The sequence below is a fragment of the Amycolatopsis sp. NPDC051045 genome (assembly GCF_040682955.1).
GTDB lineage: Bacteria > Actinomycetota > Actinomycetes > Mycobacteriales > Pseudonocardiaceae > Amycolatopsis.
Genome location: NZ_JBFBCC010000019.1, coordinates 1 through 115,343, shown reverse-complemented (window position 1 = coordinate 115,343; position 115,343 = coordinate 1). Strand labels below are relative to the sequence as shown.

92 protein-coding genes, 2 tRNA genes, 1 pseudogene and 1 riboswitch (1 of these 96 running past the window's edge) are annotated in these 115,343 nt (G+C 71.0%); of the genes and pseudogenes, 49 read left to right on the top strand and 46 right to left on the bottom strand.

The genetic code is table 11. From position 1 onward, the window contains the following. Both AB0M80_RS34500 and AB0M80_RS34495 read left to right on the top strand, forming a co-directional pair. Window positions 1-156, top strand: the 3' end of a protein-coding gene (locus tag AB0M80_RS34500) for an arabinosyltransferase domain-containing protein (RefSeq protein WP_364573330.1). The gene continues 2,940 nt to the left of window position 1, outside the view; the window shows 156 of its 3,096 coding nt (coding positions 2,941-3,096); its start codon lies off the left edge, out of view; its stop codon occupies window positions 154-156. A 285-nt stretch (window positions 157-441) separates the two neighbouring features. Then, window positions 442-2,136, top strand: coding sequence for a hypothetical protein (locus tag AB0M80_RS34495; RefSeq protein ID WP_364573328.1), 1,695 nt, complete (start codon window positions 442-444; stop codon window positions 2,134-2,136). Window positions 2,137-2,553: 417 nt separating this feature from the next. Here AB0M80_RS34495 and AB0M80_RS34490 read toward each other — a convergent pair whose 3' ends face one another. The 3 genes from AB0M80_RS34490 to AB0M80_RS34480 are packed head-to-tail and all read right to left on the bottom strand — an operon-like array spanning window position 2,554 to window position 5,734. After that, on the bottom strand, window positions 2,554-4,044 hold the full coding sequence (locus AB0M80_RS34490) for a precorrin-2 C(20)-methyltransferase (protein WP_364573326.1): 1,491 nt from the start codon (window positions 4,042-4,044) through the stop codon (window positions 2,554-2,556). Next, window positions 4,041-4,664 (bottom strand): precorrin-8X methylmutase, encoded by a 624-nt coding sequence (locus AB0M80_RS34485; RefSeq protein WP_364573324.1) that lies wholly within the window; start codon window positions 4,662-4,664, stop codon window positions 4,041-4,043. The genes AB0M80_RS34490 and AB0M80_RS34485 overlap by 4 nt, the downstream gene beginning before the upstream one ends. After that, entirely contained in the window at window positions 4,661-5,734 is a 1,074-nt protein-coding gene (locus tag AB0M80_RS34480; protein WP_364573322.1) for a precorrin-3B synthase, read from the bottom strand. Before AB0M80_RS34480 ends, AB0M80_RS34485 begins: the two co-directional genes overlap by 4 nt. A 131-nt stretch (window positions 5,735-5,865) precedes the next feature. Between AB0M80_RS34480 and AB0M80_RS34475 the strand changes: the two genes are divergently transcribed. From AB0M80_RS34475 to AB0M80_RS34465, 3 genes are read left to right on the top strand one after another with little or no spacing between them, the layout of a single operon-like run. Next, window positions 5,866-6,792: an ABC transporter ATP-binding protein gene (locus AB0M80_RS34475; protein WP_364573320.1), complete on the top strand. Its 927-nt coding sequence runs from the start codon at window positions 5,866-5,868 to the stop codon at window positions 6,790-6,792. Beyond that, window positions 6,789-7,640, top strand: a complete 852-nt coding sequence (locus AB0M80_RS34470; RefSeq protein WP_364573318.1) for an ABC transporter permease — start codon at window positions 6,789-6,791, stop codon at window positions 7,638-7,640. Before AB0M80_RS34475 ends, AB0M80_RS34470 begins: the two co-directional genes overlap by 4 nt. A 2-nt stretch (window positions 7,641-7,642) precedes the next feature. After that, window positions 7,643-7,876: a helix-turn-helix transcriptional regulator gene (locus tag AB0M80_RS34465; protein ID WP_364573316.1), complete on the top strand. Its 234-nt coding sequence runs from the start codon at window positions 7,643-7,645 to the stop codon at window positions 7,874-7,876. Here AB0M80_RS34465 and AB0M80_RS34460 read toward each other — a convergent pair. Then, entirely contained in the window at window positions 7,873-8,601 is a 729-nt protein-coding gene (locus AB0M80_RS34460) for a hypothetical protein (protein ID WP_364573314.1), read from the bottom strand. The genes AB0M80_RS34465 and AB0M80_RS34460 overlap by 4 nt on opposite strands. Before the next feature lie 91 nt (window positions 8,602-8,692). Continuing rightward, window positions 8,693-8,766, top strand: a riboswitch (cobalamin riboswitch). 49 nt (window positions 8,767-8,815) lie between these two features. Between AB0M80_RS34460 and cobN the strand changes: the two genes are divergently transcribed. The 6 genes from cobN (at window position 8,816) to AB0M80_RS34430 (ending at window position 17,874) form a co-directional block, all read left to right on the top strand. Beyond that, on the top strand, window positions 8,816-12,379 hold the full coding sequence (gene cobN, locus AB0M80_RS34455) for a cobaltochelatase subunit CobN (RefSeq protein WP_364573312.1): 3,564 nt from the start codon (window positions 8,816-8,818) through the stop codon (window positions 12,377-12,379). 63 nt (window positions 12,380-12,442) lie between these two features. After that, window positions 12,443-12,868: a hypothetical protein gene (locus tag AB0M80_RS34450; protein WP_364573310.1), complete on the top strand. Its 426-nt coding sequence runs from the start codon at window positions 12,443-12,445 to the stop codon at window positions 12,866-12,868. A gap of 43 nt (window positions 12,869-12,911) precedes the next feature. Then, window positions 12,912-14,774, top strand: coding sequence for a glycosyltransferase family 39 protein (locus AB0M80_RS34445; RefSeq protein WP_364573308.1), 1,863 nt, complete (start codon window positions 12,912-12,914; stop codon window positions 14,772-14,774). A gap of 35 nt (window positions 14,775-14,809) precedes the next feature. Continuing rightward, window positions 14,810-15,466 carry a response regulator transcription factor gene (locus AB0M80_RS34440; RefSeq protein ID WP_364573306.1) on the top strand — a complete coding sequence of 219 codons (657 nt, stop codon included), beginning with the start codon at window positions 14,810-14,812 and terminating at the stop codon, window positions 15,464-15,466. Continuing rightward, the gene (locus tag AB0M80_RS34435) at window positions 15,463-16,545 is read left to right on the top strand and encodes an ATP-binding protein (protein WP_364573304.1); all 1,083 of its coding nucleotides are present in this window, start codon (window positions 15,463-15,465) and stop codon (window positions 16,543-16,545) included. The genes AB0M80_RS34440 and AB0M80_RS34435 overlap by 4 nt, the downstream gene beginning before the upstream one ends. Window positions 16,546-16,674: 129 nt before the next feature. Continuing rightward, the gene (locus AB0M80_RS34430) at window positions 16,675-17,874 is read left to right on the top strand and encodes a chitinase (protein ID WP_364573302.1); all 1,200 of its coding nucleotides are present in this window, start codon (window positions 16,675-16,677) and stop codon (window positions 17,872-17,874) included. A 4-nt stretch (window positions 17,875-17,878) separates the two neighbouring features. Here the strand turns inward: AB0M80_RS34430 and AB0M80_RS34425 are convergent, their stop codons facing one another. Then, window positions 17,879-18,970: a dihydrofolate reductase family protein gene (locus AB0M80_RS34425; protein ID WP_364573300.1), complete on the bottom strand. Its 1,092-nt coding sequence runs from the start codon at window positions 18,968-18,970 to the stop codon at window positions 17,879-17,881. Between the two features lie 86 nt (window positions 18,971-19,056). On the opposite strand from AB0M80_RS34425, the gene AB0M80_RS34420 reads away from it, so the two are divergent. Further along, window positions 19,057-19,308 carry a hypothetical protein gene (locus tag AB0M80_RS34420; RefSeq protein WP_364573298.1) on the top strand — a complete coding sequence of 84 codons (252 nt, stop codon included), beginning with the start codon at window positions 19,057-19,059 and terminating at the stop codon, window positions 19,306-19,308. A gap of 41 nt (window positions 19,309-19,349) precedes the next feature. Here the strand turns inward: AB0M80_RS34420 and AB0M80_RS34415 are convergent, their stop codons facing one another. From AB0M80_RS34415 to AB0M80_RS34405, 3 genes are all read right to left on the bottom strand, one after another. Next, window positions 19,350-20,582, bottom strand: coding sequence for an aldehyde dehydrogenase family protein (locus AB0M80_RS34415; protein ID WP_364573296.1), 1,233 nt, complete (start codon window positions 20,580-20,582; stop codon window positions 19,350-19,352). A 468-nt stretch (window positions 20,583-21,050) separates the two neighbouring features. After that, window positions 21,051-21,836 (bottom strand): M50 family metallopeptidase, encoded by a 786-nt coding sequence (locus tag AB0M80_RS34410; protein WP_364573294.1) that lies wholly within the window; start codon window positions 21,834-21,836, stop codon window positions 21,051-21,053. A 539-nt stretch (window positions 21,837-22,375) separates the two neighbouring features. Beyond that, window positions 22,376-23,281, bottom strand: a complete 906-nt coding sequence (locus tag AB0M80_RS34405) for a DNA-3-methyladenine glycosylase 2 family protein (RefSeq protein WP_364573292.1) — start codon at window positions 23,279-23,281, stop codon at window positions 22,376-22,378. A 147-nt stretch (window positions 23,282-23,428) separates the two neighbouring features. Here AB0M80_RS34405 and AB0M80_RS34400 point away from each other — a divergent pair, with 147 nt between their 5' ends. The 4 genes from AB0M80_RS34400 to AB0M80_RS34385 all read left to right on the top strand — a co-directional run bounded on the left by AB0M80_RS34400 (window position 23,429) and on the right by AB0M80_RS34385 (window position 26,657). Beyond that, the gene (locus AB0M80_RS34400; RefSeq protein WP_364573290.1) at window positions 23,429-24,058 is read left to right on the top strand and encodes a methyltransferase domain-containing protein; all 630 of its coding nucleotides are present in this window, start codon (window positions 23,429-23,431) and stop codon (window positions 24,056-24,058) included. After that, window positions 24,055-24,177 carry a hypothetical protein gene (locus AB0M80_RS34395; protein ID WP_364573288.1) on the top strand — a complete coding sequence of 41 codons (123 nt, stop codon included), beginning with the start codon at window positions 24,055-24,057 and terminating at the stop codon, window positions 24,175-24,177. Before AB0M80_RS34400 ends, AB0M80_RS34395 begins: the two co-directional genes overlap by 4 nt. A 39-nt stretch (window positions 24,178-24,216) precedes the next feature. Beyond that, on the top strand, window positions 24,217-25,536 hold the full coding sequence (locus AB0M80_RS34390) for a M20 family metallopeptidase (RefSeq protein WP_364573286.1): 1,320 nt from the start codon (window positions 24,217-24,219) through the stop codon (window positions 25,534-25,536). Between the two features lie 98 nt (window positions 25,537-25,634). After that, the gene (locus AB0M80_RS34385; protein ID WP_364573284.1) at window positions 25,635-26,657 is read left to right on the top strand and encodes a trypsin-like peptidase domain-containing protein; all 1,023 of its coding nucleotides are present in this window, start codon (window positions 25,635-25,637) and stop codon (window positions 26,655-26,657) included. 112 nt (window positions 26,658-26,769) lie between these two features. Here the strand turns inward: AB0M80_RS34385 and AB0M80_RS34380 are convergent, their stop codons facing one another. Next, window positions 26,770-27,147: a DUF3224 domain-containing protein gene (locus tag AB0M80_RS34380; RefSeq protein WP_364573282.1), complete on the bottom strand. Its 378-nt coding sequence runs from the start codon at window positions 27,145-27,147 to the stop codon at window positions 26,770-26,772. A 139-nt stretch (window positions 27,148-27,286) separates the two neighbouring features. Here AB0M80_RS34380 and orn point away from each other — a divergent pair, with 139 nt between their 5' ends. The 3 genes from orn (at window position 27,287) to proP (ending at window position 29,712) form a co-directional block, all read left to right on the top strand. Continuing rightward, window positions 27,287-27,895, top strand: a complete 609-nt coding sequence (gene orn, locus AB0M80_RS34375) for an oligoribonuclease (RefSeq protein ID WP_364573280.1) — start codon at window positions 27,287-27,289, stop codon at window positions 27,893-27,895. A 76-nt stretch (window positions 27,896-27,971) separates the two neighbouring features. Beyond that, a tRNA-His gene (locus AB0M80_RS34370) sits at window positions 27,972-28,047 on the top strand. Window positions 28,048-28,299: 252 nt separating this feature from the next. Continuing rightward, window positions 28,300-29,712, top strand: coding sequence for a glycine betaine/L-proline transporter ProP (gene proP / locus AB0M80_RS34365; RefSeq protein WP_364573278.1), 1,413 nt, complete (start codon window positions 28,300-28,302; stop codon window positions 29,710-29,712). Here the strand turns inward: proP and AB0M80_RS34360 are convergent. Beyond that, the gene (locus AB0M80_RS34360) at window positions 29,709-30,908 is read right to left on the bottom strand and encodes an Ig-like domain-containing protein (protein ID WP_364573276.1); all 1,200 of its coding nucleotides are present in this window, start codon (window positions 30,906-30,908) and stop codon (window positions 29,709-29,711) included. The genes proP and AB0M80_RS34360 overlap by 4 nt on opposite strands. Before the next feature lie 165 nt (window positions 30,909-31,073). Between AB0M80_RS34360 and AB0M80_RS34355 the strand changes: the two genes are divergently transcribed. Next, window positions 31,074-31,146, top strand: a tRNA-Lys gene (locus AB0M80_RS34355). Between the two features lie 593 nt (window positions 31,147-31,739). Here AB0M80_RS34355 and AB0M80_RS34350 read toward each other — a convergent pair. Continuing rightward, complete coding sequence (locus AB0M80_RS34350; protein WP_364573274.1) at window positions 31,740-32,276, bottom strand: GNAT family N-acetyltransferase; 537 nt, start codon at window positions 32,274-32,276, stop codon at window positions 31,740-31,742. 167 nt (window positions 32,277-32,443) lie between these two features. Here AB0M80_RS34350 and AB0M80_RS34345 point away from each other — a divergent pair, with 167 nt between their 5' ends. Further along, window positions 32,444-33,673: a YwqG family protein gene (locus AB0M80_RS34345; protein ID WP_364573273.1), complete on the top strand. Its 1,230-nt coding sequence runs from the start codon at window positions 32,444-32,446 to the stop codon at window positions 33,671-33,673. Window positions 33,674-34,134: 461 nt separating this feature from the next. Here AB0M80_RS34345 and AB0M80_RS34340 read toward each other — a convergent pair whose 3' ends face one another. The 4 genes and pseudogenes from AB0M80_RS34340 to AB0M80_RS34325 form a co-directional block, all read right to left on the bottom strand. Next, complete coding sequence (locus AB0M80_RS34340) at window positions 34,135-35,070, bottom strand: hypothetical protein (protein ID WP_364573271.1); 936 nt, start codon at window positions 35,068-35,070, stop codon at window positions 34,135-34,137. Continuing rightward, entirely contained in the window at window positions 35,057-35,554 is a 498-nt protein-coding gene (locus AB0M80_RS34335) for a SigE family RNA polymerase sigma factor (RefSeq protein ID WP_364573269.1), read from the bottom strand. Before AB0M80_RS34335 ends, AB0M80_RS34340 begins: the two co-directional genes overlap by 14 nt. Before the next feature lie 227 nt (window positions 35,555-35,781). Further along, window positions 35,782-36,039 (bottom strand): annotated as a pseudogene (locus AB0M80_RS34330) (transposase); the annotation flags it as partial. A 180-nt stretch (window positions 36,040-36,219) separates the two neighbouring features. Further along, window positions 36,220-36,642, bottom strand: coding sequence for a hypothetical protein (locus AB0M80_RS34325; protein WP_364573267.1), 423 nt, complete (start codon window positions 36,640-36,642; stop codon window positions 36,220-36,222). A gap of 341 nt (window positions 36,643-36,983) precedes the next feature. Between AB0M80_RS34325 and AB0M80_RS34320 the strand changes: the two genes are divergently transcribed. Beyond that, the gene (locus tag AB0M80_RS34320) at window positions 36,984-37,445 is read left to right on the top strand and encodes a TetR family transcriptional regulator C-terminal domain-containing protein (protein WP_364573265.1); all 462 of its coding nucleotides are present in this window, start codon (window positions 36,984-36,986) and stop codon (window positions 37,443-37,445) included. 590 nt (window positions 37,446-38,035) lie between these two features. Here AB0M80_RS34320 and AB0M80_RS34315 read toward each other — a convergent pair. Beyond that, complete coding sequence (locus AB0M80_RS34315; RefSeq protein ID WP_364573263.1) at window positions 38,036-38,626, bottom strand: TetR family transcriptional regulator; 591 nt, start codon at window positions 38,624-38,626, stop codon at window positions 38,036-38,038. A gap of 125 nt (window positions 38,627-38,751) precedes the next feature. Here AB0M80_RS34315 and AB0M80_RS34310 point away from each other — a divergent pair, with 125 nt between their 5' ends. Together AB0M80_RS34310 and AB0M80_RS34305 are read left to right on the top strand one after the other, a co-directional pair. Further along, window positions 38,752-39,720: an SDR family oxidoreductase gene (locus AB0M80_RS34310; RefSeq protein ID WP_364573261.1), complete on the top strand. Its 969-nt coding sequence runs from the start codon at window positions 38,752-38,754 to the stop codon at window positions 39,718-39,720. Between the two features lie 278 nt (window positions 39,721-39,998). Continuing rightward, window positions 39,999-40,637 carry a class I SAM-dependent methyltransferase gene (locus tag AB0M80_RS34305; RefSeq protein ID WP_364573259.1) on the top strand — a complete coding sequence of 213 codons (639 nt, stop codon included), beginning with the start codon at window positions 39,999-40,001 and terminating at the stop codon, window positions 40,635-40,637. A gap of 195 nt (window positions 40,638-40,832) precedes the next feature. Here AB0M80_RS34305 and AB0M80_RS34300 read toward each other — a convergent pair whose 3' ends face one another. Further along, on the bottom strand, window positions 40,833-41,483 hold the full coding sequence (locus tag AB0M80_RS34300) for a TetR/AcrR family transcriptional regulator (protein WP_364573367.1): 651 nt from the start codon (window positions 41,481-41,483) through the stop codon (window positions 40,833-40,835). A 110-nt stretch (window positions 41,484-41,593) separates the two neighbouring features. Between AB0M80_RS34300 and AB0M80_RS34295 the strand changes: the two genes are divergently transcribed. Further along, complete coding sequence (locus tag AB0M80_RS34295) at window positions 41,594-42,046, top strand: nuclear transport factor 2 family protein (protein WP_364573257.1); 453 nt, start codon at window positions 41,594-41,596, stop codon at window positions 42,044-42,046. 166 nt (window positions 42,047-42,212) lie between these two features. Here the strand turns inward: AB0M80_RS34295 and AB0M80_RS34290 are convergent, their stop codons facing one another. Continuing rightward, window positions 42,213-42,815 (bottom strand): TetR/AcrR family transcriptional regulator, encoded by a 603-nt coding sequence (locus AB0M80_RS34290; protein ID WP_364573255.1) that lies wholly within the window; start codon window positions 42,813-42,815, stop codon window positions 42,213-42,215. Window positions 42,816-43,118: 303 nt separating this feature from the next. Between AB0M80_RS34290 and AB0M80_RS34285 the strand changes: the two genes are divergently transcribed. Continuing rightward, window positions 43,119-44,066, top strand: a complete 948-nt coding sequence (locus tag AB0M80_RS34285; RefSeq protein ID WP_364573253.1) for an NAD-dependent epimerase/dehydratase family protein — start codon at window positions 43,119-43,121, stop codon at window positions 44,064-44,066. A 238-nt stretch (window positions 44,067-44,304) separates the two neighbouring features. Here AB0M80_RS34285 and AB0M80_RS34280 read toward each other — a convergent pair whose 3' ends face one another. From AB0M80_RS34280 to AB0M80_RS34220, 13 genes are all read right to left on the bottom strand, one after another. After that, entirely contained in the window at window positions 44,305-45,552 is a 1,248-nt protein-coding gene (locus tag AB0M80_RS34280; RefSeq protein ID WP_364573251.1) for an MFS transporter, read from the bottom strand. Window positions 45,553-45,648: 96 nt separating this feature from the next. Then, complete coding sequence (locus tag AB0M80_RS34275; protein ID WP_364573249.1) at window positions 45,649-48,567, bottom strand: alpha/beta fold hydrolase; 2,919 nt, start codon at window positions 48,565-48,567, stop codon at window positions 45,649-45,651. Then, complete coding sequence (locus tag AB0M80_RS34270; protein WP_364573247.1) at window positions 48,564-51,791, bottom strand: amino acid adenylation domain-containing protein; 3,228 nt, start codon at window positions 51,789-51,791, stop codon at window positions 48,564-48,566. Before AB0M80_RS34270 ends, AB0M80_RS34275 begins: the two co-directional genes overlap by 4 nt. A 46-nt stretch (window positions 51,792-51,837) precedes the next feature. After that, window positions 51,838-53,061, bottom strand: coding sequence for a hypothetical protein (locus AB0M80_RS34265; RefSeq protein ID WP_364573245.1), 1,224 nt, complete (start codon window positions 53,059-53,061; stop codon window positions 51,838-51,840). A 57-nt stretch (window positions 53,062-53,118) separates the two neighbouring features. Continuing rightward, window positions 53,119-54,270: an acyl-CoA dehydrogenase family protein gene (locus tag AB0M80_RS34260; protein WP_364573243.1), complete on the bottom strand. Its 1,152-nt coding sequence runs from the start codon at window positions 54,268-54,270 to the stop codon at window positions 53,119-53,121. Further along, a complete protein-coding gene (locus tag AB0M80_RS34255) occupies window positions 54,267-55,877 on the bottom strand; it encodes an amino acid adenylation domain-containing protein (RefSeq protein ID WP_364573241.1) in 1,611 nt (536 codons plus the stop codon). Before AB0M80_RS34255 ends, AB0M80_RS34260 begins: the two co-directional genes overlap by 4 nt. Then, window positions 55,864-56,616, bottom strand: coding sequence for an alpha/beta fold hydrolase (locus tag AB0M80_RS34250; protein ID WP_364573239.1), 753 nt, complete (start codon window positions 56,614-56,616; stop codon window positions 55,864-55,866). Before AB0M80_RS34250 ends, AB0M80_RS34255 begins: the two co-directional genes overlap by 14 nt. Window positions 56,617-56,620: 4 nt before the next feature. Next, window positions 56,621-56,920 (bottom strand): acyl carrier protein, encoded by a 300-nt coding sequence (locus AB0M80_RS34245; protein WP_364573237.1) that lies wholly within the window; start codon window positions 56,918-56,920, stop codon window positions 56,621-56,623. After that, the gene (locus AB0M80_RS34240) at window positions 56,917-57,882 is read right to left on the bottom strand and encodes a chlorinating enzyme (RefSeq protein WP_364573235.1); all 966 of its coding nucleotides are present in this window, start codon (window positions 57,880-57,882) and stop codon (window positions 56,917-56,919) included. Before AB0M80_RS34240 ends, AB0M80_RS34245 begins: the two co-directional genes overlap by 4 nt. A 65-nt stretch (window positions 57,883-57,947) precedes the next feature. Next, window positions 57,948-59,231: a cation:proton antiporter gene (locus AB0M80_RS34235; RefSeq protein WP_364573233.1), complete on the bottom strand. Its 1,284-nt coding sequence runs from the start codon at window positions 59,229-59,231 to the stop codon at window positions 57,948-57,950. Between the two features lie 61 nt (window positions 59,232-59,292). Beyond that, window positions 59,293-60,849: an NAD(P)/FAD-dependent oxidoreductase gene (locus AB0M80_RS34230; RefSeq protein WP_364573231.1), complete on the bottom strand. Its 1,557-nt coding sequence runs from the start codon at window positions 60,847-60,849 to the stop codon at window positions 59,293-59,295. Between the two features lie 522 nt (window positions 60,850-61,371). Then, the gene (locus AB0M80_RS34225) at window positions 61,372-62,361 is read right to left on the bottom strand and encodes a streptomycin biosynthesis protein (RefSeq protein WP_364573229.1); all 990 of its coding nucleotides are present in this window, start codon (window positions 62,359-62,361) and stop codon (window positions 61,372-61,374) included. Window positions 62,362-62,563: 202 nt separating this feature from the next. Beyond that, a complete protein-coding gene (locus AB0M80_RS34220) occupies window positions 62,564-63,301 on the bottom strand; it encodes a GNAT family N-acetyltransferase (protein ID WP_364573227.1) in 738 nt (245 codons plus the stop codon). Between the two features lie 47 nt (window positions 63,302-63,348). Here AB0M80_RS34220 and lxmK point away from each other — a divergent pair, with 47 nt between their 5' ends. The 4 genes from lxmK (at window position 63,349) to AB0M80_RS34200 (ending at window position 66,808) form a co-directional block, all read left to right on the top strand. Next, entirely contained in the window at window positions 63,349-64,398 is a 1,050-nt protein-coding gene (lxmK, locus tag AB0M80_RS34215) for a class V lanthionine synthetase subunit LxmK (RefSeq protein ID WP_364573225.1), read from the top strand. Further along, window positions 64,395-65,312: a T3SS effector HopA1 family protein gene (locus AB0M80_RS34210; RefSeq protein WP_364573223.1), complete on the top strand. Its 918-nt coding sequence runs from the start codon at window positions 64,395-64,397 to the stop codon at window positions 65,310-65,312. Before lxmK ends, AB0M80_RS34210 begins: the two co-directional genes overlap by 4 nt. Window positions 65,313-65,409: 97 nt before the next feature. Further along, complete coding sequence (locus AB0M80_RS34205; protein WP_364573221.1) at window positions 65,410-65,565, top strand: hypothetical protein; 156 nt, start codon at window positions 65,410-65,412, stop codon at window positions 65,563-65,565. Between the two features lie 19 nt (window positions 65,566-65,584). After that, window positions 65,585-66,808 (top strand): MFS transporter, encoded by a 1,224-nt coding sequence (locus AB0M80_RS34200; protein ID WP_364573219.1) that lies wholly within the window; start codon window positions 65,585-65,587, stop codon window positions 66,806-66,808. On the opposite strand, the gene AB0M80_RS34195 is transcribed toward AB0M80_RS34200, so the two are convergent. Next, the gene (locus AB0M80_RS34195; protein ID WP_364573217.1) at window positions 66,782-70,048 is read right to left on the bottom strand and encodes a BTAD domain-containing putative transcriptional regulator; all 3,267 of its coding nucleotides are present in this window, start codon (window positions 70,046-70,048) and stop codon (window positions 66,782-66,784) included. The two genes, AB0M80_RS34200 and AB0M80_RS34195, sit on opposite strands and share 27 nt — an antisense overlap. Window positions 70,049-70,550: 502 nt before the next feature. Between AB0M80_RS34195 and AB0M80_RS34190 the strand changes: the two genes are divergently transcribed. Then, window positions 70,551-73,586 (top strand): RICIN domain-containing protein, encoded by a 3,036-nt coding sequence (locus AB0M80_RS34190; RefSeq protein WP_364573215.1) that lies wholly within the window; start codon window positions 70,551-70,553, stop codon window positions 73,584-73,586. Then, on the top strand, window positions 73,583-74,530 hold the full coding sequence (locus AB0M80_RS34185; RefSeq protein WP_364573213.1) for an expansin EXLX1 family cellulose-binding protein: 948 nt from the start codon (window positions 73,583-73,585) through the stop codon (window positions 74,528-74,530). The genes AB0M80_RS34190 and AB0M80_RS34185 overlap by 4 nt, the downstream gene beginning before the upstream one ends. A 45-nt stretch (window positions 74,531-74,575) precedes the next feature. Here the strand turns inward: AB0M80_RS34185 and AB0M80_RS34180 are convergent, their stop codons facing one another. After that, window positions 74,576-76,186, bottom strand: a complete 1,611-nt coding sequence (locus AB0M80_RS34180) for a ricin-type beta-trefoil lectin domain protein (RefSeq protein WP_364573211.1) — start codon at window positions 76,184-76,186, stop codon at window positions 74,576-74,578. A gap of 236 nt (window positions 76,187-76,422) precedes the next feature. After that, complete coding sequence (locus AB0M80_RS34175; RefSeq protein WP_364573209.1) at window positions 76,423-78,285, bottom strand: glycoside hydrolase family 44 protein; 1,863 nt, start codon at window positions 78,283-78,285, stop codon at window positions 76,423-76,425. Between the two features lie 730 nt (window positions 78,286-79,015). Here AB0M80_RS34175 and AB0M80_RS34170 point away from each other — a divergent pair. Then, entirely contained in the window at window positions 79,016-80,218 is a 1,203-nt protein-coding gene (locus AB0M80_RS34170; RefSeq protein WP_364573207.1) for a glycoside hydrolase family 5 protein, read from the top strand. Window positions 80,219-80,344: 126 nt separating this feature from the next. Here the strand turns inward: AB0M80_RS34170 and AB0M80_RS34165 are convergent, their stop codons facing one another. Beyond that, window positions 80,345-83,221 carry a glycoside hydrolase family 9 protein gene (locus AB0M80_RS34165; RefSeq protein WP_364573205.1) on the bottom strand — a complete coding sequence of 959 codons (2,877 nt, stop codon included), beginning with the start codon at window positions 83,219-83,221 and terminating at the stop codon, window positions 80,345-80,347. A gap of 325 nt (window positions 83,222-83,546) precedes the next feature. Here AB0M80_RS34165 and AB0M80_RS34160 point away from each other — a divergent pair, with 325 nt between their 5' ends. Beyond that, complete coding sequence (locus AB0M80_RS34160; RefSeq protein WP_364573203.1) at window positions 83,547-83,780, top strand: hypothetical protein; 234 nt, start codon at window positions 83,547-83,549, stop codon at window positions 83,778-83,780. A 268-nt stretch (window positions 83,781-84,048) separates the two neighbouring features. Here the strand turns inward: AB0M80_RS34160 and AB0M80_RS34155 are convergent, their stop codons facing one another. The 3 genes from AB0M80_RS34155 to AB0M80_RS34145 all read right to left on the bottom strand — a co-directional run bounded on the left by AB0M80_RS34155 (window position 84,049) and on the right by AB0M80_RS34145 (window position 85,798). After that, the gene (locus AB0M80_RS34155; RefSeq protein ID WP_364573201.1) at window positions 84,049-84,402 is read right to left on the bottom strand and encodes a hypothetical protein; all 354 of its coding nucleotides are present in this window, start codon (window positions 84,400-84,402) and stop codon (window positions 84,049-84,051) included. Between the two features lie 573 nt (window positions 84,403-84,975). After that, complete coding sequence (locus AB0M80_RS34150; RefSeq protein WP_364573199.1) at window positions 84,976-85,317, bottom strand: hypothetical protein; 342 nt, start codon at window positions 85,315-85,317, stop codon at window positions 84,976-84,978. A 115-nt stretch (window positions 85,318-85,432) separates the two neighbouring features. Beyond that, window positions 85,433-85,798, bottom strand: coding sequence for a hypothetical protein (locus AB0M80_RS34145; RefSeq protein ID WP_364573198.1), 366 nt, complete (start codon window positions 85,796-85,798; stop codon window positions 85,433-85,435). 405 nt (window positions 85,799-86,203) lie between these two features. Between AB0M80_RS34145 and AB0M80_RS34140 the strand changes: the two genes are divergently transcribed. The 9 genes from AB0M80_RS34140 to AB0M80_RS34100 all read left to right on the top strand — a co-directional run bounded on the left by AB0M80_RS34140 (window position 86,204) and on the right by AB0M80_RS34100 (window position 96,315). Continuing rightward, window positions 86,204-87,040, top strand: a complete 837-nt coding sequence (locus tag AB0M80_RS34140) for a hypothetical protein (protein WP_364573196.1) — start codon at window positions 86,204-86,206, stop codon at window positions 87,038-87,040. Then, complete coding sequence (locus AB0M80_RS34135) at window positions 87,037-88,002, top strand: polysaccharide deacetylase family protein (protein ID WP_364573194.1); 966 nt, start codon at window positions 87,037-87,039, stop codon at window positions 88,000-88,002. Before AB0M80_RS34140 ends, AB0M80_RS34135 begins: the two co-directional genes overlap by 4 nt. Then, complete coding sequence (locus tag AB0M80_RS34130) at window positions 87,999-89,258, top strand: O-antigen ligase family protein (RefSeq protein WP_364573192.1); 1,260 nt, start codon at window positions 87,999-88,001, stop codon at window positions 89,256-89,258. Before AB0M80_RS34135 ends, AB0M80_RS34130 begins: the two co-directional genes overlap by 4 nt. A 55-nt stretch (window positions 89,259-89,313) precedes the next feature. After that, window positions 89,314-90,372 carry a glycosyltransferase gene (locus tag AB0M80_RS34125; protein ID WP_364573365.1) on the top strand — a complete coding sequence of 353 codons (1,059 nt, stop codon included), beginning with the start codon at window positions 89,314-89,316 and terminating at the stop codon, window positions 90,370-90,372. Then, on the top strand, window positions 90,369-91,223 hold the full coding sequence (locus AB0M80_RS34120; RefSeq protein ID WP_364573190.1) for a hypothetical protein: 855 nt from the start codon (window positions 90,369-90,371) through the stop codon (window positions 91,221-91,223). Before AB0M80_RS34125 ends, AB0M80_RS34120 begins: the two co-directional genes overlap by 4 nt. A 113-nt stretch (window positions 91,224-91,336) precedes the next feature. Then, a complete protein-coding gene (locus AB0M80_RS34115; RefSeq protein WP_364573188.1) occupies window positions 91,337-92,545 on the top strand; it encodes a glycosyltransferase 87 family protein in 1,209 nt (402 codons plus the stop codon). Beyond that, the gene (locus tag AB0M80_RS34110; protein WP_364573186.1) at window positions 92,542-93,966 is read left to right on the top strand and encodes an oligosaccharide flippase family protein; all 1,425 of its coding nucleotides are present in this window, start codon (window positions 92,542-92,544) and stop codon (window positions 93,964-93,966) included. The genes AB0M80_RS34115 and AB0M80_RS34110 overlap by 4 nt, the downstream gene beginning before the upstream one ends. A 76-nt stretch (window positions 93,967-94,042) precedes the next feature. After that, entirely contained in the window at window positions 94,043-95,152 is a 1,110-nt protein-coding gene (locus AB0M80_RS34105; RefSeq protein WP_364573184.1) for a glycosyltransferase, read from the top strand. Continuing rightward, complete coding sequence (locus AB0M80_RS34100; RefSeq protein ID WP_364573182.1) at window positions 95,149-96,315, top strand: glycosyltransferase family 4 protein; 1,167 nt, start codon at window positions 95,149-95,151, stop codon at window positions 96,313-96,315. The genes AB0M80_RS34105 and AB0M80_RS34100 overlap by 4 nt, the downstream gene beginning before the upstream one ends. Here AB0M80_RS34100 and AB0M80_RS34095 read toward each other — a convergent pair. Together AB0M80_RS34095 and AB0M80_RS34090 are read right to left on the bottom strand one after the other, a co-directional pair. Continuing rightward, the gene (locus AB0M80_RS34095) at window positions 96,272-97,678 is read right to left on the bottom strand and encodes a putative glycoside hydrolase family 15 protein (RefSeq protein ID WP_364573180.1); all 1,407 of its coding nucleotides are present in this window, start codon (window positions 97,676-97,678) and stop codon (window positions 96,272-96,274) included. The genes AB0M80_RS34100 and AB0M80_RS34095 overlap by 44 nt on opposite strands. Then, window positions 97,660-99,090 (bottom strand): sugar transferase, encoded by a 1,431-nt coding sequence (locus AB0M80_RS34090; RefSeq protein ID WP_364573178.1) that lies wholly within the window; start codon window positions 99,088-99,090, stop codon window positions 97,660-97,662. Before AB0M80_RS34090 ends, AB0M80_RS34095 begins: the two co-directional genes overlap by 19 nt. A 303-nt stretch (window positions 99,091-99,393) precedes the next feature. Between AB0M80_RS34090 and AB0M80_RS34085 the strand changes: the two genes are divergently transcribed. Both AB0M80_RS34085 and AB0M80_RS34080 read left to right on the top strand, forming a co-directional pair. Further along, complete coding sequence (locus AB0M80_RS34085; RefSeq protein ID WP_364573176.1) at window positions 99,394-100,209, top strand: glycosyltransferase; 816 nt, start codon at window positions 99,394-99,396, stop codon at window positions 100,207-100,209. A gap of 5 nt (window positions 100,210-100,214) precedes the next feature. Then, on the top strand, window positions 100,215-101,543 hold the full coding sequence (locus AB0M80_RS34080; RefSeq protein ID WP_364573174.1) for an NAD(P)/FAD-dependent oxidoreductase: 1,329 nt from the start codon (window positions 100,215-100,217) through the stop codon (window positions 101,541-101,543). Here the strand turns inward: AB0M80_RS34080 and wecB are convergent. Continuing rightward, complete coding sequence (wecB, locus tag AB0M80_RS34075; RefSeq protein ID WP_364573172.1) at window positions 101,513-102,688, bottom strand: UDP-N-acetylglucosamine 2-epimerase (non-hydrolyzing); 1,176 nt, start codon at window positions 102,686-102,688, stop codon at window positions 101,513-101,515. The genes AB0M80_RS34080 and wecB overlap by 31 nt on opposite strands. A gap of 160 nt (window positions 102,689-102,848) precedes the next feature. Here wecB and AB0M80_RS34070 point away from each other — a divergent pair, with 160 nt between their 5' ends. After that, the gene (locus AB0M80_RS34070; protein ID WP_364573170.1) at window positions 102,849-103,787 is read left to right on the top strand and encodes a lysyl oxidase family protein; all 939 of its coding nucleotides are present in this window, start codon (window positions 102,849-102,851) and stop codon (window positions 103,785-103,787) included. 110 nt (window positions 103,788-103,897) lie between these two features. Here AB0M80_RS34070 and AB0M80_RS34065 read toward each other — a convergent pair whose 3' ends face one another. The 5 genes from AB0M80_RS34065 to AB0M80_RS34045 form a co-directional block, all read right to left on the bottom strand. Then, window positions 103,898-104,269, bottom strand: coding sequence for a VOC family protein (locus AB0M80_RS34065; RefSeq protein WP_364573168.1), 372 nt, complete (start codon window positions 104,267-104,269; stop codon window positions 103,898-103,900). 53 nt (window positions 104,270-104,322) lie between these two features. After that, a complete protein-coding gene (locus tag AB0M80_RS34060; protein WP_364573166.1) occupies window positions 104,323-106,173 on the bottom strand; it encodes a rhamnogalacturonan lyase in 1,851 nt (616 codons plus the stop codon). Between the two features lie 37 nt (window positions 106,174-106,210). Beyond that, the gene (locus AB0M80_RS34055) at window positions 106,211-108,478 is read right to left on the bottom strand and encodes a cellulase family glycosylhydrolase (protein ID WP_364573164.1); all 2,268 of its coding nucleotides are present in this window, start codon (window positions 108,476-108,478) and stop codon (window positions 106,211-106,213) included. A 204-nt stretch (window positions 108,479-108,682) separates the two neighbouring features. Next, the gene (locus tag AB0M80_RS34050) at window positions 108,683-109,804 is read right to left on the bottom strand and encodes a glycosyl hydrolase 53 family protein (protein ID WP_364573162.1); all 1,122 of its coding nucleotides are present in this window, start codon (window positions 109,802-109,804) and stop codon (window positions 108,683-108,685) included. A gap of 192 nt (window positions 109,805-109,996) precedes the next feature. Then, window positions 109,997-111,034 (bottom strand): substrate-binding domain-containing protein, encoded by a 1,038-nt coding sequence (locus tag AB0M80_RS34045; protein WP_364573160.1) that lies wholly within the window; start codon window positions 111,032-111,034, stop codon window positions 109,997-109,999. Between the two features lie 331 nt (window positions 111,035-111,365). Here AB0M80_RS34045 and AB0M80_RS34040 point away from each other — a divergent pair, with 331 nt between their 5' ends. The 3 genes from AB0M80_RS34040 to AB0M80_RS34030 all read left to right on the top strand — a co-directional run. Continuing rightward, on the top strand, window positions 111,366-114,062 hold the full coding sequence (locus tag AB0M80_RS34040; RefSeq protein WP_364573158.1) for a hypothetical protein: 2,697 nt from the start codon (window positions 111,366-111,368) through the stop codon (window positions 114,060-114,062). Next, window positions 114,059-115,096, top strand: a complete 1,038-nt coding sequence (locus tag AB0M80_RS34035; protein WP_364573156.1) for a GDSL-type esterase/lipase family protein — start codon at window positions 114,059-114,061, stop codon at window positions 115,094-115,096. Before AB0M80_RS34040 ends, AB0M80_RS34035 begins: the two co-directional genes overlap by 4 nt. Further along, window positions 115,093-115,343, top strand: a 251-nt coding sequence (locus AB0M80_RS34030; RefSeq protein ID WP_364573154.1) for a beta-galactosidase, incomplete at its 3' end; no start/stop codon positions are given. The genes AB0M80_RS34035 and AB0M80_RS34030, both read left to right, overlap by 4 nt.

Sequence of the window (115,343 nt, the reverse complement as noted above, 5' to 3'; positions counted from 1 at the left end):
GGCCAGCCGAGCCAGTCGTGGGGCCAGCTGCTGCAGATCGAGCCGTTCACCGAGGGCATCGCGCCCACGGTGGTGCACGGGGAGAAGACCGTGCCGGGCTGGTGGTCACCAGGCCCGGGTCCGCGGCAGCCGAACGGCAAGGACCCGACGCGCTGACAAAAGCCGTGAATGCCACCTTGAGCCAAGGTGGCATTCACGGCTTTTCAGTAGCGTGGACAACATCGAAAACATGTCACCAACATGACCTATAGTGGATTGGTTATTCTGCACCCAGTTTCTTTCCTGTAAAGCATCAGCACCAATTCACCTTCACCTTACGGACAGGCTACTTTCCACCGTGGCAGCCGTAACACCATCGCTCACCCCGTCGACCTTCAGGCCACGACCCGCGACCGATGCAGCGACGACATGGTCAAGCAGCCGACGAATTGAGGAGCAGCGATGGGCGAGAGCAATGGTGACCTACCGTGGCGGCATCGCCCCTTCGTGCGCCGTTCACTCGTCGCCGTGATGTTCACTGCCCTTGGTTGGCTCGTCGCAAGCTCAGCCGGAGTCCTCCACGAGAATTCCCCCCTGCAGCTCACCCTGATAGCGATCTCGGCTGTCAGCCTTGCCCCAGCGTTCTTCGCGCACCTCTTCGTCGCGCATCGTGCACCGACTCGGCGCATGTTGAGCGGCATGGCCAAGGACAGCAGGCTGCAACTCAGTTCGATAAGACGAGAGCATCAAGAATTCAGTCAACGTTTCACGGCCATCCAACTGTCGACCTTCATCAGGTTCGCTTTGGCGCCCCGGAAGATCCGCGGACGGATCAACGAGGAGATTGACGTCCACCGCCGCGTATTACGACAGCGGGTAACCACCATCCTCGAGCTCCCAGCAGATACACAAAAGGACGACCTTCTCATACCCGTGTTGACACCGCTGAAGGGAGAACTACAAGACGATCTGGTCATCCACCTCGACGGAGAACCGATAACCACCCTGCCGCACCACGACTACTTGGTCCTAATCACCATCATCTTGGATACGCTACTGACCCCGACTCCCGGTTCGTTGAGCAGCACACAGGCGACGCACCTTCAGCGAGACATCAAGAAAGCTGTCGACTTAGTCACTTGCCGGAGGCGTCTCAGCAAGCAGGAACTCAAGAAGGCCACCAGGTGTGCCGAGCGTATCAAAAGACTCGCGGCCGTCGGCGGCTCGTCGCTCGTCGCCGGCGCAACTCTGCTGCAGCGACTGGCGAACAACTACGTGGTCGTGGGCATCATCCCCAAAGCCGACGAAAGTAGAGCAAGACGCACGATCAGCTACGAGCGATACCTGGTACCAAGACTCAAACTCGACTCGATCAAAGATTTTCTCGGGCTCATGATGGGCGCTCGACCCAAACACATCGGCTTGAGCGTGGAGAACGCCGGGCTCACCCAGAGCTACCACCTACTGGTTCGCGGCCCTGAGGGCTCCTATGTCGGATGGCAGAACCTCACGACTCCTTCGGGCTTGCTTAGCCTGTCCCGAAACAGCGGCAAACTCAGCGAGCCGTATTTCAGACTGCGGCGCAGACTAGGCCAGCGATACCTCCACCTCTACATGCGTGCCATACCCGCGAAGCTGGCACAACAACTAAGACTCAATATCAAATTCTACGAAGTTCCACCCGGCTCGCTCGCCGGCGCCGCGCTCGCTGCGGCCGCGAACTTCGCCTTAGTTCTCATCATCGCCCTGATTCTGCCTGCCGCTCAGTCCGGAGCAGTAGCCGGAGAGAACCCGCTCGGCAGCGACTTCCCTGCGCTCGTGCTGGCCTTCCCAGCAGTCGCCGGAGCCTTCGTCGGGTACGACAGCAAGAGCCCTGCCCTGGTCGGCGGCACTCTCTCGTCGAAGGCGTCCTCGCTGGCGACCATCGTTCTGTCAGTTGCCGCGAGCGGGATCTTCATGGCCCAACAGGCGGGCAGCTGGCGAGTCCCCACGGCCCACGGCGTCTTCGGCGTGAGCGACGCATGGTGGCAAATCATCGTCATCGGCGCCTTGATCAATACCATCTACGCCGCCCACAGCTGGCTGACTAGAACGCTCTCCTACTACTGGCTCGCCCACCGTCCAGACGACCAATCCCCCGGCCCCACCGAGCAATGAGAAGGTTGACATGACCGGAGCCTTGACCGAAGCTCAGCCAGTGGCGTTTTCAACAGCAGGCAGCGACGCGTCCGGCCCCTTGAGTCGGGCGAGGAACAGGTTTGTCTCGTTGGCGACCGAACTCGCTAATGAGACTGGCCGGGAACCATCTGGTTGGTACGTCGACACAGGCGAGGGGGAAGCGGCTTCGGCAGGCTCCGACGACCTCGAAAAGATCGACCTAGACCTCATCCTTGGTGAGAAATTCGCTGTCGCCTTCGATGCTGTTGTCGAAGTTAACAGCCGGACGAACCTATCCCCAGGGGAACGGTTCGCGGCCGTGCAGAAGTCGTACTCACAGCGACTGGATGAGGGCACCGTCAGCCGAGGGACGCCTCAATCGGGGCGCCCCTCGGTCGCAGCGACTGAACCTGCGCCTCAGTAGCTGCGGGGGGTCCAGACGATGCCGTTGTCCGCGCGGGTCTTCGACGAGCCCACGATGAGCAGGCAGCGCATGTCCACTGTGGACGGGTCCAGCTCGCCCAAGGTGGTGATGCGGATGTCCTCCTCCGGCCCGCCCACGTCGCGCGCGACCACCACCGGGGTCTCCGGGGCGCGGTGGCGAAGCAACACCTCACGCGCCGAAGCCAGCTGCGTCGTCCGCGATCGCGACGCCGGGTTGTACAGCGCCAGCACCAGGTCCGCCGCCCCCGCCGCGTCGAGGCGCTTCTCGATGATCTCCCACGGCTTCAGCCGATCGGACAGCGACAGCACGCAGTAGTCGTGCCCCAGCGGCGCCCCCACCCGGGACGCCGCCGCCTGGGCCGCCGTCACGCCCGGGACGATCCGGACCCGGACGCCCGCGCCGTGCCCCGAGGACACCTGCTCCAGCACCGCCGACGCCATCGCGAACACCCCCGGGTCGCCCGAGGAAACCACCGCCACGCGGGCACCGCCCGAAGCCAGGGACAACGCCTCGCGAGCCCGGTCCGCCTCGACCCGGTTGCCGGACGCGTGCCGCTGCTGGCCCGCCTTCTGCGGCACCCGCGCCACGTACGGCCCGTACCCGACGATGTGCTCCGCAGCCGAAAGCTCGGCCGATGCCTCGGGCGTGAGCCACTCCGGGCCCGCCGGCCCGAGCCCCACGACGACGACCTCGCCCCCCGAAGGTGAGACAGCCGGAGCAGCGGGTGCAGGCGAAGTCCGCGACGCATAGGCCGGCGAAGGCAGCAACGCCAACGAGAAGTACGGCACCGAAGCGGGATCCACCGAAGCCAATGGCTCGATCCGCTGCTGCCCCCACGTCGCGCGCTCGACGTAGACGGCGTCGTCCAGCTTCCCGGCCTCCGCGAACGCCTCCCGCACCGACGAGAACGTCCGGCCCAGCTTCAGCACCGCCGCCGCGTCCGTGTCCGCGAGGCGGCGGGCCAGCTCCGGGGCCGGCAGCGTGCCCGGGAGCACGGTCAGCACCTCGTCGCGCTGGACCAACGGCCGGCCGAAGACCGACGACGCCGCGCTCACCGACGTCACCCCCGGGACGACGACCGCCTCGAACCGGCCGGAAAGCCGCTCGTGCATGTACATGTACGAGCCGTAGAAGAAGGGGTCGCCCTCGCAGAGCAGGACGACGTCGCGGCCCGCGTCGAGGTGCTCGGCCAGCCGCTTCGCGCTCAGCTCGTAGAAGTCGGCGATCGCGCCTTCGTAGCCGCCGGGGTGGTCGGTCGTCTCCGTGGTGACCGGGTAGACGAGCTTCTCCTCGATCTGTCCCTCGCGCAGGTACGGCTCGGCGACCGACCGCGCGATGCTCCGGCCGTGCCGCGCGCAGTGGTACGCGATCACCGACGCTTCGGAAATCAGCCGGGCCGCCTTGACCGTCATCAGTTCCGGGTCGCCGGGGCCGAGCCCGACGCCGTACAGCGTGCCGGTCATTCTTCGGCGCTCGCGAGTGCGTTGATCGCCGCGACGGCCATCGCGCTGCCGCCACGACGGCCGTGCACCACCAGGTACGGTGCCGGGGCCCGCCTCGTCAGCTCCACTTTGGACTCGACCGCGCCGACGAACCCGACCGGGACGCCGATGATCGCCGCGGGCGCGCCGACGCCTTCGTCGAGGATCTCCAGCAGGCGGAACAACGCCGTCGGCGCGTTGCCGATCGCCACCACCGAACCCGGCAGCTTGTCGCGCCACAGTTCCAGCGCCGCCGCCGACCGGGTGGTGCCCATGCGCTCGGCCAGCGAAGGAACGCTGGGGTCCGACAGCGTGCAGAGCACTTCGTTGCCCGCGGGCAGGCGGCGCCGGGTCACGCCGCTGGCGATCATCTGCGCGTCGCACAGGATCGGCGCGCCGGCCTCCAGCGCGGCGCGGCCGGACTCGACGACGTCGAGCGTGTAGCGCAGGTCGTCGACCAGATCGACCATGCCGCAGGCGTGGATCATCCGGACCGCCAGCCCGGCCACGTCGTCGGGCAGGATCGCCAGGTCCGCCTCCTCGCGGATCGTGGCGAACGAGTGCCGGTAGATCTCGGCACCGTCCCGCAGGTAGTCGATCACAGATTCCCTTTCAGCTCGTCGAGCGGCACCCACCGGCCGTCGATGCGGTAGCCCCCCGCTTCGGCGACAACGTCCACATGGGACTGCGACGGCTTCCCGCACCGCCGTTCGCAGCCCGAGAAGTGCGCGCGCAGGCCGGGCCGGAACACCGCGTCGGCCCGGACGTCGGCGCGCGACTTCGCGCAGCCCGGACGGCCGATGCACGCGCTGGTGCCGAGCGGCACGTCACCGAAACCCAGCCGCTCGAAGACGTCGGCGGGCACGTCCGGCAGGACCACGGACTTCCACGGCGTGACCAGCGCCGTCCCGAACTCCGCCAGGGCCCGGGCCTGCGTCGCGGACAGCTGCCCGAAGCGCGGGACGACACCGGCCGCGAAGCCGCCGTCCCGTTCGATCAGCCCCGCCGGGACGGAGAACGCGCCCCGCGGCACCGGCGTCCCGCGCCAAGCCGGGTCGTCGAGCTCGGCGACGCGCCAAGCCGGCCCGCGCACCCGGCCGAACTCCAGCGCGACCTCGACCAGCGCCTCGACGGCGTCGGCGCGAGCCACCCGCCGTCCCGTGTCACCGCCCGCGAGCAGCAGCGTGCCCTCGGAGGGACCGGTCGCCCGCCAGCAGACGTCGGGGCCCTCCCCGGCGACGTCGCCGCGACCGTCGTCGAAGGCGAAGAGGAACCGTCCGGGCAGCGACGCGAGCTCCGGCGTCGAACGCAGCAGCAGATCGAGCGCGGCCGCCAAGCCGCGGACGTCGGCGAGCCCGCCGCGCAGCCCGCTCAGCGGCGACGCGAGGACGTTGCGGACCCGCTCGTGCGACGGCGACGGCAGCAGGCCGGCGTCGGTCAGCCGGGCCGCGAGGCCGGGCTCGGTGACGCCGCGCAGCTGGACGTTTCCGCGCGAGGTGAGGTGGAGGTCGCCGTCGCCGCACGCCTCGGCGCAGTCGGCGAGCGCGCGCAGCTGCACTGCGGAAACCGTGCCGCCGGGCAGCCGCACCCGGGCCAACGGCCCGTCGGCGGCGTCGTGGGGTGCGAAAACACCGGGGCACGCGTCGGCTCGCACACGTGCTGGGGTCGGCATGAGGTCACTGTAGCTGGCGGTTTCGGGCCCCGGCGGGTCCGGACGCGGGGTCGAGCCGGTCGCAGCAGAAATCTTGTCGAATGTAGTAGGTGTGCTACATTCGATCGCATCAGTCAGATGGGGGTGACAGGATGAGAGATCCAGCCGATCCCGTCGTCCGCGTGCGCGGGCTGCGGATGCGGTACGGCGCGAACGACGTGCTCCACGGCGTCGGCTTCGAGGCGTACCGGGGCGAGGTCGTCTGCCTGCTCGGGCCGAACGGCGCGGGCAAGACGACGACGATCGAGATCCTCGAAGGCTTCCGCATGCGGTCGGCCGGCGAGGCGAGCGTGCTGGGCGTCGACCCGGCGCACGGCGGCGAGGACTGGCGGGCGCGGCTGGGCGTCGTGCTCCAGTCCTGGCGCGACCACGGGAATTGGCGCGTGCGCGAGCTGCTCGCGCACCTCGGCCGGTACTACGCGCCGTACTCGACGACCTCGCACCCGCGGCCGTGGGACGCCGACGAGCTGATCGCGGCGGTCGGGCTCACCGAGCACGCGCAGAAGAAGCTCAAGCAGCTCTCCGGCGGCCAGCGGCGGCGGCTCGACGTGGCCATCGGCATCGTCGGCCGTCCCGAGCTGCTGTTCCTCGACGAGCCGACCGCGGGCTTCGACCCGGAGGCACGGCGGGAGTTCCACGACCTGGTGCACCGGCTGGCCGACGAGCTCGACACCACGATCCTGCTGACCACGCACGACCTCGACGAAGCCGAGAAGCTGGCCGACCGGATCCTCATCCTCAACGGCGGCCGGATCATCGCCGACGGCTCGGCCGACGCGCTGAGCCGGCAGATCTCCGGCGAGGCCGAGGTCCGCTGGACGCTCGACGGCCGGCGTTTCGTCCACTCGACGACCGAAGCGACGAAGTACGTGTACGACCTGTTCAAGCAGCACGGCGAGGCCGTCGCGGACCTGGAGGTCCGGCGGGCGTCGCTGGAGGACACCTACATGACGCTGGTCCACCGCGCCGAGGCCGGCGGCGAGACGGAGCTCGGGCTCCAGGAAGCGGGTGCGCGATGAACGCCAGGACCGCCGCGCTGCGCTCCGGGCTGGCCCGCGGCTGGATCGAGTTCAAGCAGACGTGGACCAACGTCGACGACGTGATCGGCCAGCTCGTCTTCGTGGCGCTCTTCCTCGGCACGCTGTTCTTCATGCGGAACGCGACGCTGCCCGGCACGTCGTTCTCCCTCGGCGCGGCCACCGTGCCCGGCGTGCTGGGCGCCGGCGTCGTGTTCAACGGCCTGACCAGCGCGGCGGGTTATCTGGCCGTCGACCGCGAGGACGGCACGCTGCTGCGGGCGAAGGCGACCCCGAACGGGATGCTCGGCTACCTGGCCGGGAAGACGACGGCGCTGTCGTTCGCCCAGCTCACGTCCATGGCCGCGGTCCTGATCCCGTGCCTGTTCGCGTTCTCCGCGCTGGCGCCCGACGGCGTCTGGTCGTACCTGCACCTGCTCGGGGTGCTGCTGATCGGCATGGCCGCGACGATGCCGATCGGCGCGGCGCTGGGGTCGCTGACCAACAGCCCGCGCTCGATCGGGCTGATCACCCTGCCGGTGATGGGGCTGGCCGCGATCTCGGGGATCTTCTACCCGATCACCGCGCTGCCGGGCTGGGTGCAGGGCATCGCGCAGGTGTTCCCGATGTACTGGCTGGGCCTCGGGATGCGCTCGGCGCTGCTGCCGGACAGCGCGGTCGTCGTCGAAATCGGCCAGTCGGGGCGGCCGTTGCCGACCCTGGCGGTGCTCCTCGCGTGGTCCGTGATCGGATTGGCGCTGGCCCCGGTCCTGCTCCGCCGCATGGCGCGGCGCGAGGCGGGTTCGTCGGTGGCCGAACGGCGGCAGAAGGCCATGCAGCGTGTGGGGTAGTCATGAATGAGGTCGTCTACAACCGGATCGCGATGCTGCGCGCGGAGCGGTCGATCTCGCGGCGGCAGCTGGCGGAGGCCCTCGGGGTGCACTACCAGACGATCGGCTACCTGGAGCGCGGCGAGTACAGCCCTTCGCTGTACCTGGCGCTGCGGATCGCGGAGTTCTTCGAGGTCTCGGTGGAGGTCCTGTTCTCGACGAAGCCGTTCCCCCGCCTGGGAGAGCGGTCCGCCTAGGGCTTGCGCAGGTCAGCGTCGACCAGCGCGCGGACGACGTCGTCGCGGCGGGTCTCGCGAGTCGTCCGGTTGAGCTCGACGTGCAGGAACGGCGTGCCGCCGGCGGCCTGGCTCTGGACGTTCGTCGTCCCGGCCAGGCCCCGGCAGGGCTCGGCCCAGGCCCGGCGGACGCGGAACTCCGATGCCAGGAGCCGGTCCGCCGCCCGGCGGGCCGCGTCACCGGCCTCCGCCGCCCCGGCCGAGAGCACGACGTCCGCCGCGGGCATGGTGCGGTCGTTGAAGCCGTGCAGCTGGACCTGCGGCAAGCCGCGGCGGGCCAGCAGCGTGGTGACGACGTGGAAGACGGTCCGCGTGTCGTGCGCCGGGTCCTCCCGGCGGCGGTGCGCGCCCGCGACGGCCAGCACCGCGCCGGGCACCCGGCGGAAGAGCGCCAGGCCGATCAGCTCGGTCCGCAGGTCGGACGAGGGGTGCGGCACCTCGACGACCAGGGACGGCGGCGCGGATCGGTCGATCGCGTAGAGCCCCCAGGCGCGTTCGGTGCCGGGTTCCTGGACGGCGAGGGAGTCGCCGTGCACGGAAAACCCCAGCTCACCGAGGTGGTGCGGGGCCCGGTCGAGGAGGGCAGCGAACCCGGTTTCGGCGGTCGCCAGCTCGGCGGCGGTCGGGCCGCGGTAGGGCTGCCGCGCGGACTGCGCGGCGGTGAAGCTCCGGAGCAGGGATTCCAAGCCACCAGGTTACCGAGCACGGGCCAACGTCACCTTGACGCACCTGCACCGGCACCGGAGAGTGAGGGCGAAACCCACGCGTCGGCAGGTGGAGGAACCCGGTGGAAGTCCGGGGCGGTCCCGCCACTGTCACCGGAGAGAGGGATCTCCGGGAGCCAGGAACTCCGGCCGGCGCGCCCGTCTACCCGGGGCGCGGACCCCGAGGAGGAACCTCGTGATCCTGCTGCTGTCCACTTCGGACACCGACCTGCTCAGCGCCCGTTCGTCCGGCGGCGGGTACCGGCTCGGCAACCCCGCCCGGCTCGACGTCGCCGAACTGCCGGCGCTGCTCGACGGCGTCAAGATCGTCGTCGCGCGGATTCTCGGCACCCCGCGGAGCTGGGCCGACGGGCTGGACGCGCTGCGGGCGTCGGGCGCGCACGTCGTCGTCCTGGGCGGGGAGCAGACGCCGGACGCCGAGCTGATGAAGCTCTCGACCGTCCCCGCCGGCATCGCCGCCGAGGCCCACGCCTACCTCGCGCAGGGCGGCCCGGCGAACCTCACCCAGCTGCACCGGTTCCTCTCCGACACGCTGCTGCTCACCGGCGACGGCTTCGAGCCGCCCGCGGAGCAGCCCACCTGGGGCATCCTCGAACGGCCTTCGCGAGCCGACGGGCCCGCCATCGGGATCCTCTACTACCGCGCCCACCACCTGTCCGGGAACACGGCGTTCGTGCACGCGCTCGCCGACGAGATCGAAGCCGCGGGCGGGCGCGCGCTGCCGGTCTACTGCGCTTCCCTGCGTACACGCGACCCGGAGATGATGGCCGAGCTCGGCAAGGTCGACGCGTTGCTGGTCACCGTGCTCGCGGCGGGCGGCACCCGGCCGTCGGAGGCGGGCGCCGGCGGTGACGACGAGGCCTGGGACGTCGCCGAGATGGCCGCGCTCGACGTCCCGATCCTGCAGGCGCTGTGCCTGACCAGCGACCGCGAGACGTGGGCGGCCAGCGACGACGGCCTCTCGCCGCTCGACGCCGGGAACCAGATGGCCGTGCCGGAGTTCGACGGGCGGCTGATCACGGTGCCGTTCTCGTTCAAGGAGCTCGACGAAGACGGCCTCCCCCGGTACGTGCCGGACGCCGAGCGCGCGTCCCGCGTCGCCAAGATCGCCCTCGCGCACGCCCGGCTGCGGTACACGCCCACGTCGGAGCGGCGCATCGCGCTGATGCTGTCCGCGTACCCGACGAAGCACTCTCGCGTCGGCAACGCGGTCGGGCTGGACACGCCCGCGTCGGCGATCGAGCTGCTGCGGCGGATGCGCGAGCTCGGCTACGACCTGGGGCCGGACGCGTTCCCGGGTGTCGAGCCGACCGGCACCGACCAGCCCGACGGCGATGCGCTGATCCACGCGCTGATCGCCGCGGGCGGCCAGGACCCGGAGTGGCTCACCGAGGAACAACTCTCCGGGAACCCGATCCGGGTGCCCGCGGCGCGCTACCAGGAGTGGTTCGACGCGCTTCCGGCGGAGCTGCGTGCGGGTGTCGAGGAGCACTGGGGCCCTGCGCCCGGCGAGCTGTACGTCGACAACGGCGACATCGTCCTGGCGTCGCTGCAGAGCGGCAACGTGATCATCATGATCCAGCCGCCCCGCGGGTTCGGCGAGAACCCCGTCGCGATCTACCACAACCCGGACCTGCCGCCGAGCCACCACTACCTGGCCGCGTACCGGTGGCTGGAGGAGGAGTTCGGCGCGCACGCCGTCGTCCACCTCGGCAAACACGGGTCGCTGGAGTGGCTGCCCGGCAAGACCGCCGGGCTCTCGGCGTCGTGCGCGCCGGACGCCGTGCTCGGGAACCTGCCGCTGGTGTACCCGTTCCTGATCAACGACCCGGGCGAGGGTGCGCAGGCGAAGCGGCGGGCGCACGCGACGATCGTCGACCACCTCATCCCGCCGATGGCGCGCGCCGAGTCCTACGGCGACATGGCGCGGCTGGAGCAGCTGCTCGACGAGCACGCGAACATCGCGGCGATGGACCCGGCGAAGCTGCCGGCGGTGCGCCAGCAGATCTGGACGCTGATCCAGGCCGCGAAGCTGGACCACGACCTCGGCATCGAGGAACGGCCGCACGACGCGGAGTTCGACGACTTCCTCCTGCACATCGACGGCTGGCTGTGCGAGGTCAAGGACGCGCAGATCCGCGACGGGCTCCACGTCCTGGGCGCGGCACCCGTCGGTGAGGCGCGGGTCAACCTGGTGCTGGCGATGCTGCGCGCGTCCCAGATGTGGGGCGGCAAGCAGGGTGCCGTGCCGGGCCTGCGGTCGGCGCTCGGGCTCAAGGAAGACGCGCCGATGTCCGAAGTGGACGCGGTCGAGAAGACGGCGCGCGAGCTCGTCCAGACGATGGAGATGCGCTCGTGGGACGCGACGGCGGTCGCGTCGGTGGCCCCGGATCCCCAGGTCGCGCGGGTGCTTTCGTTCGCGGCGGAAGAGATCGTGCCCCGGCTGGCGGGCACCACCGGCGAGCTCGACGCGATCCTGCACGCCCTGGACGGCGGGTACATCCCGGCCGGGCCGAGCGGATCGCCGCTGCGCGGGCTGATCAACGTGCTGCCGACCGGGCGGAACTTCTACACGGTCGACCCGAAGGCCATCCCCAGCCGGCTCGCCTGGGAGACCGGGCAGGCGCTGGCGGACTCGCTCCTGAAGCGCTACCGCGAAGACACCGGCGACTGGCCGCGCTCGGTCGGGCTCTCGGTGTGGGGCACGTCGGCGATGCGGACGTCGGGCGACGACGCGGCGGAAGTCCTGGCGCTGCTGGGCGTCCAGCCGGTGTGGGACGAAGCTTCGCGGCGCGTCACGGGGATCGAGGCGATCCCGCTCGCTGAGCTGGGCCGGCCCCGGATCGACGTCACGGTGCGGATCAGCGGGTTCTTCCGGGACGCGTTCCCGCACGTGATCGCCCTCATGGACGACGCGGTGCGGCTGGTGGCCTCGTTGGACGAACCGTTCGACCAGAACTTCGTCCGCGCGCACGTTTCCGCCGATCTGGCGGCGCACGGCGATGCCCGCCGCGCGACGACACGGATCTTCGGCTCGAAGCCGGGCGCGTACGGAGCCGGCCTGCTGCCGCTGATGGACAGCGGAAACTGGCGTGACGACAAGGACCTCGCGGAGGTGTACGCGGTGTGGGGCGGCTTCGCGTACGGCCGCGACCTGGACGGCCGCCCGGCGCGCGAGGACATGGAAAGCTCGTACAAGCGCATCGTGGTGGCGGCGAAGAACACCGACACGCGCGAGCACGACATCGCGGACTCGGACGACTACTTCCAGTACCACGGCGGGATGATCGCCACGGTCCGCGCGCTGACGGGTGCGGCTCCGGCGTCCTACGTGGGCGACAGCACGTCGCCGGACGCGGTCCGCACGCGCACGCTGGGCGAAGAGACGGCCCGGGTGTTCCGGGCGCGGGTGGTCAACCCGAGGTGGCTGGCGGCGATGCGCCGCCACGGCTACAAGGGCGCGTTCGAGCTGGCCGCCACGGTGGACTACCTGTTCGGCTTCGACGCGACGGCCGGGGTGGTCGGCGACTGGATGTACGAGAAGCTGACCGAGTCCTACGTGCTGGACGAGGTGAACCAGGAGTTCCTGCGGCAGGCCAACCCGTGGGCGCTGCGGGGGATCGTCGAACGGCTGAACGAGGCGGCGGACCGCGGGCTGTGGGCGGAGCCCGATCCGGCGTTGCTGGAGAAGATGCGCGAGGTGTACCTGTCGCTGGAGGGCGACCTCGAATCGGAGTGACTGCAAGCGGTTTGCAGGCCGCGGCGGCTACGCTTTGCCTTCCCCACCCCGGAAGGACGAAACTTGAAGAAGGTTCTCGGCGTCGCCACCGCGGCACTGATCTCCATGCTCACCCTCGCGGCGCCCGCCTCCGCCGCCGACCACACGAAGCACATGCACACCGGGGACGCCTACGGCAGCGTCACCGGCTGGAGCGGCGAAGGCGTGTTCACCGAGGAAGGCGACCGCGTCCACATCTGCGACACCGACGCCGACGGCCGGGGCGTCATCATCTACGTCTACAAGGGAACGCCGGCCGACGGCTACCTCCGCTACAGCATCAACGTCGGCGGTGAGGGCAACTGCGTCACCAAGAGCGCGGCCAACGGCGGTGTCTACGACCTTCCCGAGAGCCGCGTCGGCTTCAAGTTCTGCCGGTACTGGAAGGCCGACGACCGGTACCACTCCGGCGAGTGCAAGGACTACGACTTCCTGAACGACAACAGCTGAACGGAAACGCCCGGGAAACGCGGGCCGGAGTTGGGTGGCGGTCATGCTCACCGCCGCTCCCCCGAAGACCCGCTCCTGGGCGCTTCCCCTCATCTGCCTCGGCGCCGCCGTCCTCTACGCCTGGAAGATCGGCGACGGCCAGCTCGGCAACACCTATTACTCGGCCGCCGTCAAGTCGATGACCAGCAGCTTCACGAACTTCCTCTTCGGCTCCTTCGACCCCTACGGCGTCGTCACGGTGGACAAACCGCCGATGGCCCTGTGGCCCCAGGCGCTTTCGGTGCTGATCTTCGGCTACCACGGCTGGGCGCTGCTGCTGCCCCAGGTCCTCGAGGGCGTCGCGGCGGTCTTCCTGCTCCACCGCGCGGTCCGGCCGTGGGCCGGGGAGAACGTCGCCCTGCTGGCCGCGGTGATCCTGGCCCTGACGCCGGTGACCGTGATCATCAACCGCGGCAACAACCCGGACACGCTGCTCGTGCTGTTCCTGGTCGCCGCCGCGTACGCCCTCACCCGCTCGCTCGAAGACGGGCGGAAATGGCTGTGGTGGTGCGCCTTCTTCGTCGGGTGCGGCTTCCTGACCAAGATGCTGCAGGCGTGGATCATCGTGCCCCCGCTGGTGCTCGCCTACCTGGCCGGCACGACCGGGCCGTGGCGACGTCGTCTGCTGGACGTCCTCGGCGCGGGGCTCGTGCTCGTCGTTTCGTCGTTCTGGTGGATCGCCCTGTACGACTGGTGGCCCGGCGAGAAGCCGTACATGGGCGGCAGCGGGGACGGCAGCGCCTGGGACCTGGTTTTCGGCTACAACGGCTTCGGCCGCCTCTCCGGCAACGGCGAGGGCGGCGGCATGATGATCATGCGCAACGGGCAGCAGACGATGTCGTCGTTCGGCGGCGATCCCGGACCCGGCCGGATGTTCAACGACCTCGTCGGCGGGCAGATCTCCTGGCTGCTGCCGCTGTCGTTGATCGCCCTGGCCGTGGTCGCGATCAGGCGGCCCGGGCGCCCCGCCGGCTGGCTGCTGTGGGGCGGGTGGCTGCTGGTGACGACCGCGGTCTTCAGCTTCGCCGGCGGCATCTGGCACCCGTACTACACGACGGCGATGGCGCCCGCGGTCGCCGCCGTCTCGGCCGCCGGCCTGGCCCTGCTGTGGCGCCACCACCGGCGGACCGTCCTTCCGGCAGCTCTCGCGGTGAGCGCGGCCTGGGCGTTCGTCCTCACTTCGCGGGACACCTCGTTCCACGGCTGGACCCGCTGGGTGGTGCTCGGCACGGCGGTGGCCGCGATCGCGTGGCTGGTCGTGGCGCCGCAACGACGTACTCTCGTCGCCGGGCTCGTGCCGCTGCTGCTCACGCCCGCCGTCTGGTCGTACGCGGCCGCGCAGAGCACGTCGGCCGGGACGCTGCCCGCCGCCGGTCCCGCCACCGGACCCGGACCCGGACCGACGCCGTCGCCGTCGCCGGTGCCCGGCGGGCCGCAGCCGCGGCTGGTGCTCGGGGGAGGTGGGGACGGCTCCGCGAAGCTGTCCGACGAGCAGCGGCGCATCCTCGGCTACGCGCGGCAGAACGGCACCGAGATCACCCTCGCGGTCAACGCCGAGGCGAGTTCGGTCGCGCCGTTCCTCATCGACTCCGACGCGCTGGTGATCGGCATGGGCGGGTTCGGCGGGCGCGACGACGCGCCCTCGGTCTCGCAGCTCGACCGCTGGCTCGCCGAAGGCAAGCTGAAGTTCGTGCTGAGCAGCGCCGGTACTCGCCCCGGGCCGCCGCGCGGCCCCGCGCAGGGAGAACGGCAACGCTGGATCGAGCGGCACTGCGCGGTCGTCGATCCCGGCGCGTACGGCGGCCGGCCCGGAGCCGACCCGGTGCAGCGGATCGGTGGCGCGGACACGCTGTACCAGTGCCGCTAACGCCGAGGAAACACCGGCGCGGCGATCATGGCGGCATGCGGGTCCTGGTGGTGGAGGACGAGCCGATGCTCGCGGACGCGATCGCGGAGTGGCTGCGCGACGAGTCCCACGCCGTCGACCTCGCCCACGACGGTGCCGCGGCGCTGGAGCGCATCGCCGTGCACGACTACGACGTCGTCGTGCTCGACCGGGACCTGCCGGTCGTGCACGGCGACGACGTCTGCCGGGAACTGGTGGCGTCCGGGGCGGCCACGCGGGTGCTGATGCTGACGGCGGCCGCGGAGGTCACCGACCGCGTCGCCGGGTTGTCCCTCGGCGCCGACGACTACCTGACGAAGCCGTTCGCGTTTCCCGAACTGGCGGCCCGCATCCAGTCGCTGGGGCGGCGCTGCCGACCGGCCGCGCCGCCGGTGCTGCGGCGCTCCGGGATCACGCTCGACCCGGCGCGGCACGAGGTGTTCCGCGACGGGCGGTACCTCCCGCTGTCCAAGAAGGAGTTCGCCGTGCTCGCCGAGCTGCTGCGGGCCGACGGCGCCGCCGTCTCCGCGGAACACCTGCTCGAGAAGGCGTGGGACGAGCACGCGGACCCGTTCACCGGCGCGGTCCGGCTCACCATCCTCAAGCTGCGCCGCAAGCTCGGTGACCCACCGCCGGTGGAGACGGTCACCGGGGTCGGCTACCGGCTCCGGTGAGCCTCCGGCTGCGGCTGACCGTGCTCTACGGCGGCCTGTTCCTGCTGGCGGGAGTGGTGCTGCTGGGCGTCACGTACCTGCTGTTCACCCAGCAGGTGGGGCGGCGGGTGACGGTCCTCATCGGCACGGCGCCGCCCGGCCTGCCGCCGCTGCCAACCCCGGAATCCCTCGACGAACAGGCGCGGCAGGTGCGTGCGGCGGCGGCGACGTCGCTGCTGACGCAGGGCGGCATCGCGCTCGCCGCCGTCGCGGTACTGGCGGCGGCCGTCGGCTGGCTGGTCGCGGGCCGAGCGCTGGCCCCGTTGCGCCAGGTCACGGAGACGGCACGCCGGATCGCGGCGGCGGCCGACCCGGGCGGCCACGAGCGCATCGCGCTGCGCGGGCCGGAGGACGAGGTGAAGAACCTCGCCGACGCGTTCGACGTGATGGTCGAGCGGCTCGACCGGTCCTTCGACGCCCAACGCCGTTTCGTCGCGAACGCCTCCCACGAGCTGCGCACCCCGCTGACGCTCAACCGGTCCCTGGTCGAAGTGGCGATGCACCGCCGGACGGCGTCCGAGGACGTCCGGCAGCTCGGCGCCAAGCTGCTGCTGATCAACTCCCGGCACGAGAAGCTGATCAGCGGGTTGCTGCTGCTGGCGAAGTCGGAGAGCGCGTTGACCGAACGGCGCCCGGTGGACCTGGCGGCGATCGTCGCGCACGTGGTTCCGCCGGGTGTGGAGGAAGACCTGGGCGAAGCCACGGCGCTGGGCGACGCCCTGATGCTCGAGCGGCTGGTGCACAACCTGGTGGAGAACGCCATCCGGCACAACAACGAGGACGGCTGGGTCCGGGTGACGACCCGGACGCGCCGGTCGGGGGCCGAGGTGGCGGTGGCCAACAGCGGCCCGGTGATCCCGGCGGCGGAGGTCCCGGCGCTCTTCGACCCGTTCCACCGCCGCGCCCGCGTGGCCGCCGAGGGCGCTGGGCTGGGGTTGTCGATCGTGCGCTCGGTGGCCCACGCGCACGGTGGGGAGGTCACGGCAACGGCGCGGCCCGAGGGCGGGTTGGTGGTGGTCGTGTCGCTGCCCGCGGCTTGACCACCCGACGAAAGTACGGACGAGAACCGGATATTTCGCCGCGTTTCACCCACCGCGCACCGCGCGCCTTGACTTCGTTAATGGTCTAGTCCAATGGTTTGTCCACCTCGAACCGACCGGAGGACGGACATGCGCAGGAGCAGACTGGCCGCCATCGGGCTCGCCGCCGCCACTTTTGCCGCCACCGCCGTCAGCCTCGTGCTCGGCGCACCCTCGGCGACCGCGGCGTTGGGCAACAACTGGTACGCCGCGGCCCCGTACCTGATGCCCCAGAGCAACAACCCGCCCGACCCCGTGACCGTGATGAACGCGACCGGGCTCAAGGCGTTCCAGCTGGCGTTCATCCTCGCGCCGAACGGCGGCGGCTGCAGCCCGACCTGGGACGGCACGTCGGCGGTCTCCTCCGACACCGCGGTCGCGGGCGTGATCTCCCGGATCCGCGGCGCGGGCGGCGACGTCTCGGTGTCCGTCGGCGGCTACGGCGGCACCAAGCTCGGCCAGACCTGCGGCACGGTGGCCGCGACCGCCGCCGCGTACCAGCAGGTCATCACGAAGTACTCGCTCAAGGCCATCGACTTCGACCTCGAAGAGCCCGAATACGAGAACACCGCCGCGATCGCGAACGAGCTGGGTGCCGCCAAGAAGTTGCAGGCCGACAACCCCGGCCTGTTCGTCTCGGTGACCATGCCGGGCACCGCGGCCGGCACCGGCTGGTTCGGCACGCAGCTGATCGACCAGGCGAAGTCGATCGGCTTCACGCCGAACAACTTCTCGATCATGCCGTTCGACGGTGGCTTCAACGGCGGTTCGTCCCAGGTGTCAGCGCTGGAAGCCCTGCACGGCCTGCTGATGTCGCACCTGGGCTGGGACAGCGCGACCGCGTATTCGCACGAGGGCTTCTCCGGCATGAACGGCAAGTCGGACGCGGCGGAGATGTTCTACACCGCGGACTTCCAGACGGTGTACGACTACGCGACCAGCCACGGCCTCGGCCGCTTCACGTTCTGGTCGGTCAACCGGGACCGCGCCTGCGTCGGCACGACGGACAACGGCGTGTGCAGCAACGTTCCGCAGAACGACTGGGACTTCACGAAGTTCAGCGTCCGGTTCGCGGGCGCGACGCCGCCGCAGACGACGCCGGCCACGACTCCCACCACCCCGGGCGGTGGCTCGTGCACCGCGGCGGAGTGGGACCGGACGAAGGTCTACGTCAAGGACGACGTCGTCTCGCACCACAGCCACAAGTGGACGGCCAAGTGGTGGACGCAGGGCGAAGAGCCCGGCACGACCGGCGAATGGGGCGTCTGGCAGGACAACGGCGCCTGTTGATTGATCAGAAGTCGAGGTGGGTGTTCTCGCGCTGGACCTCCGGGGTCAGCGCGGGCACCTCGACGACGTGCCGCCCGGCCTGCCGCAGCAGCTCGGTGCCCCGGGCGTCGACGAAGACCGGCGGCTCGCGCCAGGCGAACACCACCCGCGGGATCCCGGCGTCGAGGACGAGCTGGGTGCAGCTGCGCGGGTGGGAACTGCGGTGACTGCACGGTTCCAGTGAGCTGTACATGGTCGCGCCGGCCAGGCGTGGGTCGCCGGCGCACTTGGCCAGCGCGGCTTCTTCGGCGTGGTTGCTCGGGTCGCCTTCGCCGGAATGCCCGGTGGCGACGACCTCGCCGTCGGCGTCGGTGATCACGGCCCCGACCCGGAAGGTGTGGCTCGGCGGGCACTCGGCGGCGAGCGCGATGGCTTCCTTGAGGCGCTGGACGTCCCGGCCGGTCGGCTCGCCGGCCGCGCGGTACTCGAGGATGGCCATTCCCTGCAGTTCTTTCGCGCTGGTGAGAACCAGCGGCCGCGGGTAGAGCCCGGGCCCGACGAACCGCGGTGCGCCCGGCTGCCCGACGAAGAACGGCGCGATCGCGAGCCGCAGCTCGTCGGCGAGGCCTTCGCCGAGGAACTGGGTGTGGATCCCGCCACCGCCCTCGACCAGCAGGTTCTCGATGCCGCGCGCGCCGAGGTCGTCCAGGACCTGGCCGAAGTCCGGCGGATCCCCGGCATCGACGACGGTGGCGACGCGCTTCAGCGCATCCGCGGCTCCGGGCGGCGCGTAGACGATCTTATCGGTGTCCCCGGCGGTGAAGAACTGCGCGTCCGGGTCGAGGCCCCGGGTGGTCACGGTGACCTTGACCGGCTGTTCGGGCTTTCCCCGGTCCAGCCGTTCCTGCCGCAACCGCGGGGAGCGGACGAGCAGCCGCGGGTTGTCGGCCCGCACGGTCCCGGCCCCGACGAAGATGGCGTCCGCCTCGGCCCGCAACCGGTCGACGACCGCGAAGTCGTCCTCTGTGGACAGCACGAGCCGCTCGGGCGAAGTGTCGTCGAGGTAGCCGTCCAGCGACTGCGCGGCGGACAGCAGGACGTGCGGCCGGGAGATCACCCGGACCAGTATGCCGTAACACCTCGGGCGATCCCCGCGTCCTACGACGTATCCCTGTCGAGCCCATCCCCCCGGAGCTGCGGAACATGACCACGCGAGGCTGGTACAAGGAACGGACGCTCACCACGGTCGACACCGTCGGCCGGGAGGTGTCGGTGACCACCGGGCTCACCCGCGACCCCGAAGGCCGCCTGGTCGCGGCGATCGCCATCAGCGACGGACCGACCGCGATCTACCGCCACTCCGGCGACACCGACGAGCGGACCGAGCTGATCACCAACGCCAAGGACACCGTCAAGGAGCTTCGCAAGCTCGCCGGGGTGCCACCCACCCATTGACCTGGCGATGCTCGTGGTCCCCCGGCACGCCGCCTCCCGGCTCAGGCGGGCAGGACCGCGTACTGGCGGACGTAGAGGTCCGTGTACGTCACCGGGCCGCGGGGACCGGGGACCTTGTCGAGGTTGATGCCGGTTTCCGGGACCGCGAGCAGCTTGAAGCCGTCGAGGAGGCGGGTCGGGGCGTTCCAGAAGACGCCGGTGCCGGTGTAGCCGTCGAAGAAGGCGTCGGCGGCCGACTCGTCCTCGGTGGCGATGCCCGCCGCCAGGCCCGAGGTCCGTTCGTTGGCGATCTCGACGGCGTCGGCGAGCGAGCCGACCTTGGCGACCGTGACGGTCGCCTCGCGGTCGGAGTCCAGCGCCCACTCGTAGCCGATGGGGTGCTCGTGCGGGGCCAGCGAAGGTGTGACCCCGCGCTCGGCGAGCGCGTCCGAGAGGGCGGGCCAGGCGTCGTCGTGGATGTCCTCGTGGACGAGCAGCAGGTTCAGCCGGTTGCAGACACCCAGCCGGTCGAGGCTGGCGTGGACGAGGTCGCGCGCCTTGGTGACGTCCGCCCCGCGGTCGACGTACAGGACACCGCCGCCGTCGGCGTGGGCGAGCGTGCGCACGCCGTGGACCGCCGCCTCGGTCGCGAGGGCGCGAGTGCTGTCCCCGCTGCCGCGCAGGATCACCAGCGGGACGAGGTTGGGCAGCCGCACGAGCGCGGACGCCGCCTCGCGCTCCACCCGCGGCACCAGCTGGACGCAATCCGCGTCGATCCCCGCTTCGGCCAGCGCCGGCGCGATGACGACCTCGCGCAGCCGCTGGGCCGAGCCGAGCGCGGCCGAGCCGGTGCGCAGCACCCCGGCGTTGCGCGACTTGACCAGCTGCGACGCCACGTCGACGGTCACGTTCGGCCGCGCCTCGTAGTTCGCGCCGATGACGCCGACCGGACGCCGCCGTTCGACCAGCCGCAGCCCGCCGTCCAAGGTGGACACCTCGACCGAGCGCTCCTGGTGCGGAGCGCCGGCGAGCAGCTGCAGCTGCTCGGCCATGCCGGTGAGGCGCTCCGGGGTGATGGTGAGCCGGTCGAGCAGGCCGGCGCTCATCCCGTCGGCCTTCGCGCGCTCGACGTCGGCTTGGTTCGCCTCGAGGATCTCGTCGCGGTGCGCGAGCAGCCGCTCCGCCATCCCGGTCAGCGCGGCATCGACAGCATGAGCACTCGCGGCGGCCAGCGACGGCGCGGCCAGCTTCGCCGCCCGTGCGCACTCCTCGACGGCCTTGGCGACCTCGTCCATCGTTCGTCTCCCTCCGCGCGGACCAGCGAGAGACCAGTTTGCCGCATGCACCACCCCGGCCGGCCACGGGCTCCACCGCCGCCCGCCAACGCGCAGACCGACGACGCCGGCGGCGAGCAGCAACGGCACCGCCCGGCGACGACCACCGCAACCGGCGACCGTGACCCGCGGCAGGGACGCCCACCGCCGACCAGCAACCCCGCGACCACGCTCGGCGAGACCGACCACCACCACGACGGCGGTCACCGCTGGCGACCGGCCACCGCAAGCAGCAACGGCAATCGGTCGGCGACCCGCTATCGGCGACCGGCTCGGCGAGGCCTGCCGAGCCGGGCAGCCGGCAACCGCAAGCAGCAACGGCAACCAGCCGGCGACCCGCGACCGGCTCGGCGAGGCGACCACGCTCGGCAAGACCGACCCCCGCCCGGTCGGCGACCCACGCCGGGGACGCCCACCAGCGACCAGCGGCTACGTGGCGACGGGCTCCAGCAGCCACAGCCCGCCGGCGAACAGGCAGCTGACCGTGGCCACCGCGAAGACCAGTACCCACAGCACCGGCGGGACCGCGGTGAGGCGGCCCAGCTGGTCGGCGTCGGAGTCGCGGGCGTGGCCGCGGCGTCGCTTGATCTGCAGCTCGGCCACCGGCCGGACGCCGCCGAACAGCAGGAACCACGTCACCAGGTAGCTGAACGGGGCCTGCACCTCGACCGGCGCGACGAACGCGACCAGCGCGAGCACCGCCGCGCTGGCGACGACCGTGAACACCCCGTAGGCGTTGCGCACCATCACCAGCACGCCGAGCAGCAGCAGCGCGATCAGCACGAGCACAGTGCCGACCAGGTCGGCACCCAGCAGGCTGGCGAACAGCAGCCCCAGCACCGACGGCGCCAGGTACCCGGCCATCGCGGTGAACGCCATGCCCGGCCCCTCGGGCTTGCCGCGCGAGACGGTGACGCCCGAGGTGTCCGAGTGCAGCTTGATGCCCTGCAGGCGCCGTCCGACCAGCACGGCCGCCAGCGCGTGACCGGCCTCGTGCACCATCGTGACGACGTTCCGCGCCCGCCGCCACGGCGTCCCGCCGACCAGCACGACCAGCAGCGCCACACCGCCGGCGATCAGCGTGATCACCGCGGGCGTCTGGGCCTGTTCGAGCAGCGAACCGGCCGGCGAGGTGTCGGTGGCGGCAGCCGTGCGGAAAGCCGACAGGGCGTCACCGGCCGGGCCGCCGAGCGCGAGAGGAACGGGCGAGCTCACCCGGACACCCCACCACAGGCGACATCTGGCTACTGTGAGTCCCCACCGCTAGCCGCTTCGCGGCTTCCGGTATTGGGTCGTTGCGGTCTCCTTCCGGTCGGTGAACGGCGTGGCGGATACCGATGGGCCGGCACGCGGGGCGGCAAGGGGCACCGGCACCCGAAACTCAGACGCAGGCCGCGGCTCACCGAGGCCTCGCGGCACCGGTGGAGGCATCACCGGACCGAGCCAAGCCGGAGCCGAGCCAAGCCGGAGCCGGGCCGAGCCAGAGCCGGGCCGAGCCGGAACCGGGCCGGGCCGGAACCGGGCCGGGCCGGGCCGGGCCGGGCCGGGCCGGAACCGGAGCCGGGCCGAGCCAAGCCGGAGCCGGGCCGAGCCAAGCCGGGCCCGAGCCGGACCGGGCCGGAGCCGAGCCCGAGCCAAGCCGGAGCCGAGCCAAGCCGGAGCCGGGCCGAGCCGGAGCCGGGCCGGGCCGAGACTCGAGCCGGAGCCGAGCTCGGTGAACGGCGCCGGGCGGGCCGGTCGCCGCCGGCATCAGGTCATCGCGACTCCCGCATCCGGGCCTCGCCCTCGACCCGGAACAGGAACGACACCCAGCTCCGGAATGGTGCCCAGGCCTCCGCGATCTCCGCCAGCTCCGCGGCTCCCGCCTCCGGGAGGTGGTACGCGTCGCGCATGATCTCGTGGAGCCGGCTTTCGCCGCGGGGGAACACGTCCGGGTGGCCGGCGCCGCGGATCAGGATCAGCTCCGCGCTGAACCGGCCGACACCCGGTAGCAGCTGCAGTTGCTTCAGTGCCTCTTCCGCCGGCATCGCCCGCAACGTGGCCGCGTCCAGCATCCCCGCGGCCGCTGCCTCGGCGATCCCCCGCAGGCGCTGCACCTTCGGGCCCGGCAGCCCCGGCAGGTACTCCAGCTTCGCCAGGACGGCAGGCACCGGGAACGCCCTCAGCCCGCTCCCGCCGACATCGACCTCGGTGCCGTGGCGCTCGGTCAGCCGACGGCGCAGCCGGACCGCCTGCGTCATCCAGATCCGGTGGCTCAGCACGGCCCAGCACGCCGCCTCGTACGGCGACGCGAACAGGACCGGGCGCAGGCCCGGATGCAGCCCCTGCAGCAGCGCCACGACCGGATCCCGGGTGCCGGCCTCCGGGAACGCCGTGCCGTCGACATCCAGCGAGCACATCCTCCGCACCTGCTCGACCACCGCTTCGGTGTGTTCGGGCGGGCCGTGGACCTCGACCACCACCTCGCCGGGGGATCTCTGCCGCAGCACCGCTCCCACCGGCGTCCATTCGCCGTCGAGCGCGAACGCCACGCGGAGCGCGCCGGGCTCCGCCTCCGGCTGCCCGGCGGGGGCGAACCCGGTCAGGAACCGGGCCGCCGCCTCGATGTCGAACGCACCACGGACCGCGATCTCGCCACACGGGCGGGAAATCGTCGTCATCTCTCCTCCTCGGATCGGGACCTCGGCTGCAACGTTAGGAAGGGGCACCGACAATTCCGGGCGTCGAACGCCTGAGCCCGGATTTGTTCACTCGATCGAGTGGCTGCGAGTGGGCATACTGCCGGTATCCGAACCTCGGGAGGATCCGTGCCGGCCAGCGCCCTCGAACGCCTGAAGTCCCTGCTCGGGACGACGGCCGAAACCGAAAACGGCTACCTCGATCTGCTGGGCACCGCGGACCAGGCCGGCCCGCCGACCGGGCTCACGCAGCGCCTGATGCGCACGACCCTGCTCCCGCAGGTCTACGAGCGGTACTGGCGCCCCGCCCTCGGCCGCGCGCTCAAGGGCCCGCTCGGGCCGAGCATGGCGGGCGAGGTCCGGCTCGCCACGGAACTCCTCGAGCTGAAAGCGGGGCACACGGTGCTCGACGTCGCCTGTGGAACCGGCCGGTTCACCCGCGCGTTCGGCGCGGCCGTCGGCCCGGACGGGCTCGCGATCGGGCTCGACGGCGCCCGCACCATGCTCGCCAAGGCCGTCGCCGAAGGCGGCCCGGACAGCGTCGCCTACGTGCGCGCGGACGCGGTGCACCTTCCTTTCGGAGAGTCCACAGTGGACGCCGTCTGCTGCTTCGCCGCGCTCCACATGTTCGCCGAGCCGGAGACCGCGCTGGACTCCTTCGCGCGCGTGCTCGACCCGGGCGGCCGGATCGTGCTGCTGACGAGTGCCCGCCGCAGCCGGCAGCCGGCGCGGCTGATCGATCGGCAGGCGGAATCGTGAGCGGGCAGAAGATGTTCGACCGCGGCGAAATCGCGGCGGCCCTCCGCGCCCGCGGCTTCACCGGGATCACCGAACGGTACGCCGGCGTCACGCAGATCGTGGCGGGCCGGCTCGGCTGAGCACCGCGGATTGTCGGGGGTGGCGGTTAGCATCGCCCCATGACCCACGCCGAACCCGTCCCGCCCGACGACAGCTACCTGCGTTCCCTGGTGGAGGCCACCGCCGACGCCGTCGCGGCCGCCGAACCGCTGTCCTCGCCGCACACCGGCGCGGACGAGGCGGCGCGGGCCGAGGTGACCGCCGCGGTCGAGCGCAGTTCACCCGATCTGGTGGCGTTGAGCCAAGATCTGCACGCCCACCCCGAAGAGGGGTTCGCCGAGCACCGGTCGGTGCGCGCTCTGGCCGATCTGCTGGAACGCCACGGCCACGAGCCCACCGTCGGCGTCGGCGGCCTCGACACCGCGCTGCGGGTCAGCACGCCGGGCACCGGCCCGCACATCGCCGTCCTCGCCGAGTACGACGCGCTGCCCGGGCTCGGCCACGCGTGCGGCCACAACATCATCTGCACCACCGCCGCGGGCGGCTTCCTCGGCGCCGCCACCGTCGCCGAGCGGCTCGGCGGCCGCGTCAGCCTCATCGGCACGCCCGCCGAGGAAGGCGGGGGCGGCAAGGAGATCCTCGCCCGCGCCGGCGTGTTCGACGACGTCGATGCGGTGATCATGCTGCACCCGTTCAGCCACGACGTCGCGCTGCACCCGTTCCTCGGCCGCCGCCAGCTGGAAATGGTCTTCCACGGCGTCGGCGCGCACGCTTCGGCGCAGCCGTTCATGGGCCGCAACGCGCTCGACGCCGCCGTCGCCGCGTACCAAGGCGTCTCGGCGCTGCGCCAGCAGCTCCCGCAGAGCGACCGCGTCCACGGCGTGTTCACCGACGGCGGAGCCCGGCCCAACGTCATCCCGGCTCGCGCCGCACTGCTGTTCTACCTGCGGTCCCAGCACCCGGAGACCTTGCGCGACCTCGCCGCCCGCATGACGTCGATCGCGGAAGGCGCCGCGGCGATGACCGGCTGCGGCGTCGAGCTGACCTGGGACGCCCAGGCCGCCTACCTGCCGATCCGGTTCAACACCGCCCTCGCCGCCCGCTGGTCGGTCAACCAGGTGATCACCGGCCGCAAGCCGCTCCCGCCGGGCATCGTGCCGGAGTCGCTCACCGGATCGACCGACCTGGGGAATCTGTCGTACCGGATGCCCGCGTTGCACCCCATGCTCGCCGTATCGGGACCGGCAGTCGCCTTGCACACCAAGGAGTTCGCGGCCGCCGCCGGGTCGGCAACGGGCGACGCGGGTGTCCGCGACGGCGCGCTGGGCCTGGCCCTGACCGCCGCCGACTACCTCGGCGACGCCGAACTGCGCAAGGCGGTGCACGACGAGTTCGAGGCGGCGGGAGGCGCACTGGACGTCCCGTCGTTCTTCGCCTGACCCCTGAGGAACGGCTGAGTTTTCTCAGCTGATTCTTCTCAGCAAAGGCTGAGGTGTTTCCACAGGCTGCTCACAAGCACGGGCGCGAATCTGGTCCCATGACCGAGAACGAGAGTCGGCCCGGCCCCGCCTCACCCGGTGGGCACCAGCCGCACCAGCACACCCAGCAGTACGGGCCGTACGCGCAGTACGCCTACCAGCAGCAGGCCGCGCCGAATCCGCTCTTCACCCCACCGCCGCCGGGTGCCCAGGCCCCCACGGCGCTGAAGACCAAGCCGCGCAAGGGAGGCCGGGTCGCGATGATCGTCAGCGCGACCGCGCTCGGCGCCGCGCTGGTCGGCGGCGTCGGCGGCGCGGCGATCGTCGGGCTCACGACGAACTCGGCGGACGGCGCGACGACGTCGATCAGCACGCCGGTGGCGAGCGGGCAGCCGGTCTCGAACCCGACCTCCGGCGACGTGAGCGCCGTCGCGGCGAAGGTGACGCCGAGCGTCGTCCAGATCAACGTCACGACCGGCCAGGGCGAGGCCATCGGCTCCGGCGTCATCCTCACCTCGGACGGCCGGATCCTGACCAACGCCCACGTCGTCGACGGCGCCCAGAACGTCGTCATCACCACGTCCGACGGCAAGAAGTACCAGGCCAACGTGGTCGGCGCGGACACCAAGGCGGACATCGCGGTGGTCCAGGCCACGAGCGCCAGTGGCCTGACCGCAGCCACGCTGGGCGACTCGGGCAAGCTCGTCGTCGGCCAAGAGGTGGTCGCGATCGGCTCGCCGGGCGGGCTGCAGAACACCGTCACCACCGGCATCGTCAGCGCGCTGAACCGGAACCTCTCCGACGTCGGGCAGGACGAGCAGCAGCAACGCTCGCCGTTCAGCCGCACGTCGAACCAGAGCAGCGACTCGCCCAGCTACACCGCGATCCAGACCGACGCCGCGATCAACCAGGGCAACTCCGGCGGCGCGCTGGTCGACGCCCAAGGCAACGTGATCGGGATCAACTCCGCGCTGTACAGCCCGTCAGCGTCGGCCAACGGCGCGGCGGGCAGCGTCGGGATCGGCTTCGCCATCCCGATCAACGACGCCAAGAAGATCGTCGACCAGATCGTGGCCGGCTAGAACGCGGACGGGCCGTGGTCGGGGCGGCCCGTCCCCCGCTTCGGGGAGCGGGAACACCGCGAAGGCCGTTTCGAGAGTCGATCGGGGACTCTCGAGACGGCCTTCGCGCTGGTCACAGCGTGTAGGTGAGGGTGAAGAGGTGGTTCTTCTCCTCGTCGATCTCGATGCCCGCCGTGCCGGAGATCCCGGCCAGCTCGCCGAAGCCCGAGCCGGTGAGGATCTTCAGCGTCAGGCCGGTGTCGTCGGCCGAATGGTGCAGGACGAAGCCGCCCTTGCGGCCGTCCACCGAGACCTCGAGACGTTCGAAGGCGACGTACGCGCGCGAAGTCGCGTTGGACGCCGTCAGCATCTCCACGGTGCTGGCCCCCTCGACCGCGCCGGTGAACGTCTTGGCGATCGCCACCCGGGCGAACTCGGTGCCCGCGGCCTCGTCGGTCGCCTGCGGCTCCCACTTGTCGAGCACGAACGACGCGGTGGCAGTGCTGGTCATGGCTGATTTCCTTTCGAAGGTGGTCTCAGCGTGCCAGCCATACCTGACAGCTCGCGTCAGGTTTTCCAGCGCCGCCGCGTAACGCGCCGTACGCGCAGGTAACGCCCTCCACATCGCCATGTCGGGTTAGGGTCACCAGGTGACCGACCGCCTAGTCTGGATCGACTGCGAAATGACGGGGCTCGACCTCGGCAAGGACGCGTTGATCGAAATCGCCGCCCTCGTGACCGACGCAGAACTCAACGTGCTCGGCGAAGGCATCGACATCGTCATCCACGCCAACGAGGAAAAACTCGACGGCATGCCCGAAGTCGTCCGCGAGATGCACGCCCACTCCGGCCTCACCGAAGAAGTCCGCCGCTCCACGGTGACCCTCGAAGAAGCCGAACGCCGCGTCCTCGAATACATCCGCGAGCACGTCCCCGAGCCCGGCACCGCCCCCCTCGCCGGCAACTCCATCGCCACCGACCGCGGCTTCATCTCCCGCGACATGCCCGACCTCGACGCCCACCTCCACTACCGCATGGTCGACGTCTCCTCCGTCAAGGAACTCGTCCGCCGCTGGTACCCACGCATCTACTACGCCAAGCCGGAAAAAGGCCTCGCCCACCGCGCGCTCGCCGACATCAAGGAATCCATCGGCGAACTCGACTACTACCGGCGCGTCGCCTTCGTCCCCCAGCCCGGCCCCACCAGCGAAGAAGCCAAGGCCGCCGCCGCTGAAGTGCAAGAACAGCAGCAGAGGTAACCCCCTGCAAACCCCGCGAGGGCACCCGCTACGATTACAGCCAACGAGGTGATCGCAAGCGGTCCCCTCGCAGATGGTGGGCGTAGCTCAGCTGGTAGAGCACCTGGTTGTGGTCCAGGAGGTCGCGGGTTCGAAACCCGTCGCTCACCCCATCACCCCGGCATGGTCAGAGCCTGCGGCTCTTTTCCTCTGTCGGGGTTTCGCCTTTTTGTGGGGGTCGGACCCCCACACCCCCGCCGGGGGCTCGCCCCCGGACCCCCGTCCGTGTGGTTGCGTCGCGGGGTGCGTGCGAGGTGTGGGTGGCGGGTACGTGCTGAGCGCGGAGGGGTTGGGCCGTTCGTGGTAACAGTCACGACTGGATGGCTCAACGTGCGGGCCGCTGGTTGGCGGTGCACCGTGGTCGGGTGGAACGTTCAACCGGGAAGGTCAGGGGTCGGAAGAAGAAGCTGCGGTATGAGGACATCACCGTGGTCGATCGGTCGATTCTCAAGCGGGCCGTGGGGGCCGCCGCCCTCGGCAACGCCATGGAGTGGTTCGACTTCGGGGTCTACGCCTACATAGCCGACACCATCGCCGAAGTGTTCTTTCCGCCCAGCGTGTCGCCCGGGGTCCGGCTGATCGGGACCTTCGGGGCCTTCACCGCCGCCTTCCTGATGCGACCGCTCGGGGGGCTGGTCTTCGGGCCTCTCGGTGATCGGATCGGACGGCAGAAGGTACTGGCCGTCACCATGATCATGATGGCCATCGGCACCCTGTGCATCGGGCTGATCCCCTCCTACGCCACCATCGGCGTCTGGTCGCCCATTCTGCTGGTCGTTGCGCGGATGGTGCAGGGCTTTTCCACCGGCGGTGAATACGGAGGCGCCACCACCTTCATCGCCGAGTACTCACCGGACAAGCGGCGGGGCTTCATGGGGTCCTGGCTCGAGTTCGGCACGCTGTCCGGGTACGTGCTCGGGGCGTCCGTCGTCACCGGGATGAAGGCCTGGGTGCCGCACGAGACGCTGCTCGACTGGGGCTGGCGCGTGCCGTTCCTGATCGCCGGGCCGCTCGGCATCATCGGCCTCTACATGCGGCTCAAGCTCGAGGAGACCCCGGCGTTCCAGAAGCACGCCGAGGAAGCCGAAAAACGCGGCCGCACCGGCGAGCCGTTCTGGAAGATGTTCACCGAGTACTGGCCCGCGCTGCTCGTGTGCGTCGGCCTCGTGCTCGTGTTCAACGTCACCGACTACATGCTGCTGTCGTACATGCCGACCTACCTGTCCGAGCAACTGCACCTCGACGCCACCCACGGGCTGCTGCTGATCATCGTCGTCATGGTCGTGATGATGCTCATCATCATGGTCGGCGGCCGGATCACCGACCACGTCGGCCGCAAACCGGTGATGATGGCGGGCTGCCTCGGGTTCCTCGTGCTGTCGTGGCCGCTGATGCTGCTCGTGCACGACGGCGGGCTCGTCCTCACGTTCCTCGGGCTGATGGGGCTCGGCCTGCTGCTGCTCTGCTTCGAGGTGTCGATGCCCGCGGCGCTGCCCGCGCTGTTCCCGACGGCGATCCGGTACGGCGCGCTGTCCATCGCGTTCAACATCTCGGTGTCACTCTTCGGCGGCACGACACCGCTGGTGATGCAGACGCTCATCTCCGCCACCGGCCACGACTTCTGGCCGGCCTGGTACCTGATGGCGGCGGGCGCGATCGGCGCCGTCGCGGTGTTCTTCAGCCGCGAGACCGCGAACAAGCCGCTGTGGGGCTCGGGCCCGTCGGTGTCGACCGAGGCCGAGGCGCGGGACCTGGTTCGCGAGTCGGCGCGCGGTTAGTTCCCGGCCGCGCGCCACTCGTCCCAGGACAGCTGCCAGACGCTCCAGCCGTCGGTGGGCTCGAGCTTCGGGCCACCGCTGTTCTGCACCGTGACGACGTCACCCTTCTTGGAGGTGTCCATCAGCCACTTCGTGTTCTCGGTGGACAGGTTGAGGCAGCCGTGGCTGACGTTGCTGTGGCCCTGCTGCCGCACCGACCACGGCGCGGAGTGGTAGAAGATGCCGCTGTAGGACAGGCGCACGGCGTACTGGACGAAGGTGCTGTAGCCGCCGGGCGAGTCTTCGGGAACGCCGTAGGTGGCGGAGTTCATCGTGTAGCCGGTGTGCTCGCTCATGACGGTGTAGGTCCCGGCGGGGGTGTTGTGGCCCGGCTTGCCCATGGAGGTCGGCATGGTCTTGACCTCCTTGTCGTTGATCGTGACCGTCATCTGGTGGGTCCCGCCGTCGGCGACGGCGACGAGCTTGTCGCCGACGGCGCCGCTGACGCTCTTGTCCTCGCGGCCGTAGCTGCCGTTGCCGAGCGGCTTGCCGTAGACGGCGGCGTCGACCTTGATCTTGGTGCCGCTCTTCCAGTAGTCCTTCGGCCGCCAGGTGACCTGCTTGTCACCGGACCAGCGGAACGCACCCTCGGTGGCCGGCTCCGCGGTGACCTTCAGCGCCTTCTCGGCCGCGGCCTTGTCGGCGACGTTGCCGGTGAAGGTGAAGATCAGCGGCAGCCCGACCCCGACGGTCTCGCCCTCGACGAGGTTCACCGAGACGCCGAGCTGCCGGGCGGGCTTGACGGTGCTGAAGGTCGACTCCGACGTGACCGGCTTGCCATCGGTGCCGGTCGCGGTCGCGGTCAGCTTGTAGCTCTTGTTGTAGCCGAGCGGCTCGGCGGAGTCCCAGCCGGAGCCGTCGGCCCGCGGCTTCCCGGCCACGAGCTTGCCGTCGGCCCCGGTCAGCTTCACCTCGCCGACCTTCCCCCCGGCCACGGTCACGCTGACGGGCTCACCGGGCGCGACGTCCTTGGCATCCTTCGCGGGACTGAGCGTGAGCACGGCGGGCTGCGGCCGGGGCGCGGGCTTGGGGGCACTGGAGGAGACCGTCGCCTGCGGCGATTCACCCGAAGGGCTACTACTGCAGCCGGCCACCATGAGGCCGATCACCCCGGCGGCCGCCAGCAGCCGCACTCTCGTCCCCGTCGAACCCCTCATGCCCACCCGCCTGTTTCGCCGTCGATGTCCGACTACAGTGTGCCCGACCAGCCGGGACACCGGTGCGGCAATGCCGGAACCCGGTTGAGGGGACCCCCCTGAAACGGGCCTCCGAGCGGGTGCTAATCTTTTCCACGTCGCCGAGGGAAACCCCGGCAGACACCAGCGCCATTAGCTCAATTGGCAGAGCAGCTGGCTCTTAACCAGCGGGTTCGGGGTTCGAGTCCCTGATGGCGCACCCCACTGAATCGAAGCCCACCTGCAGGTATCCTTGATCAAGAGGATCTTGCCGGTGGGCTTTGATCATGGATGGGACCGGCGTGGGGCCGAATGAGACCGCTTGCCGGCCGTTGTTCTTGGCCTTCTTGTTGCAGGCATGGCGTCCTTTGCCTCGGCGGCGCGATGAGCCAGGCAGGGCAGGACGCTGGTGTAGGTGTCGGCGGTGAGCACGATGCTGGAGTGCCCGAGCCGCCACAACGACCTCCACACCTGGATGAGACCAACGAGGCGTTGGCCCCAACGGTGGGGTTCTCCGGCACAGATGTCTCCACCGGCGCCCCACAGAAGCCAGCACGCACCTGGCCGACCATCGCTGCCGTCCAGTGTCAAGTAGCCGCCGAGCGGGCTGGTCGGGCGACCTCGGTGATCTATGGCCGAGTGGTTCACCGGTCTGGGTACCTTGCCGCGTCCAGGGTTTTCCTGCCATACGCCGCACCGCGTTCACCAGCCGGCAGGACGGAGGTGAGGAAGCGATTTCGGGCACTTCAGGGCGAGTCGGACGGCTGGTTCCACAGCATGTGCGGGCGCCGGAGAAGGGCGAGGCCAGATGCGTCAGAGCCGTTTCGCGAGGAACAGGGTGGTCCCGTGGACCGCGTCCACGTCCTCCCGCCCGGTCTCGGTGAACCCGAGTTTGGCCAGCACACGACGAGAAGCGGTGTTCCACTCCCAGACCGTGGCCCACAAACGTACGTATCCGCACGATCTGGCCCAGTCCAGGACCGCCATCGAGGCCTCGGTCGCGTATCCCCGACCCCAGACCCGGCGCAGCAGCTCGAACGCCAGCTCCGGTTCCCCCTCGAACCCCCGGCCGCCGTCGATCAGCCCGCAGTAGCCGATGACGTCACCAGCAGCCTTCCGCTCGACCGCCGACAACCCGGTCGACGACGGCCGGCCGGCGCGGATCGCATCCTCGAGTTCCGCGACCGTGGGGTGCCCATCCACGTCGATCCGGCGGTGCGGCGGCACTCGCGGATCACGTTCGGTCCACAGCTCACGCTGAACGACAGCTTCGGCCACCCGCCAAGGTCTGAGCACCAGGCGATCCGTCTCGAGCACGACCTCACGCCCCGGCGTCACCTCAGTTGCCATGACAACAACTCTCCCACGGGCGAGCGTCCTGTCATGCCGACGTGAGGATCAGACTGGACCTGTTTGCGGTGGCGTCAACTCCACACCAGCTCGTCGCCCGCATCGTTGGTCGTGTCGGCCGGCGATGATAGCCTCGCTGGTCATCATTGCTCGGCCGGAAGGTCAAGGTGAACAGGGAAGCACTGGAAACGCTGCTGCGAGCCGGTCTACCTGTGACGTATGGGCATGTCCGAGTGGAACTTGCCGAGCCCGGTCTTGACCTCGCCTCGGATGGATGTCTCACCGTGAGGCTGTGCCTGCACAACGACCGCACCGGCGAATGCGCAGAGCAGACAGTCCAGCTGGTCCCGGCGGCGCAGGATCCCGAGCGTGCCCACGCCTACGTCCAGGCGTGGGTGTTGTCGCTGCCGTCACTGCTGGCAGGTGTGGTCGACCGGATGGGCAGCCGGTCCGTGGCCCCCAGCATGCTGGAGTTTCCCCAATCGGTGCTGGAACAGAGCCAGGCGCGGACCACGGCGCAGTTCGTCGAACAGTTCGCCGATCCCCGCACCGTGCGAGCATGGGCCGCGGCGGCGGATGCCGCCAACGCCGCGGAGTGGGTACGGGATGTCTGCCGGGACTTGCGGCTCGGCAGGCACGCGGACGCGCTGGTGGCGTTGTGCCGCACGGGGATCGAGCTGACCCCCGGCTCCGCCGCTGGACGCAGCTACCTTGGCGGCGTTCCCGAGCTGCCGTCCGGCGCGAGCTGGCCGCACCGCCGAGAACACGCGATGACCTTCCTGGCGCAGATCGACCTGGCCGAAATCAGCCGGTGCGACGATGACCGACTGTTGCCGCCGGCCGGGTTGCTGCAGATCTTCGCCGACCTCACCAGCGGCACTGCGTGGGACGACGCGGCGCACGGATCAGGGGTGCTGGTCGTGACCCAGCCACCGGACACCCCTGAACTCGTCGGCACGGCGCCTCCTGCGGGAGCCGAGTCGTTCCCGCGGCGCGAGGTGATCCCCTCGGTGGACTTGTCGTTGCCCCCGCTGGACAGTCCCTTTTACCGCGACCTCACCGAGCTGGATCTCACTGGCTGCGACCCCACCGGCCCCAGTGCGGAGTACGCGGCGTTCATCGAGTTCCTCGACGAGTTCCATCCCCCGTTGGACGACGGTGACCGGCCTCGGCACCGCTTGCTCGGCTACGCCGATCCCCTGCAGAACGACCCTTGGCAGCAGTGCGCGACCGCCGAACCGGGCGTGCCGCCGACACAATGGCAGCTGCTCGCCCAGATCGACTCCGAATCTGACGCTCTGCTCGGCGACAACGGCACGGTCTACGTCTTCATCCCCCGCGATGCACTGGCGTCGGGCGATTTCAGCAGGGCGCGTGGCGTATGGGAAACGCACTGACCCGCCAGGCGGCCGGCTCACCGGCTGGGGCGTGGCCCTTCAGATCCTCGTGCGCCTGGGCGGCCCGTCCTGCTGGGTCTGGCCGGACCCGGTCCTGCCGCCCAGTCTTAAGTAGCCGCTGAGCGTGACTGGGGTGACTCGGCCGCGGCGCCAGTCCGAGGGCTGGCGCCGCGGACGCGCCTGAAGGCAACTTTGAACCTCACCGACCAAACGCGAGAAGCGCGCGGCGAACACGGCGCGGGACAGGCCGGCCAGTTCCGCGACCGTCCTCCGCTGTGCCGGCTCGGTGCGCACCAAGTGCCGGGCTTCGCCCACCTCGGCGACGCGCAGCGCCCGCTACCAAGCAGTGCCGGTGATCCTTACGGCGGTTGGGCGCGCCTTCTCCCTCCCGGATGGCCCCGCGCCAGCTGCCTAGGGGGAGAGCCGAGGTCCATGCGGGCTGTTGCTTGGATGTTTGGGGTCTACTTGAGCTGTTTGAAGTCGGCGGGTGGGCTCAGAGTCAATTTGGCGAGATTCTCTTCTGTCCGGGGCAGCCAGGTGTAGGTGATCACTTCGCCCTCGGACTCCGGGAATTCGTCGCCGCCCTGCTTGTTGCCGGCCTTGACTGCGGTTTCCTTGACCGGCAGGTAGGTCGTGCTGTCCACCCACAGGTCGATCTTGTACTCGCGCCGGGGGCCGATCACCCGGAGGTGGTGGGTGTCGACGGTGCCGATCTTCTCCTGGCCCACCAGCTCGACCTTGCCCTCGGCCACTGCCTTCCTCATGCCGTCCGGATCGGTGGGGTCAGGGATCGGGGTTTGCGGTTTGTCGTCCCTCAGGTGGTTGACGGACCACCAGTTGTTCTCCCAGTCGACCGTGGTGATCTCCTGGCTCTCCCCGAGGTCTTTGACGGCGTGCGACTGTTGGCGGTGGGGCGGGCCGGACGGGGGTGCGGGTGGACCGGACGGGAGGGTCAGCTTCCCGTCCCCGGTGCGACCCGCCTGGGTGGCGGCCGGAAGGCGGGTGTAGACGTCGTTGCGGTACCGCTGGGTCGCCTTGTCGGTCCAGGTCTCGTAGTAGCCGCTCTCGTAGGTGTCCTTCGAGTAGATGACGTACTGGGTGCCCTGGCCGAGTGCCTTCACCGTCTCCGCCTGGATGAACGCCACGGTGACGATCCGGGGCTGAGCGCTGGTGGGCGCCGCGGTGGTGGACCGGTTGGGGGCGGCCTGGCCCGAGACGACCACTGCGACGACGGCCGCGGCGGCCACCGGGGTGGCGATGGCACCGGTGATCGCCCACGTGCGCCTGGTCCGGCGGCGGCGGAGCTTGCGGACCAGGTCCGGACTCGCGTGGACGTCGTCGATCTCGTGCCGCAGCCGGTCACCGATCCGGCGGCCGTACTGCTCATCGGTGAGCACGGGGAACCTCCTGGAGTGAGTCGTGGTCGGCCAGCAGCTCGCGCAGCCTGGCCAAAGCCCGGGATGTGTGCGACTTGACCGTCCCGGAGCTGAAGCCGAGCAGCCCGGCGGTCTGCTCGACGGACATGTCCTCGAAGAAGCGCAGCACGATGACCTGCCGTTGGCGGATCGGCAGTTCGGCCAGCGCGCGCAGCACCACGCGACGCTCGGAGACCTGCTCGTACCCGGCGTCCACCGCGTGCAGCGTGTCCACGTCGGGTGGCATCGGGGCCTCCCTGGGGCGCCGGAACAACGACCTGACCCGGTCCCGCGACAGGTTCAGCAACACCGTGCGTGCATACGCCTGAGGCGAGTCACGCGCCCGCGACCAATGCCGGGCGGTGCGCAACAGCGCTGTCTGCAACAGGTCCTCGGCGTGCCCGCGGTCGCCGGTCAGCAGGTACGCGGTGCGGAGCAACGCCGTCGAACTGTCTTCGACGAACACTTCGAAACTGGGATCTACCCGCATAACCCTCAGAACGTCCGCGTGCGAAACCAGGTTGTCATCGGTTCCAGTGTGACGCTGTGCTGGCCGAATGGGGGTCCGGATCGGCGAGGCCGCGGGGCGGGTAGGCCGACAGCGCAACGTTCAGGTCGCCGCCGTCGCGGTCGCAGACCAGAGTCAGGGCGGCGAGCCAGGTGCGCGACCGGAACGGCTGCTTCGCGGTGTCCAGCGCCGCCGGCCACACACACTCCAGCGACTTGGGAGTTTTCGATCCGGCCGGCGGTGCCGGTGTACTGGCGCTGGCCGCCGACGAAGCCCTTCTTCAGGTCGCCGGTCTCGTCGACGACCAGCACCGCTTGGTTGTCGTGCAGGTGCTCCACCACGTAGCCGCGTACGTCGTCGCGGACCTGATCGGCATCCCACTTGGCCCTGCCCAGCAGGTGCTGCATGCCGTCCGGGGTCGTTTCGCCGGCCCACTCGGCGATGGTCCGGCAGTTCTGCGGGGCGGGTCGGACAGCAGTCCGAGCATGGTCAGACAGGGCACGGACACTCCCTCGGCACCGGCCGACAGCATCCGCTGAAAGCGACAAGCGCGACGCCGACTTCCGCTGCGTCCTCGAAACACGTGCTCCGGACCGCTCCCGCGAGCCACTCAGGCATGAAGATCACGATCTACGACTGGAGTACTGATCGCTGGTGGACCGCACTGTGGCTAGCAACGCGCCGTACGCCATGGAGTAACCCGTGCTCTGGATCACCGGGATGCCCGCGGCCTGGATTTTGCCGGAGAGCACATTGCCCAGGCAGAACACCACGGTTCCCAGGAGCGAAAGAGCGATGCCCTGGCCGGACCCGGAGGACAGATCGAGGCCCGTGAGCTCGGGCCAGAACACGGTGCCGATACCCAGCAACCCCACCGCGCCGCCGGCAAGGACTCGCCTTGGCACGGTGCGGTGGAAGAACAGGCGGGCGAACACGGTGTTCACCAGCAGCGACATCGCGAAGACGAGGGAGACGAGTCCTGTGGCGAGGTGATGCTCGGCGAAGGAGAAGCACACGAAGTTGGTGGAGAACATCAGCGCGCCCATGCCTGCGAACTGTGCGTGGGCGCGCGGCGGATGGCGAAGCCGCGTGTGGCCATGACCTGCCAGACCGCCTCGGAGACCTCGCGTCGGCGGGCCTCGAGCGCAGGGGCAGGCCGCGTATGACGGCCCACGCCAGCACCATCGCGGCGGCCAGTAGTGGGTGAGCAGGCCCGTGGTCGCGCCGAGTTCGGTGGCGACGGCGCGCAGAGTCAAGCCGTCTTCGGCGCTGCCGTTTTCTCTCAGGGCGGCGCGCACCCGTTGCACTCTCTCGTGCACGAAGTCTCCCGGTACGTAAGGTTTTCGGAAGCGACGGTGTCTCTATCTTCCCCACCAAACACGCCTTGGTGGAGTACGCCCTCGACCTACTCGAACAGCGCACCACCTCCCGCCCCCGCCGCGACGCGGGCCAAGGTCGGGCCGCCCTCAGGGACGCGCTGCTGGACATCCTGCCGCTGACCCCCGAGGCCACCGACAGCAACCGAATCTGGGTCTCCTCCTGGGACGCTGCGCTTTCCGACCCCGACCTGAACGCCGACTACGCCCGCAAGTACGCCCAAAGTCGCGACAGGCTGAGCGAGCGGGTGGCCGCAGCTCAGGAACTCGGCGAACTGCCCCCCGGCGACCCCGCGCACATCGCGGCCGGCGCACAGTCCTTCGTTCTCGGCCTGGTGGTCCAGGCACTGTTCGCCCCGGCAGCGTTCCCACCACAACGGCAAGTCGAACTCCTGGACGACTACCTAGCCACCCTCACCACCCGCACTGATCCGACAACGATCACGCGGCGCGATCCTGACGGCGGGCTCTGAGACTGATCGATCGCCAGCTGCCGCGGCCCTGCTGTGCACCACCGCCGGGTATCGAGAACATTCTTTTGCAGCAACGAAAAGCCCGGCTCCGGGATCATGGCCTGGTGTTCGCCGGTGGGACGTCGAGGCTCGACGCGAGCGCGGACGCAATGCGCCGGACGACCGGATGATCCCGAACCGGCGGCCCGGCTGAACGTTACGCCGTACTGACCTTCGGGCTGGTACTGACCATATCCGGTGCGGCCGGATTGTTGATCTTCGGTGCCAGCCGGCCATACTGGGTCGCCATCGCCCTCGCGGCGACGCCGTTCGCCCCTCGAGATTCCGTGCTACGTCGGGACTTTCCACAGAGCGGACTGCACGGCCAGCAGCGACCGGCCCGGCTGTCACGTCGCACCCCCTCGACCACACCCGGCACGCCCAGTCACACAACGACCGGACATTCTCACACACGGTACAGGTCTTGATGACTCCAGCTTTGACACAATGTAATTCACCCGCCTGGAACGTTCTACATCCGCAGTTGAAGGGGCAGCAGCCGCATCAGTGCGGCCAAGATCGCGCGATCCGGCCACGAGGGGCGTGCGGTATCAGCTTTCGGGGCCTGCTTTTGTCGATGGGGCGGTCGCGGTGAGGGCGCGTAGATCGTCGAAGGCTCGCCGCAGATGCGTGTCCAGGCTCGGTGCGGGGTTGTCGATCCAGGCTTGGACCGCGTGCTGGTAGGCGGCCCAGCCGGTCCGGGCGGCCAGGCCGGCCAGCCCGTCACCGAGACCGCGCTGCCGCAGTGCCTCGGCCACGGCGTCGGTGAGCCAGGCGTGCTTGGCCAGCTCGCGTTCGCGCAGCGCCGGGGTCACCGCGATGATTTTCCACCGCGGTTCGGAGAACGGGCGGTTGGTCTCCAGATTCCGCGCGGATTTCCGGAAGGCGTCCAGCAGTATCTCGAATGGTTCGAGCCCGTCGGGTGCTTCGGCCACCGACTGCATCAGTGCGGCGCGTAGGTCCGCTTCGCCGCCGAAGAGCACCTCGCGCTTGTCCGGGAAGTGGCGAAAGAAGGTGCGCTCGTTGACGCCGGCCCGGGCGGCGATCTCCGCCGCCGTGGTCTGGTCGAATCCTCGTTCCCGGTACAGCTCCAAGGCCGCCTGCTGAAGGCGGCGACGCGCTTCCGCTCCGCTTCGTGGCACCTCGGGAGGTTACCGCAATGTGTCAGTGACTGGCGTCACGTTGCGCCAGTAGCTGGCGCTACGCGTAGGGTCAGTGACTGGCGCTACTTAGCGCCAGTCACTGGCTTTAACGGGGAGAATTTCGCATGCACGTCTTCGTCACCGGTGGTTCCGGCCAGACCGGCCCCACCGTCGTCGCCGAGCTCGTCGCGGCCGGCCACACCGTCACCGGTCTGGCCCGCTCGGATGCCGCCGCCGCCCGGCTGGAGGCACTGGGCGCCACCCCGCACCGCGGCTGCCTGGAAGATCTCGACAGCCTGCGCGGCGGCGCTGAAGCCGCCGACGGCGTCCTGCACATGGCCTACGGCGGCGACTACGCCGACCCGGACGACCTCATCCGCCGCGACCGCGCCGCGATCGAAGCGCTCGGACAGACACTGGCCGGGTCCGGCAAGCCATTCGTCAGCACGTCGGGCACGTTGGTGACGAAGGCCGACCGGGTCAGCGCCGAACAGGACGCGCCGGATCCCGATTCGGTCGCCGCCTTTCGCATCGCCGGCGAGCAGGCATGTCTTGGCTTCGCCGAACAAGGGGTCCGATCCAGCGTCGTGCGGCTCGCACCGACCGTCCACGGCCCCGGCGATTACGGGTTCGTTCCGGCGCTCATCGCGGCCGCGCGCAGGGCGGGCGTCTCGGCCTACATCGGTGACGGCGCCAATCGCTGGCCGGCGATCCACCGCGCCGACGCCGCCCGCCTCTTCCGGTTGGCGCTGGAGAAAGCTCCCCCCGGCAGCGTGCTGCACGGCGCCGGCGAAAGCGCCGTCACGATCAGGAGCATCGCGGAACAGGTCGCGCGGATACTCGGCATCCCCACCGCCTCGCTGACCCTCGAACAGGCCGCCGAACATCTCGGAAACCCGTTCCTGGCCAAATTCTTCTCCCTCGACGTGCCCGTCTCCAGCGAGCACACCCAGGCACTCCTCGGCTGGACGCCGGAGCACGCGACCTTGCTGGAGGACCTCGAGACCAGCGACTACTTCACCCCACAAGCCAGCATCCGCGCAGAGGAGATCTGGTTACCGCACCACGGCACGAACGAGCACAGCCGGAGCTGACGCGCACACCCCGAAGACGCCAACCCCGAAGAGAACGTCAGCCATGCCCATCGACGATCTGCGTCCCTGCTCATCACGATCGCCGAGTCCGACGGACACTGGCGCAACTTCGCCGACGACCCCGATCCAGTACTGCAACGGCAGTCAGGTGAGCGCGACGAGGAGGCGACCGCCACCTGGCGGCGGGAGACGAGATAATAAGGGCAATGAAAGCAAGGCTCGCGGCCTGGCCGGATTCGCATGGGTCGTGTTCAACCCCGCTCCGAGAAAGGGATTTTGTGGCGAGAGACTTCGATCCTTGGATCGCCGTGAGATCGTCGTACGACGTTGTGGCCGGCAACTATTCGGCTCTCGTCCTTGAGGATCTGGCGCGACAGCCGGTGCAGCAGGGATTGCTGAAGGCTTTCGCCGAGCTGGCACGCGGCGGGCGCGTCATCGATGCGGGGTGCGGACCGGGGCAGATCACGGCGCACCTGCACACGCTGGGCCTGGAGGTGCGCGGTGTCGATCTGTCGCCGGGCATGGTCAGGCAAGCCAGAACCAACTTCCCGGATCTGGACTTCACGATCGGCTCGATGTCCGAACTTGCCGAGTCCGAGGGCAGCCTGTCGGGCGTCATCGCCTGGCTCTCCACGATTCACCTCCCCGAACCGCAGTTGCAGGAGGTGCTGGCCGAGTTCCATCGGGTGCTGATCGACGGAGCACCGGTGTTGCTGACCTTCCAGGTTGGCGACGGCGTGAAGCATTTCACGCAGCAGTGGGGCAGCGAGGTCGACCTGGTGGTCCACCGGCGACGTCCCGAGGCGGTCGAGGCCATGCTGGTCAGCGCCGGTTTCCATGTCGTTCTGACCTCCGTCTTCGAACCGGCCGGGAGACGCGGGGCGCAGGCGGCGTGCCTCATCGCTCTCCGGGAGTAGCCACCCGATCGCCGGAGGGCTCCTCCCGAAGAACGCCGCGGACACTTCAATCCCGCGCAACTTCCAAGAGCCGATCCCACTGCTGGAGTGCGTGTGGCCGGCGGCGCTGGACACCGCGAAGCAGCCGTTCCGGTCGCGCATCTGGCTCGCCGCCCTGACCGGTTCGAGCGGGCGATGCGGCGAAGACCCGCCGTGTCAGTGGGTGGTCGGCAGCCCGGCCGCGGTCGCGGCGATCATGTGCTGCAGCGTCGGCCGGAACGGGGGGAACACCCGGGCGATCTCCGGCTCGCGGTCGTACAGCTCCTGCAGTGCGGCCGAGGGACGGGTCAGGGGGAACAGCTTCGCGACGAACGCGCTGGCCGCCATGACCAAGGACGCCCCGTCCGTGCCGGTCAGCTCGGGGCAGGCGGTGGTGAGCTGCCGACCCAGGGTGAAGTAGGTGTCGATGGCCCACCGCTTGTAGACCTCCAAGACCGCGACCGACACGTTGTGCTCCAGCATCGTCTCGGCATGCGTGGTGAGGTCGCAGTACAACGGCCGGTCGGCGTAAGCGTCGGCCAAGGCCGCCGCCGCGGCGGAAAACCCGCTCGCCCCGTGCAGCGCGGCGCCGGCGGCGGCCGCCCAGTCCGCCCCCTCCCGCATCGTCAGCTGCAGGTAGATCTCCTCGCGCGTGCCGAAGTAGCGCAGGACGTTGGACTTGGCCAGCCCCACCGCCGCGGCGATGTCGCCCAGGCTGACCCAGGCCACGCCCGACGCCCGGGCGAGGTCGCCGGCGGCGGCGAGGATCGTCTCCCGCCGCTGGTTCTTCTGCTCCGGGCGCCTGGCCCGCTGGAACGACGCTTCCATGGCGGTCACCACCCTAACCCCACACTTAGCGGAACAACGTTCTCTTGTTAAAGTTACGCCGTTCTTATAACCTCGGCCCGAACCGTCCCCCACCCCGAAACGGCAAGCACATGACCGTCGGCAGCACCGATCTCGGCCAGACCATCGACGCCTTCGTGGCCTCCTTCAACGACCCCGACCTCGACCGGGTCATGTCGTTCTTCGCCGAGGACGCCCGCTACCTGCCCGGCCGCGGCCCCGAGCTGCGCGGCCTCCCCGCGATCCGGGCGGCGTTCGCGCCGCAGTTCGCCGGCCGCTACGGCGCGATGACCTTCGAGGTGTACGACCGGGTGATGGACGAGTCCCGTGCCCGGGCGACGATCCGATGGGCGTGCCGATTGGACCTGACCGGCGCGCACGGCAAACGCGCGATCCCGCCGCTGCGGTGGTTCGCCCGGCTCCGCTACGGCGGCCGCGTCCAATGGCACGGCCTGGACGTCTTCCACTTCGACTCCGCCGGGAAGATCACCGGCAAGTTCACCTACGCGACCTTCCGCCTGCCGCTCTGGGAACGGGCACGCTGACCATCCGCGCCGACGAGCGTGATCAGCGTTCTCCTCTGCTGCAGACCTGAACTGTCCCGACGCACGCTCTCGAGGAAGCCGCCGATGAGCGGGCATCCGATCCTGTCGATGGACCGGGATGTCGCCTGGCTCCGGCTGCAGCAGTTGGCGCCGACGGCGGTGCCGGCTACCCGTTTCGCGGTTCCTCGGTTCGCCAGCCGAGAAGGATCGCGCGGAGCGCCTGCTCGGCGAGTCGCCGGGCGCGCTCATTGCCGACGGTGCCGAGGTAGCCGAGCGAGGCTATGCCGTAGAGCGTGCCCCAAATGATCTCGCAGGCCTCATCGGAGTCGGCCAGGACTACGTCGTGTGCGTCCGACCAGGCGGCGAGCAGTTCCTTCAGGACGGCGATGGCCGGTTCCGCGGCGTGCCGGCGCTCGTCCGCGTCGACTACGGCGCCGTTCATGACCTCGTAGAGGTGTGGGTGCTCGCCGGCGAACCGCACGTACTCGGACGCGATGCGCATCATGCGCCGGTCGATGACGGGCTCCTCGGCGGCCTGCCGGAACCGGGTCAGCATCAGGCGGTGGCCGTGCGCGACCAGTTCCAGCACGAGTGCGTCCTTGTTGGCGAAGTGCTGGTAGACGACGGGCGCGGAGTATTCGATGTCGGTCGCGATGCGCCGGATCGTCAGCGCTGCGACACCCTCGGTCTCGAGGACGTGCAGCGCGGCCTCGATGATCCGTTCGCGGGTGCTCGCCCGTTCCCGGGCGCGTCTTGTGCTGGTCGGCATGGTCCGTCACTTCGCTTCGGTGGTGTCCTCGGACACTAGCCGCCGCTCTTGACGGCGACGTCTCGGCGTAGCTAAGTTAACGTTGTTAGAAAATCTAACTACGTTAGACCACCTCGGGCTGCACCTGGTCGAGCGGCTCGAAGTCTTCGACGTCAGCGACGACGATCCCGAGCTGAACGCGAAGTTCCAGGAACTGCACCAGCGCCGCAACGAGCTCAACCCCGACGTCGCCGGAATGCCGGCCGACGTGCCTGCCTACACCGGCCGGCGCACCCAGGACTCACATCGAGGAGAAAGCCTTTCATGGCCGAGCACGTCATCATCGGCGCCGGTTCCATCGGCACGAATGTCGCGCGCCTGCTTGTCAAGCGCGGCGAAAGCGTCCGGATCGTCACGCGCAGCGGCTCCGGCCCCGCGCACCCGCTGATCGAGCGGGTCGCCGCGGACGCCTCCGACCCGTCACGCGTGACCGAGCTGTCTCGCGGTGCGAAAGTGATCTACCACTGCGCGAACCCGCCCTCGTACACGAGCTGGGAACGCTTGTTGCCACCCCTGCAGACAGCGGTGATCACCGCCGCGAAGGCGAACGACACGGTCCTGGCGCTCACCGGCAGCCTCTACGCCTACGGCAGGCAACCCGGCGGCCGGATGAACGAACGCACCCCCATGGCCGCCACCGGGCGCAAGGGCCGCCTGCGCAAACGGATGTGGGAACAAGCCCTCACCGCGGGCATCCGCACCGTCGAGGTCCGCGGCTCCGACTACATCGGCAAGGACGCCAACGGCATCTACTCCCTGCTCATCGAGCCGGCCTTGGAGAAGGGCCGCGCCGCTTGGATCACCGGCCACCTCGACATGCCGCACACCTTCACCTTCAACGGCGACATGGCACAGGCCTTGATCACGCTGGCCCAGGACGAACGCGCCTGGGGCCGGGCCTGGCACGTACCATCCCCACCGGCCGTCACCATCCGCGAGCTCGCACGACGCTACGCCATCGCCACGGGCCGGCCACCGGTCAAACTGATCCAGATGCCCCGCTTCGCGATGCGCACGGCCGGGCTGGTCGTGCCCATCGCCCGCGAGATGGCCGAAATGGACTACCAGTGGTATGCGCCATTCCACATGGACGCGACGGAGACGGCGGACACCTTCGGCCTGACCGCCACCGACCTCGACACCGCCATCCGCGACCAGGTCGGCGCGATCAGCGGGGAACACGCCGACGGGGGACCGCGGCCGAACATGTGACCAGCTTGTCATCCACGCCGACAGGTGGATCTCGCCGCCGCGGTGTAGATGTCGCTTAGGTCCAGCTTCATGGAGGCGCAGTAGGCGGACGACCCCGGCGATGACCAGCAGTCCGATGACCATTCCTTCAAAGCATTCGGCCGCGGCGTTGGCGCGGGTCCCGGCCTCATTCGCATTGCTCTCGGCGTTCTGCTGGTCGATCGCGCGCCGTTCCGCGGTGTTCGCGATCGGTCCGGTGTCAGCGGGTTTCCACGGATGCCGATACCGGCCCCTGCGGGCGCCGGACCGCTCTGGAAAAGATCGGCGCTGTTGCGATGAGGCCGAACACTATGCCGCCCACCACCATGGCTTGCGTTTCGCCGAACGCGCCGGCGAGGGGGGCGACACTGAGCTGGCCGACGGGGATCGCGGCGTACGAGACGAGGTCGTCGTACGCCGCGATCCTCGAAAGCATCTTGTTCGGCACGTGGTCCTGCAACGAGGTCTCCCACGTGATCGCCATGACGCCGAGGCCGACACCCGCGACGAAGGCAACACCGATCAGCAACGCGGCACTGCCGCGCAGGCCGAGGACGATCATGGGAAGCGCGCCCGTGGCGAAGCACAGCAGACCCACCACCAGGGACCGCGCTCGTTTGACCCGGTACATCGCCGCGGTCGCCGCCAGCATGCCCGCGGCCCGCGCGCTGAGCACGATTCCCCAGAACACCGCGCCGACGGACGTGCTGGCTATCGTCGGCCCGAGCACGCTCCAGACGCCGACGTAGATGCAGTTGGTGGCCGCGAAAGCCAGCACGACGACGCAGACCCAAGTCATCGAGCGGAATGCGACCCAGCCGTCGCGAAGTTCACGAAAGAACGCCGACGAACCCTTCGTGACCTGCTCCGGCAGGCGCACCTTGGCCAGGAAGAACGCCGCGATCAGGTAGCTGACGGCGTCGATGCACATCGCCCAGCCCCCGCCGAAGGCGATCACGATCCCGCCCGCCAGCGACGGCCCGACGATCGAGATCAGGTTCTTCGACGACCCCAGCAACGAATTGGCCCGCTGCCGCTGGTCGGCGTCGACCAGCTGGGGGACGATTCCCCGCAGGGCGGGCGAGGTGAACGCCGTCAGCGTGCCGTTCACGAACTCCAGGGCGACGATAGCGGCAAGGTGGAAGTTCCCGGAGATGAAAAAGGTGGCGGCGAGGCCCTGCGACAACGCCGCGCCGAAGTTCGACACCAGCAAGACCGTTCTGCGGGAAAACCGGTCCGCGACGACGCCGCCGACGAGCAGGAACAGCAGCATCGGAACGCTGCGCGCCGCCAGGATCAGGCCCAGCGCGCCCGCGCTGTGCGTCGCATCCAGCACGGCGAAGGCGAGCGCGACCGGTGCCATGGAGCTGCCCGCGAGCGAGACGACGCGCCCCAGGAAGAACCACCGGAACCCGGGATTGCGCAGGGGGCCGGGTGTCGTCGAACGCCTCGACTCGTGGTCGGTCACTTGCCTCGTGCTTTCGTCGGCATGGTCAGCACCTCGATCGGTTCGATGATGGGGTCGGCACCGGATTCAGGCCGTAGGGCGTCCTGAAACGTGGTCTCACCGTACCGACAAGTGGTCACCGTCCCGCGGCTCGTCCTTCACCATCGCCAGCAAGCGCTCCAGCAGGGTGGCGTTTCTCATGAGACCGTTGTGGTGGAATTCGTCAGTCGCCAGCACCTGCGTGTTTCCCACCGTTTCGGCCGTGCGCAACTGCAATTCCACCGGGCTGTAAAGGTCGTCGGCGTACACCAGCGCGACCAGAGGCACCTCGTTGGCGGTCAACCGATCGAGGTCGTAGAGAGCGCGGAAATCCGCCGCTCCGGCCAGCAAGCCGGCCGCCTCCGCGAAGGGGACGAGTTCGCTGAACTCCTCGAACATCCACGGGTAGATCATCTCGCCGATCAGGAGCAACGGGACCGCGCCGGCCTCGAATTCCGCGAACCTCGCGAGCGCGCGGTGCGCGGCCCAGCCCGTGGGCCGGCCAGGACCCGCGTAGATGAACTCCTGGAGTGCGTACAGCTGCATGTCGACGAAGCCGGTTTCGGCCACGACAGCTTGGCGGAACGAGTCGGAAATCTCGTCCCCGTCCCACGCTTGACGGACGATGTTGTGGACGCGCTCGAACCCGTGGCTCATCCCGAGGTTGCGTCCGAGCAGGCGCAACCGGCGGCTGGTCAGCCGGTCGCCACCGGGCAGCCGGACGTCGTTCTCGTCGAGGTGGGCGGCCAGGCGCCGGATTTCGTGGACGTCCTCGGGGTATTCCGCGTAGTACGCGGCGTTCTTCCGCACCAGCTCGGCGTAGGTGCGGTCGTACACCTCGTCGACGGGCGCCTCGATGCCGGGTACACCTCCCGAGACCAACGCGGCGCTCAGCCCCTCGGGCGCCATGGACAAGTACGTCAGTGCGATGAACCCGCCGTAGCTCTGCCCCAGGATCGACCACCGGCCGCCGCCGGCGAGCTTCCCGCGCAGGATCTCCGCGTCCGCGACGATGCTGTCCGCGCGGAAGTGACGCAGGTACGCGGCGAGCTCCGCGGGACTGCGGTCCGCCGCGGTCCGCACGGTGACGGGAGTGCTGCGCCCGCCTCCGCGTTGGTCGAGCAGCAGGACGCGGTGGCCCTCGAGCGCGGTGGTCAACCAGCTGCCCACGGCGTCCGGTGCCGGGCACGGTGCGCCGGGACCGCCCTGGAGGAACAACAACCACGGCAGATCATCGTGTTCACGCTCCGTGGCGACGACCTCTTGGGCGTAGATCTCGATCGTGGGGCCGTCCGGCGCGGCGTGGTCGAGGGGAACCCGCGTCCGGTGTTCGCGCACGACGAAGGCCGAACCGGCTGTCCTGATGTCGTCGAATCGCGCGGGACACGTGCGCAGCAGCTCGCGACCCGCGGCGTCGACATCCGAGGCACGCCCGGCCAGCACCGAGGCGACGTAGTCCGCCCCTGCCTCATAGCCGAGCGAAGGACACAACCCGTCCGGGCGGACCAGGGACAAGAACGGAGTCAGGGCGTGGATCTCCGATCTTTCGACCGATTCCAGCAGCGTTCGCCGCCATTGGCCGTAGCCGACGACTTGCACGGCGCGGCCGATGGACCGGATGTTGGACACGATCTCCCGCCAGGACACGGCTTGGTCCGCGACGACGCGTTCGGCACGACCTCGCCCGCTTTCGTCCAGCGCACCGGCCACCAAGGTGTCCGCCACGTGTTCCGCCGAGGCCACCGGAAACGCCAGGTCGAGGTCCGGGGCCACGCGCAGGGAAACGCAGGTTCGCACCATCGCCGCCAGGAATTCGTCGCCGAGGTCGACCGTGTCGTTCCGGACCGCGGACACTTGACCGAGCCGGTACGTGCACGTCGGGATGCCGCGGGCGGCGGCCTGCCGCATGAACTGCTCGCCCACCCACTTGCTCTGCCGGAGCCCGCCCGCCGTGGCGTCCGGCTCGGTCCGCCAGGAGCCGACGCTGAGGACGGAGACGAAGTGGACGGTCTTGACGACCTCCGACGCGGCGAACCGGAGCACCTCCTGGGTCCCGAGGACATTGCCCGGCGTCAGCTGCTTCAACGACGACCGGTGGCCGAAGCAGTCACCCGCGTGCACGACCTGGTCGATCCCGCGCTCGAGCCGGCGATACGTTTCCGGCCGCATCCCCAGGTAGGGCTGCGTCAAGTCGCCGGGGACGGCGGTCAGCCTCCCCGCGTCCTCAGCACGCCACAGCCCGTGTGACGCCATCCGGCCACGGAGGCGTTCGGAAGCGCTCTCGACGTCCGGTGCCGAGATGACCACGTGCACGGTCGTGCCGGGCCGATCCAGGAACTTCCGGATGATGAAGGGTTCGACGCACGACGACATTCCCGTGACCAGCACCCTGGTGAGCGACGGACCGGCGAGGCGGGCCGAGCCGGCCGGGCGGACATCGGCGGGAAGCACGGCCAGCCGGGCCAGCTCGTCCGCCTCCACCCGGACCGGCCGGGCGCCACCGATTTCCGCGGGCCAGGGACGCCGGCCGGCGAGCCGCACCAGCTGCCTGACGGTCGGATCGGCCAGGAACCGCGCCATGTCGAACGGGGCCCCACCGGCCGCGGTCCACCGGGCCGCCATCCGGACCGCGGTGAGCGAGGTGCCCCCGAGCTGGAAGAAATCGGCCTCGACGTCGATGCGCTCCAGCCCCAGGACATCGGCCCACAAGGAACAGACCGCGGCCTCCGCGGGAGTGGCGGCGGTTTCCCCGGGCTGTGCGTCGGGCGTCGTTCCCTCGGTGCCGACCGCGCTCAGCTTCGCGCGGTCGACCTTTCCGTTCGGGAGTTTGGGCAGTTCGTCGACCACCACGATGCGCGCGGGCGCCATGGCGGGGACGAGCCGCTCCCGGGCGTGCCGGTGGACGTCATCGCGCAGCGCTGCCGTCCGCCTCGTCCGCCCCGGGTCGTTCGCGGCACCCGCCGGTTCGTCCATGCTGTTCCCGTCTCCGGCGGTCATCGGAAGGTGATGTCGAGCTGGGTGGGGTTCCCGGACCCGGCCGGCCGGACGTGGACGTCGAGGTCCCGTTCCCGGGCGACGCGATGGACGTCCGCGGGGTCGACGGCGTGCCCCGGGTACACCATCCACACCGACCGGGCGATGTCCCAGGCCGTGGCCGCCGGCTCCGCGTCGTCGAGGGCCCGCAGCGCGGCCTGGGGCCGGACCAGCCGCGCATTGGGCACGTCGGTCACCTTGAGGCCGCCCCCGGCCCGGGCCCGATCCGCAAGGGCGACGACGGCGTCGAGGGCCGGTCCGTCCGGTTGCGGCCAGTGGACGACCGGCAGGCCGGCCTCGGGCGCCGGAAAGGCCGGGTGCCGGGGCCCGAACAGAGTCACGTCCCAGCGGAACCGGGACATCTCGGTCCAGGCCCGGTCGGCGCGGCACTCGATCCGGGCAGCGAAGCCGTCTTGGTGTGCCGGGAGCTCGTGGAAGAAACCGGGCGCCACGCACAGTTCGTCCTCCGCGCGCACGTGGTGGTCGACGAGGGTCCTGAGTTCGGCCGCGGGCATGAGGCGGGGGCACCGCCGCACCTGGACGTCGGCGTGGAAGTGCCTGAGGAGGCGTACGTCTCGCACGTCTCCGACGAACACCGCGCCCGAGGGACCGGCCACGCGGACGGCCTCGGCGATGACCCGCGCCAGGTAGCCGCGACCGGGGAAGTACTGGATGACCGAGTTGAGCACGACGAGGTCCGCCGACGAATCCGGCAGATCCGCGAGAGTGCGGGCGTCACCCTCGCGGAAGACGACTTCGCCCGGCCGGGCGGTCGACGTGCCGAGGGCCGCCTCGGCGGCCGCGAGCGCCTCGCTCGCGATGTCGATCGCGAGGTAGTGGTCCCAGTCGCGATCGAGCCCCCGCAGCAGCAGCCCGCTGCCCGCGCCGACGTCGACGATGCGGCGGGGCGCCAGCCGTCGGACCCGCTCGACGGTGGAACCGAGCCAATCGCGCATCTCGCCGTCCGGGATGCGCGCACGCGTGTAGCTGTCGATCCAGCCCGCGAACGCTCCTTCGCGATCCGGCCGGTACCTCGCGTTCCACACGTCACGCCAGTCGGAGTCGAGCCGTTCTTCGACGTTCTCCGGACGGAAGCGGACGAAGGCCACGAGTTCGTCCCCGCGGGTGGCGTGGTTCGCGACGACCACCGCGGCCGCCTCGACTCGCGGGTGTTCGGAGAGGACGTTTTCGACCTCGTCCAGTTCCACCCGGTGTCCGCGCAGTTTCACCTGCCGGTCGGTTCGCCCGAGAAACTCCAGCACGCCGTCCTCGCGCCACCGGACGTGGTCGCCGGTCCGGTAGTAGCGGTCCTCCGGGCCGCCCGCTCCCGTCACGAACCGTTCCCGATCCAGTTCGGGTCGCTGGAAGTAGCCCCGTGCCACCCCGGCGCCGCCGATCCACAACTCGCCGGGAACGCCGATGCAGGATTCGTTGCCCAGGCCGTCGACCACTCTCGTCGTGGTGCGGCAGATCGGACGGCCGACCGGGATGATCTGCCCCCGGGTGTCGTCGGGCCGCAGGTCGTGGGTCAACGACCAGACGGTCGTCTCGGTCGGGCCGTACATGTTGACCACGCGCGCTCCCGGCACCGCGGTGACCAGCTCGTGCGCGAGTCCTCGCGGCAGGAGTTCGCCGCCGACCAGCAGGGCCCGCACCCCGCCCAACGCCGTCAGCAGCTCCGGCTCGGACACCACTGCCGTGAAGAACGAGGGGGTGGCCTGGACCAGCGTGGGCCGGAAGCGGCGGACGAGGCTCACCATGGAGTTCTCGCCGCGGGCGAGCCGCTCCACCACCCGTGCCGGACAGACCACGGTGGACGCCCCGCGCGTCAGGGGCCACAGGAGTTCGAGGACCGAGATGTCGAACGCGACGCTGGTCTGAGCCAGTACGCGGTCGGCCTCGGACAGTCCGATCGCGTGGTCCATGCCCAGGAAGAAGTTCGCCAGGTTCCGGTGCGTGAGAACCGTGCCTTTGGGCCGTCCGGTCGATCCGGACGTGTACATCACGTACGCGATGTCCGTACCGGTCAGCGTGTCTTCCGGTGGCGCGCCGCCCCCGGCTCCTCGATCCTCGACGGGCACGAGCGGAACGTCGATGGGCGGCGGGCCGGCATCCGGCCCGGTGACGAGGCACCCGACGTCGGCGTCCGAGGCGATGAACCGCAACCGCGCCACGGGGAATTCGGGATCCAGCGGCACGTACGCCGCGCCCGCCGCCAGCACGGCCAGCAACCCGACGACGAGATCGGCGCTTCGGTCGACGTACACCCCGACGCGGTGCCCCGGAAGCACCCCGTGCGCGCGGAGCCGGCGGGCCAGGCTGTCGACTCGCCGGCCGAGCTCCCCGTAGGTCAGGCTGCCCCTGACGTCGAACACCGCGACGCTGTGCGGCCGTTGCCGGACCTGACGGCGGAATTGGGCGTGAACCGGTTCGGGTCCGGTCCCCTCGAGAGCCGGACCGGTCCCCCATTCCCGCACCGCTTCGCGTTCGTCCGGGGCCCGGATGTCGAGAGCGGTGGCGACCGCGTGCGGCTCCGCCACGATCGCGGCCAGCGCGGTCCGGTAGTAGCCAGGCAGGCGGCGGGCGATCCCGGCATGCACCCGGGTTCGATCACAGTGGACGTCCAGAGCGATGTTGTCCCCGCGGGTGTCGACGGTGAACTGCACGGCCAGCGGGAACTCGGCAAGATCGCACTCGGCCGCGCTGTCCGGCCGGATCGAGCGCTCCGCGATGTCCACCCGGCTGTCGATCACCAGCTGCGGTGCCCGGTCCGCGAGGCGCGGGTAGCCGACGGACTGCGCGGCGGCCCACCGTTCCAGCCGGACGACCTCCCGGGCCACGTCGACCCAGGTGCGCCCGCGGAGGTCGATCCGCACGGGCACCGGGTGTTCGGGTGCGCCGGAGTCGGCGACGACGGTCACCGCATCCGCGGTCGACGTGACCGACCCCAGCACCCGCAGGTGCGCCGCCACCAGGAACGCCCGCACCGGCAGCTCACACGCCTGTGCGAGGCGGAAAAGAACCGGCCCGATCGCTTCGAGACCGGAGACGCGGGAATGCGGTACGGCCTCGACGGCACGGCCCGCGTCGGCCGGCCGTGGGAGGGGGCGGGAATCGGCGCCCTCCATCACGGCGGTCCAGTAGTCGAGGTCCAGCTCGGTCCCGGTCCGCGCCGCACTGCGTGTCACCACCGCCCCTTTCGGTCTTGTGAGTCAGGTTCGGAACGGCTTCCGTTCAGGTGCTCTTCCGGTCGTGCAACTCGTGGGTGAGCCGGACGGCTTCGTCGATGCGCCGCTCGCAGCTCGCGATGTCGCCGGCTTCGATGAGCGCCAGCGCCACGCAGTAGGTGCTGTAGAGCATCTCTCCCATCACCTGGCCGACCTGGACCGTCATCTGCACCTCGCAGACTCCGGGCAGGGCCTCGATGTCTTCACGCGTCACGCCGTTCACGGCGCCGGGCTTGACGGGGAGGCACACGAAGCCGTAGACGGCGTCCCCGGCCGCGGCCGCCTTCGGTGGCTCTTCGCCCGCGAGGAGCCGGGCGTGCGCGGTCCAGGGGTTGATGCCGATGGTTCGCTCGGCGGTCTGCGGCGCGAAGACGCCGGCAGGCCGCCAGGCCAGTTCGCCCGCGACGAACTCGTCCGGTTCGCCGAACACCTCCAAGTGGAAGACACCCCAGCGGCCGCCGAGGGCGGTCACGGCGTGCTGGGCGAACGCCGTGGCCGTGGCGTAGAGCTCGGGGTGCGCGGCGACGGGATAAGCGACCGACCGCAGCGGCGATCCGTTCCTGGTCTCCCGAAGCGGCGCCAGGTACCGGGACACCATGAGGTGCGCGACCTGCCCGTCGACCACGCTGCCGTCCAGGTGCCACTCGCGGCCGTCCTGCAGCTCCTCGACCACCGCGTGGCGCAGCGCGGGGGTGCTGGTGAGCACCTCGTGCAGCTCTTCGACGTGCCGGCACACGTGCACGTCCCGGCTGCCTCCCCGCGACGGGGGCTTGACCACGAACGGGGCCGACAGGCCCGCCACGACCTCGTGCAGGTCGGCCAGGGAGCGGGGGGTGCTGGTCACCGTCGCGTACCGAGCCGTGGGCACGCCGTGCTTCGCCCACAAGGACTTCTGGTGGGCCTTGTCCCGTCCGGCCATCGCGGTCGGCAGGTCGATCCGCGCCGTGGCCGTGCACCCGAGCAGGCTGTTGAGGAAGGCCGCCGTGACCACGGCGAGCTCGTGGCACGGGAGCACGAGGTCGACCTCGCCGGTCTCGCCGAGGTGCAGCAGCACCGACCAGGCCAGTTCGGGGATGTCGAAGTCGGGTACGTACCCGATGTTCGCCAGGCGGTCCGCGTACTCCTCGGCGGTCCGGCGGTCCCCCTTCGAGTGGAGCACAGTCAGGGTGTGACCGAGGTCGAGCAGCTCGGTCAAGACTTCGGCTCGCGCCCCCAGCAGGACGATGTGCACTGGCTGTCCTTTCGTCTTCTCGGGTGGTGTGGGCACTCCGGCGGCACGCCGCTGTGTTCAGGTGAAGTCCGTCGTCTCGAAGATGAGGTCCCGCATGAGTTCGCTCGCCCCGGCCGTGATCGTCCCGGCCGCCGCGTCGCGGTGCACCCGCGAAACCGCGGAATCTTCCCGGTAGCCACGGGCACCGTGGTACTGCGTGCACGCGCGGGCCGCCGACACGGCGAGTTCGGTGGCGCGAAGCTTGAGCGTCGACGCGGTGCCGGTGTCCAATCGCCCCTCGCTGTGCAGCATCGATGCGAAGTAGCCGTACGTACGGACCAGGTCCAGCTCGGCCGCGAGGTCCGCCAGGGTGTGCCGGACCGCCTGGTTCGCCGCCAGCGGCGCGCCGTTGACGTGGTGACCGCGGACGAACGAGCCGGCCAGCGCCAGGCTGTGCGACGCGCCGCCGATCGCCAGCAGACCCGCGACGAGGCGTTCGAAGTCCAGCGCCGCCATCAAGTACGACAACGTGTGGCCGGCTTTCCCGAGCACGCGCCCGGCCGGGACGGGCACGCTGTCCAGGGTGACCTCGCAGACGTCGGCGGCGTGCCACCCCACCATCGGCTCCGCGGTGGCGGTCACCCCGGGCGCGTCGGCGTCGACGAGGAGCAGGCCGCACCCGGCGAGCGACCTCGGCCGGGACCCGACGGTGCGAACCCTGGCCAGGCAGAGGAAAAAGCCCGCTCGTGAACCGTTGGTGACGTGCGCCTTCCGGCCCGACACCCGGTACCCGCCCGCTCCGTCGGGTTCGGCACGGGTGGTGATCCCGTTCAGGTCGGTGCCCGCCTCGGGTTCGCTGAGCGCCAGGGCCGCGACGCGCCTTCCCGCGCGAACGTCCGGCAGGTAGGCCGCCTGCTGGTGCGGTGAACCGAACCGGTCGAGGTAGAACGCGGCCATGTACGTGTGCACGGCAACGGCGGCACGGACACCCGCGTACCCGGTGCGCCCCAGCTCCTCGAGGAGGATCGCGCTCTCCAGGAATCCCGCACCGGCCGAAGGCCGGTCGAACAGGCCGGCCGCGGCCAAGGCCCGCCACCCCCGTGGCGGGATGCCGCGCGCGCTCTCCCACTCGTCCGCGTGCGGCAGCACGGTCTGCTCGAGTGCCGCGCGCACCCGGCTCCGGACCGGGTGGGAGGCCGCCAGCAAAGCCGGCAGGCTGTCGTTCGTCATGGGGTTTTCAGCACCTCGTGGCCGCCCGGCGCTCCGGTGGCGGTTCGCCGGGAGATCAGGGCGCGGCGGTCCACCTTGCCCGTCGCGGACAACGGGAGCGCGGGGCACAGGTGGATCTCCGCCGGCACCAGGTATGCGGGCAGCCGTGCGGCCAAGTAGTCGCGAACCGACGCGGCGGTGCAGTGCGCGCCGGCCGGGACCACGAACGCGACGAGCATCCGCCGGCCCGGCTGCCCGTCGTGTGCGCAGACGACGTTCTGCCGGATGTCCGGATGCCGATCGAGGTGGTGGGCCACTTCGCCCGGCTCGACCCGGAAGCCGTTGATCTTGACCTGGTCGTCGAGGCGGCCCGCGAAGACCAGGTTCCCGCGAACATCGATGTACGCCAGGTCGCCGGTCCGGTAAAGGCGCTCGCGCCGTCCGTCGACGTCGTACTCGGCGAAGCGCTCTGCCGTTGCCTCCGGCATGCCGACGTAACCGAGGGACAAGCCGGGACCGGCGATCAAGAGCTCACCGGTCTCGCCGGTCGCGCACAACCGGTTCCCGTCCACCACGTAGACCCTCGTGTTCTGGATCGGCACGCCGATCGGGATCGGGTCCTCGTCGGACGGCAGGGCTCGTAGCGGGTGGTACGTGGCGTAGGTCGTGCTCTCGGTCGGCCCGTAGACGTGGACGACCCGGCCGGGGCCGTAGCGCGCCACGGCGTGGCCGATGTGCTTCGAGGAGTGGGCTTCCCCGCCGGTGAGGATCCACCGCACCGGGTCGAGGACGGCCGGCGCCTCGTCCATGATCGAATTGAACAAGGCCGTGGTGAGGAACACGGTGGTGACCGCTTCGTCGACGAGGATGCGTTTGAGTTCCGACAGCCGCAGGAAATCCGGCGGGTAGAGGACGCACGTACCGCCGTTGAGCAGCGCACCCCAGATTTCGAACGTCGCCGCGTCGAAGGCGACGGGCGCGAGGTGCAGCACGCGGGTGGTCTCGTCCAGTTCGGTGTAGACGGAGCCACACACCAGCCGGAGCACGGCGCGGTGCTGGATCGACACGCCTTTGGGCCGGCCCTGGGAGCCGGAGGTGAAGTTGACGTAGGCCACCGCGTCCGCCGGGATCCGGCTCGGGCCGGCCAGGCGGGGATCGTCCGGCTCGGTCGTCCCCGCCTGGACCGCCACCGCCCGCAGGGCGGGAAACCGGTGGGCCAGGTGCTCGGCACGATCCGACAGGACGACCGTGCACCCGGTTTGCCCGGCCAGGTCGCGCACCCGCTCTTCGGGCCAGGACTCGTCGACCGGCAGGTAGGCCGCACCGCACTTCAGCACGGCCAGCAGAGCCGTGATCAGCTCGGGGCTGCGCCGGACACACACCGCGACAACGTGCCCGGACCGCACACCGGCACGGGCGAGCCGGGCAGCGAGGACGTCGGAAAAGCGGTCCAGGGACCGGTAGCTCAGCCGCCGCGCCCCGCAGACGACCGCGATCTCGTCCGCTCGCTCGGCGGCGCGACGCCGGAAGACGGCGGGGATGCTGTCCTCGGCCGGGTAGCGGACATCGGTCGAGTTGAACGCTTGGTGAGCCCTCGCCGCGCTCGCACTGACGTCAATCGTGTCCATGGTCCCTCCCGATCCGGGCATCGATGATGGTCAGCAGATCCGCGCGGTGGGTGTCGGGGAAGAAGTGGCCACCGGGTGCCCCGACCACTTCCGTCCCCGCACCGCCGAACGAGATCCAGCCGCGCATCGCCTCGTGTGTGTCCTTCGCGTCGTCTCGTCCGTAGATCGCCGTGATCGGCGCGGCCAGGGCGCGCTCGTGTGCGTCGCCCCACAGTTCGGCCAGGCGGATCTCCGCGCGAACGGTCGGGAGCACCACGTCCATCACCGACGAGTTGCCGAGCACTTCCGGGGCGGTGCCGCCCATGGCCCTCAGCGCGCCGAGCAGCTCCGCGTCGGTCAGGTCGTGCAGGAACGGCCGGGCTTGGGGCCAGTCGGGACTCCGGCACCCGGAGACGAAGACCCGGGCTGTCCGGGTCGGCTCGGCCCGGTGGGCCAGCTCGTAGGCCACTCTCGCGCCGAAGCTGTGCCCGTAGAAGGCGTGCGGCACCGACAAGTGGGGCGCCAGGACCGCGGACACGTCGTCGACGAGGGTTTTCCACTCGGTGTACGGCTGCTCCCGGCGCCGGACGTCGTGCCCGGGCAGGCGAAGCGCGAGCACGTCCACGTCGGCCGGCCACCCACGCGCCCAGGAGCGGAACAGGTGCGGGCTTCCGCCGGCGTAGGCGAAGCAGATCAGGGTCAGCCGGGGAGTACCAGGCGCCCTGCGCACTCGTACGATCCACTTGTCGTTGTCGGGCACGAACTCACCGCACCTCGGCGCGCCGCGTCGCTTGCCCGCTCGTGCGCTCCGCGATCGCCCCGGCGTTGCGCGTGATCAAGCCTGCGATGCCCCGGACCGTGCTTTCCTCGTACAGCTCGTCGGGCGGGAGACAGTCCTCGCCGAACTCCTCCTCCGCGCGCGCGACGAGGCGGATCACGCTCAACGAGGTGCCGCCGAGAGCGAAGAAGTCGTCCGACGGGCTCTGCGCCGGCAGCCCCAGTGCGACACAGGCGTCGATGACCCACCGCTCCACTGTGGACGGGTTCCCGCTGGTACCGGTCACGAAACGCCCCCCGGCGCCGGGACGGGGAAGCGGAACCCGTCCACCGTCTCCTCCGTGTAGCGGTTGTGGCCGAAGGTGTCGGTGCCGGACACGAGGACGTTGCCGAATCGCTCGAGGCTCGCGCTGCCACCGAACTCTTCCAGCTCGTCCGAGTACGGGTAGACCCGGACCGACGTCGGCAGATAGCGCGCCGCGTAGCCCAGCCGCATCTGGTCCGTCAGCCCGCTGTGGGGGTGCGAGGCGTGCATGAGGGTCGACCAGAAGATGATGAACTGCCCTTGCCGCATGACCTGCGAGACCGCCGCGGACTCGTCCGGCGCCCAGCCGGGGTCCTTCTGCAGCGCCCGGTAGTCGTACCCGAAGAAGCCTCGACGCACGCCGGCCTTCTCCGTGGCGTTGATCGACGACTGGTCGTAGACCATGGTCTTGGACTCGTCGTAGTTCATCACGTCGTGCGTTCCCGGGATGAACTGCAGGCAGCCCATTTCGACCGGTGCCGGGGTGAACGCCGTCCACACCGTGATCGTCCCGCCGAACTCGGCGTCGTTGGGCCACTCGATCTGCGGCTGCTTCGACCCCGCCACGTTGGCGAAGTTGTCCGCCTGGTGCCAGTCGGTTCCCTCGTCACCGGGATACTTGGGGAAGAATTCGCTTCGCCAGCACAGCACGTCCGGCCCGAGGATCGAAGCGACCCGGTCGACGATCTCCGGCCGGACGATGTGCCGGGCCAGGAACTCGACGTCGAGGTGCCGGTCGTAGTTGGCGAGGTTGGTGACGCCGGAAACCCCCTTCCCCTGGCCGTAGACCGCCCGCTTGGTGTTGAGCAGCTTGGGCCGCAGGGCCCTGAGGTTCTGCTCCATTTCCTCGGGTTCGTAGAGGTCGAACGGGCCGATGAAACCGTCCCGGTGGAACTGCTCCACCTGCTCCGGGGTCAACGAGAAACCCGGCTTTTGTTCTGCCATCACATTTTCCTCCTACCTGAATCAGGACTTGCCCGGCGACAACCGGCAGCGCAGCCGATCACCCGTCATTTCGCGCCGGTAGCGCCGTCCAGCACTTCCGCTTTCGGCCGGCGGCGCAGCTCTGCCCGGTCGATCAAGCCCAGCAACGGCCCGGTGAGTGCGGTCGTCACCAAGGCCATCACGACCAAGGCGAGGAACAACGGCGCGGTCAGAATTCCCATGCTGTAGCCGAACTGGAGCACGATCAGCTCGGTCAAGCCCCGGGTGTTCATCATCGCGCCGATGCGCATGCTGTCCCACCTGGACTGTCCGCCCAGCCGCGCACCGAAGTAGCTGCCCAGCAGCTTGCCACCGGCGCCGAGCACGACGGTGATGCCGATCAGCAGCACGGGCACGGCGCCGAAGTCCTTGGTGAACACGGTGATTCCGGTGACCACGAAGAAGATCGGCACCAGCGCCCGGCCCAGCGAGCTGACCTTCTCGACGGCGTTCTTCCAGTGGTCCCCCTCCCCGGCGGGAACGGCCATTCCGGCGAGCACCGCGCCGAAGATCACGGTCAGGCCGAGCTCTTCGACCGCGAGTGCCATGCCGACGGCCAGCACACCGATCAGGACGCGCGTCCCGCCCGGCCGGCCGGCGCACCACCGGTCCACCACCCGCGTCCGCAGGAGGCCCCGGATCACCAGCGCCGTCAACGCCGCGCCGACCAGGACCACCAGTGAGCGGACGAACTGCGCCAGCTGCCCGCCGGCCAGTCCCGCCGCGACGGGAAGGAGCAGCCAGCAGGTCGAATCGACCACGACCGCTGCGCCGAAGGCCACCCGGCCTGACGGCGTCTCCGTCATCCGGCGGTCGGCGAGGATCCGGGCCAGCACGGGCACCGCCGTGACGGACAAGGACAAGGCCAGCATCACCACCAGCGACGCGGCGGACGCCGCACCGCGCACCGACGGCGTGCCGGCGAACAACACGTAACCGGCCAGGAGGACCCCGGTCGCGGCGGGTACCAGCGAGCCGGCGACGGTCCAGCCGATCGCCCCCGCCGAGGCGCGGACCGTGTGGAGCCGGAGCTGGTGGATCGTCCCCACGAGGAACAACGCGAGCGCGGCGTGGGTGAGGAATTGGAGGCCGGTGAACAACTCGCCCGGCAGCACCGCGGCGAAGCGGCCGGGGCCGAGCAGCCAGAGCGCGATCGGCCCGGCGAGCAGCCCCACGGTGATCTCGCCGACGACCTTGGGCTGACCGAGCCGGTCCGCCGCGAACCGCCCGAGCCCGATGATCACCACGATCACCACGAGGACGGCCAAGACGTGCCCCACGCCGAACAGCAGATCCGAAACGAAGTCCATGAGATTCCTCTGGGATGCGTCCAGTCGCTTGGTGGACCGGGGTTTCCGGAGCGGGTTGCCCCTACGCGACAGTCAAGAGGCCGGCGTTGTGCAAGGTGCCGATCGCGGAGACGCAGAGCGCGCGCTCCGACGAACCGGAACCCAGTTTTTCGACGATCTCACCCACCGTCGCCCGCCCGTCCACGGCGCGGACCAGATCGGCCATGAAGCTGCCGTGCTCGTAAGCCGGCCGCACCGTGCGGTTGCGCTGGTGTTCCAGGACCAGGCCGGGCGACACGAGCCCCTTCCGGAACACCAGGCTGTCCCGGCGGGTCACCTCGTCGGCCAGGCGCGGGACCGCCGACTCCGGGGTCTGTGCCACCGAGATGTCGACCCGGAAGTCGGTCATCTGGTCCGCGAGGGCCTGCGGCAGCCACAGCTCTTCGTTCTCCTGCGCGTTGAGGAAGAACTTGGCCCCTACCGCGCCGAGGTGCCGGCAGATCGCCGCCGCCTCGTCGCGATCCACCCCGGAAAGGTCCCGGCGCTGCCAGAATTCCCCCCGTCCGGGGTGGACCCCGTACAGCACCTGCACGGTTTCGTCCACCCGGTGGTAGTGCCGCCGCATTTCGTCGTCGTACCACCGCGCGGCCACGTCGTCGGCGATCTCGCCCGCCAGCACGGCCACGAGGGCGCCGGCCGCGTGGCTGGCCGACATCAGCGCTCCGTGCACACCGGTGGAGAACAAGGGATCCACGAACATCGCGCTGTCGCCGACGAGCACATAACCCCGGTCCCACAGGGGGGCGTCGACGACGTGGTTGGTGTAGCGCAGCAACCGGCCGCGCCGGGCGACCGCCGCGTCCGACAGCAACCGCCGGACCAGCTCGGTCTCGCCGATGGCGCCGTCGAGGGACGCTTGGGGGTTCCGGTGCTCGATCAAGTCCGCGTCCGTCACCATGCCGACGCTGGTCAGGTCGTCGCTCAACGGGATGAACCAGAGCCAGCTGTTCTCGGCGGCCTCGGTGATGATGTCGTCCCGGCTCGGCCCGGCCGCCCGGTCCGCGCCCGAAAAGTACGCGCCGACCGCGGCGCGCGTGTGGCCGTCGTCGGCAACCGGGAGGCCGAGCGCCTTGGGGACGAACTGGAACAGCCCGCTGGCGTCGATGACGTACCTCGCGGCGAGGTGCCGGACCGACTTGCCCTCCTGGACGACCACGCCGTCCACCCGGCCGTCCGCGTCGAAGTGCAGCCGCTTCGCCCAGGTTTCCCGTAGCACGCGGACGCCGGCCTTTTCCGCCTGGTTCAGCAGCAGGTCGTCGAATTTGTCCCGCGAAACCTGGAAGGCGTACCCCGGGCGCGGCATGCCCAGGCGCATCTCTTCCTTACGCCCGCCCCAGCGGAAAACTGCGCCCGGCTTCCGGACGAAATCGTCTTCTTCGATGATGTCCGCCACGCCCAGGTCCCGGAGGTACGGCATCGACATGGCGAGCAGCGATTCCCCGATGTGCTCACGGGGGAACTTCTTGCCCTCGACCAGTGCGACCGAGATCCCCGACCGGGCGAGCAGGCCTGCGGCGCAGCTACCCGCCGGCCCGCCGCCGACCACCAGCACATCGACACTTCCACCGGAATCAGTCATCGGATCCTCATCTGCTCCAGCTCTTTTCGCCACAACACTTGCCGTGCACCAGCCGGCGGTCTCGCCGGGGGAGGGAGGCGCGCCTCCCGCCCCCGGCGATCAGTCAACTCACCCCGATCACGCCGGGTCCGAGTTGGTGTCGTACTCAGCCACGATGGTCACGTTCAGCTTTTCCATGAGCTCCTGCTCGGTGATCTCCAGAACCTTTTCCACAGCACACCCCCTTTCCTTGAGAAGCGAAATCAACCGCCGAACGGCGGTGGCACTTCAGAACCCGGTCACACACTCTTTCGAGCGAGGGAGAAACACGGATTCACGAGTTGGCGTCACTGCATCCGTAAACGCAGTCCCCCAGGCGTCGCCCTATGGGCAGCGGAATCACGGCGAAACTTCCCTGATTTTCGCGAGCCCCGGCGAGCTCCCCTGACCGCCGTATGGTTCCTCAGCGTAGTCACGCCGATCCGAGAGTGTCAACGTGCGCACGACGGCGCCGGGACAATCATCAATTCCCGCGGTCGCCATTCAACCCGACGCGACACTCCGGTCATCCCGGCATTCGAGGCGCTCCGCGAAAGCCTGCCACGCCAGTGCGCATTCATTCGCCAGCATGACGACCTTTTCCCGCTGATGAACGGGCACCCGGTGCACCATTTCGGCCCATTGGCCGTCGTCGATCGAGGCGCACCCGATCAGCCGAAGCAGCAAACGCCCGGACTCGCTGAACCGCAGCGAAGGATCGCTGGTGAGAAGCGTGACGAATTCGGCGGACGAAGCGTCGCGCTCCCGGCCGGGTCCGGCGTCCCGGGGGCGCGGTCCGGCGAACCGGGACGCGTTCCCCGGTGGCACCGCCGCGCCCGGTGCCGGCTCCTGCGCGGCGTCCCGTCTCCGCTGCTGCGGTGTCACGGGCGACTCGCCCCGGGCGAGCCTGGCCCGCACGTCCTTCGCGGTCGACGGCGAGATGTGCGCCGCCTTCGCGATCTCCCGCAGCGACGCCTTCGGACGGGCCGCGATCAGCTCGGCGGCCCGCCGGCGCGCCTCGGCGCCGTCCACCGGCCTGATCCGGCCGTCCCGGCCGACCCGGACGTTCGACTGCTCGATCCGATCGGTCGAACGCGCCCGGATCGTCACGATGGTGCTGGCGGCCAGGCCGGTGACCACCGAAATCCGCCGGTCCGACCACGTCGGGTGGGAGTCGACGATGCGAGCCGCCGCGATCTTGCGGTCGGCGGTCGACAGCGGCAGCCCGTGCGCGTGGTTGAGCTCCACGGCGAGCACGAAGGCATCCGCGTCTTCGCCGGTGAAGAACAGCACGTCGATGGCTTCGTCACCCCGCAACACGGCCGCGCGCACGCGGTGCACCCCGTCGATGACCTTCATGGTCGGCCGGTGGACGACGACCGGCGGCAGCGGGGTCTCCACCGCGGCGAGCATCTTGGTGTGCTCGACCTGCTCGCCGTGGACGCGCGGGGAATCCACGATCACCAGCCGGGCGATGGACACCCTCTCCGGCACCGCGGACAACATGGTTCGTTCAGCAAGCAGTTCCTCCACTACGCCCCCCTCCTCTGTGCCCAGGTCGGGGGCCGGGCAGGACGGTCGCCGCCGGGGCGTGACCGAGCGGCGACCGTCCTCCTCCCCCTTCGGACCCCGAGAGCCTTTCCGATGCGGCAGACGTTTCGCAGACGCCGGACGTCTGCCCAGGTCAGCGGCGTTTTCAGGGGATTCTGACGGTCACCGGGCTTTCGAAGACCGTGAACCCGTGCCGCTCGTAGAGCCGGCGAGCCGGGTTGCCGTCCGTGACCACCAGGCCGAGCACGCGGAGTCCCGCCGCCGCCACGCGGGCGAGCGTCCGCCGGAGCAGGATCGTCCCCACCCGCGGGTACGCCGGGTGCCGGAAGAAGTCGGTGATCAGGAGACCGCCCCACGGCACTTCACCCGGGACCTCGTTGAGCAGCAGACCACCCACCACCGCGCCGGCATCGCTGACGACGGCGCTGAGGGGGGACAGCGGCCCGTACGACGTGCCGGCCACCAAGGCCTCGAAGCGGTCCCGCACCACGACGGCGTCTTCGTACTCGTCCCGGTAGTCGGGGTGCCCCGGTGCGTACGCGGCCCGCCACGCCGGGACCAGGTCGTCGACGGGCCGGGCGAACGGTTCGAGCACCAGCGGCGACACCGGCGCCAGGGTTTCCCAGTCCCCCGGGCGCCGCAGCGCGGACAGGTCGCAGGTCATCCGGTGGGTCGAGCGGATCAGCCGCGCACCCCGTGCCACCAGTTCTTCGGCGAGCGCCCGCGGCCCGGTGGCCACCCAGCCGGACATTTCGTGGAAGACCACATCCGCGGCACCCGCCCCCAGGACTTCCACCCGGTCCGCCCACGGCCGCCCCGCGTTCTCCTTCAAAAGATAGGAAAGCACCGGAACGCCGTGAGCGTCGACGCGTGTCTCCCGCACCTTGACTCCCCTGTCACTGCCCCCCACCCGAGGTTAACATGGTCACGGTGACGGAAATAGATTCGGCCGACGGGAACCACGCCGAGCAGAGGATTGTCGATTCACTGCTCGTGGAACTGGGCCTCGGCGCGCTGGACACCACTCCGCGAACATATGGCGGGCGGCACCGGAATTGGGGCGGAACCACACTTTCCGGCACCGAAGTCTTCGTCAAGCGAATCGTGCCCGGCACGGCGGAGGCGGACCGCAGGTTCCGCCGGCTGGTCGCGCTGGAGTCGGCGGACTGGCTGCCGGTTCCCCGGCCGCGGTGCTTCGGCTGGGACGCGAAAACCGGTTTGCTGGTCTACGAACTCATCAATCCGGCGCGAGACGGCAGGCAGCTCGCCGACAACGACGATTTCGACGAAGCGACCGCCGGCCGGCTGGGGCGGCTCGTGGCGAAGCTGCACGACGCGGCTTCCCCGCCCTGGCTCGACGTCTCGCCTCCGCAGCTTCCGCCACTGGGCGAACTGGATGCGCTGCCGCTGGAGGTGTACCGCAACGCGTGCGCCGCCGAACTCGAGTTGTGGTGGCTGCTGCAGCGCGACGACGCACTGGTTGCGGCACTGAGGCAGTTGTGCGCCACCCCGGGAACGGTGCACACCCCGGTGCACTGCGACCTCCGGCTCGACCAGTTCGTGATCGACGGCAGCGAAGTCCAGCTCGTCGATTGGGACGAGCTCAGGCTGGCCGATCCGGCCCGGGACGTCGGCGCCTTCGTCGGTGAGTGGCTGTTCCGCAGCACGCTGGGCATCGCGGACCCCACCACGGCGCCCGACCACGGCGCCACCGTCGCCAAGGGCGCCGCGCGGTTCGCCGCGGTGCGCCCGCTGGTCGTGTCGTTCTGGCGGGCCTACCGCGAAGTCCGCCGGGAGCCGGACGCCGATCTCGGCCGTCGCTGCGCGGCCTTCGCCGGCTGGCACCAGCTCGACCGGGTGCTCGCGGCGGCCGAGGGGCAGTCCCGGCTGCTGCCGGTCGAACGCGCCGCCGCCGGGATCGGCCGCGCACTGGTGCTCGACCCCGGCCGGTTCGCCGCCACCCTGGGACTGATCGCATGACCGCGCTCTTCCCCCCGAGCGGCGGGTCGATCAAGACCCTGCTCGACACCCTCCGCGACGTCGAAGTCGACCATCGGGAGAACCGGGCCGTGGTCGCCGGTCGAGTCGTGCGGGCGGCCGGCCGTGCCGAACTGCGCACGAAGCTCGCGGCGGCGTTGTACGACACCCTCCACGCCGGGGCGACCGTCGACACCCCGGAGCCTCCCGGTTTCCGCGATCGGCTGGCTGCCGCGGTGCCGCACCCGCGCACCCGCGCCCGCGGCCGCGTGTGTTCGCTCGCGGCGCCGGACGAAGCCGTCGTCGAGATCGACGGCGTCCGGGTCCGCGTGCCCGCTTCCGCGGTCGAGTTCCCGGTGGCCGGTGCGGTCACCACGGTCGGGATCGACTGCGCCCGCCCGAACCTCGCCCCGGGCTTCTTCCTCGTCGACGGCTCGCCGGGACACGGTCTCGAGCCGGGAGACCACGTCCTGCGGGTCTACCTGCACCTCGTCGAGCCGGACACCGCGACCGCCGGGTGGCATTCGGCCCTGGTTCTGCTCGAAGAGCTCGGGATCCCCTACCGCACGAAGATCAGCCTGCACCTGCCCCGCCGGGACGCGCTGGTCCTCTACCTCGGCCGGCCCGCATGGCCGGCCGCGCCGGGGATCGTGCAGGAACTGTCCCGCCTCCGCGGGCTCGGCGCGGCGATCTCGGCCTACGCGCACCGGATCGCGGACGGCGTGGCGGTGGCCTGGGATCCTGCCGACACCCGGCCGGGGCACGGTGCGCTCAGCTTCGGAGAGCACCGGTCGCGGGTCATCGCCGACGCATTGCTCGTCCCGGGCGTCCGGGAAGACGAACTGGCTCGTTCCCTGGCCGAGGGGAACATCGATGCGACCGGCGTCTTCCGGAACACCACATCGCCGGAACTGTGAACCAGATCACGCCGGTTGGCGGGTTGCCCCCGCGAGCGCCCCCGTGCAGGGTGAAGATCACCAACAGGCAGCTCGAATTCCTTGAAAGGTACTGTCAATGCACTCCGAAGAACTGTTCGCCGCGTACGCCGAATTCACGACGCCGGCCGACCTCTCAGCCCCGTCCGCGGACTCCCACGGGGCGTCGCGCAACACCGCGACCCCGGGCTTCCTCTCCTACGCCGAACCCCGACAGGCGTCGGAGCGCGAGTAGCTCCCCGGCGGGAGACGAGGTGACCACTTTCCGGGAAGTCTTCGCCAATACGGAATTCCGGGCCATCTTCTGCGGGTTCGGCCTGTCGACGGCAGGCGACTTCCTGGCCAGGGGCGCGGTGACCATCGGCGTGTACGCGTCGAGCCAGTCGACCGGGCTCATGGCGGTCACCTACGCCCTGACGTTCCTCCCCGATCTGATCGGGGGCGCGCTGCTTTCCGGCTTCGCCGACCGGTTCAGCCGCCGGACCGTCATGGTCACCGCCGACCTGCTGCGGGCCGTGCTGGTCGCCGTGATGGCGACGTCCGGCCTGCCGCTCGCGGTGGTGTGGCTCCTGCTCCTCGCGGTGCGCCTGCTGGATTCGCCGTTCCGCAGCGCGCAGACAGCAACGCTGTCGCTCGTGCTCACCGGTGACCGCTACGTGGTCGGCACCTCGGCCAACACCATGCTGGCCAATCTCGCCGTGGGTGTGGGGTTCACCGGTGCGGGTGCCGTCGTCCAGCAACTCGGCATGAGCACGGCGCTCTACGTCAACGCGGGTACCTTCGTGTGTTCCGCTCTGCTGATCCGGACCGGTGTCCGATCCCGCCCGGCGACGGGGTCGGACACCCCGAAGGCCACTGGCTGGTGGGGCTCACTGGCCGCGGGGACCCGGCTGGTCCGCACCGACCGGCGGCTGCGCACCTTGATGTCCTTCGCCGTCATCCCCGGCATCTGCATGGTCGCGACCGCGCTGGCCGCGCCGTACACGGTCGAAACAGGCAGCACCGAGGCCGCCGCGGGCGCACTGATGGGCATCGGCTCGGCCGGCATGGTCATCGGGGTGTGGGCACTGGCGAGGTGGGTGCGCCCCGAAACCAGGATGCGGCTGATCGGCGTCCTCGCAGCGGCGTCGGCGGCACCGTTCATCGTGTGCGCATGGCACCCCGGCTTCATCACCAACGCGGTCATCTGGTTCGTCAACGGCGCCGCGACGTGCTTCTGGGTACCGGTCACGACCGGTGTCGTGCAGTCCACCCCGGAAGCCATGCGCGGCCAGATGAGCGGGCTGGTGTTCGCCCTGCTGCGCCTGGTCCAGGGGATCGCAATCCTGGCTTATGGCCTGCTCGCCGAGGTCTTCCCGCCTTCGGCGGTCGTCGCCGCTGCCGGTTTGCTCGGCCTGGTGACGGCCGGGGTGATCGGGTTCGCCTGGCGGCGGACCGGCACCGAGCCGCGATCAGCCACCGCCGACGTCAGCCAGTGACCGGCGCAGCGCGGACGTGTCCGGCAGGCCGGTTCCCCGCAGGCTTTCGACGGCGAGCCGGCTGTACTTGACGGCGATGGCCGTGTCCCCGGCAGCGCGTCGCGCCAACGCGAGGACCCGCAGCGCGCGAGCCTGGTCGAGCTGGGCCCCGAACCGCTGAGCATCAGCCAACGACGACTCGGCCAGCCTCGCCGCAGCGTGGACGTCTCCGTCGGCGAGTTCCGCTTGTGCCAGCACCACTTTCGCTCGCATGCCCAGTATTTGCACGCCGGCTTCTTCGCACAGCGCAACGGCTTTCCGGGCGAGCGAGACCGCCAGCCGGACGTCACCGGTCGAGCGGTTGACCTCCGCTTGCCCGGTGAGAGCGGAGATCTCGCCGTTGCGGTACCCGATCTGCCGGCACATGGCCAGCGCCGAACGGTACAGCTGACGGGCTTCGTCCAGGTCACCGCTGAGCGCGCACACGGCGCCGAGGGCGGTCAGCGCTTCCGCTTCGTCCTCCCTGGCGGCGCTGCTGCGGGCGATCCCCAGCGCCCGCCGGGCGTTCCGGCCCGCAGCCTCCAGATCCCCGATCTCCCGGTGGGCGCGGGAGAGGTGGCCGAGCACGTCGGCCTCGAAGTGGCCCACCGAACCGTGGCGAAGCAGTTCCAGTGCCCGGCTGAACTGCTCGACGGCCTCGCGGCAGCGGCCACGCAGCAAGAGGATCTCACCGAGGATGCCCCGGACGTTGCCTTCCGTGGCCCGCTCGTCCAGGAGGTCGCGGAAGGCGAGCACCCGCCTCGCGGCCGCTTCCGCCTCGTCGAGGTCCCCGCGCAACAGCTCCGCATAGCTCAGCCCGAGCCACCCGAAGCGTTGCAAGGGCAGGTTCGTCGACTTCTCGGCCAGGGTGATGCCCTCGCGGATCCGGGCCGCGCTGGCGTCGACCTTCCCGACGTAGCGGTCCAGGGCTCCCAACGCGATGAGCGCGTGAGCCTGTCCCTCGGCGTGGTCTGCTTCCCGGTAGGCCGCGAGCTCATCGGTGAAGTGGCGGGACGCGGCCTGGTTGTCCCCGTGGCGGAAGCTGAGCGAGCCCAGGCAGGAATGCATCGCCGCGACCGCGGCGGGGTCACCTTGCTCCACCGCGGCTTCCAGGGCCGCGGTGAAGGCCCGCATCCCCTCTTCCCGGTAGTGACCGCTCGTCACCAGGTACGGCCGCACGGCCTCGGCCAGGAACCAGGCCAACCGGACGTGGGCCCCGCCCGCAGCCCGGATCACGGCCGCCAGCACGTTGAGGCACTCGGCGTTCATCCACGCGATGGCCTCGCCCGGGCCGGCGAAGACCCCCGGTTCCGCCCCGGCGAGCCCCGCCGGCCGGGGAAGCCAGACGTACGTGGGGTACAGCAGCTCAGCCGCCGACTCGGTGTGCCGCAGGTAGAACTCGAGAAGCCGGCTGACGGCCGTGTCCCGCGCCGGCGGCGGGTCGTCCTCGGCGCACCGCTCCACCGCGAACACGCGCAGCAGGTCGTGCAACCGGTACCTCGCGCCCCGGTTCCGCATGACCAGGTTCGCCGCCGTCAGCTGGTCGAGCCGGGCCGCGGCGTCGGGACGCGCGGTCAGCGCGGCGACGGCCGCGGCCGAAAAGTCCGGTCCGGCCACGAGCCCCAGCAGCCGGAACACCCGTGCGGCAACGGGATCCAAGGTCGTGTAGGACAACCGGAACGCCGTGCGGACGGTGGCTTCTTCGTCCCCTTCGATCTCCAAGGACGTCAGGCGGTTGCCACGCCGCAGCTCGGCGACGTACTCGGCCAGTGAGCCCGGCCTGCTGACCACGTTCGCGGCCGCGATCCGCAAGGCGAGGGGCAGGAACCCGCACAGGTCGGCCAGTTCCCGCGCGGCGGCGGGCTCCGCGCCGACCCGGTCGGCGCCGATCATGGTGGTCAGCAGCGCCTGCGCGTGCTCGCCGGCGAGCACGCCGACCTGGAACAGGGCCGCGCCCTGCAGGGCGACCAGTCCGCGCAGGTCGTTGCGGCTGGTGACGATCACCCCGCACCCCGGCGCGTTCGGCAGCAGCGGGCGCACCTGGCTCGGCCCGGCGGCGTTGTCGAGCACGAACAAGACCTTCCGGCCGCGCAGCGAGGTGCGGTAGAGCGCCACCAGCTCCTCCTGGCCGGACGGCAGGCGCTTCGTCGCCGCGCCCAGCGCGATGGCGAAGCGGGCCAGCACTTCGGTCGGCGTCAACGCCGGCGCCGCCGCGTGGCCGCGCAGGTCGACGTGAAGCCGGCCGTCGGGAAACCGGTCACGCAGGTTGTGGGCCACCTTGACCGCGAGCGCCGTCTTGCCGGCGCCCGGCAGGCCCGTGATCACCACGACCGGCACGGTCGACGCCGACGCCAGCGCGCCTTCGATCCGCCCCACCAGATCGTCCCGGCCCACGAAGTCGGGCACGTCCGCCGGAAGCTCGTGCGGTACCAGCTCGCCGGAGGCGGTTTCCTCGCCCGCACCCGGCTCCGGCGGGGCCGCCGCGGCCGGGTCCCGCATCAGGATCTGCTCGTGCACCTGCTGCAGCCCGGCACCGGGATCGACGCCGACCTCGTCGGCGAGAGCTTCCTTGATCCGGTGGTACACCGAGAAGGCTTCGACCTGCTGCCCGGACCGGTACAACGCCAGCATGAGCTGGCCGTGCAGCCGCTCCCGCAGGGGCGCGGCGCTCGCGGCGGCCTGGAGCTCGTTGACCAGTTCGCGATGCCGTCCGAGCTGGAGTCCGGCGTCGAAAAAGGCTTCCTGCGCGGTGAGTTTCTCGTGTTCGAGCCGGGGCGCGTGGATCGTCCGCAGCAGATCCGACGGCGTGTCGGCGAGGGCCTCGCCACGCCAGTGCGAAAGGGCCTCGCGCAGGATTTCGGCCCGCTGCCGGGGGTCCCGGACCTGCCGGGCCCGATCGACCAATTCCCGAAACCGGTCCAGGTCCAGTTCTCCCGATTCGACCCGGATCCGGTATCCACTGGCCATCGTGATGATCCGGTCGGCCTCGCCGATCACCCGGCGCAGACGTTGCACATAGGTCTGCAGTGTCGCACGCGCACCCCGCGGCGGATCCTGGTCCCAGAGCTGGTCGACCAGGTCGTCGGCGCTGACCAGGCTGTTGGCGGACAGGAGCAGCATGGCCAGCAGGACGCGCTGCTTCGTCGCGTTGACCGGGACGACCGCACCGTCGACAACCACCTCGAGCGGGCCCAGCACGCGAAATCGCAAGCTTTTTCGCACCGCGCACCCTCCCCTGGCGCCGACAGCCGCGAATGAAGATCATACCAGTCCTCCGGACCCGGGAGGGCCGATCGGGAACGGCCGCATCCGAATTCAGCAGGGATGCGCCGTTCATTGTGACGGGCGGGACGAACAGTTCCGGCACCCCAACCACGACGAGCGGGCCCGCGGCAAGTCCCAGCGATCGGCCGGCTACTCCTTCGAGGCCGACGCCCGCGGCGTCGACCGGGCGCAGGCGGGCTGGTTCGCTGCCCCAGAGCTGCACCGTCTTTCCCGCGGTTTCGACGGCCGGGCGGCGGCGTTGGCGTGCACGGCAAAGGGTGCGCCTTTCCGTTCTGGAGACCGGATCGGCGCCAGGAACCCGGCACGTTGGGCGATCATCGCGTGGTCGAATACCTCGAAAACCGCGCCGCGGCGACGAAAACGGCGACCCGGCCGCTTGTCGGCACCAAATGTGAGCGCTAACATCCGCCGTACCCGTCGACGGAGAAGGGGCGGTCTCGTGCAGCAGACCTCGTTGTTCCACCGTAGGAGCTTCGCCCGGCTGTCCCTGGTCGCCGCCGTGGGGGTGGCGACCGTGATCGGGATGGAACCGGCCGCCGCGGCGCCCGCCGTGACCTCCGCTGCCGACGGCGTCACCGCGGGGAACGCGGCGATCGCCTCGGTGGACCTGGCCGGCTCGTGGAGCTTCACCCCGGCCGGTAAGGCGGCCACGTCGATCACCGTGCCCGGGGGCGGCTGGTACAAACAGGGCTTCACCGACGTCTCCGAGGCGGTGTACTCGCGCACGGTCACGGTGCCGGACTCCGGACGGCCACAGTCGGCGTGGATCGAGTTCGGCGCGGTGAACCACCAGGCCACGCTGTCGGTGGACGGCCGGGCGGTCGCCACGCAGACCACCGCCTTCACGCCGTCGAACTTCGACATCAGCGCCTACGCCGCGCCCGGCACCACGCACACGATCAGCGTCGCCGTGAAAGGCCGTGGCGCCTTGAAGAACCCGTCGAACGGCAAGTACGTCGTCCCCGACGCCGCCGAGTGGTCGGAGGCGGTTCCGCAGGGCATCTACCGTTCGGCGTTCCTGCGGGTGTATCCGGCGGTGTACGTCAGCGACACCTTCATGCGCACTTCCGTGGCCGATCAGACGCTCAGCTACGACGTGTCGGTGACCAACACTTCCGGCAGCGCGCGGTCGGTGACGCTGACCGGCGCGCTCTCCTCCGACAACGGCACGTCCTTCAGCTATCCGGCACTGCCCAGCCGCACGGTCCCGGTGGCCGCGCACTCGACGGCGACGGTGACGGTCGGCCCGGTGGCGTGGACCCCCGGTGCCGCGTCCTACTGGTGGCCGAACGTGCCCTACCGCGCCGGCTACCGGGCCCAGCTGCACCGGCTGGCCGTGCACGCGGTGACCGACGACGGCCGCTCCAGTGACGCGAGCTACCGGTTCGGCTTCCGGGAAAGCACCCAGAACGGGGAGTACTACTACCTCAACGGCGTGCGCGTGAACCTGCGCGGGGACAACCTGCAGGGCGCGGACTTCGACCGGATCGACAACGGCGGCAAGGGCGACGCCTACGACACGCTGCCCGGCTTCCTCCCGCCGTCGGCCGGCAACGGCGGCTGGCCGCTGGCCGTCGACAACTACCAGCGGCTCAACTACAACGTGGTGCGCGTCCACCAGGAGCCGGCCAGCCCGTACATGCTCGACGTGGCCGACGAGATGGGCCTGATGGTCATCGACGAGTCCGGCATCCGCGGTTCGAACGGCCTCCAGGACTTCGTCGCGGGGCACGACAACATGGTCGCCCACGTGCGCGCGCTGACCTTGCGCGACCGCAACCACGCCGCGGTGATCCGCTGGAGCCAGTCCAACGAACCCGATCTGTCCGGAATGGACTCCGAACAGTTCGAAAAGGACCTTTACGCGGCAATGAACGGCGCGGACGGCACCCGGCCGATCAGCGTCGACTCGGGTCCCGGCCAGCCGGCGAACCCGTACCCCGGCATCACGTACGCCAACTTCGCGACCTTCGGGCACTACCTGGACGGCCTGGGCAAGTACGGCGAGCGCCTGCAGCCCGTGACCGGCCGGCCCGACGGCGAAGGCGAGTTCATCTGGCCGGCGTGCAACACCAAGCAGGGTTTCGAGTGGTTCGCCACGGCCACGGCGGCCAAGCGCGGCAAGGACGCCGCCGACCTGCGCCCGTACACCCTGCTGTCCGGCTGGACCGGCTTCGTGCCCGGCGTGCGGACCACCGACTTCACCCCCGAAGAAGGCGGCCACCCGATCTACGGTGCGGACAACCTGGCCGACCCGTGGAGCAACCCGCAGATCCAGCGGATCCAGGCCGCGTTCAACCCGGTCGCGGCGATCGACCTGCCGTACTGGTCGGCCTCCGGCGCGTCGGACGCGAACGGCACGTTCCCGCTGGCCGGGTCGGCGGATTCCTACCCGTACGGCAGTGCCGTGACGCGGAATGTGACGGTCTTCAACGACGACCTGTCCGGCACCGCGGTCGCCTTCTCGTGGACCGCCCGGCTGGACCGGCCCGACGGCCCGGTCGTCGCGTCCGGCACCGAGAACCTCACCATCCCGCTCGGCTCCCGGGTCACGCGGCCGGTGGCGTTCACGGCCCCGGCCGGTGGCACCCGGGTGTACCTGCAGCTGACGACGGCGAAGTCGGGCAGCACGCTGTTCAGCGACGCGGTCCAGTTCTTCGGTCTGGGCTCGGCCTCGTCCACTGTGGACGACGCGAACCCCGCGGTGACCTACAGCGGCAGCTGGGGGCACGCGACCGGTGAGCCGGGCACGTACGCCGGCACCAACTCCTACAGCGACGTCGCGGGCGACACAGCGACGTCGAGCTTCACCGGCACCGGCATCACGGTGCGCGCCGTCACCGCGCCGGACCACGGCATCGCGGGCATCTCCGTCGACGGCGGCGCCGAGACGCTCGTCGACGAATACTCCGCGGCGCGCACCGGGGACGTCGCGGTGTGGAGCAGCCCCCGGCTGGCCTCGGGCAAGCACACGATCCGCGTGCGGGTCACCGGTACCCAGCGGCCCGCGTCGACGCACGGCTGGGTCACCGTCGACCGGTTCGAGGTCGTCGACCAGCCCGTGTCCGGGACGAACTACCGCATCGTCAACCGCAACAGCGGAAAACCGCTCGCCGTGGCCGGCGGATCGACCGCGGACGGCGGCCCGGTCGTCCAGCAGAGCGGTGGCGCCGCCTGGACGCTCAGTGCGGTGGGTGGCGCGTACAAGCTGAGCTACACCGGCAGCGGCAAGGTGCTCGACGTCAACGCGTTCTCTTCGAGCGTGGGGCTGCAGCTGCAGCAGTGGACCGCCACCGGCGCCACCAACCAGCAGTGGTACCTGCGGCCCACCGGCGACGGGTACTACACCGTCGTCAGCCACGACAGCGGGCTCGTCGCGGACGTGTACGGCCGGGACACCGGCGACGGCGCCAAGGTCGTGCAGTGGAACGCCACCGGCGGCGCGAACCAGCAGTGGCAGCTGGTGCCGGCGTGAGCACCAGGTGGCAGCTCTCCCGGACGCTCCCGGACGGCGGCCGCGGCCGCCGTCCGGGAGGTGCGGTGCCCAAGCGCTGGGCGGTCGTGGCGGTTGTGGTGATCGCGACAGCGGTCGTCGCCTTCGTGGCGACGCGGGCGAACGGCGCGGACAGTCCGGGAGCACCGGACGGCGGGGAGGCGATCGGGATGGCCGTCTCGACGCCGCCGGTGAGCACGGTGGTGAGCACGCCGACGAGTTCGCCGGTGAGCACGACGACCGCGGCGTCCTCCAGCGTCGCGCCGACGACGTCCGCGCCCGCCCCGGTCGCCGCGTCGGAGGGCGCGCCACTCGCCGGGCGGATCGAGCCGGGGGTCACCCGCTCCGGGGTGGCCACCTTCTACGACACGGACGGCGGCGGCGCCTGCGGGTACGACCCGAGCCCGGACCCGTTGACCGCGGCGATGAACGTCGCGGACTTCGAGGGCGCCAAGGCGTGCGGCGCCTCCGTGCTGGTGCAGGCGGCCGGCGGCAAGAACGTGACGGTGCGGATCACCAACCTGTGCCCGGCGCCGTGCCGGGTCGGGCAGCTGGACCTGAGCCCGGAGGCGTTCGACCGCCTCGGGGCGCGCAACCTCGGGGAGCTCCCGATCACCTGGAAGCTGGTGAGCGCTCCGTCGTCGAAGCGGATCTCGCTCCGCTACAAGACCGGATCGTCCCGGTACTGGTGCGCCATCCAGGTGATCGACCACCGCAATCCGGTGGCCCGGCTGGAAGTCCGGACCGGCGGCGGCTGGCGGCAGCTGCCGCGCACCGGCTACAACTACTTCCTCTCCGAGAACGGCGCCGGGTGCGGCGGGGCCATCGCGGTGACCGACATCCACGGCGAGCGGCTGGTCTTCGACCCGCTGCCGGTCGAGGCCGGTGTCAGCCAGCCGACGACCCGGCAGTTCGGCCCGCACTGACCCGGCCGGCCACCCGAACTCCTGCCCGGCCGGGTTCGCGGCCGCTCACGCCGCGGGCACCGTCCACTGCTGGTTCGCTTGACCGTTGCAGGCCCACAGGAGCACCTTGGTGCCGTTCGCGGTCCCTTGGCCGCTCGCGTCGAGGCAGAGGTTCGACTGCACGCCCGTGATCGTGCCGTTCGCGTTCACGGTCCACTGCTGGTTGGCCTGGCCGTTGCAGTCCCAGATGACCACGGCGGTCCCGTTGGCCGTGCCCTGGCCGGACGCGTCGAGGCACTTGGTGCCGTAGACGGTCAGCTGCCGGCTCGCCGTGCGGGTCCAGGTCTGGGCCGGCCCGCTCTGGCAGTCCCACAGCTGCAGCTGGGTGCCGTTGGCAGAAGTTCCGTTCGGCACGTCGAGGCAGCGACCGGACGGCCGGCCGGTGATCGGCCCGCCCCCCGTCGGAGTGCCGTCGGTTCCGGTGACCGTGAGCAGGACCGCCTCCCCGGCCGGCACCGACGTGGCGTAGCCGGTGGTGAAGCTCCCGCGGTCGGCCCCGGCCCACACGTCGCGCACGGTGGCCGCACCCGACAGGCCGAGCGCCGACCACCGGGCCGTGATGGTGGCGGCCGAGCCGGTGCGGTTGAGCAGCACGACGGCCCGCCGGCCCGTACCGGACAACACCTTCTGGTAGACCTGGAGTCCCGTGGCGTCCTCGGCGACCTTCGTGCCCTGCCGCCCCAGCGCGTCCTGGTCGACGGCGATCATCTCCCGGTTCGTCAGCGAGGCCCGGGTGGCGGCCGACATGTCGCTGAGCTTGTTGCCCGCGATCAGCGGGGCACCCGAAATCGCCCACAGGCTCAGGTGCGTGCGGTTCTGCGCGTCGGAGAAGCCGGGCAGTCCGGCGACGAGCATGTCGGGATCGTTGTAGTGGCCGGGACTTTGCGCGCTCGCGTGCTGCGCGGCGTCGAAGTTGGCCAGCACGCGCGACATCTGGGGCCGCTCGCCCCAGTAGATGATGTCGCCGCTGGTCCGCCACAGGTTGGCGATGCCCGGAGCCCAGTTCCACGGCTGCTGAGCGCCCCATTCGCAGACGGAGAACGTCATCGGGCGCCCGGTCTGGGCGGTGGCGCGCGTGATGGCGTCGCTGATCGCGGTGTAGGCCGTGCGCGCGTTGAGCCCTTCGGCCGAGCCGCCGCACCAGTCGACCTTCACGTAGTCGAAGCCCCAGCGGGAGAACTGGAGGAAGTCCTGGTCGTAGTGGCCTTCGGCGCCGGTGCCGGGGTAGGCGGGGTGCCCGGTCGGGTAGTAGTAGCCGCAGCCGTTGCGGCCGGCGTCGGTGTAGATGCCCGCCTTCAGGCCCTTGCTGTGGATGTAGGCGGTGATGGCGGACATCCCGCCGGGCCACTTCGCGGTGTCGACGGTGATGTTGCCCCCCGCGTCACGGGAGCCCGTCCACCAGCCGTCGTCGATGTTGACGTACTCGTAGCCTGCGTCCTTCATGCCGGACGCGACGAGGGCGTCCGCCTGCTGCTCGATGGCGGTGTGGTCGATCGCCCCGGCGAAGGAGTTCCAGGAGTTCCAGCCCATCGGCGGCGTGGTGATCGGTGCCGCCGCCGCGGCGGCACCCGAGGGCGTCGCGATGACGACGAGTGCGGAAAGCAAAACCGTGATCACCGCGTATACCGTCCACAGTGGACCGGCGATGCGGGAAGGGATGACAGCGGGTGAATGTGCGTGCGACAACGGAACCCCCATCAGCATTGACGGCGAGCCGGACTGCGGCAGAGATGTGAACGCTAACACAATCCCGCGCCGAGCCTCAACAGCGGAAAGACCCGACAATTCCCGGCCGTGAAAGTTTCATTTCCGCGGGCGCCGGCACGGCATTGTCGACGGCGCCCGCGAGCCGCTCAGCCGGGCGTGCAAGTCAGCGTCGGTGGCGCGGCCCTCCCGGTCGCCTGGAACCCGAAGGTGGTGCTGCCGCCCGCCCCGATCGAGCCGTTCCAGCCGGCGTCGGTGGCGACCACCCCGGCGGCGTTCTGCTTCAGGGTGGTGTTCCACGAGTTCGTCACGCGCTGGTCGCCCGGCCACGTCCAGCTGACCCGCCAGCCCGCCAGCGCGGTGCGGCGGTCGTTCGTGACGGTCACCGTCGCCACGTGGCCGCTGCCCCAGTCGCCGTTGACGTGCAGGCCGGCCGAGCACCCGGCCGGCGGGACGACCAGCAGCGTGATGGAGTTCGCCGGGTACGTCGCGTCGACCTGGCCGTTGCTCACCCGCAGGTCGTCCCCGCGCACGATGGCGCTCAAGTCGGCCGGGCCGTACGTGAACCGTTGTGCCGCAGCGGCGTTGTCGAACCCGGCCACCGAGAGCGGTGCGGTCAGGTCGCCGCCGGTCTTGTTGACGACCATGACGGTCAGCGCCTGGTCGGAGGAGCGCTGCGCCGCGTACACCGCCAGCCGGTCCTGGTCGGCGGCGGTCGCCGACACGCTGACGTCGCCGAACCGGCTGCCCGCGCCGTCGTAGTTGCGGTACATCCGGAACGCGTACGCACCCGGATCGGCCGGCTTGGGCTCGCCCCACATCGTGGCGAGGTCGAGGCCCTCGCGGCCGAAGATGCCCAGGACGTCGGCCTGCGCCAGCGCGCCGTTGATGTCGTCCAGCGCACCCCAGTTGTACTCGGTGATCGCGGCCTTGGTGCCGGGGTTGTACCGGTCGATCCACGACTTCATCGTGCGGATGAACTGCAGGGGCGGCGCGTTGACCCCGCTGGGCCCGATCCAGGACTCCTCCACGTAGGACGGGTCCCACAGCGACCGGGTGGACCGCAGCCGCAGCGCGTTGGCCTCGGGATTCTTGTCGCCGCTGATCTGCGGGTAGAAGTGCTGGTCGAAATAGTCGAGGAAGCGCTTTCCACCGTGGGCGTCGCTGTAGTCCTTCATGCTCTTCAGGTACCACTGGGAGAGGTTGAGCCCGCCGTGCGCGGCCGAATCGGCACCCGGCCCGCAGCCGTCCAGCCCGGAGGCGACCCACTCGCAGTAGCCCCAGCCGGACGGGCCGAGGACCGCCGCGCTGGGGTCGGCGGCCTTGATCGCCGCGGCGGCCGCGGTGCCCTTGCCGCCCAGTTCGTCCATCGTGACCAGCCCGGGGTGCACGTCACGGTGCGTGCTGGACCACAGCACCGGCTCGTTGTCGAGTTCGTAGATCGGCACGCCACCCTGGGCCGCCGTGCCGAACCGGTCCACCAGGTGCGACACCATCTCGCCGTCGAACGCCGCGTCCACCGGAATCGAGGTGTCGGTGGGGACGCCGGTGAGGTTCTGCTGGTTCAGCTGGCCGTTGCCGCAGTTGGCGTCCCACTGGTCGAACCGGTCCTGTTCCGGGAACCGACTGGCCGGGAACCCGCAGGTGAACGGATGTGACGACGGCGAGTCCTTGGCCACCCACCCGTTCAGCGGCACGGCGACGACCGGCTTGATGCCGCGGTCGAGATTGGCCTTGACCATCCCCTCGACGGAGTGCGCCTCGTCGGCGACGATGTTCTCGAAGTACCAGTCGTTGCCGGTGTTGTAGGTGTGGTTCTTGAAGTTGTAGCGGCTGGTCGCGTTGCCGCCCCAGCGCGCCACCGACTGGCCGATCTCGGCGTTGAACGCCGGATCGCCGCCGTTCAGGCCGTAGATGCCGGGACTGATCGCGTGCCGCGCGGCGGCGACGTCGACCGACAGTGCGGGCCCGGTGGTCGCCGCGGCGCTCGTGGCCGCCTGGCCGGTGAGCATCAGTGTCACGAGAGACGCCGCCAGGCCGGCCGCCGTGCTCGATCGCCGCTTCCGCTTTCGCCGAGAACCCACCACGGACGCCTCCGTCGATTCAGGCACATTTCCTTGGCCCACAGCATGGTGGAGGGACCGGGGCATCCGTCAAGTTCCCGCAACGGCAGCGGGAGGCCGCCGGCCACCGCCTCGACCGGAAGAGCCGGCGCAGTGGGGAAATCCCGGTAGTTCCGGCGATTCCGGCGAATGAAACTTTCACGGCGGCGGGCGCAGCCGTGAGGCGGGGGCACTCGCGCTGCCCGCCGGCGCGGCGAACCCGGGACGCGGCTCCCGCACCGGTGGCTCACCGGGATCTCGACGCTCGACCTCGTCCGCCACGGCCGCTACCTGCTGCTCACCGCCACCGACGGTGGGGATCCAGGCCCCTCTAAGCGACCGGCCGCACCCTGGCGCTGATCCGCCCCGACGGCCACATCGCGTTGATCTCCGACGCCGGCGACGTCTCGGCGGTCGGGGACTACCTCGCCGGGATCAGCTGAACCGTCCGGCCGGGACAACATCACCGTCGCGCTCGTCGACTTCGCGCCGGGCGCCGGTTCCTGAACGACCGCGCGTGTCGATTCTTTCGATTATTCGATTCCTTCGATCATTTGTCGATCCCGCCCGCGTCACGAGGATTGACGGCACCTATCGGCCATGTTGGAATATGTCCACCAATGGCACGAGAGGTAAACCCATGACTTCGAAATCAACGAAGCTCAGGTCCGTTTTTCTCGCCGCCGTGTTGGCGGCCGCCGCGGCGGGGTCCGGGTTGGCGAATCAGCTGCCTGCCGAGGCCACGACGCAGCTGAACGCTTCGCAGATCGTTGCCGACATGGGCGCGGGGTGGAACCTGGGAAACCAGCTGGAAGCCAACGCCAACGGCGTGCCCAGCGAAACGGCGTGGGGGCAGCCGGTCGTCACGCAGGCCCTCGTCGACAAGGTGAAGGCCGCCGGGTTCAAGACGATCCGGATTCCGATCTCCTACTTGAACCACATCGGCGCGGGCCCCGATTACCCGATCAACGCCGCCTGGCTGAACCGGATCCAGCAAGTCGTCGACTACGCCTACCAGCGCGGCCTGTACGTAATGATCAACATGCACGGTGACGGCTACAAAACCATCAGCGGCTCCTGGCTGATCTGCGATTCTTCCGCGCAATCGACGATCAAGGCCAAGTACGGGAAAGTCTGGCAGCAGGTCGCGAACCGGTTCCGGAACTACGACCAGCACCTGATCCTGGAATCGATGAACGAAGAGTTCGACGGGCAGTACGGCCGTCCGACGCAGCCGTGCTACTCGAACATCGACGCCTACAACCAGATCTTCGTGGACAGCGTGCGGCAGACCGGCGGGAACAACCCTTCGCGGTGGCTGCTCATCGCCGGCTGGAACACCAACATCGACTACACCGCCGGCGACTACGGCTTCGCGCTGCCGTCCGACCGGTTCCGCTCCGCCGCCATCCCCGCCGGCGAACAGCGGATCATGATTTCCGTGCACTACTACAGCCCGTGGGACTTCGCCGGCGAAGAAAACCCGACCATCACCCAGTGGGGCCGGGGCGCGGCCAATCCTGCGAGGAAGTCGACCTGGGGCCAGGAAGACTACCTGGACGCCCAGCTGAAGCTCATGCGCGACAAGTTCGTCGCGAAGGGCTACCCGGTCGTGGTCGGCGAATACGGTTCGATCGACAAGTCTTCGTTCGATTCGTCGAACAACAGGTACCGCGCGGACTTCGCGCACGCCATCGTGGCCACCGCCAAGAAGTACGGCGCCGCCACCGTCTACTGGGACAACGGCGCCAACGGCCAGTACGGCTTCGGTCTGTTCGACCGGCGGTCCTACGCGGTGACGCACCAGAGCATCATCGACGCCATCATGAGCGGCAGCAGGTAACCGAGCGGGGACGTGCGGCGAAGGAGTGCGGGCAGGCGCGCCGAGGGGGGAGGAGGCGCACCTGCCCGCTGGTATGACGCTAGCGGACTGTCCGGCAGTTCGCCGATCGAACCACCGGACGGGCCGTCAGCTGCAGGTCTTCCCGCTCACCGCGAAGGCCGACGGGTTCGGGTTGCTGCCCGGGTGGCTGCCGTTGAAGCCGATCGAAACGGACTTGCCCGGCGCCACCGAGCCGTTCCAGGACATGGCCGTGGCGGTGACGTCCGCGCCGGACTGCGCCCACGTCGCCGACCAGCCCTGGGTCACCTTCTGGCCGCCCGGGAAGGCGAACTTCAGCGCCCAGGTCGACCACGCCGTGGCGCCGGTGTTGGTCACCGTCAGGGAGGCCGTGAAGCCGCCACTCCACGTGTTCGCCGTGTAGGTCACCGCGCAGCCGCCGGCCGGGCTGTCCGGCAGCGTCGTGAACTGCGCGGACGGCGAATCCGCGCCGGTGAGGCCCGCGCCGTTGCGGGCCACCACGACCAGGGTGTAGGCGGTCGACGGTGACAGCCCCGTCAGGGTCGCGGTCGTTCCGGTGACGGTGGCGAGGACCTTGCGGGCCGAGCCGGTCACGCTGACCACGTCGTAGCCTTTGATCCCGCTTTCCGCGTCCGAGGACGCCGCCCACGTCACCGTCGCGCCGGTCGCGGACACCGCCGACACGGCGGGCTTGCCCGCCGCGGCCGGGGCGGTCGTGTCCACCGCGGACGGCGACTTCTCCGCGGTCCAGTTCGCCAGCCAGGCCAGCGCCGAGTTCCAGTTGATGGCGACCTCGTTCACCGAGTACGCCTGGATGTCGTCGACGAAGCAGCGCTGGGGCGCGCAGCCGGTGAGCAGCCGGGCCGCGGTCGGGTCCTGCAGGCCGCTGTTGGGCCCGCCGGACAGCGCCCCGGGCGGGGCGGTCGGCAGCGACGCGTCCAGCTGGTGCGCCCAGAACCGGTGGTGCACGTTCCGCACGGCCTGGTCACCGTGGCCGGAGACGTACGAGTAGTTCGCGGGGTTGCGGCCCAGCAGGTAGTCCATGGCCTGGAACGCGCCGTCGCGGTACTTGTCCAGCTTGGTGAAGTCGTACGCCAGTGCGAGCACGACGCCGTTGTTGGCCACCAGGCCGTTGGATCCCCACTCGTACGTGCCATCGGCCGTGCGGTACGGCGCGGGGTAGCCCATGCCCGCCATCTGGGCGAGGTGGCTGTCGGCGGTCGTGGTGATGGCCGTCTTGATCGCCGCGACGTCCGCCGCCGGCAGGTCGGTGGGCACCAGGGCCAGCGTGATGTCCCCGAGCGCGCCCGTCGAGCCCCAGTCGAAACCGTGGGTGTTGAAACTCGCGCCGCGGTAGAGGGCGGATCCGGTGACGTCGGCGCGGTACGCGCTCTTCGCGGTCGTCGCGTACAGCTCCGCGGCCGCCCAGTAGAACTCGTCGGTCACGGTGTTGTCGCTGTAGGTGCCGCCGCCGGTGCCGTCGTTCGGGTCGGCGAGCAGGTTCGGGTTGGCCTTCGCCGCGGCATAGGCCTTTTCGGCCGCGGTGAGCAGCTTCGCCGAGTACGTCGGGTCGATGGTCCGCCACAACCGCGACGCCTGCGCCGCGACCGCGGCCATGTTGAGCGTGGCCGCGGTGCTCGGGGCCGAGAGCCGGCGCGGCTGGCTGTCCTGGTCGGGCCGGGTGGGCAGGCTGGTCCACTGCGCGTCGTGGATCTTGTGGTGCACCATGCCCGCGTTCGGCTTGCCGTCGGGGACCTGCATGGAGAGCAGGAAGTCGACCTCCCAGCGGGCCTCGTCGAGGATGTCCGGCACGCCGTTGGCCTGCTCCGGGATGGCCAGCTTGCCGTCGCCCAGCGCGCTCGCGTCACCGACCTTCACCGCGCGCTCGTACTCGTCGAGCAGCTGCCAGGTCGCGATGCCGCCGTTGACCACGTACTTGCCGTGGTCGCCCGCGTCGTACCAGCCGCCGCGCACGTCGAGGGTGTAGCCGCAGCCGAGGTCGGAGCGGCAGGGCACGTTGTTGTCACCCTGGTTCGGCGCCACGTTGACGTGGCCCGCGGGGCGCGCGTAGGTGGCCCCGACGTACCGGGCGTCGATGGCGATCCCGCTGCGCTGGTGGTAGAAGAACGCCAGCGAGTCGTAGCGCAGCTTCTTCAGCCCGTCCGCGGAGATGTCGAACGGGAAGCTGGTCTCGGACCCGACGGCCAGCGTGTACCCGGTGCCCGCGGTGTCGTAGGTGGAGAAGTCGATGTCGTGGACGCTCTCGCCGGACGCGGCGTCCGCGCCGCGGGGCCGGGTCTGGCCGGTGGTCACCGCGGTGCCGGCGGAGTTGCGCAACGTCCACGTCAACGGCGTCGCCGAGTCGCTGATCACCGTGGCGTGCTTGGCCAGGCCGGGCACGTAGCTTTCCTGGTTCACCCGGATGCCGCTCGTCGGCGGCAGGCCGCCGGGTGGGAGCACGCCGCCGATCAGCGAGATGTTGTCCAGGCAGATGGTGTTGTCCGCGGCTTGGCCGCCGAACCAGAAGGCCAGCTGGCCGTTGCCCGCGTTCGGGAAGTCCAAAGTGGACGCAAGGGTGACGGTGAAGTGCTGGGTCGCCGGGGTGACCGTCAGGTCGGTGCGGGAAATCTGCCGGTAGGGCGACACGGCCTCACCCGCGACGGCGGAGATCTGCTGGGTGGTCGTCGCGTGCGCGTCGAAGGTCAGCGTGTACTGCTGACCCGCCTCGAACGGCACGCCGTTCTGGCCGGCCAGTGCGTCGTAGCCGTTGGCCGTGCCACCGGTGACGTCGGTGCAGAACTCCCCGCCGGCGACGCGGCCGGTGGTACCCGACCCGGCCCACCAGGGGTCGAGGGTGCCGCCGGCGAAGGTGCCGTTGAGCAGCCGTTCGTAGTCCGCGGCGGACGCGGGCACGGTACCCGCCGTCAGCCCGAGCGCCGCCGCGGCCAGCAACACCACACCGGTCCGGAATCTTCTTGCCCGCATTCGCCATCTCCTCGTCGTCGAGCCAGGCGTACGTGGGAGCGCTCCCAGAGAAGGGACTGTAATCATCGCCGCGCGTTTTTGGCAATGATCCGGCAAGACGGCCGGACCTTCCCCGGCTTTCCTCAACCCACACCTGGGTCATCAGGTGAGCCACGCCGAAAGTTTCGCGGACCGGCGCGCGCACGGAGGTGTCAACGCCCTGCCGCGGGCTGACCGGCCGGACCGATCTCACCTGACCGAGGGACACGGCGGCGGTAACGCGAGGGCGGTAACGGAGCGATAACGAGGGCACGGATTGTACGCCCGACAGCAGGAGAACGTTCGCGTGGAAACACAGTGCCGAGGCCCGATCGACGTGACCCGGGTCGCCGGGTTCGACACCGGCACCGCCGACCCTGACGACCTTCGGCGCGCCCTCACGGCGTCGCCCGGATACGCCCGCGCCACCGCCGAGCAGCAGGCGGCGTTGCTGGACATCGTGCTGCGGGTGGGCACCACGCCCGTCCCGGCGCCACGACGCCGCCGCGGGCTCGCCGGCCGGCTGCTCGGCCGCCGGTAGCCGCGGATCGGCGGACACGGCAAAGCCGCGACCGACGTGTCGGTCGCGGCTTTGGTCTGCGCCGGGTGGGACCGGCTCACTACCACTGTGCGGTGGCCGGTCCCACCCGTGCCGGCGTCACACTGGGTCGCAGCCGGCCCGGGACGGGGAACCGAAATGTGCGGCTCGCTCCCCGTTCCGGGCCCGCCTCACGACACCCTGCGCAGCGCCGGATTCCGCGCCTCGGCCGGCTTCCGCACACACAACGGGCGGCCGCGGCGCGGGGGACTCAGTGACCCTGGCTCGTGCCACCGTCGGCGATGCCGCCCGAGGCGCAGTTGTACGGGGACTCGCCGCTGGCCTCGTGCTCACCCGGCGACAGGATCGGCACGCCGATGCCGTTGAGCGAGTCGTGGATCGGAACCTGCACACCCAGCACGTTGATGTCGTTGTCGCAGACGCCGAGCACGGCGTTGACGTTGTGCAGCACGTCGGTGTTGTTCAGGTTGAGCAGGCCGAGCTGGCCGGTGTGGCCACCGTCGTGGTGGTCGAAGCCGCCCGGCGTGTCGGCGACCGCGACGCCACCGGCCAGGAAAGCGCCGGCCGCCATGGCAGCCGTGACGAAACCAACCTTCTTCAGCATTTGTTCTCCTCGAAAATTGACGGTGCATCGGACAGGACGACGGCGAGTGTGTGTGCCGTCCCGCGTGAGGGAAACGTACTGATTATCCGGGAAGTATTCCACTTCACACCACCATCGAGTGGGTCTCGCAAGCCGCTGACCGGGTGACGATGGCCCGATCGGGTCAGCGGGGGTTCGGCGCGGAAAACCGCCTCGCGCGACACGATCGGTATTCGCACACCCGTTCATGCCACAACCACCCGAAGAACGGCGACGAAAACGCGGTGGAGGCCGTAGGCTCGGAACCACGGAGCTCGTTCCTCTGACCCCAGGAGCGGGTATCCGGCTGGGAACCGGCGAGGGGGTGGACCCCTCAGCCGAGCCCGCAGCCGGGCGACGCACAACCTCGCCGGTTCCCAGCCACCACTCGAGACGCAGCAGCCGCGGTCGCACTCCACGCGTCCAGGATTCTTTGCGCAGCGCAGTTTTCGCAACGCAGCTTTTCGCAGCACTGTTTTTTACCGCACTGTTTTTTTACAGCAGAAAGCCGCCGCGCGGAAAAGCATCCGCGCGACGGCTTTCGACCGGGTGACGTCAGTCGCCCTGAGAGGTCCCGCCGTCGGCGATGCTGCCCGAGGCGCAGTTGTGCGGCGACGCGCCGTCGGCCTCGTGCTCACCCGGCGAAAGGATCGGGATGTCGATGCCGTCGAGCGAGTCGTGGATCGGGACCTGCACCCCGAGCACGTTGATGGTGTTGTCGCAGACGCCGGGGACCACGTTGAGGTTGTGGACCACGTCGAGGTTGTTCAGGTTGGCCACACCGAACTGCTCGCTGTGGTCGACCGGAGCGTCGACAGTGGTCGCGGAGGCCGCGCCACCGAACGCGGCCAACCCGGCGGCCAGTGCGGTCGCGACGAATCCGAGCTGCTTGATCACGAGAAAAGAACTCCTAAAAATGCCCACCACTGGAAAGGGCAGGACTCACGGCGCAAACCAGTGGTGCGCCATTCCGGTTGCGAGGAATAGATTTTTTTTCCGCGAGGCGGAAAGCTCAGTGGCCCTGGCTGGTGCCGCCGTCGGCGAGACCGCCCGAGGCGCAGTTGTACGGCGACTCGCCCTCGGCCTCGCTCGCGCCCGGCGACAGGATCGGCACGCCGATGCCGTTGAGCGAGTCGTGGATCGGCACCTGGACGCCGAGCACGTTGATGTCGTTGCCGCAGAGCCCGAGCACGGCGTTGACGTTGTGCAGCACGTCGGTGTTGTTCAGGTTCACCAGGCCGACCTGGCCGGTGTGGTCGTACCCGTGGTGGCCGTGGTGGCCGTGCTCTTCGTCCGGCGTACCGGCGGCCGCGATCCCACCGGTGACAAATGCTCCGGCGGCCATGGCGGCGGCGACGAAGCCGATTTTCTTCAGCATGGGTTCTCCTCGATCGACAATTGCCACGGCGGCAGTCAAGGCATTGTTCCGCCTCGGTGCGCAAAACGTACTGATGACCCGGCGGCCGTTCCAGCCGGCGCACCGATCGTGTGGGGTGAGCAGGCCGCTGACCGGGGTTCCTGTAGCTCGAACGGGTGGGTCCGTCCGGGTTTCCTGTCGGATCGGACCGGGTGACGCGGCCGTCGAGGGACCGATATTACACAACGTGCCCTGGCCATCGGAGAAACTCCCCTCGCGTCACGCTTTGGTGTTGCTTCCACCCGGAAGATTCGCTCCTCTGCGTGACGATTTCCGGAACGCCATCCTTCGAAAGTGGACCCACTTCTTCGTTCCTACGCTTTGCCGGGGCACCCGGTGCGCGGTGCCGGACGTGAGGAGTCGTTCGTGGTGGATTACGCCGTGCTCGTGGCGTCCGCGGTGCTGTACGCGGTCGGGATCGTCGCGCAGAGCGTCGCCGCCCGGCGGGCCGCGAACCGGCCGGGCGCGGGGCTGGGCCTGCTGGCCCGGCTGGCCGCCGATCGCCTGTACCTGCTGGGTTTCGCCGGCCAGGTGGGTGGTTTCGCGCTCGCGTTCTTCGCGCGTGCTTCCTTGCCGCTGTACCTGGTTCAGACCGCGTCTTCGTCCGCCATCGGGCTGGCGACCGCGTTCGGGGTCGTCGTACTCGGGTGGCGGATCCGCACCACCGAAGCGATGACGCTGGTGCTGCTGGCCGCCGGGCTCGTCGTGCTGGCCGGGGCGTCGTCGGCATCGGTCGCCACGGACCTCCCGCCCGCCGGGGTCGCCGCCCTGGCGGGCGTGGTGCTCGCCACCGGGCTGGCCATGATCCCCGCGGGCCGGACGGGGACGTTCCTGCCGGCCGCGGTCCTGTCCGGGGTGGCGTTCGCCGTCGTGGCGGTCGCCAGCCGCACGCTGGCCCACCTCGATCTCCTTGCCCTGCCGGGAAATCCGCTGACCTGGCTGATGCTGGCGGCCGCGGTGCTCGGCCAGGCTTCGATGGCGGCCGCCCTGCAGCGCGGGCCGGCGGCGGCGGTCGTGGCCACCGCCGACGCGACGACGATCGTGCTGGCGTCGGTCACCGGCATCGCCGTCCTCGGCGACCACGTCGTCGGCGGGCACGGGCCGTGGGTCGCCGCCGGGCTCGCCTTCGTCGTGTGCGGTGTCCTGCTGCTCGGCGTGCAGGCGCGCGCGGGCTCGGCCGCCCTCGCCGGGGAAGCCGCGTGACCCCGCGGCCGCTCGCGAGCGTCTCGATCGACCTCGACAACCTCTGGGCCTACCTCAAGACGCACGGCGATCCCGGCTGGCGGGACCGGCCCAGTTTCCTGCCGTCCGCGGTGCCGCGGCTGCTGGAGGTCCTGGGCGAACAGCGCCTCACGACGACCGTCTTCGTGGTGGGCGCCGACGTCGTCCGCGAAGACGGCGCCAAGGCGGTCGCCGGGCTCGCCGCGGCGGGCCACGAGGTGGCGAACCACTCCTTCGGCCACGAACCCTGGCTGCACCGCTACTCCCGCGACCGGCTCGAAGAGGAGCTGAGCCGGACCGAAGACGCGATCGTCGCCGCGGGCGCACCGCGGCCGGGCGGGTTCCGCGGCCCCGGCTACAGCGTCACGCGCGAGCTGGTCGAGCTGCTCGCCGAACGCGGTTACGCCTACGACGCCAGCACGCTGCCGACGTGGATCGGTCCGCTGGCCCGCGCCTACCACAACCGCACCGCGAAGGCCCCGGAAGAGGGACTGGACGAGCTGTTCGGCGGCTTCTCCCGGGTGCTGGCGCCGGTGCACGCCTACCGCTGGCGGACGTCCGGAAGCAGCGCGCTGGTGGAGCTCCCGGTGACGACGATGCCGTTGCTGCGCACGCCGATCCACGGGTCGTACCTCCTGCAACTGCACGCGATCTCGCCGCGGCTGGCCCGCGGGTACTTCCGGACGGTGCTGCGGCTCTGCCTCGCCCGCGGGGTCTCCCCTTCGCTGCTGCTGCACCCCACCGACGTCCTCGGCGCCGCCGAGGCCCCCGGGATGGAGTTCTTCCCCGGCATGGCGGCGCCGGGCGGGCAGAAGGTCGCCTGGCTGGGCTGGGTGCTTTCCGCGCTGCGCGAGCACTTCGACGTCGTCGGCACCGGGGAGTACGTCCGCCGGACGGCCGTGCGCCGCACCCGCCCGGTGACCCGGCTGGACGCCGGGAGATGACTGTGGTCGCGGTGGTCCGGCCTGCCCGGCGCGAAACCCGTGAAACGGCGCTCCTGCGGGTTCTCGCGTGTGCGACCGTCGCCTTGGCGCCGGTCGAGGGCTACCTGACGGCCGCGCAGAGCCAGCTCGGCAAGGCCGCGCCCGCCCTGCTGACGCTGACGTGGCTCGTGGTGCGGATCCGCCACCGGCAGCGGCCCCGCCCGACGCCGCTGCACGCGGTGCTCGCGCTCCTCGCCGTGGTACTGACGGCGACGGCGGCGCTGCACGCGGCGGGCCCGTTCACCGCGGAGTACACCCTGCGCTGGCTGCCGTTCCTGGTGGTCACCGCGGTGCTCGCGGACGTCGCGACCCGGGAGGTCCCGGTCCGGTGGCTGCTGCTGGCGGCGGCCGCGGGCGCCACCGTCGCCGGCGCGGGCGCTCTCTACAGCCTGGTCGCCGAGGGCGAAGCCCGCGCGAGCGGGCCGCAACCGGACCCGAACGACCTGGCCTACTTCCTCGTCGCCGCCGTCCCCCTGCTCGCGGCGCTGCACCGCCGGGGCCGGGGGCCCGCCTTGACGGCCGCGGGCATCGTCCTGGTGGCCGGCGCGACGGCGACGTTCTCCCGCGGCGGCGCGCTGGGCCTGACCGCCGCGGTCGGCTGGCTGCTGCTGCGGCGGGTGGTGCCGTGGCGGGTGCTCGCCTTCGCGGCCGCGGCGGTCGCCGGGCTGGGCCTGGGCGCGTGGGCGTTCGCCGGGCCGCAGCTGGACCGGGCCCTGCAGGAGAAGAGCTTCATCGCCGCGTCCAATGTGGACACGCGGGAGCTGCGCTGGCAGGCGGCGGCCCGGATGCTGACCGCCCACCCGGTGCTCGGGGTCGGTCCGGGCGGGTTCCGCGAGCACTACGCCGCCGAGTCGCACAACGCCGAGGTCGACGAGCAGACGCCGGTGGCGCACAACATGTACCTCGAGGTCGCCGCGGAACTGGGCCTGCCGGGGTTCGCGCTGTTCGCCGGGGTGGTCGCCACCGCCGCGGTGGCGAGCGAGCGGACGGCCCGGCGGGCCGGCCCCGGGCCGCGGCGGACGGAGGCGGTCGCGATCCAGGCGTCGCTGCTGGCCGTCTTGGTCACCTCGACGTTCCTGTCCGAACAGTACTACCTGCCGTTGTGGTCGCTGGCCGCGCTCGCCGTCGCGGCCGAAGCACGGGTTCCCGATCCGGCCAAAAGCAGGCCGCCCCCCAATGCGGCACGTAACCGTTGCTACGAAGCCATTCGGCCGTGACTGTGGCCGGATGGGGAACGATCGACACAGTGCCGAGAAGGAGAGGGAAGTGCCGATGCGGGTGCTGCACGTGATCAGTGAAATGGGGGCGGGCGGGGCGGAAACGCTCGTGGCCGGCATGGTGGCCCGCGGCGAGGAGTACGGCTGGGTGTCCGCGGTCGCCGGCGGCGGGGGCTTCCGCGCCGACGCGCTGGCCGCGGCGGGCACGCCGACGTTCCCCGTGCCGCTCGCCCGCCGCAGCAAGGCGGGCGTGCTGCAGGCGGCTTGGGCCACCCACCGCGCGATCACGCGGTTCCGGCCCGACGTGGTGCTGGCCCACAACGTCGGCGCGAGCCTGGTGGCCCGCCTCGCGCTGGTCCCCGGACGACGGCGGCCGCTGCTCACCGTCTTCCACGGCGTCGCCGACGAGGACTACCCCGCCGCGGCCCGGATCCTGCGCCGCACCTCCGACCGCGTCGTCGCCGTCTCCCCCGCCACCGCGGACCGGCTGGCGTCGGCGGGCCTGGACCGCCCGGTGGTGATCCCCAACGCCGTGTTCCCCCGGCCACCGGTGTTCGGCCGTGCGGAGATCCGCGCGTCCCTCGGCGTCCCGGAGCGGACGCCGGTCGCGCTCTGCCTGGCCCGGCTCGAACCGCAGAAGCGCCACGACGTGCTGCTGGACGCCTGGGCCGCGGTCGAGGGCGACGCCGTGCTGTGGCTGGCCGGCGACGGCAGCCTGCGCGGGGAGCTCGAGCGCCGCGCGCAGGCGCTGGGCCGCCGGGTCGAGTTCCTCGGCACCCGCGCGGACGTGCCGGACCTGCTCGCCGCGGCCGACGTCACCGTGCTCACCAGCGATTGGGAAGGCCTGCCGCTGGCGGTGCTGGAGTCGATGGCGGCCGGACGGCCGGTGGTCGCGACGCGCGTCGGCGGGATCGGCGGGGTGCTGGCCGGTGGCGGCGGGATCGTGGTGCCACCCGCGGATCCGGCCGCGACGGCCGCGGCGCTGAACACGGTGCTGTTCGACGAGGCCGCCCGGGAAACCGTGGCCGCCGAGGGCATCCGGGCCGTCGAGCGCGACTACGACCCGCACACGCTCATGAAGTCCTACGACGAACTGCTCCGAGGTGCCCGATGAAGGACCGCACTGTTGTCTTGAGCGTCGCCGTGGCGTTGCTGGTGGGGGCACTCGTGTTGCTCGTCGGCCTGACGCGCGGGGCGGAGTACCAGGGCCGGGTGAGCCTGCTCGCCGGTCCCGCCGCGGCGGATGGCGCACCGTACGGCGAAGTCGTCTCGCTGGCTTTGCCCGCGCTGGTCGAGCTCGCGCGCAGCCCGTCGGTGCTGCAGGCGGCGGCCCCGGTGTCCGGGTTTTCGCCCGACGAGCTGGCCGGGCACGTGTCCGTCGAGCTGGTCCCGGCGTCGGGCCTGGCGCGGCTCTCGGTGCGCGCGGCGTCCGCGGAGCAGGCGGGCGCGACGGCGACGGCGCTGGGCAAGGCGATGATCGACGCGGACCTGCTGGCCCCGGCCGGGAAGCTGCGGACGCTGGATCCGCGGCCCGAGGTCGTCGCGGTGGCTCCGGACAAGCCGCTGGTGACCGGGCTGGCCCTGGTCGCGGCGGTCGCGGCCGGCCTGGCGACGGCGGCGGTGCGCCGGCTGACGCCGGGCGGTGGGGGGCCGGGACCGGTGCGCCGGGCACTGGCCGCCGCGGGAGTCCACCGGCCGGTGGCGGTGCTGCGCGAGGAGGACCCCGCGGCCGCGGATCGGTTGGCCGTGCTGTGCCGCGCCGCCGGGCGACCGGTCCGGGTGCTGCCGGTGGCGCCGGAGTTGACCGAGAACGCGGCGAAGCTGGCGGCCGGGTTGCCGGAGGAGCACGGAGACGGCGCTTCGGTGGTGGCGGTGGCCGCGGCAGGACGGAACCAGGCCGAGCTGACCGCGGCGGTGGGTGTGTTGCCCTCGGACGCGGTGCTGGTGGCGGTGGTGCTGGCGTGACCTCGAAGCAAGGCACCGCCCCCGCCTCCACCGGCACCGGCCGGCGACCTGCCCTCCTCGCGGCCCTCCCCCGCGGCGCGGGTATGTCCCCGAAACAACGTCTCGTCCTTCTCGTGGCTGTCCTCGCCGGGAGCGTGAGCGCCTGGCACGCCCTCGCGCCGTCGTGGCAGGTACCGCTGCCCACCGCGGCCGACGCTGCCGAAGAACGGCTGCAGGACTTCCGCGACGCCCTGTACTTCCCGATCCGGGAGTTCCTCGACGGCGGCAACCCCTACGACCCCGCGGCGATGTTCGCGCACTGGCCGGTGCGCCAGGACTTCAACCTCTACCAGCCCTACCACCTCCTGCTGCACGCGCCGTTCGCGCTGCCGGGTTACCGGGTCGGCGCCGTCGCGTTCACCGTCGTCTCGCTCCTGCTGCTGGTCGCCCTCGCCGCGCTGACCGCGCAAGCCGTCCGGCGGTACCTGCCGGTGCCGTTCGCGGTCACCACGGCGGTGGTCGCGGCGCTGCTGGTCACCAGCCAGGTCGGGAAGGCGCAGCTCTACGTCGGCCAGATCAACCCGCTGATCGCCCTCGGCGCGGCCGGCGCCCTGCTGGCCCGGCGCGATCGGCCCGGGTGGGCGGCCGTGGCGCTCGCGCTGGCCTGGCTGAAGCCCCAGTACGGCTTCCCGCTGGCGGTCCTGCTCTTCGCCCGCGGCTCGCGGCGGGTGGCGCTCACGGGCACCGCGATCGCCGCGGCCGCCAGCCTGCCGGTCGTGGTGCTGCTCGTGGTGCGCGGCGGCGGCATCGGCCCGTTCCTCGACGTCGTCGTCGCGAACCTCACCCACGCACGCGGCACCGACTACGGCGCGGTGGATTCCGTTGCCGCGCAACGGATCGACGTCGCCGCCGTGCTGTTCCGCGTCACCGGCTGGGCGCCTTCCGGGGTCGAGCTCGTGGTGCTGGCCGGCGTGCTCGTGACCAGCGCGCTGCTCATCCGCGCCACCGCGGAGCCGGTCGCCGATCTGCTGACGTGCCTGGCCGTCGTGGTCTGCGTGGTGCACCAGCCCGGCGACGTCCTGATCGCCGTGCCCGCGATGGCGGCGGTAGCGGCGCTGTGGTGGCACCACCGGGCCGAGAGGGGCTGGGGCGCGGCGGGGCTCGCCGTCCTCGCGCTCGCCGTCCCCTTCGCGCACCTGTACACAGTGGACTCCGCGGTGGTCTCGGTGTTCGGGCCGCGGGCGGCGGTCACGGTGGACGGTGCCGCGGTGGTCGTCGCGTGGGGCCTGGCGGTGGTCGCCGCGGTCCGGCTGACCCGGGTGCGGCCCGTGGTGGCCGCGTGACGAGCGCGCTCGGGACCCGCGCGGTCCGCGGCTCCCTGTGGCTGGGCGTGGTCAACCTCGTCAGCAAGAGCAGCCAGATGCTGGTCACGCTGGTGCTGGCCGCCCTGCTGACCGAGGGGCAGCTCGGGGCCGTGGCGCTCGCGGTGGCGCTGGTGAACCTCGGCCAGGTCGTCCAGTCGATCGGGGTCTACGACGTCATCGGCCGCACCGAACGCGATCCGCGCCGGACGGCGGGCACGGTGCTCACGCTGAGCGTGGGTGCCGGGATCGTGCTGGCCGCCGCGCTGGTGGCCGCCGCCGGCCCGGTCACGGCGGTGCTCGGCACCCCGGACGCCGCCGGGCTGGTCCGCCTGGCCGCGCTCGGCCTGCCGTTCTCGGCGGCCGGCGGGGTGCAGATGGGCCTGATGCACCGGGAGCTGGACTTCCGGCGGCGGCTGCTGCCCGACGGCGGGAGCGCGGTGCTGGGTGCCGCGTCGACGGTCGTGCTCGCCGCCTGCGGTGCCGGGCCGGTGTCACTGGTGCTCGGCCTGCTGGCCACGGCGGTGGCGCAGCCGCTGCTCGGCGCGTTGGCCCGCGGCGGGGTGCGGCCGTGCTGGGACCCCGCGGCGGCGCGGGAAGTGCTGCGCTGGGTGGCCGTGGTGGGGCCGGCCGCGGTCGTGGGCGCACTGCTGGTCAACCTCGACTACCTCGCGGTGGGGCACGTGCTGGGGCCGGCCGCGGTCGGCGTCTATTCGCTGGCGTACCGGCTCGCCTGGGTGCCGTACATCATGGTGGCGGTGGTGCTGGGCGCGGTCGCCTTCCCGGTGTTCACGCGGTTGCGGCGCGAGGGCGCGCCGCTGGCGGGGGCGGTCACCCGGTTCACCCGCGCGGTGCTCGTGGTGACCGGCGGGTTGTACCTCGCGCTCGCCGTCCTCGCGGACCACGTGGTGCTGCTGGGCGCGCGGTGGGCGGGCGCGGCCGGGCCGCTCGTGCTGCTTTGCGGCTACGGCACCGGGATCTGCCTGCTGCAGATCTGGTACCAGGCCGTGAAGGCGACCGGCCACGTCCGGCGGTACCTGGCGCTCGAGGCGACGCACCTGGTCCTGCTCGCGGCCGGGCTGGCCCTGCTGACCCACGCCGGAATCGCGGCGGTCGCAGCGGTGCAGCTGGCGGCGGCGTGGCTGGTGGTGCCGCTCGGCTGGCGGGTACTGGCCGGTCTCGGCGTGGCGCCGTCGACGGCGGAGCTGGCCGGGATGGTCGTTCGCGTCGTGCTCGCTTGCTTCGCCGGAGCAGTGCCTGCGCTGGCTGCGGCGCGGTGGTTCGGGGACTCGCTGCCGGGGGCGGTCGCCGAAGCGGCGGTCCTGGTCGCCGGGTACGCCGGGGCGACCCTGCTGCTGCAACGCAACGCGCTCACCGAACTACGCCGAGGAGGACTCCGGTGAGAATCGTTCCGCCGCCGGTGGCCGTGGCCGGAATGCGCCACCCAGCCGCGGCCCGCACCCGCCGAGGTGACCGCCGATGAAGATCGCGCACGTCTCCCAGCCCGTCACCGCGGGCGTCGCCGTGGTCGTGCTGGAACTCGCTGTCGCCCAACGGGACCGCGGCTGGTCCGTGGTGATCGTCTGCCCGCCGTCGGGCCGGCTCGCCGAGCGCGCCCGGGAGCTCGGCATCGAAGTGCGTGGCTGGACCGCGTGTCGCGGGCCCGGTCCCCGTTCCGTCGCCGAGACGCTGCGGCTGCGCCGGCTGCTCGCCGGCCTCGATCCGGACGTGGTGCACCTGCACAGCTCGAAGGCGGGCCTGGCCGGACGGCTGGCCGTGCGCGGCGGCCGTCCGACGGTGTTCCAGCCGCACCTGTGGTCCTTCGAGACCGCCGACGGGCCGCTGCGCCGCGCCTCCGCCGCGTGGGAGCGCTTCGCGTCGCGGTGGACCGACCTCGTCGTGTGCGTGAGCGACGACGAACTCGCCGCCGGCCGGGCGGCGGGGGTGACGGCCGAGGCGGACGTGGTCTGCAACGGCGTCGACACCACCCGGTTCGTCCCCGGCGACCGGGCCGCGGCCCGGCGGCGGCTCGGGCTGCCCGAGCGCGCGCCGATCGCCGTCTGCCTCGGGCGGCTGGCCGAGCTCAAGGGCCAGGACCAGCTGCTGTCGGCGTGGCCGGCGGTGCTGCGGCGGCTGCCGGACGCGCAGCTCGTCTTCGCCGGCGACGGGCCGATGGGTCCCGTGTGGCGCGAGCGGCACCCGGTGGCGGGCCACGCGTCCGTGCGGTGGCCGGGGCACACCGACGAGCCGGCGGCGTGGTACACCGCCGCGGACGTGGTCGTCCTCCCCTCCCGCGCCGAGGGGATGGCCCTGGTACCGCTGGAGGCGATGGCGTGCGCGCGGCCGGTCGTCGCCTTCGACGTCGGCGGAATGCGCCAGAGCGTCGCGGACGCGGGCGCGGTGCTGCCGCCCGGCGACGTCGGGCTGCTCGCCGACGCCGTGGCCGCCCGCCTCGCCGACCCCGGGCTGGCCCGGCTCGAAGGCGAACGCGGCCGCCGCCGCGTGGAACTGTCCTTCGACCGCGGGCGGATGACCGATCAGGTCGCCGCCCTCGTCGACAAACTCACCCCGTCGGAGCGCATCTCGTGACCCGCATCGCCTTTCTGCTCACCCAGGACCGGGGCGGCCCGGTGGACGTCACCGTGCGGCTGGCCGCGACGCTCGCCGCCGGCGGCGTCGACGTCCGGGTCTTCGGTCCCGTGCCCGCCCGGGGAGCGTCGCTGCTCGACGGCCGTCACGAGGAACTGGCGGTGTCGGACAAGGAAGACCTCGCGGCGGCGGGCCGGGCGCGGGCGGCGATCCGGGCGTGGCGGCCCGACGTGGTGCACGCGCAGGACCGGCGCGCGGGGCTGGTGATCGCGGGCCTGCGGTTCGCCCGCGGCCCCCGTCCCGTGCTGGTCCAGACCTACCACGGCGTGCCCGACGACGTCGCGGAGCCGTGGTTCCGCGGTGAGCGCGGGGCGGCCGGGCCGTCGGTCTACACGCGGACGGTGCTCGCGGCGGACGCCGTCGTCGCCCGCGTCCTGGACCGCACGATCGTGCCGGCCGAGGCGATGGGGGCGTTCCTGCACCACCGTCTGCGGGTGCCCGCCGGCCGGCTCGAGCACATCGACAACTGCGTCGAGCCGGCCGAGCCGGACCCGCCGCGCGGGCCGGTGCGGCACCTCGTCTTCGCCGGGCTTCTGGTGGAGCGCAAGGGCGTGCTCGACCTGCTGGCCGCGCTGGCCGTCCCGGGCGTGCTGCCGCCGGACGCGCGGCTGACGGTGGTCGGCGACGGCCCGCAGCGCGCGGAGGCGGAACGGGCCGCGCGGCAGCCACCACTGGCCGGGCGCGTGACGTTCCTGGGGTTCCGCCCCGACGTCCCCGCCCTGCTCGCCGGCGCGGACGCGCTGGTCCTGCCGTCCACAATGGAGCAACAGCCGCTGGTGGTGGCCGAAGCGATGGCCGCGGGGAAGCCGGTCCTGGCGACGGCCACCGGCGGCGTCCCCGCCATGCTGGACGTACCGGGCGCTCCCGCGTTCCTGGCCCCGCCCGGCGACGTCCCCGCCCTGGCGGACCGGCTGCGGGCCCTGTTCGCGGAACCGGACCCCGCCCGCCTCGGCCGTCTCCTCGCCGAACGCGCCGACGCCCGCTACCGCCCGGAAGCCTGCGCCCGCCGTCACCTGACCCTCTACGACCGGCTCGCCGGCCCGCGGGGTGGGCCTTCGGTCAGCGGGCCCAGAGCAGGCCGACGCGGAACTCGTCACGGGTGATCCGCCAGACGCCCCGGGTCACGAGTTGCTGCGGGTCGACCAGGACGATCGCGTCCGCGGCTTCGAGGGTGAGCGGGGGCGGGGCCGGGGTGGACGTGGGGGTGGCCGAAGCCGACGTCGAAGTGGGGGTCGAACTGGGGGTGGACGTGGGGGTGGCTGAAGCCGGGGTGAGCGTGCGCGCCGGGGCGCCGGGGGCGACGAGGCCCTGCGGGGGGACGACCGTCTGGGTGGCCGCCGTCGTGTTGACCGCGACCCAGCCGTGGGTGAACGTCCGGGTCCAGACGCCGTTCGGCAGGCGGCTGGCCGCGTCCACCGCCTCGCCCAGCCCGGCGTCCTGCAGCGTCGACCACTCCGGGTCGCGGTAGTCGTCGGTGGTCGCGCGGGTCCAGCACGTCCGGGGGCCGGCGAGCAGGGCCGCGCTCGCGTACCCGGAGCGCTCCTCCCGCGCGTTGTGCGTCCGCGTGACCAGCAGCAGCATGGACTCCCCGAGCGCCGCCTGCGCGCGCAGCTCCTGGAACTCGTTGCCGCGGAAGGTCAGCAGCCCGCCGGTGCCGCCGTTCTCGCGGAACCCGAAGTTCTCTTCCATCGCGCCCCCGAAGCGGGAGTGCGCGGTCCAGCGGCCCGGCACCAGGTGCGTCTCGGACACGTTGGGCACCAGGAGCTTTTGCGCGTTCGTGAGGGCGTCGCCGGCCTTGGACAGGAACGCGTCCAGGCCGTCGCGGAGCTTGCGGTCGGTCTCCGCGACGTTCGCGGTGCCCGCGAGCACCGCGGACGAGTAGTGGCTCAGGGAGTTGAAGTCGTTGTCCGCGAGCACCCCGTCCCAGCCCTCGCGGGTCACCTCCGCGACCACGGCCTCGGTCCAGGCCTTCTGGTAGTCCGGGTTCCACACCGCCATCTGCCAGTGCCGCGGGTAGCCCTGCCACTCGATCCGCCGCCCGTTGACGTCCTGGGCGAACCACTCGGGGTGGTGCTGCTCCGCGGCGACGTAGCCGATCCCGCTGGGCAGGAAGACCGCGTCCTGGCCGCCGTCGACCGCGCCCGGGTAGTTGCGCGTGCTGGACAGGTCCTTGTACACCAGCACCTTCACCCGCGGGTTGAGCTGGCGCAGGCGGCGCATGGCCGCGCCCTGGTCGGCGTTGAGCACGACGACCTGGTACCGCCGGGCCGCCAGCTCGATCTCCTGGGACGTCGGTGGCTGGCCGATCCCGTACCACCACGCGCAGGGAGCCAGCGGCTTCGGCGGCGGCGCCGCGATCTCCCGCGCCGAGCTGGTGACGCAGCCGCTCAGGCAGCCGGCCAGCAGGGCGGCCGCGGCCGCCCAGCGCGTGGCCGGGTGGGCACGCATCAGCGTTGCCTTCGGCACAGCAGTTCTCCCACCGTGAGGATGATGATCTTGACGTCCAGCCAGAGCGACCAGTTCGCGATGTAGTAGTTGTCGTAGCGCGCGCGGTCCGCGATCGAAGTGTCGCCGCGCAGGCCGTGCACCTGCGCCAGGCCGGTCAGCCCGGTCGGCACCCGGTGCCGGGCCCAGTACAGGTCGTGGACGGCGGAGAACTCGTGCACGAACACCGGCCGCTCCGGCCGCGGGCCGACCAGCGACATGTCCCCGCGCACGACGTTCCACAGCTGCGGCAGCTCGTCCAAAGAGGACCGCCGCAGGAAGCGGCCGACCGGGCCGACCCGGCGGTCCCCCGCGACCGACCACCGGGTCTGCGAATCGTCGACGGCGGCCTGCCGCACGCTGCGCAGCTTGTAGAGCACGAACGTGCCGCCGTCCATCCCGACCCGCACCTGCCGGAAGAAGACCGGGAAGCCGCTCTCGGCCGCGACCGCCAGTGCGCAGAGCGCGATGACCGGGGCGAGGACGACGAGTGCGGCCCCGGCCAGCGCGGTCTCGACGGCGCGTTTGACCCACCAGCTCGGACGGCGGGTCGGCGCGCCGCCCAGCCACACCAGCGGGTAGCTGCGGAGGCGGTCGACCCCCGGCCCGTCCGGGCAGAGCTCGAACAGGTGCGGCAGCACCAGGGTGACGCACCCGAGCCGGTGCGCGGTGATGGCGGCGTCGACGATGGCGCCGTCGCGGTCGTCGGCGGGGGCGAGGATCACCGTGCCCGCGCGCAGCCGGGCGATGGCCCCGGTGAGGTCGCCGTCGATCCGCTCGACCGGCAGGCCGGACGGCACCGGGTCCGGGCCGGACGCCGCGACGCCGACCGGGAGCAGCCCGAACTCCGGGTGTTCCAGCATGGTGCGGACCAGCTCGCCGCCGATCCGGCCGGACCCGACCACGACGGCCCGGTCACAGCGCCGCAGCCGGCGGCGGCCCCACCGGCCGAACGCGAAGACCGCCGGGCGGGCGGCTTCGCTGAGCACGGCGAAGCACAGGACCACCTCCTGCATCCGCGCCGCGTCGTCGCCGCCCATCCCGGCCACCAGGCCGAACCCGGTGACCAGCGCGAACGCCAGCGCGGTGGCGGTGACCGAGCGCGGGAGGTCCTGCAGCCAGGAGAGCCAGAGGCGGCGGCGGTGGACCCGGCCGGCCACCCGGGCCCCCGCGAGGGCCGCGGCGGTCACCACCGCGCACGCCGGGCCGGGGCCGGTCCGCAGCACCGCGGTCAGCCAGGCGGCGCCGTCGACGGCGACCAGCAGCACGGCCACGGCGTTCACCCGGGCGAGTAACGGACGGGAGCGGACGGTGTCGCGCGGCCGGTCACCCGGCCGGACGCGCCGCTGTGCCGGCACCGTTTCGGCGACGACCGTGTCTCGGAGTTCAGTCACCGGGCTCGACCTCTTCTTGACATGAGGATCCTATTCTCGCTTTCTTCACGACTCAGCCATTCGAGGAAACACCGGCCCTATCGGGTGAAATTTGCCTCGAAGTCCCGTAAATTCGCTCGATCGGGGCGTTCAGCAGACCCGATCCGGTGAATTGCAGAAACACCACGTAGTTCTGATGACGCCCATCCTTCCGAGGGACTTCCGAGGCCACTAAAGAAACCACACAACATAGCCGAATAAGACTCGACGGCCGCACCAACCCGATTCCGGCCGGGTGACGAGCACAACCAGACGAGGGGAACCGTGGCACGCGAAGAGACCACCCTGGCCACACTGTCCGAACCGAGCCCCACGGCGGGCCGGACCGGCGGACGCGCGCACGTCGTGCTGCCCGCGTTCAACGAAGAAGCGTCCCTGCCGCCGCTGCTGCACCGGCTCGCCGACGTGGCCCGCACCGAGGAGGTCACCGTCTGGGTCGTCGACGACGGTTCCGCCGACGCCACGGTCGCCGTGGCCGAGTCGGGCTACGGCGGGCTCGACGTCCGCGTCGTGCGGCACCTGGTGAACCTGGGGCTCGGCCGCGCCGTGCAGTCCGGGCTCCGTGCGGCGCTGGAGGAGGCCGGCCCCGACGACGTCGTCGTCGTGATGGACGCCGACGACACGCACGACCCGGCGCTGATCCGCGCGCTGCAGGCGGAAATCACCGCCGGCGCCGACGTCGCCATCTGCTCCCGGTTCGTCCCGGGCGGCGACGACCGGACCGCCCCGTTCGGGCGCCGGCTGCTCTCCCGCGGCGCGGCGCAGCTGTTCCACCGGACCCTCGACGTCGACGGCGTCCGGGACTTCACCAGCGGCTACCGCGCCTACCGGGCCTCGCTGCTGGCGCGGGCCTCCGCCCACTGGGGCGAACGGCTCATCGAGGAGCAGGGCTTCGCCTGCATGGTGGAACTGCTGCTCAAGCTCCGCCACTGCCGGCCGGTGATCACCGAGGTCCCGCTGGCCCTGCGGTACGACCGCAAGCAGGGACCCAGCAAGCTGAAGCTGCGCCGGACCGTCGTGCAGTACCTGAAACTGCTCGTCCGCGACCGGCTGAGCCCGGCGCCCTACCGGAAGCTGTGACCCCGGTGACCGAACCCACCCCGGCGCACGTCGCCGTGATCGGCGGCGGCATCTGCGGCCTCGCCGCCGCCCACCGCCTCGCCCACCGCGGCCTCCGCGTGACGTTGCTCGAAGCGAGTGACCAGCTCGGCGGCCTCGGCACGTTCTTCGCCCACGGTGACCGGTGGATCGAGCGCTTCTACCACTGCATCATGCCCTCCGACGCGAGCCTGCTGGAGCTGCTGGGCGAACTGGGCCTGCGGGACGCGGTGCGGTGGCGCGACACGACGATGGGCATGGTCGTCGACGGCCGCCGCCACCCGTTCAACTCCGCTCTCGACCTGCTCCGGTTCTCCGCGCTGCGGCTACCCGACCGCGTGCGCTTCGGCGTCGTTTCCCTGCTGCTGCGCCGGTTGGGGCAGGGCCGCGACCTCGACACGCTCCGCACCGAGGACTGGTTGCGCGGGCTGTACGGTGACGTCGTCTGGGACCGGCTCTTCGCGCCGATGTTCGGCTCGAAGTTCGGACCGTCCTTCGGGGACGTGCCGGCGCTGTACCTGTGGCAGCGGCTGGGCCGCGAGCGCAACGTCGCCACCCGCGGGTACCCGGACGGCGGCTACAAGACCGTCATCGACGCGCTGCGGACGTCGATCGAGGGGGCCGGGGGCACCGTGCGCACGTCGGCCCCCGTCCGGCGGCTGCACAGCACCGGCGGCCACTCGATCCTCACCCTGACCGGCGGCGAGGTGCTCGACGCCGACCACGTCGTCTCCACCGTGCCGCTGCCCCTGCTGCGGCGCATCGCCGACGACGCACTCTCCGCCCGGCTGCCCACGACCGACCTGCCGTACCAGGGCGTGGTCACCGGCGTGTTCTTCCTCCGGCAGCCGGTCACCGAGCACTACTGGACCCCCGTGCTGCACTCGGGCACCGAGTTCGACGGGGTCGTCGCGATGTCCGCGCTCGCCGGCACCGAGGCCGCCGGCGGCCGGCACCTCGTCTACGTCATGCGCTACACCGACCGCGATTCGCAGCTGTTCCTCGACGACGACGCCGCGATCGCCGCGCGCTGGTCGGCGCAGCTGCGGGGCCTCTACCCCGAACTCGGCCCGGACGGCCTCGAGGAGGTACGGGTGTTCAAGGCGCCCTTCGTCGAACCGGTGTACCCGCTCGGCTACCGGTCCGCGCGCCCGCCGGTGACCGTGGACGGCACGAACCTCCTGCTGGCCACGACCGCCCACGTCTACCCGGACGTCACGAGCTGGAACTCGAGCGTCGCCCTCGCGAACGACGTCACGAGCCGGATCGCCACCGCACCGGCGGATCAGCCCGCGGTCGCCGGACCGGCCCGGTGATCGAGCAAGGCACCGAGCGCGGTCACGATCCGGGCGGCGGCGGACCCATCGCCGTACGGTGACGGGAGGTGCCGGAGGCGCTCTCGGTGGCCGGCCACATCGTCGAGCCACCGGGCGACCTCCGCGCCGATCCCCGGCCCCGGCAGCACCCGCGTCCCGAACGTCCCGGCGATCTCGGGCCGCTCGGTGCTCCGCCGCACCACGACCACCGGTCGCTTGAGGACACTCGCTTCCTCCTGGATGCCACCGGAATCGGACACGATCACCGCGGCTTCCGCGGCCAGCGTGAGAAACGCCGGGTAGGCCTGGGGTTCCAGGACGACCAGCGGGTCGAGCAGGTGGCCCAGCCCGGCCGCCTCGACGCTCTTGGCCGTGCGGGGGTGCAGGGGGAACACCACCGGCAGCGGCAGGCGGCCCAGCTCACGCAGGATCACCGCCAGCTGCCCCGGGTCGTCGACGTTCTCCGGGCGGTGGATGGTGGCCAGCACGAACCGGTCCCGCACCAGGCCACGGGCCGCCAGCGCGGCCCACCGGTCCTCGGCGGGCGGCAGCGCGGTCCGCAGCGCTTCCACGACGGTGTTGCCGGTGACGGCGATCCGGCCGGCGGGCACGTTCTCCGCCAGGAGGTTGTGGCGGTTGAGCTCGGTCGGCGCGCAGCACAGGTCGGCGAGGTGGTCGATCAGCACGCGGTTGTGTTCTTCGGGCATGGCGCGGTCGTGGCTGCGCAGCCCGGCTTCGACGTGCACCAGCGGGAGGTCGTGCGCGTTGGCCGCCAGCGCCCCGGCGAGCGCGGACGTCGTGTCGCCCTGCACGACCACCACCCGGCCGGGGCCGTCCGCCAGGACCTCGTCGACCGCGCTGACCGTCCGGCCGAGCTGGCCGCCGCGGCGGCCGGCGCCCACGCCGAGTTCGTGGAACCGGTCGGACGGCGGCAGGTCCGCGCGGATGCGCGAATACAGGGACCGGTCGTAGTGCTGTCCGGTGTAGACGACGGCGCACTCGTCGCCGAACGCCCGCATCAGCGGAGCGAGCTTGATCAGTTCCGGCCGGGTGCCGCAGATCAGGGTGACTCCCCCGGTTCCGGCGGGCCGCGCTTCCGGGGAACGCCCGGCGGCTTCACGGAAATCTGCGGTGGTCGTCGGCATGCGGTGCGGTCCTTTCGGGCGATGAGTTCGCCGAAGGCTACTCACCGGAGCCGCGGAACCGGTGGCAACTCAGTCCATTGTGTGACGACGTGGTGTCACACCGGGGAAAATCGGCCCCCTAGAATGGGCCCATCGAATACCGGACAGGACGGACCGGCTCTTGCTCAAGAAATTCGCGGCACTCGCGCTGGTGGTGCTTTCGGCCACCGTCTCCGCGTCCGCTCCTCGTGCCGACGCGGCCCCGAGTGTCCTGCTCCCCGACCTCCGCCAGGCCCCACCGGGCTGCGCCGGCGGCAGCTCCGGCGATCTCCCGCAGTGCACCGCCTGGGACGTGTGCCCGGTGATCGACCCCGCCGCCCCCAACGGCCGCTGCGTCGCGCCGTCCGTGGCGAAGGCCGTCCGGCTGCGGTTCACCAGCTCGGAAGAGAACGTCGGCGACGGGCCGCTGCTGCTCTACGGCCGTCGTGACAGCACGAAGCAGGACACGATGACCGTCCGGCAGGCGCTGCGCAACGGCACGGACGGCTCGATCCCGGACAGCTACCCCGCGGCGCAACGCGCCACCGGGACCTTCACCTACTACGAACCGGCCCTCGCGCACCAGCACTGGCACTTGATGAACTTCGAGCACTTCGCGCTGGTTTCACCGCAGGGCAAGACGGTCGTCACCGACCGCAAGAACGGCTTCTGCCTCGGCGACCGGTTCCGGGTGGCCGACGTCGGCCGCCTGAACCACGTGCCGGGCGACACCGGCACCGACGGGAAGCTCGCCGAAACGCTGCGCGCCAACATGTGCCGCCACCACGAACCCACCGCCCTCGACGTGCTCGAGGGGATCTCGGTCGGCGCCGGCGACGACTACAAGTACACTGTCGACTTCCAGTGGCTGGACATCACCCGCGTCCCGCCGGGGACGTACGACCTGGTCAACACGGTGAACGCCGACCGGACGCTGCTGGAGACGAACTATCGCAACAACTCCGCCGCCGTCGCCCTGTCCATCACGTGGCCCGAGGGCATGCCCGGGGCGAACCGGATCGCCGCCGCCCCGGTCGTCAAGCTGCTGCGCAGCTGCCCAGGGCAGCCCCGCTGCGCCTGAGCCGTTACCAGGGCCGGCCCGCGGTGGGGCGGCTCCCGGGCTCCCGGCCAAGCTCGAGCGAGGGTCGCGAACAAGTCACCGCGGCGATCCCGGACGACTCGTTCGCGACCTCACGCGCCGGGGTGGCGCACCTCGTCCGACGGCTTGGCGCAGACGCAGAACAGGTTGCCCTCCGGGTCGGCCAGGACCACCCAGTCGTCGGCCGGGTCGTCGTCGACGTGGCGCACGAACCGCGCGCCGAGGCCGATGAGCCGGTCGACCTCGTGCTGCTGGTCGTCGGTGTAGAGGTCCAGGTGCATCTGGTCCCTCGTCGACACCGGCGTCGAGGACCGCTGCAGCGACAGGTTGACGTACGGGCCGCGCAGCAGGCGGAAGTCACCGTCCTCGGACACCGGTCGCAGATCCAGCGCCGCGCACCAGAACCGCGTCATGGTGTCCAGGTCGGTGCAGTTGATCACCGTGCTGCCCAGCCTGATGGCCATGGTCGTGCCCCCGTTCCGCGATGACGCCGAACCGCAGCGTAGTGCGGTCCGATTCACCTCGCCAACGCGAAACTGGGGTGCGGCGGCTGGTTGTAGGCGGTGTTCTGCCAGGCGACGGCCTCCCGGTACTGCCGGTCCTGCATCAGCGAGACGTGCGAGATGCTCGTCGCGTCCGTGGTCGAGTAGATCCGCAGGGCCCGGTTGTCCGAGGTCGGCCAGATGACCTCCTCGCGCCAGTCGCCGAACAGGTCGGCCTGCAGGGCCGGGGTGTTCTTGGTTCCGTTGTTCGCGTGCACGCCCGACCCGGTCAGCAGCCGGGTGTCCCCGCCGGTGCCGTACTTGTCGATGTGGGTGGCGTCCAGCAGCTCCCGCTGGGCGTCGCCGTCCCACCAGATGACGAAGTTCGTCGAGGACGGCTTGCGGCCGATGTTCTGACCGCTGGTGTTCAGCAGCCCGGACACCGCGGACGACCACGACTCGGCGCCGGGGCTGCCGGCGTAGATGTCGTCCGAGACGCCGCGTCCGTTGTCGCAGTTGCAGGACGCGTTCTGCCAGATGATCTGCCCGGTCTTCGCGTCGGCCATCCACGCGGCGGGCTTGGACTTGTCTTCGTCCACCTTGAACTCTTCCAGGCCGGCGCGGCTCGGGATCAGGTCGCCGACGTGCATGGCGTCGCCGTGGCCGTTGCGGGTGTTCCACAGCGGACTGCCGTTGTCGTCGATGGCCATCGCGCCGAAGACGATCTCGTCCCGGCCGTCGCCGTCGGCATCCGCGATGGCCAGCTGGTGGTCGCCCTGGCCGGCGTACTGCGAGCCGGCCGAGTTCGAGTCGAACTTCCACCGCTCGGTCAACGCGCCACCGCGGAAGTCCCAGGCCGCGATCACGGTCCGGGTGTAGTAGCCGCGGCTCATGATCAGGCTCGGGTGGGAGCCGTCCAGGTACGCCGTGCCGGCCAGGAACCGGTCCACCCGGTTGCCGTAGCTGTCCCCCCACGCGGACACCGTGCCGCGCGGCGGGTCGTAGTTCACCGTGGACAGCGCGGCGCCGGTCTGCCCGTTGAACACGGTCAGGTACTCCGGGCCGGACAGGATGTACCCGCTCGAGTTGCGGTAGTCCGCGCTCGAGCTGCCGATGACCTGGCCGGTGCCCGACCGCGTGCCGTCCGCGGTCTTCATGGCCACCTCGGCCTTGCCGTCGCCGTCGTAGTCGAAGACCTGGAACTGCGTGTAGTGCGCGCCGGCGCGGATGTTGCGCCCGAGGTCGATCCGCCACAGGCGCGTGCCGTCCAGCCGGTAGGCGTCGAGGTAGACGTTCCCGGTGTAGCCGGACTGCGAGTTGTCCTTGGCGTTGGTCGGGTCCCACTTCAGCACGATCTCGTACTGGCCGTCGCCGTCCAGGTCACCGGCACTGGCGTCGTTCGCGGTGTAGGTGTACGCCTCCCCGGACGGGGTCGTGCCGCCGGCGGGTGGCTGGATCGGCACGTCCCGGGTGCTCGCGTCGACGCCCTGGACGCTGTTCAGCGTCAGCGAATCCTCGGCGGCGAAGGCCGACATCCGCTCGACGCCGCCGACCACCGCGCGCACGGTGTACCGGGCCCCCGCCGGCGCGCCCGCGTCCAGGAAGCCGGTCGGCCCGGTGAGGGGAGCCGACGTCACCTTGGTGCCGTCGCGGTAGACGGTGAACGCCACGCCGGCCGGGTCGTCGGCGAGCAACCGCCAGCTGACCCGGTTGCCCTGTGCGGTGTGCACGCTGACCACCCCGCGGTTCAGCTTGTCGATCTGCGGCGTGCCCGCCTGCGGTGCGGCCGGGACGACCGCGCCGGTGGCCGGGGCCGGCGTCAACCCCACCGCCGCCACGGCCGCGGCGGCCACGACGAGCCGCCTGCTGAGGGCGAACGTACGCATGGCTACTCCATTCTGCAGTGAGTCGTGACGGCGCGGCTCAACCGGCCGAACAGGTGCTGCCGTTGAGCGTGAACGCGGCCGGCGCCGGGTTGGCGCCGCTGAACGTGCCGTTGAAGCCGATGCCGACCGAGGCGTTCGGCGCGAGCGTGCCGTTCCAGCTCAGGTTGGTGGCGGTGACCGCGCCGCCGGACTGGGCGAAGGTGGCGCCCCAGCCGGGCAGGGTCACCTGCTGGCCCCCGGCGAAGGTGAAGGCCAAGGTCCAGCCGTTGACCGTGCTCGTGCCCGTGTTGGTGACGGTCACGTTGGCGGTGAACCCGTTGCCACCACCCCAGTTCGACGCGGAATAGGTCACCTTGCAGGCGCCGGACCCACCGCCCGCGCTCGTCGTCGCCGTCGCGGCTGCGGAGACGGCCGAGGTGTTCCCGGCGGCGTCCTTGGCCCGCACCTGGTAGCGGTACGTGGTCGAGGCGGCCAGGCCACTGTCGGTGAACGACGTCGTCGCGGTCGAACCGACCACGGCGAACGTGCCACCGCTCGCGCCCGGCGCCCGGAGGACGTCGTAACCCGTGACACCGACGTTGTCCGTCGAAGCCGTCCAGGTCAACGTGGCACCGCCGGCGGTCACCCCCGACACGGCCGGCGTGCCCGGAGTGGACGGTGCCTGGGTGTCCACCTGGCCACCGCCGTAGATGGTGGCTTCCTTCGAAGTCTGCCGGATCCCGTTGGGGCCGTTGAGGAACCGCTCGCCCCACGCCGTCAGGCTGGCCGGGTCGAAGCCGTTCGTCATGTCCAGGTAGCCGACGTCACTGCTGTTGCCGCTCCACGACCAGCCGAGGTAACCGAGGCCGCGGGCCTGCGCCTGGGCCATGATCGTGTCCTCGTCCGGGTTGCCGTCGGTGTGCATGTTCCCGAACTCGCCGACGACCAGGGGCAGCCCGGCGGTGCGGAACGCGTCGAAGTACGCGTTGATCTCGGCGGCGGTGTCGTAGACGCCGTACATGTGGATGGAGAAGACCGTGTTGTGCTGCGGGTCGGCGTTGAACACCGTGGCCGCGTTGTCCCGCATGATGTTCTGCCAGTCCTGGCCCCACATCGGCGCGTCGGCCATCAGCAGGTGCGACAGCCCGGCGGCCCGCAGCCGCTTGATCGCGTTGCCCGTCGCGGTCGTCCAGGTCGCGCTCACCTGCTGGTCGTTGCCGAACGGCTCGTTGCCCAGGTTGATCACGACGTAGTTCTCCTGGCCCTTCAGCGCGTTCGCCACGCTGATCCAATAACTCGCCGCCTGATCCAGGCTCGCGGCCGCGGCCTCCTCACCGAACCCCGTGGTGTCGTGGACTTCCAGCACGCAGATCAGCCGGTTCTGCTTGCACTGCCCGATGATGCTCGTGACCTCGGCGGCCGAGGTCGGGCCCCACCGCTGCCCGCTGCCGAGCACGACCCGGACCGTGTTGGTCCCGAAGGACTTGATGTTCGCGAACGAGCTGTTCTGGCTCGGGTACCAGACGTAGGCGTGGTTGACCCCGCGCATCACGAACGCCGCGCCGTTCGCTTCGACGATCCTGGTGCCGTCCACGTGGAGGCCGGTCGCCGCCGGGGTGTCCGTGCCGAGCGCCGCCACCAGGGCGGGGTACCAGCGGCTCTCCATCTTCTCGATGCCGGTGGTGCTGTTCGGGTGGACGCCGTCGGTGGTGTCCGCCGCGGTGTCGAACCCGGTCCACTGGTCGACGACGGTGATCGGGGACGCGGCCGTGGAGTGCGCCTGCGCCCAGCCGGGAATGGCGTTGTTCAGCTCGACCACCCGCTGCCCGCAGGCCGCGCAGTTGGCCGGGTTCATCGGGATGATCTTGGCGACGACGAGCTTCGTGGCCGGGTTGGCGGCCCGCATCTGGCCGAGCAACGTCGTGTAGGCGTCCAGGATCGTGCTCGCCGGGATGTTGCTCCACACGTCGTTGGTGCCCAGGTGCATCAGGACGATGTCCGGGCGCGACGCCGACAGCCAGCCGGGCAGCTGGTTGTCCCGCACGATCCCGGTCGCCAGGAACCCGCCGTGACCTTCGTTGTCGCCGTCGTAGGTGAACCCGCAGCCGGGGGCCGGCAGGGTGCCGACGAAGTCGACGTCGGCGTGGCCGGTGTCCTGCAGGTGCTTCCACAGCAACGCGCGCCAGCAGCCGGGCGAGCCGGTGATGGAGTCGCCCAGCGCCATGACCCGCGTGGGTGCGGCCGCGCCGGCCGCGGCGGGTGCCACGACGGCGCAGGCGGCCAGCAGCAGGCCGGCCACGACCGCGCGGAGGAATCGCCAGTTCATTACCGACCTCCTGGAGAAAGCTCGACAGGACAGTGCGCAATCTGGGAGCGCTCCCACGGTAACACGGGAGACACGGGGTGAGCACCGGCCGCGAGACAGAAACCGGTCAGATCGCTTAACCGTTAAGCAGTTGGCGCGAGGTTGAGAAAACGCTTTCTCTACCGCCCGGCCGTGGCGGGATCGGCTTCCCGCCGCGATCTCCGGTCAGGGTGTCCAGCGGATGTCCGGGTTGAGCCGGCCGGCGCGGTCGAAGACGGCCTGGTTTTCCCAGCCGTTGCCGGAACCGGCGATGTCGGCCGGGTCCCAGCCGTTGCCGGGTACCGCGTACCAGGCGGGTTCCCAATAGAAGACGCCGATCGCGCCGGCGGTGCGGGCGGTGTTCTGGACCGCGGTGAAGTTCGCCGCCTGCCCGGCCGGGGTGGCGGGATACCCGGAGCACGGCTGCGCGGCCGAAATGACGTTCGGCGTGCCGTCGTGGTCGGCCGTCGTGTACGGGTACGCCGTCTCGGCGAGGACGACGGGCTTGCCGTACCGGGACCGCACGTCGGACACCACGCCGGCCATGTTCGCCATCGTGCCGTGCCAGTAGCAGTAGTAGGAGAGACCGGTGATGTCCCACTGGACGCCCTGGGCCCGGATGCCGTCGTAGAACCAGCGGGCGTGGGCGTCGCTGTCGGCCTCGGCGGTGTGGACGACGACCTGGGTGCCGCTGTTGCACGCCTTCGTGGCGGCGTAGCCCGCCTTGAGCAGCAGACCGAGGTTCGTGAAGTCGTTGTCCACGACTTTGCCGTCGTTCCACAGCATGCCGGTGTTGATCTCGTTGCCGATCTGCACGCTGTCCGGGGCGGTGCCCTGGGCCTTGAGCCCGGAACAGACGTCGTAGGTGTAGTCGTACACGTCGGTCGGCAGCCGGCCGATGCCGTGCGAGGCCCAGGCGGCAGGCTTGGCCTGCGCGCCGGGATCGGCCCACGTGTCGGAGTAGTGGAAGTCGACCAGGAGCTTGAGGCCCTTGGCCCGCACCGCCCGGGCGTACTGCAGCACCTTGGCCTTGTCGTTGTAGCCGCTGCGCGGGTTGTTCCAGACACGCAGGCGCACGTAGTTGACGCCGGCGGCCTTGAGGATGTCGAGGGGGTCACCGGCCACGCCGCGTGCGTCGGCGTACTTCGCGCCGAGGTCGAGCGCCCGCTGGGTGGTGGAGAGGTCCGCGCCCCGCATGCCGAGGGAGTTCGCGGCCGAAGCGGCGGGGACGGGCAGCACCACGGGGAGCGCGAGAGCCACCAGGAACAGCGCGGCTTTCGACAGGCGGCCGGGGTGGGACACGGTCATTCGATCTCCTTTGATCGACCACGTGCCGTTCCGCTAAGGATGGAACCGCAGGCGTGGGAAATTTTCAAGACCGTTCGACAATTTCTGTGAACGTGCGCAGCCGGGGCGCCGAATTTCCGACTGCAACTGAACGATAAGCGACGGGGTCGCGTCAGGACGATTCAGCTCGGCCGGCCGGCCGCTCCGGCGCGATCAGGGCCGACCGGTTCGCACCCGCCGCGGGCGGCGGCTCGACTCGCGGACGACGAGTTCGGGCGTGAACACCACGTGCCGGTGCTCGTGCTCGGCGGGCGACTGCGATTCGGCGATCACCAGGCTCGCCGCCGTGCGCCCGATTTCGTGCCGCGGCTGGCGGACCGAGGTCAGCGGGACCGCGGCCGCGGCGGCGAAGTCGATGTCGTCGTAGCCGACGATCGCCAGGTCCTCCGGAACTCGCACGCCCGCTCGCACGGTGGCCTGGAGCAGGCCCAGCGCCAGCAGGTCGTTCGCGCAGAAGACGGCGTCGGGCAGCACCGCCCTGGCCAGCAGCTGCTCGCCGGCCCGCAGACCGCACGCGACGTTGAGGGCCGGCGCGGGGAGCACCTCGAGGACGTCCGGTGCCCGGCCGGCCAGCCGGATCGCGTCCCGGGCGCCGCGGTGGCGTTCGGCCGCCTGGTGGAGGCCGGGCGGCCCGGTGACCATCACGATGCGCTCGCACCCCTCGGCCAGCAGGTGGGTGAGCGCGAGCTCGCCGCCGCGGCGGTCGTCCACCGCGACCGAGCACAGGTCGGCCTCGGCCGTCGGGTGGTCGAGCAGGACCACCGAGATCCCCCGGTCCCGCAGCCACCGCAGCGACACCTGAGCGGACTGCACCGGCGTGATCAGCACGCCGTGCACCCGCTGCGAGGCCAGGAGCTCGACGTGCCCGCGTTCCTTGCCCACGGATTCGCCGCTGTTGCAGAGGATCACCGCGTGGCCGGCTTCGCTGGCCGCTTCTTCGACGCCGCGGGCGACGTCGGTGAAGAACGGGTTGCCCACGTCCAGCACCACCAGGCCGATCGTGCGGGCGGTGCCGGAGCGCAGCTGCCGCGCCGGCTCGTTGCGGACGTACCCCAGCGCGTCGATGGCGGCGAGGACCCGCTCACGCGTGGCGGTGGCGACCACGCCGGGGCGGTTGAGCACGTTGGACACCGTGCCGACCGACACCTCGGCCCGGACGGCGACGTCCCGGATGCTGATCGACGGCTTCACCGGCGCCCCCGGGCCCGGACCGCGCCGCCGGCCGGGATCATGCCGGCGCGCAACCCGCCGCACCGTCCGTTCATCGGATTTCCCTTCTCCGAACGTCCCAGGCGATCTCACCGGATTCGTCCTTGAATCGGTTCATCAACGGTAACCGCTGAGCCACCCGGCGAGAAAGCGCTTACTCACGGACTGGACTGATCGGGTCGCCGAGGTTGACAACCACAGAACAGTCTGGCTTGAATCGGTTCATCGCGGCGGCGACGAGCTGATCCGGAGGCCGACGATGTCCCCGCAGTCCTCTCAGTCCCCCCTGTCCAGAAGAATCTTCCTCGGCGGCGTGTCCGCCCTGGCCGCGACGGCCGTGGCACCCCCGGTGTCCGCGACGGCCGCACCGGCGGTGACCACGTCCGCGGCGGGTGGTGGCGAAGTGCGCCTGCACTGGCTGGACGGCAGGCCCGCCGCCTCGGCGGGCTGCGCCTTCGGCGTTCCCTGGCCGAGGGGGACGTTGTCCCGCAGCGTCCCGCTGGCCCTGCACGCCGACGGCGGCGCCCCGGTTCCGGTGCAGTCGTGGCCGCTGGCGTACTGGCCGGACGGCTCGCTCAAGTGGACCGGGCACGCGGTGTCCTCCTCCGCCACCGCGGAGACCTTCACCCTGGCGCCCGGCCCGCCCGCGGTGCCGCCGGCCCCGGTCACCGTGCGCCGGTCGCCACGCGAAATCGTCGTGGCCAACGGCACGGTCGAGCTGAAGATCGCCACGACCGGCGCCGTGGCCGTGCCGTCGCTCGCCCGGGCCGGCCGGGTCGTCGCCCGCGACGGCGAGCTCGTGCTCCGGCTGCAGGACCAGCCCGACGACGTCGACGACGCCCGGGCGCCCCGCCGCGAGGACTGGACGGGGATCGTCGAACGCGCCGAGATCGAGCAACCGGGTCCGGTGCGCGCGGTGGTGAAGCTGACCGGCCGGTACCGGCGCGACCGGGGCCGCGGCACCCGCGCCATCCTCCCCTGGACGCTGCGGATCTACCTCGGCGCGGGCGACGACTCCCTGCGCGTCGTGCACAGCTTCCGCTGGGACGCCGACGAAAACCACGACTTCGTCCGCGGGCTCGGCCTGCGGTTCGCGGTTCCGCTGACCGACGAGCCGCACAACCGGCACGTCCGCTTCGGCACGGCCGCGGGCGGCGTGTGGGGTGAGCCCGTCCGGGTGCTCACCGGCCTGCGCCGCGACCCCGGCCAGGCGGTCCGGAAGGCCCAGACCGACGGCACGGCCACCCCGCCGGTCGCGCAGTGGGGCCAGCAGGTCCGCGACGGCTACCAGAACCTCGCGCTGTGGAACGACTTCACGCTGTTCCAGGAGTCCGCCCGCCACTTCGCCGTGTGGAAGCGCACCAGCGCCGCGGGCAGCTGGCTGAAGCACGCGGGCCGCGGCGACCGCGCGTCCGGCTTCGGCTACGTCGGCGGTGCCGGCGGCGGGCTGGGCTTCGGGCTGCGCGACTTCTGGCAGCGCGCCCCGCGCTCGCTGGACGTCCGCGGCGCGGCCACGGACACGGCCTCGGTGACGCTCTGGTCGTACTCCCCGCTGGCGCCGGCGATGGACCTGCGCACCTACGACACCGTCGCCCACGGGCTGGATCTGTCCTACGAAGACGTCCAGGAAGGCTTCGCGACGCCGCAAGGCATGGTGCGGTCGACCGAAATGCAGCTGTGGGCCCTGGCGGCCACCCCGGCCCGGAACACGATCGCCGCGCTCTCGGCCACGTTGACCGCGCCGCCGCAGCTCGTCGCCGATCCGGGCACCTACCACACGGCCGGGGTGTTCGGCCGCTGGAGCCTGCCCGACCGCAGCACGCCGGCCCGCGCCGCCCTCGAAGACGGGATCGCCCGGGAGATCGGCTTCTACGCCGACCAGGTCGACGAGCGCGAATGGTACGGGTTCTGGCACTACGGCGACGTCATGCACACCTACGATGCGGACCGCCACGAATGGCGTTACGACGTCGGCGGGTACGCCTGGGACAACGCCGAGCTCGGCACGGACGCCCTGCTCTGGTACGCCTTCCTGCGCTCGGGCGATCCCCGGACGTTCCGGCTGGCCCGCGCCATGACCCAGCACGTGTCCGAAGTGGACACCCACCACGGCGGCCGGTTCGCCGGCCTCGGGTCGCGCCACGCCGTCGTCCACTGGGGCGACGGCGCCAAGGAGGCGCGGGTCGGCGAGTCGTTCACCAAGCGGTTCTCCTACTACCTCACCGCCGACGAGCTGCTGGGCGAGCTGATCCGGTCGTCGCTGCAGGTGGACGAGACGCTGCGCACGGTGGACCCGCTGCGCGAAGTCCTGCCGCCGCAGACCAAAGCACCGGCCCGCGTCCGGATCGGCCCGGACTGGTACGCACTCGTCAGCAACTGGCTGACGGAGTGGGAGCGCACCGGCGACGTCCGGTGGCGCGACCGGATCGTCACCGGCATGCGGGACATCGCCACGTTCCCGGCCGGGCTGTTCACCGGGGAAGCGGGCGGCGCGGTCGGCTTCGACCCGGCGACCGGCCACCTCGTGAACCTGGAAAAAGGGGACTTCGACGGCGGCTACAACCTTTCGATGGCCTTTCTCGGCGAGCAGATCCTCTGGGAGGCCCTCGACCTGGTCGACGTCCCGGAGTTCCGCCGGACCTACCTGGACTTCGCCCGCTACGCCCAGGCCCCGTCGGCCGAGAAGATCGCCCGGTACGGCCGCGACTTCAACCCCGGCCTGTTCAAGACGATCTACTCCCGCGTCACGGCCTGGGCGGGCGAGCAGCTCGGTGACGCGAGCCTGCGCAAGCGCGGCTGGGAGCAGTTCACCGGCGACCCGGCGGGCAAGCCGTGGCCGCCCGCGGAACGCGTCACGGGTTCCGCCGTGGCCGGTCCGGTGACGGAGATCCCCACGCGCACCACGACGAACCCCGCGGGCGACTTCGCCACGTTCGCGACGAACGACTTCGCCCAGCGGAACCTGGCCACCATCGCCCTGCTCGCCATCGCCCCGGAGGAAGCACCGTGAAGATCCTCGCCTTGGTTGCCGTCCTCGCACTCGGGGCGGTCCCGGCCGTCGCGGACGCCGCCCCGCGGTGGAGCGTGTGCGACGGCTCGTGCTCGTTCGACGTGCCGGCGGGCGACTACCAGGTCGACGTGGTCCTGGGCGGCCGCGACGCCGGGTCGACCGGGCTCGACGTCGAGGCCCGGCGGATCGCGCTGGCCCCGGTGGTCACCAAGGCCGGACAGCACGTCGAGCGTTCGGTGACCGTCGAGGTCCGTACCCCCGAGGGGATGCCCAGCGGGCAGGACGGACCGGGCACCCCCGGCCTGCAGGTGCACCTCACCGGTCCGGCGCCGCAGCCGGTCCGGATCGCCGTGACGCCGAAGCCGCGGGCGCCGCGGATCTTCGTGATCAGCGACTCCACCGCCTCGGACTGGGCGAACCTGCCGAAGAACGGCTGGGCCCAGGCCCTGCCGGAGTACTTCCGCGCCGGGCCGAGCGTGCGGAACTACGCCCAGTCCGGCGCGAGCACGGTCAGCTACCTCGCGGACCCGCTCTACTTCGCCCGGGTGCGCCCGATGGTCCGGCGCGGGGACACGGTCCTGATCCAGCTGGCGCACAACGACAAGCAGACGACCGAAGACGTCTACCGCGCCAACCTCGCGACGCTGATCGACGGCGTCCGGGCGCAGGGCGGCGCACCGGTGCTGGTCACACCCCCGGTGCGGCACCGGTTCGGCGCGGACGGGAAGCTCACCCCGCTCGGCCTCGTGGTCAACAACATCGGCGTGGACCTGCCCGCGGTGCTGCGGGACGTGGCCCGGCAGCAGAAGATCCCGCTGCTCGACCTCACCGCGCGCAGCCAGGCGCTGGTGGAAGGCCTGGGCGAAGCCGCGTCCTGGCCGCTGTACCTGACGCTCGCGCACGACGGCGTCGACGACGCGACCCACCTCAGCCGGTACGGCGCCGAGCAGTTCGCCGCGCTCGTCGCGCAGGCCATGGCCCAGGCCCGCCTGCCGATCTCGTTCTTCCTGCGTCCCGAAAGGCTCCGACGATGAGACGTCGTCTCCTCGCCCTCGCGCTGGCCCTCGCCACCGCGGCCGGGGTGAGCAGCGCGCCCGTGGCCGAGGCGGCCCCGCCCGCCCGGCACCGGATCACGTTCGACAAGTACTCGCTGATGCTGGACGGGCAACGGCAGTTCGTCTGGTCCGGCGAGTTCCACCCGTTCCGGCTGCCGAGCCCGGACCTGTGGCGGGACGTGCTGCAGAAGATGAAGGCCACCGGCTACACGGCGGTCTCGATCTA

Bases quoted from the DNA above. Each gene is read 5' to 3' on its own strand.
- AB0M80_RS34165 (WP_364573205.1), bottom strand. From the start codon at position 83,221: ATGCGGGCAAGAAGATTCCGGACCGGTGTGGTGTTGCTGGCCGCGGCG.
- AB0M80_RS34205 (WP_364573221.1), top strand. From the start codon at position 65,410: ATGCACTCCGAAGAACTGTTCGCCGCGTACGCCGAATTCACGACGCCG.
- AB0M80_RS34465 (WP_364573316.1), top strand. From the start codon at position 7,643: ATGAATGAGGTCGTCTACAACCGGATCGCGATGCTGCGCGCGGAGCGG.
- AB0M80_RS34240 (WP_364573235.1), bottom strand. From the start codon at position 57,882: ATGGCAGAACAAAAGCCGGGTTTCTCGTTGACCCCGGAGCAGGTGGAG.
- AB0M80_RS34445 (WP_364573308.1), top strand. From the start codon at position 12,912: ATGCTCACCGCCGCTCCCCCGAAGACCCGCTCCTGGGCGCTTCCCCTC.
- AB0M80_RS34325 (WP_364573267.1), bottom strand. From the start codon at position 36,642: ATGGGCGCGCTGATGTTCTCCACCAACTTCGTGTGCTTCTCCTTCGCC.
- AB0M80_RS34380 (WP_364573282.1), bottom strand. From the start codon at position 27,147: ATGACCAGCACTGCCACCGCGTCGTTCGTGCTCGACAAGTGGGAGCCG.
- AB0M80_RS34470 (WP_364573318.1), top strand. From the start codon at position 6,789: ATGAACGCCAGGACCGCCGCGCTGCGCTCCGGGCTGGCCCGCGGCTGG.
- AB0M80_RS34060 (WP_364573166.1), bottom strand. From the start codon at position 106,173: ATGCGTACGTTCGCCCTCAGCAGGCGGCTCGTCGTGGCCGCCGCGGCC.
- AB0M80_RS34175 (WP_364573209.1), bottom strand. From the start codon at position 78,285: ATGCTCACCGGCCAGGCGGCCACGAGCGCCGCGGCGACCACCGGGCCC.
- AB0M80_RS34125 (WP_364573365.1), top strand. From the start codon at position 89,314: ATGCGGGTGCTGCACGTGATCAGTGAAATGGGGGCGGGCGGGGCGGAA.
- AB0M80_RS34420 (WP_364573298.1), top strand. From the start codon at position 19,057: ATGACCACGCGAGGCTGGTACAAGGAACGGACGCTCACCACGGTCGAC.
- AB0M80_RS34130 (WP_364573192.1), top strand. From the start codon at position 87,999: ATGACTGTGGTCGCGGTGGTCCGGCCTGCCCGGCGCGAAACCCGTGAA.
- AB0M80_RS34260 (WP_364573243.1), bottom strand. From the start codon at position 54,270: ATGACGAACGACAGCCTGCCGGCTTTGCTGGCGGCCTCCCACCCGGTC.
- AB0M80_RS34310 (WP_364573261.1), top strand. From the start codon at position 38,752: ATGCACGTCTTCGTCACCGGTGGTTCCGGCCAGACCGGCCCCACCGTC.
- AB0M80_RS34105 (WP_364573184.1), top strand. From the start codon at position 94,043: ATGAAGATCGCGCACGTCTCCCAGCCCGTCACCGCGGGCGTCGCCGTG.
- AB0M80_RS34235 (WP_364573233.1), bottom strand. From the start codon at position 59,231: ATGGACTTCGTTTCGGATCTGCTGTTCGGCGTGGGGCACGTCTTGGCC.
- AB0M80_RS34275 (WP_364573249.1), bottom strand. From the start codon at position 48,567: ATGACCGCCGGAGACGGGAACAGCATGGACGAACCGGCGGGTGCCGCG.
- AB0M80_RS34145 (WP_364573198.1), bottom strand. From the start codon at position 85,798: ATGCTGAAGAAAATCGGCTTCGTCGCCGCCGCCATGGCCGCCGGAGCA.
- AB0M80_RS34065 (WP_364573168.1), bottom strand. From the start codon at position 104,269: ATGGCCATCAGGCTGGGCAGCACGGTGATCAACTGCACCGACCTGGAC.
- AB0M80_RS34120 (WP_364573190.1), top strand. From the start codon at position 90,369: ATGAAGGACCGCACTGTTGTCTTGAGCGTCGCCGTGGCGTTGCTGGTG.
- AB0M80_RS34290 (WP_364573255.1), bottom strand. From the start codon at position 42,815: ATGCCGACCAGCACAAGACGCGCCCGGGAACGGGCGAGCACCCGCGAA.
- AB0M80_RS34480 (WP_364573322.1), bottom strand. From the start codon at position 5,734: ATGCCGACCCCAGCACGTGTGCGAGCCGACGCGTGCCCCGGTGTTTTC.
- AB0M80_RS34170 (WP_364573207.1), top strand. From the start codon at position 79,016: ATGACTTCGAAATCAACGAAGCTCAGGTCCGTTTTTCTCGCCGCCGTG.
- AB0M80_RS34360 (WP_364573276.1), bottom strand. From the start codon at position 30,908: ATGAGGGGTTCGACGGGGACGAGAGTGCGGCTGCTGGCGGCCGCCGGG.
- AB0M80_RS34390 (WP_364573286.1), top strand. From the start codon at position 24,217: ATGACCCACGCCGAACCCGTCCCGCCCGACGACAGCTACCTGCGTTCC.
- AB0M80_RS34210 (WP_364573223.1), top strand. From the start codon at position 64,395: ATGACCGCGCTCTTCCCCCCGAGCGGCGGGTCGATCAAGACCCTGCTC.
- AB0M80_RS34385 (WP_364573284.1), top strand. From the start codon at position 25,635: ATGACCGAGAACGAGAGTCGGCCCGGCCCCGCCTCACCCGGTGGGCAC.
- AB0M80_RS34495 (WP_364573328.1), top strand. From the start codon at position 442: ATGGGCGAGAGCAATGGTGACCTACCGTGGCGGCATCGCCCCTTCGTG.
- AB0M80_RS34285 (WP_364573253.1), top strand. From the start codon at position 43,119: ATGGCCGAGCACGTCATCATCGGCGCCGGTTCCATCGGCACGAATGTC.
- AB0M80_RS34050 (WP_364573162.1), bottom strand. From the start codon at position 109,804: ATGACCGTGTCCCACCCCGGCCGCCTGTCGAAAGCCGCGCTGTTCCTG.
- AB0M80_RS34350 (WP_364573274.1), bottom strand. From the start codon at position 32,276: ATGGCAACTGAGGTGACGCCGGGGCGTGAGGTCGTGCTCGAGACGGAT.
- AB0M80_RS34430 (WP_364573302.1), top strand. From the start codon at position 16,675: ATGCGCAGGAGCAGACTGGCCGCCATCGGGCTCGCCGCCGCCACTTTT.
- AB0M80_RS34440 (WP_364573306.1), top strand. From the start codon at position 14,810: ATGCGGGTCCTGGTGGTGGAGGACGAGCCGATGCTCGCGGACGCGATC.
- AB0M80_RS34415 (WP_364573296.1), bottom strand. From the start codon at position 20,582: ATGGACGAGGTCGCCAAGGCCGTCGAGGAGTGCGCACGGGCGGCGAAG.
- AB0M80_RS34255 (WP_364573241.1), bottom strand. From the start codon at position 55,877: ATGGACACGATTGACGTCAGTGCGAGCGCGGCGAGGGCTCACCAAGCG.
- wecB (WP_364573172.1), bottom strand. From the start codon at position 102,688: ATGCCGACGACCACCGCAGATTTCCGTGAAGCCGCCGGGCGTTCCCCG.
- AB0M80_RS34055 (WP_364573164.1), bottom strand. From the start codon at position 108,478: ATGAACTGGCGATTCCTCCGCGCGGTCGTGGCCGGCCTGCTGCTGGCC.
- AB0M80_RS34155 (WP_364573201.1), bottom strand. From the start codon at position 84,402: ATGCTGAAGAAGGTTGGTTTCGTCACGGCTGCCATGGCGGCCGGCGCT.
- AB0M80_RS34295 (WP_364573257.1), top strand. From the start codon at position 41,594: ATGACCGTCGGCAGCACCGATCTCGGCCAGACCATCGACGCCTTCGTG.
- AB0M80_RS34475 (WP_364573320.1), top strand. From the start codon at position 5,866: ATGAGAGATCCAGCCGATCCCGTCGTCCGCGTGCGCGGGCTGCGGATG.
- AB0M80_RS34230 (WP_364573231.1), bottom strand. From the start codon at position 60,849: ATGACTGATTCCGGTGGAAGTGTCGATGTGCTGGTGGTCGGCGGCGGG.
- AB0M80_RS34490 (WP_364573326.1), bottom strand. From the start codon at position 4,044: ATGACCGGCACGCTGTACGGCGTCGGGCTCGGCCCCGGCGACCCGGAA.
- AB0M80_RS34300 (WP_364573367.1), bottom strand. From the start codon at position 41,483: ATGGAAGCGTCGTTCCAGCGGGCCAGGCGCCCGGAGCAGAAGAACCAG.
- AB0M80_RS34405 (WP_364573292.1), bottom strand. From the start codon at position 23,281: ATGACGACGATTTCCCGCCCGTGTGGCGAGATCGCGGTCCGTGGTGCG.